Source organism: Shewanella salipaludis (genome assembly GCF_012911865.1).
In the GTDB taxonomy this organism is placed as follows: domain Bacteria; phylum Pseudomonadota; class Gammaproteobacteria; order Enterobacterales; family Shewanellaceae; genus Shewanella; species Shewanella salipaludis.
Genome location: NZ_JAAXYH010000004.1, coordinates 57672 through 173014 on the forward strand (window position 1 = coordinate 57672; position 115343 = coordinate 173014).

The window sequence follows — 115343 nt, forward strand, 5'->3', positions numbered from 1 at the left end:
CCGTGCACCCCGAGGCTTACAAGCTGGTGGAGCAGATAGCCGCCGCCAAGCGACTGCCACTGGCCAGCCTGCTGGGCAACAGCGACTTGCTGCGGGAGATCAAGGCCGAGGAATTTATCACCGCCGAGTTTGGTTTGCCGACAGTGACCGACATACTGGCCGAGCTGGATAAGCCGGGACGCGATCCCCGCGGCGAGTTCAAGACCGCCAAGTTCAAGGATGGCGTCGAGGAGCTTAAGCACCTCAAGCCGGAGATGATACTCGAAGGTGTGGTGACCAATGTGACCAACTTCGGCGCCTTCGTCGACATAGGGGTACATCAGGACGGTCTGGTACACATCTCTTCCCTGACCGACAAGTTTGTCAGCGATCCCCATACTGTGGTCAAGGCCGGGGATGTGGTCAAGGTCAAGGTGATGGAAGTGGATGTCGAGCGCCGCCGCATAGGCCTGAGCATGCGCCTGGACGAGCAACCCATGCCTGCGGCCGCCCCTCGCCACCATCAGGGGCAAAACAAGGGTCAGGGCAAGGGCCATAACGGCGCTCAGAAAGCGGCGAAACCCGCGGCTAAAGCCTCAGCTAAAGCCTCAGCCAAGGCACCGGCCAATGCCGCCATGGGCAACGCCTTCGCCGATGCCTTCGCCAAGCTGAAGAAATAACCCGCGCCCAGAATGCGCAAACGCCACAGCGATCCCGCTGTGGCGTTTTCGTTTGCCGCCTTGAACGGGCCTAGATCCAGGCAGAGAGTTCGGTTTCCTGCTGGGGCTGGCTCTGGCGCCGATAAAAGTTGTCTATTCGCCGACCGAACTCCTGATAAAACTGTTTGGATTGTTGGGGCTGGGTCCTCGGCTGCGACAGGCCCGGTGGCTGGCTGGTTTTCGGCGGCGCTTGCCGGGCTGCCTGGTCCGGATCCTGGGTCACCTTGAGGCGAATGTCTTTACGCTGTAATGCCGCGGGTCCGGCGATGAAAGACTGCAGCAGCTTGGACTGATGTTGCTTTGGCTGTGGCTGTTGTGGCTGCCTGTCCCTGGATTGCTGTTCTTGCCCCGAGCCCTGCCGTTTCTCTTGTACCTTGTCCTGGGCGCCATCCGCCGCGGGTGTCTGCGTCTCGGTTGCGGTGCGCTCGTGCTGAGGCGTGAAGGCGCGCTCCTGGTGTCCCTTAGTGGGCGCTTGGGGCGGGATGACGGGAGGGCGCTGTTGGTTGTCGACCCGCGCCGCATCCGTGGCGACATTGGATGTCGTCAGGGGGACTTGCGGATAGTTAGTCACCACCAACATAAGCGAGTTTCCAAAAGATAAGTGGCTAAATATTAATCACAAACTGGATGAAAATAAAGCTTAAAGGGCAATTTGTTTGAGCCAGCCCGTGAATGCCAGCACAAATTCTTCCTGATGGGAGAAAAACGGCGCGTGGGAGGCCTTGGCGAAGACGACCTCTTCCAGGGGGCCGGCATGTTGTGGCATCAGGCCGGCCACGCGTCTGGGGACCAGGCCATCGAGGCGACCCCAGAGCCGCAGCCAGGGCAATTCCAGCTTGGCCAGCTCGGGACGCAAGTCGACCTCGGTCAGCATGCCGAGCCCCTGAGCCAGTGCCTGCTCACTCGGCAATGGCTTGGCCAGCACCAGCGTCTTGAGGCGTTTGATCTCCTCCTTGGCCGTTGCCGTGCCCATGGCCTGAATTGCCAGGAAACGTTCTATCGTCTTGGGCAAGTCTTGTCCCAGCTGAGTGGCAAACTGTGCCAGCACAGCCGGTGGGATCCCAGGCCAGGACTCGGCTTCTCTCGCCATGAAGCAAGGCGATGAGGCTATGGTAGCCAAGGCCTTGATCTTATGCGGATAGTTTAGCGCGGCCCGGGTCGCGACCAGCCCCCCAAGTGACCAGCCGGCCCAGATGGCCTGTTCCGGCAGGCGCGCGACCAGGGCATCGACCCAGAGATTGATGTCCCCGGCCAGCGGCTGGCTCAGGCCGAATCCCGGCAGATCGACATAGTGAACCCTATACTCATGCAAGGCGGAATGCAGCGGGGTGAAGACGGCGCTGTTGACGCCCCAACCGTGGAGCATGACCAGATCTTGGCCCTCACCCTGTGTGTCTATGTGTATCTGCGCCTGTTTCACTGTCTCGCCTCTGAGATGAAGGATGATGCCATGGGGTCTGCAGCCCGGTCGTTATGCACTCAGTCGCTCTGCAGGCGGTCGCTGGACCTTGGCCTTGGGCTGCTGGGCGCTTGTCTGCGACTCTTGGCCGCTAGTTTACCCAACCGCTGCCTGGTATGCCACCAGGCGATGCCTTCGCCCGCTACAGGCATCTGCCCCGTGTGTCTGGCGGCTGGCCTGTATTCGGGGGCCGTATGCCTGGGTTGTGGTAGGTCCATGGTGCTGCATGCTCGTTACTGTGGTCAGTGCCAGAAGTCCGAACCTTTGCCTGTGTTGGCGCCATGCAGTTATCACCAGGGCCTGGGGCCCTGGGTGGCGGCGATCAAATATCAACGTCAATTTGCCGCCTTGCCCGTGTTGAGTCAGGCCCTGGCCGAGCGGGTGAAGATGCTCGAGGGCTTGGGGCTGGTGCGCCTGCCCCAGGCCCTGGTACCTGTGCCCCTGCATCCGCAGCGACTGAAACAGCGGGGATTCAACCAGGCCTGGCTCATCGCCGCCGAGCTGGGGAAACTGCTGCAGTTGCCCGTGGTGGAGCTGGGGCTGAGCCGCAGGACACACACCCGGCCCCAGGCCGGGCTGACGGGATTGCAGCGGCGACGCAACTTACGGGATGCGTTTCGGCTCGATGGCGCTCAGGCTTATCAGAGAATCGCCCTAGTAGACGATGTGCTGACCACGGGCACCACGGCCAGGGAAATAGCGCGACTGTTTAGCGCCAGAAACATACATGTGCAGGTCTGGTGTCTCGCCAGGGCCGAGGCGCCGGGACTCCTGGATGAAGTGACAGCGAACTAGCATGCCTGAGTCAGGCCCTCGCGCGGATGGACTGGTTTCATGGGAGGACAAAAAGTCGCAACAAGTCGGTTTCGGGGCTACAAAGCAGGCGCCAGTCGGAGTATCATACGCGTAAGTCCCACTAAAACACTCAGGTATCCCCTGACGGAGCAGTTTTTCATGATAAACATTTCCGATTCTGCCCAGGCACATTTCGTTAAGCTGTTGGCAGATCAGCCTGAAGGCACTCATATTCGTGTATTTGTGATTAGCCCAGGCACGTCACAGGCCGAGTGTGGCGTGTCTTATTGTCCACCCGATGCGGTGGAGAGCGATGATATCGAACTGGAGTTCAACGGCTTCAAGGCCATGGTCGACGAGAAAAGCGCCCCTTTCCTCGAAGAGGCCAGCATAGATTTCGTGACGGATCAGCTGGGTTCCCAGCTGACCCTGAAGGCGCCCAATGCCAAGATGCGCAAGGTGTCCGGCGATGCGCCCCTGGTCGAGCGTATCGAGTATGTGATCCAATCAGAGATCAATCCCCAGCTCGCCAGCCATGGCGGCAATGTCATGCTGGTGGAGATCACCCAGGACGGCGTGGCCGTGCTGCAATTCGGCGGTGGCTGCAACGGTTGCTCCATGGTCGATGTGACGCTGAAAGACGGCATAGAAAAGCAGCTGCTGGATATGTTCCCGGGTGAACTTGCGGGTGTGCGCGACGTGACGGAACATCAACACGGCGAACATTCTTACCAATAATACCGGCGCTAAAATGCCAGCCAATAAACGCGGCTCAGACATCCTCTGAGCCGCGTTTTTTTATTCAGGGCTTTTCATGCGGCTGTTGCCATGGAGAGGGCAGGCGTTGGCCGCTCATCTGGAAAATATTGTTTATTAAATGTAATTTTGTTGCATCTGGGTTAATATTATGGATGGCAAGGCTTGTTAAGGAAAACACAGGTTCCCCGAAGGAGATAGCTATGCACTTGCACCCTAGGCCGACTCGCCCACCCTATGATGAACGCACAGTCCCTTTTATTACCTCGGACGGGGTCCAGCTGGATCTGCTCAATGTGCGTGGCCGCGACCGGCCCCACAGGGGACCTGTGATTCTGGTGCATGGCGCCGGCGTGCGGGCGTCCATCTACCGGGCCCCGGTCGACACCAACATAGTCGATGCCCTCATAGCGGATGGCTACGACGTCTGGTTGGAAAACTGGCGTGGCAGCATAGCCTTTGCACCGAATTTATGGACCCTGGATCAGGCGGCCCTCTATGACCACCCCAAGGCGGTGCAAACCATACTCGCCGAAACCGGTGCCGACAGCCTGAAGGCCATCATACATTGTCAGGGCTCCACCAGTTTTACCATGTCGGCCATCGCCGGCCTGCTCCCCCAAGTCACTACCATAGTCAGCAACGCGGTATCCCTGCACCCTGTGGTACCGGCCTGGTCCAGGTTCAAACTGCAATACATGGTGCCCATGGTGCAGAAGTTCATTCAATATCTGAATCCCCACTGGGGGGTGGATGCCCCGGACTTGCCCGCCAAGTTGATCAGCCTGCTGGTGAACCTGACCCACCATGAATGCCATAACCCGGTATGCAAGCAGGTCAGCTTCACCTATGGCAGTGGCTTCCCGGCGCTGTGGAGCCATGAAAACCTCAATGAGGAGACCCATGAATGGCTGAAAGAGGAGTTCGGCGCCGTCCCCCTGAGGTTCTTCGAGCAGATCACCCGCTGCGTCAAGCACGGGCATCTGGTCTCGGTACAGGGATTCGATGAGCTGCCCGAGGATTACACCCTGGCTCCGCCTAAAACCGCTGCCCGTTTCGCCTTCTTTGCCGGTGAAAAAAATCTGTGTTTCTTGCCGGAAAGCCAAATCAACACCTATAACTATTTTGCTGCCCTGCGTCCCGACTACCATTCGCTGCACCTCTTGCCCGACTATGGTCATCTGGATGTGTTCATGGGCAAGCATGCGGCACAGGATGCCTTTCCTTTGATCCTCAGCGAGCTGAACCGAGAGAGCTGAGGCAAGGAACTACAGATTCAAGGAGCGAACACTATGTTTGGAATACCCAAGCGGATCAAAGCCTATACCGGGCGTTTTTCACTGGTGGATGGCATCCCGTTCAAGCTGCCAGTGGCCGCTACCCGGTCTCCGGCCCTGATGGCCGTGTTTCCCATCAATGCGGACAAGGCCAAGGATTTTCTGCCCCAGGGCATACATCCACTGCGTCTATGGCGTTCGGCCCTGCTGGTGGTCACTGTGATAGATTACCGCGAGACCCCCATAGGCAAGTATGTCGAATACAGTATTGCCATAGCCTGCACCCATGGCGCCAAGCCCGCCCCCAGGTTGTTGCCGGCGCTCTTCATGAACTTCTTCAAGACGGGCCAATATGTGGTCGACCTGCCGGTGTCATCGGAAATCTCGGTCAAGGGGGGCAAGGGCATCTGGGGCATGCCCAAACATCAGGGCAACCTGAATTTCAACATCTCGGCCGACAAGGTCAGCAGTCAATACGATCTCAACGGCAAGCTCGTCACCTATGTCGAGATAGACAAGCCGGCCAGGGCCTGGCTGCCGCTCAAGACCCGGGCCTCCAATTACTGCTCGTTTCGCGGCATGTTGATGAAATCGGACATCCTGCTCAATGCCAAGGCGGGAATAGGTTTGTTCGGCGGCGCCAGGGCCAGATTCGTCATAGGGGATCATCCCCGTCTGCAGGCCTTGAAGGCGCTGGAGATTGGCGATGCGCTGGCGACGGCCTTCCTGCCGAGCATCACAGGCATACTGGACGATCACATAGAAAGCTGGTTCCTGGACTCGGAGCAACTGCCCAAGGTGGCGCCGGAAGGGTTCGAGTCTGTGATAGATCTCGGCCTGAGTGAAGCCTGGCTGGCCCCGCCCAGCGCGCCCATTCCGCAGCAGGACGAAGATGAGCAAACACAGCTCAAGCGGGGGGTGGCATGACGGCTCAGGCGCACACTCACACTCAGGCACATACTCCCCAAGGCGCCGCCTGTGGCGCGGGCGATGGGGTTAACAGGGCGCTGATCCTGCCGGGAGGCGGCCTGCGTTTATCCTATGCCGCAGGCGCCATGGCGGAGATCTTTGCCCGGGGTCTGACCTTCCAGCACATGGATGGCACCTCGGGCGGCTCGCTGAACCTGGCCATGCTGTTATCCGGATTAGAAATAGAGGAGATCTGCGACCGTTGGCGCAGCCTGCGGATGCGCGATACTTTGTCTTTGATGCCCCTGAGCAATTACCTCTGGCCGGGGAGCTTCGTCGCCGCCATGTCTGCCAGGGCCTTTCGCAACAAGGTCTATCCGCACCTGGGCATAGATTTTGTTAAAATCCGCACCGCCGAAGGGCTGCAAGCCACCTTCAACCTCTGCCATTTCGCCGACAAGAGCAACAGGGTAGTGCCACATGAGCAGATGACGGAGGATCACCTGCTGGCCGGCATGTCACTGCCCGCGACCCTGCCGCCGGTGGCGATAGACGGCGACCTGTATCTGGACTCCGGCTTTATCCAGGACGCCAACCTGCTGGAGGCGGTCAAACGCGGCGCCAATGAGATCTGGCTGGTGTGGATCATGGGCAACCTGGACACTTATCGCAGCGGTCCGCTCAACGCCTATGTGCAAATGCTGGAAATGAGCGCCAATGGCGCCCTGGGCAAGGAGCTGCAACAGCTTCAAGAACTCAATACCCGTATCGAACAGGGGGAACGCCCCTATGGCCATAGTCAGGCCATCAGACTGCACTTGATCAAACCGGCCCATCCCTTACCCCTGGACTCGGCGCTGTACAGCGGCGCCATCAGCCATGATGAATTGATTGCCATGGGTCGCGCCGATGCAAGTGCTTATTTCAACGCAATCCAACCGGAGGGGGTTCGCCTCGAACCTCAGGTACTCAAGATGACAGCAGCCAAGACGGGTCTTACATTCAACGAAACCATGCAAGGGGCATTCTCTCTGGACACAGTTGAGCCGGCAGAGGGGCAAGGCAGGGGCCAAGTGGCCAATACCTCGCTTGCCATGCATGCCAGCGTCGCCATAGATGAGCTGCAGGCCTTCATCGAAGACCCAGAGCATAAAGGGCGGCTCACGGGCACCATAGATTTCGCGCCTCTGGGCATGGGGATCCAGGCCAACACAGGGGTATTTAACCTGTTCAAACCCACAGAGGATCCGCAACTCACCCTGATGGTGTATGAGCTGGGGTTCGAACACGAGGGCAAAGCCTATTATCTGGCCGGCAGAAAAGAAGTGCGTGACGGTTCGATATTCGGCCTCTGGTCCGAGACCACCACCCTCTACACCCGGCTGCATAAGGGCGCCGACAAGTCAGGTCCCGTGATAGGTGCGGGTATTCTGACGCTGGGGGCTGGCGATCTGCTGAAACTCATGTCGACCCTGGGGGTGACCCGGGCCCATGGCATTTCTGCCAAGGCCAAGACCCTGGGGGCCTTCGGCGGCTTCTTCATGCGCCAGTTGTGGGCGACCTATGTCACTCATAAACATAAAAAAGCCACACTCGACGGCTACAATGCCGACTAAATCAGGGATGGGGAAAGCATATGGATATTCAGTACGACCATGAGGCCATAGTCATTGGCAGCGGCTTCGGCGGCTCGATCAATACCTGCCGCCTGGCCAAGAAGTGGCCCGGCAGAGTCATGTTACTGGAGCGGGGCAAGCGTTACCCCATGGGCTCGTTTCCCCGTTCTCCCCACGGGATGGCGCAGAACTTCTGGAACCTGCCGACGGACAAGTCCGGCGCTCCCAAGGCCGACGGCAAGGAGAGCCATGGCTTGTTCGATGTCCGTAACTTCGACCACATAGATGCGGTGGTAAGCGCTGGCCTGGGTGGCGGCTCGCTCATCTATGCCAATGTCTTCCTGCAGCCCCCGGATGAGGTATTCGATCACAACTGGCCCGAGGCGATCCAGAAGGCGGCGTTGCAACCTTATTATGCCATCAGCAAACAGGTGCTGGGGGCCAGGCCGATTCCCCAGGGCCAGGATCCACGAAGGAAAGTTATCCGCACCGAGCTGTTCCAGCAATTTGCCAAGGCTGAGGGGCATGAATCCAAGTTATTGGACATCAACGTTTTCTTCGGCAATGACTTCGACAACCCCACCCCCATAGGGCTGCAGGAAAAGAACCGTTATGGCGCGGTGCAAACCTCCTGCGTCTATTGCGCCGAATGCGACGTGGGTTGCAATACCCACTCAAAAAACAGCCTGGACCTGAATTACCTGCATGTGGCGGAGCACCGCTACCGGGCCGAAATCAAGACTCAGGTGCTGGGCAGGAAAATCGTGCCATTGGACGCCCAGGGCAATGACAGTCCCGAGGCCGAGGGAGAGTTCGGCTATCGGGTGTATTGGCAGGATCTCAATGACGGTCACAGCCTGCGCAGCGCCACCTGTCGCACAGTCGTGGTGTCATCCGGCACCCTGGGCTCGAACGAGTTGCTGATGCGCTGCCGGGATCTCTATAAGACACTGCCGGGGATCAGCCAGAAACTGGGGCAACATTTCTCCGGAAATGGTGACTTCCTGTCTTTCGTGGTGGCGGGTGACAAGGCTGCCGATCCCAACTATGGGCCTGTGATCACTCAGGGCATAGATTACAACTTATTCAAAGACTTCAACCGGGAGCAGGCCTTCATCCTGGAAGACGCCAGCTACCCCAACTTCGCCGCCTGGTACACGGAAGGGATAAAGCCGGGGGTTTCCCAGTTTCATGCCCTGCTGCGCACCGTCAGGGTGATGTTCGCCCGTTTCGTGCAGGGGATCAGCACAGGACACCTGGGGTATGCCCTCAAAGAGCTGCTCAAGGGTGACTTGTCGCACAACACCAGCGTGCTCTTATGCATGGGCATAGACAAGAGCAACGGCGAGATGTCCCTGAACGACGAGGGTCACCTGCATGTGAAATGGCCCTACAAAGACAGCATGTCGCTCTACAAGGCCATTCTGGCCACCGGCGAAAGATTCAGGAAGTGGTGCAAGGGCAAGGCCTTCATTCCCTTGCCTAACTGGTTATGGCCGATGAAACGCAATGTCACAGTGCATGCCCTCGGCGGCTGTCGCCTGGCCACCAACCCGAACGAGGGGGTGACCAGTGCCGCGCCCGAGACCTTCGGCCAGGTGTTCGGTTACCGGGGACTGTACGTTGCCGACGGTGCACTGCTGCCCACGGCCGTAGGGGCAAACCCCGTGGCCACCATTTGTGCCTTGTCCGAGCGCGTCGCCGAAGGCATTACCGGCATAGCCCCCAGCGCAGATTTGTGACATGGCCGGGCATATGCGGCCGGCCTTGGCCGCTATTCGAGACGTGATTCAATTTCTATTCGCCCCGGCGAGCGACCCCAGTGTCGCTGCCGGCGCCAGTGTGAGGTCAGAAGCTATGAGCGATTTTCCTGTTTACGATGAAGTGCATGTGATTTCGGATATTCACATGGGAGGCGCCGAGCCCAATTTTCAGGTGCTGCGTGAAACCGAGCGCCTGGCCGGCTACATAGGCTGGGTCGCCGGCCAGTGCCCCGAGGGCGATGTGGCCCTGGTGCTCAACGGCGATGTGTTCGATACCCTGGCCGAGAAGACCCAGGACTACATAGTGGTGGAGAAGGCGGTGCAGGTGGTGGAGCAGATAATGCAAAACCCCTCATTTTCCCGCATCTGGGATGCCTTGGCCGCCTTCGTCGCCGCGCCCGGGCGCACTCTGGTGTTCATCATAGGCAACCACGACATAGAAATTTCGTTCGCGACGGTGCAACGCCTGATAGTGAAGCGCCTGGCGGGAGACGACCTGCTCAAGCGTGCCCGCATCGAGTTTTCCACCATAGGCGCGGGCTTTACCTGCACAGTCGGTGAGTCCAGGGTCTACTGCACCCATGGCAACGAAGTCGATGCCTGGAATTACAACCGCTACGAAGATCTGGCCAAGGTAGGGCGGCGCCTGAATGCCGGCCGCGGCCTGGCGCCCAAGGAATGGGTTCCCAACGCCGGCACCCGCATGGTCAAAGAGGTGATGAACCCGGTCAAGGAGAAGTATAAGTGGATAGATCTGCTCAAGCCTGAAACCCAGGCTGCGGTGGGCACCCTGCTGGTATTGGATCCGTCCCAGGCGAGGAAGATAGGCGATCTCGTGTCTATCGTGGGTGAGAGAGTCAGTGGCAGCAAGCAAGTCAATCAGCGCCTCTCCGCCGAAGGTTTTCAGGCAAGCGAGTCGGCGGCCACGGCCCCCAAGAGCGTGGATCAATTGCTCGGCGCCAACCTGAGCCAGGGGCTAAGGGATTACCAGCTCCAGGATACCCAGGATGTCGACGCCATGCTGCTGCAGAGCGAAGCCAACCTCGGCACCCCCAATGGGCAGCTGTTCGAGCAGGACGGTCAGCTGGGCACCGGCCAGTTGATCCTGGATCGCCTCACCGGCTGGCTGCGCAACATTCCCAAGGAGGAGGCGCTGCGCCGGGCGATGAAAGACTGGCTGGCCGGCGACAAGACCTTCGATCATCAAGATCAGGACGATACCTACAAGGAGGTCACGGCCGTGGTCGGGGATGCCATAGATTTCATCGTCACTGGTCATACCCACCTGGAGCGCGCCATAGACATGGGCAGCGGCCGTTACTACTTCAATTGCGGCACCTGGATACGTTTGCTGCGTTTCACCGAACAGATGCTCAACGACAAGGCCGCCTTCGCGCCTGTGTATGAGGTGCTGCTCAACGGCAGCATGGAGTCCATAGACGGGGCGAGCTTCGGCGGCCAAAGTTTCGTGATGGATCAGACCAGCGCCGTGTCGATCAAGAAAACCGCCACCGGGGTGGTGGGCAGCCTGACCCATGTGCTGGCCGACGGCAGGGGTGAACCCGAAGTCATTCAAACCTTTGCGAGGGCATGAGATGGACATTACTACTTCCGATATCCGCAGCGTCAAACTGGAACTGTTAAGGTCCGGGCCGACTCATAATCAACTGCTGTCGCCGTTGACCAATTATATCGCCCTCTGCGGCTCGGATGGGCCTGTGACCCTTAACATGCCCTTCGAGCACCGTCAGTTGATGATGCGCCTGAAACGGCTCAAGTATCCTTTGGACAGGGATCCTGCCACGGATGAGCAGCGCCAGGCGGAGATCCGCGACCTGGGCGAAGCCGTCGGCCGCATCTTTGGTCAGGTGCCTGCGCTCATCTCAGAACTGGGGAATGCGGGCGCCACCAATGGCACCCTGGTGCACTTGAGCCTGGCCATGTCGGCCTTCGAGCTTGGGCTCTTGCCGTTCGAGGCCGCGGTGGCTGCCGATGGCTTCCCAGGTGCAGGGTCGCCCATGTTCCTGCAGATGCGCACCCCTATCTCACTCACCCGGGAAATTCGCCGTGGCCGGCCGCTGCCGATAGATTGGGCCAGGCCGCCGCGAATTTTGTTTATCTTCGCCGCCCCCGCTGGCCTGTACGTGCCGGCCCAGGCGCATTTGCAGGCGCTGCGGGAGGCGATAGAGCCCTGGGTCAAGATAAAGACGGATCCCAAAGAACGCATCGAGGAAGTCAAGAAGATGCTGACCGTCGTGCCCAATGCCAGCCTGGAGCAGATCAGGGCGCTGTCGGCGTCCACCGAGTTTACCCATATTCATATTCTGGCCCATGGCGCTCCCTTCAAGAAATCCGGCGACGAGCGCTACGGCCTGGCCCTGTGCAGCGAAAGCGGCGATCAGGCCGACATAGTCGAGGGTGAACGCCTGGCGATAGCCCTGACCGCCAGCGATTCCGTGGGCAATACCCGCTTCCGGCCGACCGTGGTGACCCTGGCGACCTGTGACTCGGGCAACATCAATTCCGTGCTCACCCCCGGTGGCAGCATAGCCCATGAACTCAATGCCGCCGGCATTCCCTGGGTCATAGCCTCGCAGTTTCCCCTGTGGATGAAGGCTTCCGCCATCGCCGCCAGGGTGCTCTACACCGGCCTGTTACAGGGTTCGGATCCCCGCTGGGTGCTGTATGAGCTGCGCCAGCGCCTGCGTACCGATGCCCCCGAGACCCATGACTGGGCCAGCATAGTGGCCTACTCGACCATACCGGCCGACTTCGACCGCCAGGTGCATGCCTTCAGGGATCAACAGACTCAGGGCAAGATAGACGTGATGTTTGACCGGATGGATGAACTGGTGTGCACCATCACGGCGCAAAAACACGCGCCCGGAGCAAGCTGTGACGTCGCTGCAGAAGTGGAGCGGGAACTGACCCGGCTCGCCGCCGCCATTCGCGCCGAGCTGCAGCATTGGCGCGAAGAGGGCCGGGATAAACAGTCGGCTCAAGAGCAATCGTGTCACCTGGGGCTCAGCGCCGCCAGCGAGAAACGTATCGGCATTGCCCATACCCTGATAGGGGCTCAACAGCAGGCCAATCTCGCCTACAGGGCCTGTCATGATTTCTATAAGTCAGCCTGGCGGATGGATCCCTGCAATCACTGGCTGCTCACTCAGTACCTGTCCATCGTCGCCATACTCAACCGTGGCGATGACGGGGCCGGCTTACAGCAACTGTCCGACCGCTATGGCAGCAGATGGAGTGCCGCCTTCGAGATGGCCCGCTGGGAAGCGCAAAACTGTTCGGGCAGGGATAAGGTGTATGCCCTCAGCACCCTGGCCGAATTATGCCTGCTCAACGTGGTTTATCATCCGCAGTCGGCCGATAGCGCGGCACTGAAACAACAGATAAACGATTTTTGCCGGCAGATGCTGAACGAACCCATGCCGGATAACTTTCCCATCTTGTCTACCCTGCGTCAGTTCAGGCGCTATCTGCAGGACTGGGATAGCCCACTCTGGGCCGGGTTGGCGCAGACGGCACTCGGCGCCCTGGAGGGAGACAATCTCCTGACTAGCGGCCCCACTTCGGCTCAGGCCTGGAGGGATGCCCGGCAAGCGGTAAACACTTGATGCCGTCCAGGCCCGGCAGCATTTAGCATCAGGCTGGGATCCGGGGATAAATGGATCTCAGCCACAAGACAGCTGCCGTAGGTGAAACAGACCTGTTTGCAGGTGGCATCATGGCACTCATGAAGAGCCAGGTTCACCAGTGGGCCGATAAGTTTTGTCGTGAGACTTTGGGTGTAACCGTGCGGCAAGCGCACTTGCATACGAGGTTTCTTGGGGCTCTGATGTTTTCCTTCACGCTGCCTTGGATGAGCCGAGCACATGTCCATCATAAGCAAACATTTGCTATCAATGAGGTTCTTTGGGTGTAGCAGGATATTCCTGATGTTGCTGAGCAGCGCGGTCAGGAAGTTATCCTGGCCGCGTTCTTATGGTTGTGGGCCCAGAGGCGACTAACCCTTCTTGTTAACCTGTAGGTACTTGGCCAGGAAGTGATCCATGGCCTTGAAGGTGGTCAGCCTGTGCTCGTTGTTACTCAGGTGGTGATCACCAGCTTCCAGTTCGATAAACTCGACATCTTTGTTGAGCGATTCGAGCTCGTCATACATCATCTGGCTGTGTTTGACCCTCACCACCCTGTCTTTGCTGCCGTGAACAAGCAGCACGGGGACGGTGATTTTGGCCGCCTGGCTCAGCGGTGAGCGTTGATACAGGGCGTCGATATCTGAGCCTATCTGTTGCTTCACCACCTCATAAGTGGTGGTGCGGCGGCTGGATTTGACCAGATAGGCAACATCCGTGACTCCGGCGATACTGATGACGCAGCGATATAATTCCGGCGTCATGGCGGCACCCATGAGCGCGGCATAACCGCCATAGCTGGCTCCGACGATACAGATGCGATCGGGGTCAGCTATGCCCTTGTCGATCAAAAAGCGGGTGCCATCCTCGACATCATTTTGCATCTCCAGTCCCCAGTTTTGCAGCCCGGCCTTCATGAAGTCGTAACCATAGCCGGCGGAGCCGCGAAAGTTCATTCTGAACACCCCATAGCCACGGTTGGCGAAAAACTGAGTCCAGTAATCGAAGCTATCGTTGTCATAGCTGATGGGGCCGCCATGGGGGAAGATGATCATAGGTAATTTTTTGGGCACGGCCTCTTTCGGTAACGTCAGGAAAGCTTCTATTTCCATGTTGTCCCTGGCCTGATAGTTCAGCCGTTCGGTTGGCACCAGCACCTCGGGGGTCAACTTCTTATACCTGTGGGCTAAGGGGTAGATCTCGCCGACATTTCTGTCGCCCACATAATAGCTGCCGGGTTCGGTCGAGCCGCTGGAGTACACTATGTAATACCGTTCGTCGGCACTGAATTGGGTGATGTAATTGTTTGAGCCGGGAAATATCGCCTTGAGGCCGTTCTGCAGGCCGATATATTCCTTATCCCAGAAGGTATATTCCTCACCGTTGCCCTCGCTGATGCCGATGACCTTATGTTTCAGCTTGGAGTAGATCAAACTGCCCATGACGTCGTAGTTCGGGTTGCTGTAGACCAGCTCTTTCTTGAGCTGGGGATCGCTCAAATGAACCTTGAAGATGGCCTCTAAGCCCTCATGGTAGGCACGGACATAGAGGATATCTGGGTCTTCATCGAAACCCAGCGGCCAGACGCTATCCTCGGCGAAGAAGCCGAAATGCCACAGCTCTCTTAGCTCCCCATTGGCATCTTGCTGCTCATAGATGCGGTACTGATTATCATCGCGATAGATGCCGATCCGTATCCTGTGTTGCCTGTCGGTAACCCAGCCCTGCATATGTCGCTTGGATGCCTGCACAAAGCTGGATTTCCCCTGGGTCAGGCTGACACGAATGACACTGTCTTCACCGACTTCCTGGCCCATGCCGTCGAGCGACAGCAACAGGTGATCATCATCATCCGGCAACATGTCTATGATGTTGCCCTGCAGCTGCGGCAGCCACTTGAGCCGTTTGAGTACGCTGGCGCGCAGCAAGTTGTTTGTCTTGCCACTGGCGAGACTGTATTTCAACAGGCGTGTCTCTGTGGTTGGATTGCCGTAACGTACTGCCGGGTACTTGGCCTCGATCAGCAGTAGGTCCTTGTTGGCCCATTGCAGGGACAAGATCACAAACCGTTTGTTATCCGTGTGGATGGGGATGATTTTCTCGCCGGATTGCAGATCCACGATGCTGACGACAGTACCTCGGTGCTCTGCCGTGTCGATGCGTACTACAGAGGCGATCTTGCTGCCGTCCGGCGATAAGCTGACATGACTCACATCGGGTATGCTGGCGAAGGCTTCTACCGGAAGTCGAGCCGTTGCAGCGTGGCTGAATGGGCCGAGAAGCAATATTGCCAGTGCCAACAGGAGGGAATTCCGTTTCATATCTACCTATAACCAACGTGTATGTTCAACCGAAATGGTTGTCGATGTTAGCGGCATCCTTGCCAAAGATCCAGTTATTATCCATATGATTTTGTTTGAAAATAATTGTTTTTGTTCAGTTGGTAATGCCAACCCAGGGTCAGGCTCCTGGACAACATGAAGGCGCACATGGCCGCCCATAGGGCGTGGTTGCCCTGGGCCTGCAACAGGTACCAGCCGGGAAAAAATACCAGCAGGGTCGAGAACATCATGCTGTTGCGCATTATGCTGCCCTTGGCGGCGCCTATGTAGACCCCATCGAACAGGTAACAGCCGAAGGCGAGCAAGGGCATCAGCTGCATCCAGCCAAGATATTGGCCGGCCGTTTGGCGCACTGCGTCTATGTCTGTGAGCAGGGCGATGAGCGCCTCGCCGCCGAGGACGAAGGCGAGGCTGACCCCCAGGGCGGCGAGCGCCGACCAACACCAGCCCAGGGTCACAGACTCCTGCAGCAGCCGGCTGTCGCGCCGGCCATAGGCGCGGCCGACCTCTGCCTCGGCATAATAGGCTATGCCATCCAGGGCATATGAGATCAGCATCAAGAGGTTGAGCAGCACGGCATTGGCGGCGACCTGGGTGTCACCCAGGCCGGCGGCCTTGAAGGTCATGAAGGCGAAGACCGCCTGCAGGCATAGGCTGCGGATGAAGATGTCTGTGTTCAGCCGTAGCAGCCGGCCATAAGCCGTGAATTTGAAGTGTTGCAGCAAGCGCTTCAGGTCCAGGCCCGTGCCGCGATCCAGGGCGTGTTTCACCATGTAGGCCGCGATGGCGAAGGCGGTGAGATCTGCCATGACCGAGGCCAGGGCGGCGCCCCTGACACCCAGGTCGAGGCCATAGACCAAGATAAGATCCAAGAGTATGTTGGCGCCGTTGGCCCAGATCAGCTGCCACATGGCGGCCTTGGGGGCTTGCCTGCCGAGCAACCAACCCAGTAACACCAGATTCAACAAGGCGAAAGGGAGCGACCAGATGCGGATCTGGAAATATTGGCGGCAGTAAAATTCCACCTGGGTGCTGGCGTCGGCCAATGTCAGTGCCAGGTTCAACAGGGGCTGCTGCAGCAATAGGATGCCCAGCCCCAAGGCCAGCGCCAAGGCTGCGGCCTGTAGCAGCAGTTGCTCCTGGGTCTCTGTGTCGTTGGCGCCATAGGCCTGGGCGACCAGGCCAGTGGTGGCCATGCGCAGGAAGCCGAGCAGCCAGATGATCAGGGTTATCAGGGTCGAGCCGAGCGCCACCCCACCCAGAAAATAGGCATGATTCAGATGACCTATGACGGCGGTATCCACCAGACCGAGCAAAGGAATGGTAATATTGGACAAGATCATCGGCAGTGCCAGGGTCCATAGCTGGCGATTTTTTTGTCTGTTGAAGAGTAGTGCAACCCAGGTCATTAGTTTCTCAGAGGTTTTTTATGCTTTTACGTGTGTTAAGTTTGTGTGTGGCCCTGATGGTCCCCGTTGCCGATGCGGCGGTCATACTCCAGTATCATCATGTGTCGGACACTTCGCCGAAAAGCACCAGCGTAACCCCGGCGCAATTCAGGGCGCAGATGCAGTATCTGGCGGACGGGGGTTTTAAGGTGTTGCCGCTCAAGGAGCTGGTCTCTGCCATCAAAGCCAACGAACCCTTGCCGCCATTGGCTGTGGCCATCAGCTTCGACGATGGCTACCGCAGCATAGCCGACACGGCGCACCCTATCTTAAAGGAATACGGTTTTCCCTACACATTATTTGTCTCGGTGGAGCCCATCAGGCGTGGTTTCAGCGAGATGATGAGCTGGCAGGAATTGCGCCGCCTGGCCAGGGAAGGCGCCGACATAGCCAACCACAGCTGGGGCCATGAACATCTGATCCGCCGCCTGGATAAGGAAACCCGGACCCAGTGGCTGGCACGGGTCCGGGCCAACATCTTATCGACCGAAGCCGAGATCACCAGGGCAACAGGGCAAGATCTCAAGATGCTGGCCTACCCCTATGGAGAATACAATACGGAGCTCCAGCGCATGCTGGAGGAGCTGGGGTTTGTTGCCTTCGGCCAGCAGTCGGGCGCCGCCGGGAGCCACTCACAGCTAACGGCGCTGCCGCGTTTCCCCGTCGGTGGTGCCTACGCAGATCTGGAGAGTCTGAAGGTGAAGTTGCACAGCCTGAGCATGCCCGTGTTGGCCCAGACCCCGAGCGAGCCCCAACTGGCGGCGGGCGGCTGGCGTCCCGAACTCAGGGTGACGCTGGATATGGCGGATATCAATCCGGGTCAATTGCTCTGCTACATCCAGGGCCAGGGCGCGAAGCAACCCGAGTGGCTCAGCGACAATGAATTCAGCATCAGAGCCGAACTGCCCCTGCCTGCCGGACGCTCGCGCTACAACTGCACGGCGCCGAGCAAGACCCGCGGCGGCTATTACTGGTTTTCCCAGCCCTGGGTCAGGCCGAAAGACGATGGCACCTGGATTGAAGAATAGGGATTGAGGACTCAGTGGTCGCCCCCGCGCCGCCGCTAGTCCCTATGCCGCCGGATGATCTGGCCCAGGTCGGCGATAAGATCCTGATTGCGGATCTGCAGCGCCTGACCCGGCGAGGCGCTGGGTTTGATGACAGCGACCCGCTCGCCGGCGGGCGATACCAGCACCATGGAGGCGCTATGATCTATCTGATAGTCGTCGCCGTCCCCCACCAGGGCATAGACGAACCCCAGGCTGCGGCTCAGTGGAAACAACTGCTCATGTCCCGCCGTGGCGGCAATGAACTCAGGATTAAAGAAGTTAATATAATCCAGTAGTTTGGCTTGAGTATCCCGCTGGGGATCCACAGAGATGAACACCACCTGGAAAGGCGCCAGCGCGCTCAACTCGGGATAGGCCGCCGCCAGCTTGCCCAGGGTGGTGGGGCAGAGGTCGGGGCAGGAAGTGTAGCCGAGGAAGAATAGACTCCACTTGCCCATGAGCCGGGCATTGTCGAACACCTGACCATGTTGATCCGTCAGGCGAAAGGGCGCCAGCACCCTGGCCTGGGGGTATTCTAAACTTGTCCGCAGCGGCGCCGGCGCCTGTTTGTCTGTGATGGCGACCATCAGGCCCGCGAGCCCGAACAGCAGGATCCCCGTCACCAGGAGTATTTTCTTCATCTTCAGCCCCATAGATAGTGATCCAGCAGCAAGGCGATGAACAGCAACATCAAATGGTAGATGGAGAAGCGGAATACCTGCATCGCCAGGCCAGGTTGTTCATGGAACTTGAGCTGCCAGGCCTTATAGATGAAGCCACAGCTGAGCAGGGTCGAGCTCACCAGATAGAGCGGGCCGCACATGCCCACAAGCACGGGCAAGAGACAGGCGACGGCGAGCAGCAAGGTGTAAAGCAAGATGCAGGTCTTGGTGAAGTCTACGCCATGGGTCACGGGCAGCATGGGAATATCCACCTTGGCATATTCGGCTCTCCTGTGAATGGCCAGGGCCCAGAAGTGTGGCGGCGTCCAGGTGAAGATGATGATCACCAACAGCAGGGCGTGGCCATGAAGCTCGTTGGTGACCGCGGTCCAGCCGAGCAAGGGCGGCATGGCGCCGGCCAGGCCGCCTATGACGATATTCTGCGAGGTGGCCCGCTTCAGGTAAGCGGTATACACCAGGGCATAGCCAATGAGGCTGGCGAAGGTCAGCCAGGCGGTGAGCGGGTTAACCAGCTCATAAAGCAACACGAAACCCAGCGCCCCCAGGCCGAAGGCGAAACCCAGCGCCTTAGTGGCTGAGACTTTTCCCTTGGGCAGCGGCCTGTTGTAGGTGCGCGCCATCAGGCCATCTATGCGCCTGTCGATCAGGTGATTCAGGGCCGCCGCGCTACCCGCCATCATGGCGATGCCCAGCATGCCGGCGATCAGGGGTTGCAGGGGCACGGCCCCCGGCACGGCCAGGCACATGCCGACCAGCACAGTGAGCAGCATCAGCGCCACCACCTTGGGCTTGGTCATCTCAAAATAGGCGCGCCATTGGAAGGTCCACAGCGCCCGGTTCTGGGCTATCGAGAGGGGTTTGGCCATTGTGCTTACCTCGCTTATGCTTTGCGCCAGAGGGCGTAATTGATAAATACCATGGTGAGCAGCAGCAGTGCGGCTCCGCCATTGTGGGAAACGGCAATGCCCAGCGGCAAATGCAATACCACGTTACTGACGCCCAGGCCTATCTGTAATAACAGCAGGCAGATCAACAGGGCGCCGCTGCGGCGCACCCAGGCGGGTTGGTCGCCGGCCAGGAGCGTGACGCCAAGAGACAGCAAGATAGCGCCGGTGAGCAGGGCGCCGAATCTATGGCTGACATGGATAGTCATACGGCTGGCATAATCCAACACCCCGAACTCGAAGCTGGGATGATTGCCCTGGAATGGCGAGAAGGCCCGGGCCCATTGCAGATTGGCCAGCCAGTCGCCCTCGCACACGGGCAGGGCGGTGCAGGCCAGCGCCGCATAATTGGATGAGGTCCAGCCCCCCAGGACTATCTGGCCTATCAAGGCCGCCAGTCCCACTGCCGCCAAGATGCGGGCGCCGGGGGACACCCGTATCCGTGGCAAGGGGTGGGTGCGCAGGTATAAGAGCAACAGGAGGGAGATCAGGGTGAAGCCGCCCAGCAGGTGGGACATGACGATCAGGGGCATCAGCTTCATGGTCACTGTCCACATGCCGAGCGCCGCCTGAAACACTATGAGCACGGCGATAAACAGCGGCAGCTTCTTGGGCGTGTCCCTGGATCTCAGGCATAACACCAAGATCGACAGCACCAGCAGCCCCAAGGCGCCGGCTATATACCTGTGGATCATCTCCAGCCATGCCTTGGCGGGCTCTATCTCCAGATGGGGGAAATTGTTCTGGGCCCTGGCGATTTCATGGCTCTGGGTCGGCACCTTGATATGACCATAGCAGCCGGGCCAATCCGGACAGCCCAGGCCGGCATCCGAGAGCCGGGTGTAGGCCCCCATGAGGATCACCATGAGGCTAAAGACCAGGGTGAGTCGCAGCAACCAGGTCAATTTCATCAGCCGACCCTCGACAGTTTCAGCAACTTATGCAGATCCTTGAGCAAGGCCTTGCCCTGGGCCAAATGGGCTTCCCGGCCGGTGACAGCCGGGTAACCCATCACCAGGCTGCCGAGGGGATCGACTATGATTAGCCGCTGTGCCAGCATGGCCGCCAGCTCATCGCTGGCCTCGGCCGTGATGAAGTCCTGGCCTGCGAGCGCCGCCAGATCGCTGTCTGCCCGGGTCATGATGAGGGGCTTGACCCTGTCCCGATCCCGTCCCAGGGCGATATGGCTCTGGTGCAGTATGTAGAGCCTGTCGCTGCAAGCCTGATCGCAATGGGCCGGCAGCAGGTAGAGGATTTGCCAGCTATGGGGCAGTGGATTGGTCATCGCCAGCTTGGCATAGTCTAGGGGGGGAGAGAGCAGTTCTCCCTGGTTGGTGGCGCCCCCCTGATATAGCCCCATGCCGAGAACAAGTTTGGCTATCGCTACCGGCAGTATGAATGCCGAGAATAGGAGGACCAGCATAGTTTTGCTGCGGTTGCCGCTTTGGGTCTGGGAGTTCATTCCTGCTCCTCTCATGTTGGGGTTACGACCTTCCACATGTGGGAAAGTCAGTTCTAACCTACTCCGACTCAGGGGTCATGGCAATGGCTTTTTTATCGCCAATCATGAACCATGCCTTTGTTTTTTAATGCGTATTATTAACCATAACCCCAGGCAGGCCAGCGCCGCCGCCATGGAAAACCATTGCATGGCATAGCCCCTATGCTTCTGCGCCGACATGGGGATCGGCTGCCATGGATGGGGGAGTGTCAGCCCGGGTAATAGCTCGGGTTGCAGCACGGCCGGCGCCAGTTCATGGTTCAGCAACTGAGCCAACTCGGGTAAATTCAGGTTCTGCAAGCGCATGGGCCAGCCGCTTTCCGCCATCAGGGCCCGGCTCATGGGGTTGGCCTGTTTTCTGTATAGCCTGCCCGCCAGCTTCAGCCGGCCCCGCAGGGGGCTGAGCCTGGGCAACTCGTCGCGCCGCGGCCCGGCTTCGACGAACCCCAGCTCCAGCAGCAGCCAGGGCAAGCCCGGCTCGACTTCCATCGCCTGATACGCCAGATAACCCACCTTGCCCAGATAGACCTGGTTGTCGAGCAGGAACACATGTGCCAGTGCCGGGCCGGCTGTCACCCTGAGGCGATAGCCGGTCGGCTCTGGCTCGGCCCCGGAGATCAGTGTCCGATAGTCCAGTGGCGCGGCGGCCTGCCTGGTGAGCAGCTGTTGTTGCAGCAGGGCTTTTTCCTCGGCCCGCGCCAGTTGCCAAAAACCTAACTTGACCAGCAGCATAAACAGACTCACAGTGATTAACACTATCAACCAGCTGAAATTACCCGGCAATTTTCGAGGAATATCCGTGAATACCCTATTTGTCTTCAAAGTGCTTTTAGTGCTGCTGCTCGGGTTCATTATCTTTAACTTGGGCCTGGCCTTGTTTGCGCTGGTAAAGGGAGAAAAGCGCCGCCCCATGAGCCAGTATCTGGGACTGAGGGTGCTTTTCTCCGTGATCCTGGTGCTCATGCTGTTGCTCGCCCTGGGTTCGGGTCTCATCAGCCCGAACCCCAGGCCCTACTGAGACGCCTAGAGCAGGTATACGAAAATAAACAGGCATAACCAGACCACGTCGACGAAATGCCAATACCAGCTGCCAGCCTGGAAGGCGAAGCTCTTCTCCGGGCTGAAATGCCCCTTGAGCACCCGGAAAAACAGCACAGTCAGGAAGAGGGTGCCCAGGGTCACGTGCATGCCATGAAAGCCGGTCAACAGGAAGAAGGTGTTGCCATAGACACCGGATGTCAGCGTCAGTCCCATCTCGTGATAGGCATGCAGATACTCTTTGACCTGCAAGCTCAGGAAGCCGATGCCGAACACTATGGTTAACCCGAGCCAGAGGGTCAGCGCCGTGCGCTTATTCTTGTCCAGGTTGACGTGGGCCAGGTGCAGGGTCACAGAGGAGGTCAGGAGTATGATGGTGTTGATCAGCGGCAAGCCCCCCCAGCCCATGGCCTGGGTCTGGGTGCCATCCGGGGTGGTCAGCAGTGGCCAGACGGCCTGGAAGCCGGGCCAGAGCACTTCGTGGGTCATGGCGTTGTTGGACGCCCCCCCGAGCCAGGGCACGGAGATCATGCGGGCGTAGAACAGGGCGCCGAAGAAGGCGCCGAAGAACATGATTTCCGAGAAGATGAACCAGCTCATGCCTTGCCTGAAGGATCTGTCCATCTGGCTCGAATAGAGTCCGGCCATGGATTCGGAAATCACAGTCCTGAACCAACCGCAGACCATGAAGATGATCACCGCGATCCCTGCCAAGAGGATATAAGCGCCGCTGCTGGCTTCGGTACGCAGTTGCTGGACATAGCTCCCCGCGCCGAAGGCGATGAGGAATAAGCCCAGGGCACCTATGATGGGCCAGGCGCTTTGGTTGGGGACATAATAAGGTTCGTGCTTAGTCGTCATTTTGCTGCTCCTTGCTCCAGGGCGTCACTCGCTTGCTTGTCTGTGATGTCATAGAGGGTATAAGAGAGGGTCAATGTATGTATGGACTCGGGTAAATCCGGGTCCACATAGAAAATCAGGGGTAACTCTGCGTCGGCTTTCGCCGCCAGCGGCTGTTGATTGAAACAGAAACATTCCGTCTTGTGGAAATAGGCGGCCCCTTGTCCAGGGGAGACCGAAGGCACCGCCTGGCCGACGATACGCCTGTCGGCGTGATTGCTGGCCAGGAATGCGGTGCGGATGAGTTCCCCAGGATGCACCTTGAGGCGCTTGAGCTTGGGCGCGAACGCCCAGGGCATGCCTGTCTGTACCTGGGCGATAAACTCCACAGTGACTGTTCTGTCTGTATCTATGGTCATGGCCTGATAGCTGCTGGCCGTGTTCTGCGTCTTGCCGTTGATCCCCAGCTTGTCGCATAACACGTTATAGAGGGGCACCAGGGCGAAGCCGAAGCCAAACATGCCGACACTGCCTATGACCAACAGGACGATGAGTTTGTGATGTGACTTGGCCTGGCTCACCATCTATTTGATCTCGGGCGGTGTGCTGAAGGAGTGATAGGGCGCCGGGCTCGGCAGGGTCCACTCCAGTCCATCGGCACCTTCCCAGGGCTTGGCCGGCGCCTTCTCACCGCCGCGAATGCACTTGAGCACCACGGCCAGGAAGATCAGCTGGGATAGGCCGAAGGCGAAGCCACCTATGGAGACTATCTGGTTCACATCGGCAAACTGGATGGCGTAGTCGGGAATACGCCTCGGCATACCGGCCAAGCCCAGGAAATGCATGGGGAAGAAGAGCACGTTGACCGAAATCACCGAACACCAGAAATGTATCCTGCCCAGGCGCTCGTCATACATGTGTCCCGTCCACTTGGGCAGCCAGTAGTAGGCCGCGGCCATGATGGAGAAGATGGCCCCGGTCACCAGCACATAATGGAAATGGGCCACCACGAAGTAGGTGTCGTGGTACTGGAAGTCAGCCGGTGTGATGGCCAGCATCAGCCCGGAGAAGCCGCCTATGGTGAAGAGTATGATGAAGGCCACGGCAAACAGCATGGGGGTCTCGAAGGAGATGGATCCCCGCCACATGGTGGTCACCCAGTTGAAGATCTTCACCCCGGTCGGCACGGCGATCAACATGGTGCAATACATGAAGAAGAGTTCGGCAAACACGGGCATGCCAGTGGTAAACATGTGATGGGCCCATACCAGGAAGGAGAGGATCGCGATACTGGCGGTGGCGTATACCATGGAAGAGTAACCGAAGAGCTTCTTGCGGCTGAAGGTGGGCACTATCGCCGAGATGATGCCGAAGGAGGGCAAGATCATGATGTAGACTTCCGGGTGTCCGAAGAACCAGAAGATGTGCTGGAACATCACGGGATCGCCGCCGCCGGCCGCCTCGAAGAAGCTGGTGCCGAAGTACTTGTCTGTCAGCACCATGGTCACGGCACCGGCGAGCACAGGCATCACGGCGATCAACAGGAAGGCGGTGATGAGCCAGGTCCAGACGAACAGCGGCAGCTTCATCCAGTTCATCCCTGGGGCGCGCAGGTTGACTATGGTGACTATCACGTTGATCGCCCCCATGATCGAACTTATGCCCATGATGTGGATGGAGAAGACAAACAGCGCCGTGCTGTCCGGGCTGAAGCTGGTCGACAGCGGGGCGTAGAAGGTCCAGCCGAAGTTGGGACCACCGCCTTCCATGAACAGCGAGCTGAGCAAGATGGTGAAGGCGAACGGCAAGATCCAGAAGCTCCAGTTATTCATCCTGGGCAGGGCCATGTCGGGCGCGCCTATCATCATGGGGATCAGCCAGTTGGCCAGGCCGGTGAAGGCCGGCATCACGGCACCGAACACCATGACCAGGCCATGGACTGTGGTCATCTGATTGAAGAAGTTGGGCTCAACCAGCTGCAATCCAGGCTGAAACAATTCGGCGCGGATCACCATGGCCATGGTGCCGCCGGTGAGGAACATGATGAAGCTGAACCACAGGTAGAGGGTGCCTATGTCCTTGTGGTTGGTGGTCAACAACCAACGCCAGATACCCTTGGGGGCCTGGTGGTGATGATGGTCTTCCTCATGCAGCTGAGTCTGATCGGCAGGCTCGGCGACAGAGTTGAGTTCTCGGGTCAAAGTATTCATGCCTTTCCCTTACTTTCCGTGGTTATCGACATCGGCCGCTTGTACCGTATCGCCGGTATTGTTATCCCAGGCATTACGCTCGAAGGTGACAACGGCGGCGAGTTCCTGGGCCGTCAATTGCTTGCCGAAGGCCTGCATGGCCGTGCCGGGTCTGCCATTGATGACAGCTTCCAGGTGATCGGCTATGGGGCCGGTGGCAACGGCGCTGCCCTTGAGTGGGGGGAATATGCCGGGCAGTCCCATGCCATTGGGCTGGTGACAGGCGGCACAGTGGCTCATATAGACCTGTTCCCCCTGGGCCATGAGTGCCTCCAGGCTCAGGCTTTGTGACAATGCCGCCTCGGCTTCGACCGCTGCCGCACCGGCCGCGGCCTGCTGTGAACTGACCCAGGTATCGAACTCGGCCGCCGACACGGCCTGGACCACTATCGGCATGAAGCCATGTCCCTTGCCGCATAGCTCGGCGCATTGGCCACGGTAAATGCCTTCCTGGTCGATCCGCGCCCAGGTTTCGTTGATGAACCCTGGGTTGGCGTCTTTCTTGATGGCGAAGGCCGGCAGCCACCAGGAGTGGATCACATCGTCTGAGGTCATCAGGAAACGTATTTTCCTGTGGGTCGGCAGCACCAGGGGTTTATCCACTTCGAGCAGATAGTTTTCCCCTTTGGTTTCCTCGCCCTCTATCTGGGACATGGGGGTGGCCAGGTTGCTGTAGAAGTCGATGTCCTGATCGAAGTAGCTGTAATGCCACTTCCATTGGGAACCCGTGATCTTGACCGTGAGTTCGGCGTCATGGGTGTCTTCCATGGCGACCAGTGTCTTGGTCGCGGGAATGGCCATGAGAATTAAGATGATGAAAGGCAGTACGGTCCAGGCTATCTCGACCTTGGTGCTTTCGTGGAAGTTGGCGGCAACTGCGCCCTTGGATTTCCTGTGGTTTATCATGGCATAAATCATTACACCGAAGACGACCACGCCGATGGCACAGCAGATATACAGAATGGTCATGTGCAAGTCATACACCTTGCCACTGATTTCTGTCACCCCCTGAGTCATGTTCAGGGGCATTTCTGCCGCAGCTAGATGAGGTGCGAATACCAGCACCAAGGCACAATACAACCATTGCTTCACAAGACTTCTCCTCTGCCAATTGCGAAACGCAACTACAAAGAAGAGTCACACAGTAAGTCTCAGCTCTATGTAAACTCTTCGGTTCCCAAAAAAGCGTTGATGACTTCAAAGTGCGTTGGCGGTTTTTACTCTTGGTCTAAGTATCGTTACTGCCGGTATTAACCACGCTTGCACCTACGACTGAATATATCAATTCCTTCGGCCATGACTCAATCGTCTGGCTATGCCTAGCATAGAGCCAGGTGATAACGCTTGAATGCACGTTACCTTGTCCTACATTACTTGCTGTTCAGTTATTGATCAAGCTCGCTCTGCTTTCTAATTGACTGAAAAAATTGCTGAAAAAAAAGCCTCATGGCGTGCGATGAGGCTTTGGAGATAGGCTGGCCCAAGATGGCATCAATGTATGGGGCCGAATAACTGGTGTTGCTGGAAAGCTTCGTGATTGTCAAACAAGGCTTCTCCCTGTAAGTGAACATTTACCTCTTCGAGGACTATGCCCATGGCTCTGGCGCTCTTGGCGACCAGTTGCAGGCGGCGAATATCTCTGGCATCAAGGGACTGGGTCCAGGAGATCACGGCGCTGGAGGTGCCGCTGGTGAGGGCTCTTTCCATCGCCCACAGCACTTCCACTTCATCCTTGGCATGCACCAGCAATACCCTGTCCATGCGCACCCCGGCCTTGGCCAGCAATTGCTTGTAGCCTATGGCATTGGGTGGGCTAATCAGCACTATCCAGCGGCCCTGCTGACTCAGTTGTGCCAGTTGGGCACTGAGCTGTTGCAGCTCGGCGCGCCCCTGGGTCTGGGTCGGCATGGTGGTGATGTCTCTCTGTTGGCTGTCCTGTACATGGCTGTCGAGATCCAACCACAGTCCAGGGTGGCGCGGCGCATTGCCCAGCAAATGTTTCATAGCCAGTCTCCGTTACGTATTACGCCGACGGCGAGACCTTCTATGGTCAGGCTCTGGCAACTGAGATCCACCTTGATGGGGGAGTAGTCATCGTTTTCCGCATGTAAATAAACCAGATTGCCTTTCTTCTCGAAGCGTTTTACCGTCACATCGTCTTCGACCCTGGCGACTATCACCTGGCCGTTGCGGGCCTGCTGCATCTTATGCACTGCGAGCAGATCGCCCTCGAGTATGCCGATATTCTTCATGCTGTCGCCCCGGACCCTGAGCAGGAAGTCGGCGGCGGGATGAAACATGGCGGGATCGACCTGGTAATACTGTTCCACATGTTCCTGGGCCAGAATCGGCTCACCGGCGGCGACTTGGCCTATCAGCGGCAAGCCGGCTTCCCGAGGCTCTTCTTCATGGGGCAGGCGGATACCGCGGGAAGTGCCCGGCATGATTTCGATACAGCCCTTCTTCGCCAGGGCCTTGAGATGTTCCTCGGCGGCATTGGCGCTCTTGAATCCCAGACGGGTGGCAATCTCGGCCCGGGTAGGCGGCATGCCTGTATCGGCGATGTTGCGTTTGATCAGCTCTAGAATTTCGGCTTGGCGTGGCGTCAAGGGTCTCATGGTCATTCCTGTTTTTCTATACAGTTACTGTTAGTATATACAGTATTATTTGCAGTGCAAGTATTAACCATTTTTTATGGGCTTAGCCGACTATTAGTGAATACTGGCCAGAGTCTGGTATTCTATCTGTCCGTTTGACGTGACTCATATTGCAAAAGAAGAATGCCAAAACAAGACTCTCTGTGGTTTAAATCCTTGCGTTGGATCCAGAAACAGCTGGTGCACACTATCGTGGTGCCACAGGATCCCTTCGCCGATCTCAATCTGGACCCGGGCAGACCGCTCGTCTATGTGATGAAGACTGAATCCGTCAGCGACATAGCTGCCCTGAGCGACGTCACCGCCAAGCTGGGACTGCCTAGCCCCTATGAAGAGTTGGTGCTCGCCGATGGCCGGGTTCCCAGGGTGGTATGCCTGCAGGGGGGCAAGCCGATGTTTGGCCAGCGCCGCAATCATGAGGGTTTTCTCGAGAGTTTCAGGCTCCTGTTGGCCGCCCATAAACAGGATGCGACGCTGGACATCCAGCTGGTGCCTGTGAGCCTCTATTGGGGGCGGACCCCGGGCAAGGAAGATGACAGCATGCGCGCGGCGGTGCTGGAGCGGGAAAATCCCACCTGGCTGCGTAAATGCCTGATGATCCTCTTCCTCGGACGCCATAACTTCGTGCAATTTTCCAGTGCCGTATCCCTGAGGTATATGACGGACGAACACGGCACAGACATGGGCATAGCCCATAAGCTGGCGCGGGTCGCCAGGGTGCACTTCAGCCGCCAACGCAAGGTGATGACGGGGCCACAGCTGCCCAATCGCCAGGCGTTGTTTCACGCCTTGCTGAAATCCGAGTCGCTGAAGAAGGCGATTCAGGAAGAGGCGGCCAACAAGAAGATCTCCGAGACCAAGGCCCGTGAGACTGCGATAGCCTACCTGGACGAGATCGCCGCCAACTATTCGGATAGCCTGGTGCGTATCGCCGAGCGTTTCCTCACCTGGCTGTGGAATAAGTTATACAGTGGCATCAATATCAAGGGCGCCGAGCAGGTACGCCAGCTGCACCACGACGGCCACGAGATAGTCTATGTGCCTTGCCATCGCAGCCACATGGATTACCTGTTGCTGTCCTATATCCTCTATTACCAGGGCATGGTGCCGCCGCACATAGCTGCGGGGATCAACCTCAATTTCTGGCCCGCAGGCCCCATGTTCCGCCGTGGCGGAGCCTTCTTCATCCGCCGCAGCTTCAACGGCAACAAGCTCTATACCGCAGTATTCCGCGAATATCTGGATCAGCTGTTTGCCAAGGGCTATTCGGTGGAGTACTTCACCGAAGGGGGACGCTCGCGTACCGGCCGCCTCTTGGCCCCCAAGACGGGCATGCTGGCGATGACGATGAACAGTGTGCTGCGCGGCATAGAGAGGCCTGTGACTCTGGTGCCAGTGTACCTGGGTTATGACCATGTGATGGAAGTCGCCACCTATCACAAGGAACTGAGCGGCAAGAAGAAGCAGAAAGAATCCGTCTGGCAGGTGTTCGGTGCCATACGCAAGCTGGGCAACTTCGGCCAGGGTTATGTCAACTTCGGCGCCCCCATCACCCTCCAGTCCTTCCTCAACGAGATGGCGCCGGATTGGCGCAGCGAGTTGGCAGAAGATCCCGAGCAGAAGCCCAGCTGGTTGACGCCGGCGGTCAATACCCTGGCCAACAGGGTGATGACCCATATCAATGGCGCGGCGGCGGCCAGTTCGGTGACCCTGACCAGCCTGGTGCTGTTGGCGTCCGAACAGAATGCCCTGGAGCGCACCCAGCTGGAACGTCAGCTGGATCTCTATCTGAACCTGTTGAAACAGGTGCCATACACCAGCTATACCTCGGTGGCCGAAGGCGATGGCAGGTCCCTGGTGCAACAGGGGTTGGAGCTGAATAAATTTACCCTGGAGACGGACTCGCTCGGTGACATCATCTCCATCGCCGAGGCCGATGCCGTCTCCATGACCTATTACCGCAACAATGTGATCCATCTGCTGATCCTGCCGTCGTTGATCGCCAGCTGCATGCTGCATTACGAGACCTGCTGCCGCCGGCAGATCCACGCCATAGTGGCGGATTTCTATCCGCTGATGAAGGCCGAGCTGTTCATGGGCATAGAAGATATCGACGCCTATGTGGAGCGGGTGCTGGATCTGTTTGTCGCCGAACAGTTGGTGACGGAAGAGGCGCATTTCAGCGTCAACGGGCCACACGCAGGTAAACTGGAACTGCTGGCCGGCACCGTCAGTGAGACACTGCAACGCTATGCCATCATCTTCAATTCCCTGGCGGCCAAACCCGATATGGAACGCTCAGAGCTCGAATCCGGGAGTCACCTGCTGGCACAGCGCCTGGGTGCCTTGCATGGCATCACGGCCCCTGAGTTTTACGACAAGAAGCTCTATGGCACCCTGAGTGTCAAGCTCAAGGACCTGGGTTACCTCGCCGACAAGGGCCACAGGGCGGATATAGAACGTATCAGGGATCACGCCAACAGCCTGTTGCGTGCCTCGGTCAGGCAGACCATAGTCGACAGCGTCATGGCGGAACATAACTGATGGCAAATTTCATGGATGTCGCCAGGCATAAGCCCCATGGTAAATCGCTGCTCGGCGGCGCCATGATCATCGCCGGCACCACGGTCGGTGCCGGCATGTTTTCCCTGCCCGTGGTGGGTGCCGGCATGTGGTTCGGTTACTCGATACTCATGTTGCTGGGGGTCTGGTTCTGCATGCTGATGTCGGGCCTCTTGTTGCTCGAAACCAACCTGCACTTCGAACCGGGCGCCAGCTTCGATACCCTGACCAGGGTCACCCTGGGCCAGTTCTGGCGCATAGTGAATGGGGTGTCGATCGCCTTCGTGCTCTACATACTCACCTATGCCTATATCAGTGGTGGCAGCTCGATAGTGAACCATAGCCTGCAGGGGATAGGCATCAGCCTGCCCCAGAGCGCCGCCGGCTTGATTTTTGCGTTGCTGCTGGCATCCGTGGTGCTGATCAGCACCAGGGCGGTCGACAGGATAACCACCGTCATGCTGGGGGGGATGATCATCACCTTCTTCCTGGCGATCGGCAATCTGCTGCTCGAGATAGACACGAGCAAGTTGTTTATTCCCGACGGCCAGGTCAGTTATGCGCCCTACCTGTGGGCGGCGCTGCCCTTCGGTCTGGCGAGCTTCGGCTATCATGGCAATGTGCCCAGTCTGGTGAAATATTATGGCAAGGAGCCGGCGACCATCATCAAGGCGCTGTGCATAGGCACTTTCATCGCCCTGGTCATCTACCTCTGCTGGCTGGTGGCGACCATGGGCAATATCAGTCGCGTCCAGTTCGGCGACGTCATAGCCCAGGGCGGCAACATGGGGGTGCTGGTCGCCGCCTTGTCGGAGGTGATCAGCAGCCATTGGCTCAACAATATGCTGACCCTGTTCGCCAATCTGGCGGTCGCCTCGTCCTTCCTCGGGGTCACCCTGGGGTTGTTCGATTATCTGGCGGATCTGTTTGGCTTCGATGACTCGAGCCAGGGCCGGCTCAAGACCGCGGCCGTGACCTTCCTGCCCCCGACCGTGCTTGGCCTGCTATTCCCCGACGGCTTCCTGATAGCCATAGGCTTCGCGGCACTGGCGGCGACCATCTGGGCCGTGATAGTGCCGGCGTTGATGGCCTATAAGGCGCGGCGACTCTTCCCCGAGAGCGGCGGCTTCAGGGTGGCGGGCGGCACGCCGCTGATCTTGCTGGTGATGCTCTTCGGTCTGGTGACGGCCGCCTGTCATCTGCTGGCCATGGCAGACATCTTGCCCGTCTTCGGCTAAGCGCCGGGTGTCACAGTTTAAACCGCCCCCTGAGGCGGTTTTTTTGTTTATGTACATGGACATAAAGCATTATCGGGGCTTTACTGAATGATTGTTGTGTCATGTGTAAAGGATGAAGCAGATGAAAATCACCCATTATCTTCAGGGGCAGCCCTGTTGGGCAGAACTCGCCTGTCACGATTTAGCCGCGGCGCAAGACTTCTATTGCCGCTTATTCGGTTGGGAAACGGCGGACATGCCGTCAACCAGGGGGGACTTCTGTCTCTTCAACCTGGAGGGCGACGATCTGGGCGCCATGTATCAGTTGCCGGAAGCCATGGCGGCCTTGCCCACCCACTGGAACCTGTATTTCGCCGTCGATGACCTGGAGGCCTGTATCGCCAGGGTCAGCGCCGCAGGCGGCAGCTTGAAGATGGGGCCTCATACCGTGGCCGAAGCCGGCACCATGGCGCAGTTCAGCGATCCCGAAGGGGCCGTCTTTGCCGTATGGCAGGCACACCACCACATAGGTGCCAAGCGCATGGGCGAGCATGGCACCCTCTGCTGGGTGGAGTTGGCCAGCCGTGATCCCGCCGGGGCCAAGGACTTCTATGCTCGGGTATTCGGCTGGCATACCAGGGTAGCTGCCATGGCCGACTTCGATTATACCGAGTGGCTGGTGGGCGAGCAGGCTGTCGGCGGCATGATGGAGATGACGGAGCGCTGGGGCCAGGTGCCCCCCCATTGGATGCTGTATTTCACCGTGGACGACTGTGATGCCATGCTGGCCAAGATCGCCGAGTTGGGCGGCAGTGTCTGTGTGCCGGCGACAGATATCCCTGAGGTAGGGCGGTTCGCCGTGGTGAGCGATCCCCAGGGAGGCATGTTTTCCATCATAGCCCTGCTGGCGGCCTGAGACCCGACGGCCAAAAAAAAAGCCCTGCGACCGGGTCGCAGGGCTCTGTTGATTTTTGCCTGTTTACGCCAGTCTTCTCTTATAGATCAACAGATAAATGGCGGGCAACACGAACAACGAGAGTATCGGCGCCGTCACCATGCCGCCGACCATGGGGGCGGCTATCTTCTGCATCACATCGTTGCCGGCACCGCTGCCCCACATGATGGGCAACAGACCGAAGAAGATGGTGGCCACTGTCATGGCCTTGGGACGGATCCGCATCACGGCGCCTTCCATCAGGGCCGCCTTGAGATCGTCGACATTCTGGTATTGTCCCTGGGCCTGCCTATGCTTGATGGCGTTATCCAGATACACCAGCATCACTACCCCAAACTCGGCCGCGACCCCGGCCAGGGCTATCATGCCCACGGCGACCGCCACCGACAGGTTGAAGTCCAGCAGGTACAGCAGCCAAGTGCTGCCGACCAGGGCGAAGGGCAGGCTCAGCATGATGATGCTGGCCTGCAGGCTCGAGCCGAATGTCAGCATCAAGAGGATGAAGATCACCCCCAGCGCCATGGGGATGACCCGCTTGAGCTTGGCGTCGACCCTCTGCATGTATTCGTACTGGCCGGCGAAGCTGTAACTGTAGCGTGGCGGCACCCTGAGCTCGGCGGTCAAGGCCTGTTTGGCCTTGTCTATATATTCGCCTATGGAGGTGTCCTGGATATCCACGAATACCCAGGAGATCAGCCGGCCATTCTCACTCTTGAGCATGGGGGCTCCGTCGCTGATCTCTATCTCGGCCAAGTTGCCCAGGGGCAGGTAGTGGCCCGTCTTGGTGATCACCGGCAGGTCGCGCAGCTTCTCTATGTTGTCCCTCAGCTCCCTGGGATAGCGCAGGTTGATGGGGTAGCGCTCGGCCCCCTGCACAGATTCGCCTATCTCCATGCCGCCTATGGCATAGCGGACTATGTCCTGGATATCCGTCAGCGTCATGCCATAGCGGGCGGCCACATCCAGCTTGGGGTTGATGTCCAGGTAGCGGCCACCGCCGACCCGTTCGGCATAGGCCGACTTGGTGTTGGGCAGGCGACTGAGGATGGCTTCTATCTGGGTGCCTATGGTCTGCAACTCCTGGATATCGGCCCCGGTGATCTTGACGCCGACCGGTGTCTTGATCCCGGTCGAGAGCATGTCGATGCGGGTCTTTATGGGTTGTACCCAGGCGTTGGTCAGGCCGGGCACTTTGACCGTCTGTTGCAGCTCGGCGATGATGTCTTCCAGCGTCATGCCCGCTCGCCACTCGGCATGGGGCTTGAGCATTATGGTGGTTTCCAGCATGGTCAGGGGCGCGGGATCCGTGGCCGTCTCGGCGCGTCCCACCTTGCCGAACACCCGCGCGACCTCGGGCACCGTCTTGATTAGCCTGTCCGTCTGCTGCAGTACTTCGGCGGCCTTGCTGGCGCTGATCCCTGGCAGGGCCGTGGGCATGTAGAGCAGGTCACCCTCCTCCAGCGCCGGCATGAACTCGCTGCCCACCTTGCCGATCGGATAGGCGGCGCTGGCGAGTGCCAGCAGCGCCAGCACCAGGGTCAGCTTGGGAAACCTCAACACCCAAGCCAGCAGTGGCCGATAGAGGCCGATCAGCACCCGGCTGATGGGGTTGCTGCGCTCGGATGGGATCTTGCCGCGGATGAAGTAGCCCATGAGGATGGGCACCAGGGTGATGGAGAGCAGTGCCGCCGCCGCCATGGTGAAGGTCTTGGTATAGGCCAATGGGCTGAATAAGCGGCCTTCCTGGGCCTCGAGGCTGAACACGGGCATGAAGCTTAGGGTGATGATCAGCAGGGAGAAAAACAACGCCGGCCCCACCTCGGTCGATGCCTTGGTGACCAGGTGCCAGTGCTCGGCCGTCGTAGGTTGGCGCCCCTGGCTGGTGTTGAAGTGTTCCAGGTGCTTATGCAGGTTTTCGACCATGACGATGGCGCCGTCGACCACGGCCCCTATGGCGATGGCGATGCCGCCCAGGCTCATGATGTTGGCGTTGACCCCCAGCCTGTTCATCACTATGAAGGCGATCAGTATCGACAGCGGCAGGGTGATCACCGCCACCAGGGTAGAGCGGGCGTGCAGCAGGAATAACAGGCATACCAGGCCGACGACCAGCATCTCCTCTATGACCTTGTGGACCAGGTTGTCGACGGACTCGAGGATCAGCCGGGATCTGTCGTAGGTGGGGATGATCTCGACCCCCTGGGGCAGGCCGGCCTTGAGCTCCTCGAGCTTGGCCTTGACCGCATCTATGGTGGCCAGGGCGTTTTCGCCGTAGCGCATCACTATGATGCCGCCGACCACTTCGCCTTCACCGTCGAGTTCGGCTATGCCGCGGCGCGAGGCCGGGCCCTTGCGCACTGTGGCGACATCTTTGAGCAGCAGAGGCGTGCCCGAGGGACTGGTGACACCCAGGGGGATCTCGCGAAAGTCCGCCAGGGTCTGGCGATAGCCCTTGGCCCGCACCATGTATTCGGCTTCGGCCATTTCCACCACAGAGCCGCCCGCCTCGGCGTTGGCTTTGGTGATGGCCTGCCTGATGCCGGCTATGTCCAGCTTATAGATGGCCATCTTGTCCGGCTCTATGACTATCTGATAGGTCTGTTCCATGCCGCCGACGGTGGCGACTTCCGAGACCCCGGCGACGCTCTGCAGTTCCAGTTTCAGATACCAATCCTGCAGGCTCTTGAGCTGTGACGGGTCCAGGTTGCCGGAGCGATCCACCAAGGCATATTCGAACACCCAACCTACCCCTGAGGCATCGGGCCCGAGTGAGGGTTGTACCTCGGGCGGCAGGCGGCCGCTGACCTGGTTCAGGTATTCGAGCACCCGTGAGCGTGCCCAGTAGATGTCAGTGCCATCCTCGAAAATCACATAAACATAGGAGTCGCCGAAGAAGGAATACCCCCGCACCGTCTTGGCGCCGGGTACCGCCAGCATGGCGGTCGACAGTGGATAGGTGACCTGTTCCTCGACCAGTTTTGGGGCCTGGCCCGGGTACTGGGTCTTGATGATGACCTGCACGTCCGACAGATCCGGCAAGGCATCCAGAGGGGTCCGGCGCAGCTCGCCTATGCCCCATAGGCTGAGCATCACTGTGACTATCAGCAGCATCAGCCGCTGTTTGATGGAGGCTTCGATAATATGTTTTAACATGCCCTGCTCCTAGTGCTGGTGGCCGCTGCTCAAGCGCATCAGACTGCCCTTGAGACTGGCCTCAGAGTCCAGCAGGAACTGGCCGGAGATCACTACCCGCTCTCCCGCCACCAGCCCCGAGACGATTTCCGCCTTTCCCTGACTCAGCATGCCGACTGTGACGCTTCTGGCGACGAAACTCGTGTCATCCTGTTTGACTATCACCCGGTTTTCCTTGCCTGTCTGGATCAGGGCTTCCTGGGGGATCACCAGCACATCCTGACTGGCGCCGCCGAAGAGGGAAACCTTGGCCAGGGTCTTGGGCCTGAGTGCCGTGTCGCCATTATCCAGTATCACCCTGACCCTCAGGCTGCGGGTGACGGGATCCAATTCCGGGTAGATGTAATCTATCTTGCCGCGGATCCCCTTGATGTCCATGGCGGGCACGGAGACCAGCGCATCCTGGCCTATCTTCAGCCAGCTCTGCTCATTCTCAAACACGTCGGCAATCACCCATACCTTGGACAAGTCCACCACGGACATGACCTCTGTCTGGGGCTGTATGTACATGCCGTCGCGGATGTTGAGCGCCTTGACCACACCATCCTGCTTGGCATAGAAGGGCACCCGGAACTGGGCCTTGCCCGAACGCGCCAGCGCCACTATCTGGGCTTCATTCATGCCCAGCAATTCCAGCCTCAGGCTGGCCTTGCGCACCAGGTCCCAGTAGCGGTCACCGCTGCCCGAGGTATTCATGGTATCCAGCGCCAGCAGGTAGTCGTCCTGGGCATTGATCAGATCCGGCGAGTAGATCTCGTACAACAACTGGCCCTTGCTTATGTGATCCCCGACCGAGGTGATCGCCAGCTTCTCTATCCAGCCGGTGACCCTGGCATGCAGGTGATTGATCTGACTCTCGTCATAGTCTATCTGGCCAACGGTTTGCACGAATTTCGACAGGGTGTCTGTCGCGACTGTGGCGACCTTGAGTGCCAATGCCTGCTGCATGTCGCCGGATACCTGAATGTTGATCTCCTGGCCCTTGTCGCCGATTTCCACCTTTTCCAGCGTCATGCCACAGATGGGGCAGTTGCCAGGGGTGTCGCTGATGATATGGGCGTGCATGGGGCAGACGTACTTGATGCCTGTTTCCTGCACCAGGGAAGCGGGTTTGGCGCTGCCGAACATCTGCGCCGCCGGGGTTATCGTCGCCTGTCCCTGGTCATGCCCAGTCATGGCCGCCGGCTCGGTTTCGGTCAGGACTTCCTCCTCCTCTTCTTCCTCGGCTGCTTCCCTGGAGGCCGGGGGGACGGCGACCAGGGACATGTTGCAGATGGGGCAATTGCCCGGGCTGTCGCTGGTCTGCTGCGGGTGCATGGGGCAGGCATAGATCTGCCCTGGGTGGGCATGTCCCGCCTCCTGTGCCTGGTGTGCGTCATGCTGCTGGGCAGAGGCCGCCATGGCCAGCGGAGCCAGCGACAGGAGTCCCAGGGTGAGACCTAGGTTCAATAAGTTTTTCATAAATACACTTCCGTTGTTGACCCGAAATAGGAGTCATGAAACATGAGCCTGGCGGCGTGCAAGTGTTTGCCTTGGTGCCGGCGCGTGAGAAATTCTGGGACAGTGTTAGGCTATGGGCGGCCTGAAGGCTTGGGTCTGGGGGATGGAGTGAAAGTGCGCCAAAGGCGTGGGGATGGCGGGTGTCGAGGTGGCGCAGCTATGCCAGTATTGGCCGGGCAACAGGCTGGCAGTGACGGTGAAACTGAGGCAATGACTGCAGTCATGTTGACAGCCGCTGTCGCAGGCATCTTGGTGGCCGCGGCTCGTTTGCGCCTGCATCGCCTCATCCCGACAGCAATCCGCGGCGACCTGGCTATCAGGATCGCAGTCCATGGCTTGGGTCTGACTCATGGCCGTCATTGCCGGCATGCTCATGGCTGTGGCAGGGCTCATGTTCATCCTGTCGGGCGTCAGTGCAAAGGCAGACGCCATCAAGCCCTGCCCGAGCATGGCGAGCAGAGTGATTAAGATTAAGATACTGCGGGTGGGCCCTGGGTTGCGGCCTAATAAGCGCGTCATGATGATCCTAAATGCGAGACCCGTTAAGTCTAGCACGAGAAAAAAGCATTGACGACACCCTGTTAGCCCAAGGCCCGTGGCATAGAGCACAGGCACGGCTTGCTAAGCGCCGTGATATTGATAGAGGCGATAGCTGACCTGGCCGGCCTGCTTATCCTTGATGAGTTGCCAGTCGCCGCTCAGGACCAGCTGGCCCAGCTCCGACTCTGTCTCCACATAGACCAGGGCCCCCTCATTGAGCCAGCCATGCTCGCTCAACAGCGCCATGCAGTCCGGCGCCAGTCCCTTGCGAAACGGCGGATCTATGAAGACGATATCGAAGCCTGCGGCCGTGCCCTGGCGCAGCAGTGTCAGGGTATCGCCATGGACTACCTCGGCGGTGTCGCACTTGAGGGTGACCAGATTGGCCTTCAGTTGCATGGCGGCGCCGCGTTGCAGCTCGAAGACCTTGGCATAGGCGGCATAACGCGACAAGGCTTCGAAACAGAGGGCGCCGCTGCCACCGAAGCAGTCCAGCACTCTGGCACCGGGCAACTCTGCGGCCAGCCAGTTGAACAGGGTTTCCCTGACCCTGTCTGTGGTTGGCCGCAAACCTTCGAGATCTTGGATGGGTAAACGCCGTGAGCGCCATTGCCCGCCTATGATCCTGACCTGACCGCCAGCGGGTCTATTCTTGGTCATCTTGCCCCCGTGATTTTGCCTGAAGAAAGAAAGTGGTAGACTATGCCACCTTAATGAAGGTCGCTATTTTAACTCAAACTGCAGCCAAAGGGTGAGGACATAAGTTCTCTGCCTCAATTGTCCTTGGCGAGCGTAATTCTGCCGGCAATCTGGTATAAGAAGTGCGGCCCTATATAAATTCGATTCAGTAAGTTGAGCATTGGTATCCCACATGGCAAAGAAAGGTTTTTTTTCCTGGTTCCGCAAAGACAAGTCCCCTGAGAAGACACAGGCGGAAACAGAGGTGCTGATCCAGGAGCAGGATGAGCCCGCACCGGCGGCGCCATCCCAAGAGCAGCACACCGCCGAGCCGGCCGTGACAGATACTCAGGCACAAGCGCAAGCCGCAGCCATTCAGGCAGAGCAAGCACAAGCGGCGGCGGCCGAGGCAGAACTGCAGGCCAGACTGCTCGCCGAACGACAGGCGGCCGAGGCCGCGGCTGCGGCTCAACTCGAGTCCGAGAATCAGGCCAGGTTGGTCATAGAAGCCGAGAAGCGGGCGGAAGCAGAACAGCTGGCGCGCCTCGCGGCGCAGCAAGAGGCCCAGGCCGCCGCCGAAGAGCGGGCCAGGTTGGCTGCACAGGCTGCAGAGCAAGAGGCGGCCCGGGCGGAAGCCGAGTTGCAGGCGCGTCTCGCGGCACAACAAGCAGCCGAGGCCGCAGCCGAAGAGCGGGCCAGATTGGCCGCACAGGCCGCAGAGCAAGAGGCGGCCCGGGCGGAAGCCGAGCTGCAGGCGCGTCTCGCGGCGCAGCAAGCAACCGAGGCCGCAGCCGAACAGCGGGCCAGCTTGGCCGCACAGGCCGCAGAACAGGAGGCGGCCCAAGCGGCCGAGCCAGAGACCCAGGAAGCGCTGCAACCCGAGCCCCAGGCGAAACCCGCCAGGGAAGGCTTATTCGCCCGTCTGCGCCGCGGCCTGCGCCGCACCAGTGAAAATATCGGCAGCGGCTTCATGGGGCTGTTTCGCGGCAAGAAGATAGACGATGAGCTGTTCGAGGAGCTGGAAGAGCAGCTGCTGATCGCCGATGTCGGGGTCGAAACCACCACCCGGCTGATCAACAGCCTGACGGAGCAGGCCTCACGCAAGCAGTTGCAAGACGCCGAGGCCCTGTATGAGCTGCTGCGCGATGAGATGCAGAAGACCCTGGAGCCGGTGGCGATTCCACTGGTACCGGAAAATGCCGATGGCCCCTTCGTGATCCTCATGGTGGGGGTCAATGGCGTGGGCAAGACCACCACCATAGGCAAGCTGGCGAAACAGTATCAGAGCCAGGGCAAGTCTGTGCTGCTGGCCGCCGGGGATACCTTCCGTGCCGCCGCCGTCGAGCAACTGCAGGTCTGGGGGCAGCGTAACGATATCTCCGTCATCGCCCAACACACGGGCGCCGACAGCGCCTCAGTGCTGTTCGATGCCCTGCAGGCCGCCAAGGCCCGCAAGATAGACGTGTTGATCGCCGACACCGCAGGCCGTTTGCAGAATAAGAGCCACCTGATGGAAGAACTCAAGAAGGTGGTGCGGGTGATGAAGAAGTTGGACCCAAATACGCCACACGAAGTCATGCTGACCCTGGACGCCAGCACGGGCCAGAATGCCATCAGCCAGGCGCAACTCTTCCAGGAAGCCGTGGGGGTGACGGGCATCACGGTCAGCAAGCTCGATGGCACCGCCAAGGGTGGGGTGATCTTCGCCATCGCCGATAAATTTGGCATCCCCATTCGCTACATAGGTGTGGGGGAGCAGATAGACGATCTGCGTACCTTCGACGCCGGCGATTTTATCGAGGCCCTGTTCAGTCAGGAGAAGAGCGACAGCTAGCCCAGGGGCCCAGGCTTATAATGGGCGACTGCTTTGGACTCAGGTTAACAAAACGGATACCCAGCTATGATCCAGTTTGAACAGGTCAGCAAGATCTACCCGGGCGGGCAAAAGGCCCTGACCGAGGTGAACTTCCATCTGAAACAGGGGGAGATGGCCTTCCTCACAGGTCATTCGGGGGCGGGCAAGAGTACCCTGCTCAAGTTGATCACAGTCATAGAGCGCGCCAGTGCCGGTCGGGTGGTGATCAACGGCCATGATATCGCCAAGATCAAGGCTGCCCACGTGCCTTATCTGAGGCGCAACATAGGGATGATCTTCCAGAATCATCACCTGCTGATGGACAAGAGCGTGTTCGACAACGTGGCTCTGCCACTGGTCATAGAAGGTTTTTCCCACGGTGAGATCCGCAAGCGGGTCGCGGGGGCGCTGGACATGGTGGGCCTCTATGGCAAGGAGCGCCACAGCCCTGTGATGTTGTCCGGCGGTGAGCAGCAGCGGGTGGGCATCGCCAGGGCGATAGTGAACAAGCCGCCGCTGTTGCTGGCCGACGAACCCACGGGCAACCTGGATCCCAAGCTGTCCATGGATATCCTGCGGCTATTCGAGACCTTCAACGATGCCGGCACCAGCGTGCTGATCGCCACCCATGATCTCGGGCTTATCGCCAGGATGAAGTACCGCACCCTGACCCTGAAACAGGGGCGTATGTTGGGGGCCCAGGAACTCGACTCGGTCCATGCCGCTTTGGGCGGGGAATAGTCATGAGCAGAAGAGCCAAGTTAACCCACAGCAAGTTGCCCATATCCGGGCGTATCCTGATGTTTTTTATCCGTCATCTGCAACAGGCCATGGCCAGCATGGGAGAGCTGTGGCGCACTCCCGTCTCCTCCCTCATGACCATGGCGGTGCTCGGGGTGAGCCTGAGTCTGCCGGCGGCCTTGCAGGTGTTGGTCAAGAATGCCGAGACAGTGACCCAGTCCTGGAACAGTGCCGCGGAAATTTCCCTGTTTGTCGAAGACAATCGCAGCGAGCAGTCGATCCAGAGCCTGCTCGCCCGCCTCAGGGGCAATGCCCGGATAGCCGAGGTCAAGTACATCAGCCGGGCCGAGGCGCTTGAAGAGTTTCAGCACCTGTCCGGCTTCGGTGAGGCCTTGTCCTATCTGGACACCAACCCCTTGCCCTCGGTGGTGGTGGTGACCCCGAGTGGCAAATATTCGACCCCGGCGAGGGCCAGGGAATTGCTGGCCCAGCTGGAGCGCGAGCCCGAGGTGAGCTTTGGCCGTTTGGATATCGAATGGCTGGAGCGCCTGCAGGCCATGGTGCGCCTGTTGGAGCGTACCGTGTTGGCCATAGCTGCCCTCCTGGTGCTGGCGGTGGTGCTGGTGATAGGCAACACCATTCGCCTGGCGATAATGAACCGCAGGACAGAGATAGAAGTGATGAAATTGGTGGGCGCCACCGAGGCCTTCATCCAAAGGCCCTTCCTCTATACCGGCATCTGGTATGGGGTGATAGGCGGGGTGCTGGCCTGGAGCATAATCAATCTCCTGGTCTGGTACCTGGACTCTGCCCTGGGCGAGTTGCTTGGGCTCTATGGCAGCCAGTTGTCCATGCAGTCACTGAGTTTCGCTGAGCTGTTGCAGTTGGTGCTGCTGGCGTCTTTTCTCGGCTGGTTAGGCTCTTACCTGTCGGTACGCCAGCATCTGCGGGCCATAGAACCCGCTTGAGCCGGCCCGCCGGAACCGGGGTCACCTTAGATGAACATTTATTTATTTGAATTGTCTACCTTAAGGTGGGCAGAATAGGTCAGGACCCACCCGGGTCGCCGGGTGAGGTTGACATACTCTGTCAGATAGTCGATAGTTCTTGGGCTTATTCAGCAGCCTTAATCTGGATAAGTTCCTTAAGTGGTAAAGAGTAGGAGAGCGCATGACCTTTCAAACGCAATCAATGGCACTGACGGTTCCCCGCGGAAGCAGCAGTCTAGAGGCTTATATTCATTCGGTAACCAGCATCAACATGCTGGGGGCAGAGGAAGAATATGAGCTGGCGAAGCGTTTGCAGGAAACCGGCGATCTGCAGGCGGCGAAGCAGCTCATCATGTCGCACCTGAGATTCGTGGTGCATGTCGCCAAGGGGTATCTCGGCTATGGCTTGCCGCAGGCGGACCTGATCCAGGAAGGCAACATAGGCCTGATGAAGGCGGTCAAACGTTTCGATCCCGATGTGGGCGTGCGTCTGGTGTCATTCGCAGTGCATTGGATCAAGGCAGAAATTCATGAATATGTGCTGAAGAACTGGCGCATAGTCAAAGTGGCGACCACCAAGGCGCAACGTAAATTATTCTTCAACATCCGCAAGGCCAAGACACGTCTGGGTTGGTTCAGCGATGAAGAAGTCACCATGGTGGCGGAAAATCTAGGGGTGTCCAAGGCGGATGTGACCGAGATGGAGTCGCGCATGGCGGCCCAGGATCCGGCCTTCGATCTGACCAACGACCAGGATGACGAGCATGACTTCGCGCCTGTGCATTATCTGGAAGATCACTCCTCGGATCTGGCCACCCAAGTAGAACAGGACAACTGGGAGAGCAATTCCCAAGCGCGTCTCCTGTCTGCCATCAAGACCCTGGATGAGCGCAGCCAGCACATATTGCAGGCCCGCTGGTTGGATGAAGACAACAAGACCACACTGCAGGAACTGGCGGCGACCTACCAGGTATCGGCCGAACGCATTCGTCAGCTGGAAAAGAATGCCATGAATAAGCTCAAGGCCTGCATGGAAATCTAGCCTGTCTCACCTTTCCTGAAATAAAACCTGCCGCGGCAGGTTTTTTTAGGCCCGTTATCCCCGATAAGACTCAGCTGCCTGGCGGCTTAGCCTTGAGCACGGTGGCGATTACCCGCTTGCGGGCGAGCTTCAGGCTGCCCTGGTCGGCCAGCTCGGGCCAGGGATAGTAGCGGCGCGGGCGCTTGAAGCCGGCAATCCTTGGCTGCAGAAACCCCTGCAGCTCGGCCGGATCCGGCAGCTCACCGCGAATGATGGCACTGGGCAGCAGGCCAAATTCGGCATCGGCTTCGCCGAAGACTATGGCCTCCTCTATGGCCGGATGTAGCCTGAGGGCATTTTCTATTTCTTCCGGTTGGATATTCTCGCCGCCACAGATGAACTGATTATCGACCCTGCCCAGCAGCCGCAGGCGGCCGGCGCCATCGACGAGACCCCTGTCTCCGCTGCAGAACCAGCCTTGGTCGTCGAGCTCCTTACACACTTTCCCCGCCTGCAGATAACCCAGGAAGAGGGTTTCCCCCCTGACCCAGATGACCCCATCGACCAGTTTGAGTTGCCTGTATGGCAGCAGGCTGCCGCTGTTGCCGTCGGCCCGTGCCTGTCCTGTGGTGATCTGCGAGCTCATTTCCGTCATGCCATAACTGCAGAAGGCCGGCAGCCGGCTCCGCGCCAGGGCGTCCAGCAGCGCCTGTGTCATGGGGCCGCCGCCCAGCAGCAGTGCCTTGAGTGAGCTCTGACCCGGGTCGAATCCCACCCCGTCGGCGTCGCCCAGGAGCAGGCGCCAGAGCTGGGTCGGCACCAGGGACAGATGGCTTATGGCGTCGCGGCGGATCTGCCCGGCGAGCGACAGCCGGGGATCCGGCAGGGCGATACAGGCGCCGGCGAGGGCGCAGCGGTTGAGTATGGCCAGGCCGCCGATATGGAACAGCGGCAGTGAAAGCAGCCAGCTATCTCCGGGCGCGAGCGGGATTAGGCTGCGGGCGCCGGCGGCGCTGGCAATATGGTTGTTCAGGCTATGCACCGCCGCCTTGGGCTTGCCGCTGGAACCCGAGGTGAAGATGATGTTTACCGCCTGGCCGGCGTCTATGACGGGCGGTGACAGCTTGCCCTGCGCCTCCGGCTCATCCTCGAGCCCGAGGCTCAGATCCGCAGCGCCCCGGGCCGCGGCCGGCTCATACCAGATAGCCGTCAGGGCAAACTCCCGGCGCATGGCCCGAATTTGCCCGGGTGGCAGCCTGGGGGAGAGGGGGCAAAAGAGAAAGCCGTTATCGACACAGGCCCAGTAGAGCAGTATGGCCTCCAGGCCGTTGCCCGAGACGCAGCCGAGGCGAGCGCCGGGCTCCAGACCCTGGCGCTTCAGCCTTTGCCCCAGTTGCAATACCCGCCGGCTCAGCTCGCGATAGCTCAGCGCCAAACCCTCTTGGTCATAGGCATTTGGAGAGGGGTTAAACCTCAGGGCTATGGCATTGGGGCGGCGCAGCGCCGTGGCATGCAGTGGCGAAATATTCACCATGGACCTGCCTCGGCGAGCAGTGTCAGCTGCTCCTGGCCCAGGCATTCGGCTTTGCCGGAGGAGACGAGCAAGTCCTGCGCGAAGGCGCCCAGGGTGTCTATTCCCGGCGCTTCATCCGGGGTGAGCCGGCTCGCCAGCGCCGCGATGGCGGCGATCCCCAGGCTGGTCTCCAGGCTGGAGCCCAGGATACAACGCAGCCCCATGGCATTGGCCCGGCCGATAAATTCCCTCAACAGCCCCAGCTCGCCGAACAACATGGGTTTGATGCATAAGGCGACAAGCCCAGGGTGGGGTGCCAGGCTGAAGCCGGCCTGGTGCAGGCTCTCATCCAGGGCGTAGCCGAGTCCCAGCGCCCGGTGGAAGGCGATGTTTTCCGCCAGGGTGCGGCACGGCTCCTCTATATACTCTATGGCCGACTTGGGCAGGCAAGCCCCGAAGGCGATGGCCTGCTCCAGATCCCATCCCTGGTTGGCATCCAGCCTGAGCTTGAACTCTGGCCTGATGGCGAGGACCTCATGCAGCAACTTAAGCTCGGTGGCGGCATGGGTCTGGGCCACCTTGAGCTTGACCCTGGTGATGCCGGCCGGCAGGGCGCGGATCCGCGCCGCCGCTTGGCGTGGGTCCTCGCCTGGGTTGAGGTAGATGAGGGGAATGGGCACGGCTGCCGTCGGCTGCGTCCGCGCGGGTCTATGGTCGCAAGCGCCGCTTAGCCTGGCATGCAGTAGGCTGAGGCCGTAGGCGGCGGAGGCCAGTTCACAGCCCTGGGCGGCCCGCCTCAGGCTGGCCAGAGGTTGCTGGAGCAGTGTCGGCAGCAGCAGGCGCAGGTATTGCGTGACCTCATGGAGTGACTCCGGGCTGAAGCCCGTCAGCGGCCGGCCCTGGGTATCGGCACCGGACAGGGGGGCTATTTCGACCCAGGCCCGCCTCACAGCCCCAGCGGCCGTCCGGCTGCTGGCCTGCAGCACCAGGCCCCGGCGCTCGGCAATCCTCTGCCTGGCCACGGCCAGCGGCGGCGTCAGGGGGATCCGATAGTGATACAGGCGCAGTGAGCTCAGCATGGGCTGTGCTCTCCCAGGGCGGCAAGCAAGCGTTGGCCGAACTCGGTCGCCGCCTGCAGATGCAGGTTATGGCCCGCATCTTCCAGGCAATGCCATTGCAGCCCTGGGCTCTGCCAGTCGGCGGCCAGGGCGGAAAACTTGCGGTCCAGGGCGCCGCTGAAGTAATGACATGGGCAGCCGAGTCCGGCCGGCACGGAGCTTAGATCTTGCTGCAGCGCCAGCGAGGTGGCCCTGTAGCAGTTCAGCAGTGACAGGGACGAATTGTGGCTGCGGCGGGCGACTAATGCCTCCCTGGCCTCGGGCGTCAGCTCGGCGAACGTGGGGGATGCATACCAGAGCCGCAGAAATTCGCGTATGGGTGCGTGCTCGAGGCGCTCGGCCCAGAGGCTATCGCTCTCGCGCCGCGCCGCCCGCTCCGCCGCGGTGGTCAGCCCTGGATGGCTGGACTCCAGGCTGAGGCTGAGCAAGCGGGTGGGAAATTCCTTGGCGAGCTGCAGCGCTATGCGGCCGCCGAGGGAGTAACCCAGCAGGTGAAATTGCCCTATGCCTCTGGCCTCCAGGCTCTGGATTATTTCGGCCGCACAGGCGGACAGGCCAGGGGTTGGCAGTTCGACGGCCCGGCTGTCGCCATGGCCTGGGAGATCTATGCAGAGGCAGTGAAAGTGCCGGCCGAGCAATGGCAGCATGGCCCGCCAGTCATGCCTGTCGCCGAGGAAACCATGCAGCAACACCAGCGGCGGCAAGTGCCCGGCACCGTGGCGCGTCATGGCCAGCATCAGCCTTGCCTGACCCACTGGTTGAGGGCGGTTATCTGCGCGCTCGCCTGGGTCTGGCCTATGCCGACCTCGATCACCGAGGCGCCCGGATAAGCCAGTGCATCCAGGTAGGCGGCCTCGAAGGCCTGCAGATCTTCGGCATGATTGTAGGCCAGGCCGAACATGGCGGCGGCATACCCGAAGTTCAGCCCATGCGCCATGCGGTAATAGTCGTGTCGCAGCGCTTCGTCCGGCACGGGCAGCAGGTTGAAGATGTTGCCGCCATCGTTGTTGAGCACCACTATGACCAAGGTGCTTTGCAGCTTGCCGGCCAGCGCCAGGGAGTTGAGGTCGTGCAGCTGGGACATATCCCCTATCAGCAGAGTGGTCGGCCTGGCCTGGTGGGCGGCGATGCCGCAGCAGGTCGCCAGCAGGCCGTCGATACCCGAAGCGCCGCGGTTGCTGAACACGGGCAGGGGCTCAGGGGTCACGGGGGCATACATGTCGTACAGGCGGATCGGCAGGCTGTTGCCTATGAACAACTGCCCCGCGGCCGAGGGGAAAGGGGTGGTTGCCACAATGCGGATGACCTGGGCCTCGCCGAACTCGCCCTCGTCTATGTGGCAAGCGAATAGGCCATGCAGGGCGTCGTTCATGGGGACCAGTGGCAGTGCCCAGTTGGCGGCACTGGAGCGTGGCCAGCTCAAGGTGGTGAACCGACAAATACTCGCCTGCCATAGCTGTTTGGCGCTGTGGTTGGGATCCAGCCTGTCGGTGTCCGGCAGCAGTTGCCAATAGCTATGCCAGTCCTGCTCGGCAAGGTAGGCCTGCAGGCGTTTGGAAATCAGGCGCCCGCCTACCAGCAGCAGCCTGTCGGCCTGTTGCAGCAGTGCCCTGGCCCTGGGCTGCAGCAGAAGTTGATCTATGTTGCCCAGCGCCGCCGAATGTTGACGCAGTTGGGACTGACCATCGACCAGCAGTGGCCAGCCGAGTTTCTGTGCCAGAGTGATCAGCTGCTGCGGCTGTGCGTCCGCCGTCAGGGCGCCGACCACTATCACCCCCTTGCCGTGGGCGAAACGCAGCAGGGCATCCGAGCTTGGCAGGCTGCTGATGCTCGCCTGGCTGTAGCGGGTGAAGGGATGGCCGTCCCTGTGCCAGCGCCGCAACTCCTTGCCGTAGGGTTCGAGTGCCTGGCCGAGATCCAGGCCAGCGTCATCGGGATACAGGGGCTCACGGTACATGCAGTTGATATGCACTGGGCCCGTCTGCTGGGCGAGCAGCGCATCCAGCGAACTGAGCAGGGCCCTTGGCCCCATACGATCGTCGGGCGGCGGCAGGTTCAGCTGTCTGGCATAGACGCCGAAGAGCCCTGGCTGGGGGATGGCCTGATTGGCACCGCAGTCGAGCAATTCCATTGGCCGGTCGGCGGAGAGTATGACGAGTGGCACCCGGGTCAGGCTGGCTTCGATCACCGCCGGCAGCAGGTTCGCCACCGCAGTGCCCGAGGTGGTGATGACGGCCACCGGGGTCTGGCTGGCCTTGGCCAGTCCCAGGGCCATGAAGCCCAGTCCCCGTTCGTCGAAGTGCAGGTGGCGGCTGAATTTGTCCTGCCCGGCGAGGGCCAGGGTCAGCGGGGTGGAGCGGGAGCCGGGTGCCAGGCAGACATGCCGTACCCCCAAGCGCGCCAGCTCTTCCAGTATGAGGCTGCCCCAGAGCAGGTTCAGCTGCGCCTCTGTGCCTGCCTGTCCGGTTTCTGTTGCGAGCGTGCCTGTCTGCATAGTGACTTCTTTGCCTCATGCCGGGAGCCTGGAGAGTCAGGCCGGGTCTGATTGAAACTCTGCAAGATAACTCATTCTATGTCTAGGATTTTAAATATCTTTATCCCTGATTATTGATCCATTCACTCATGACCACATGGGTCTTGATCCTCAGTATGTCCGTGTGGGTGTCTATATATTCGCGGATCTCATGCAGGCGCCGCATGGAGTCGGCATGCACATACACAAGGAGATCCATTTCGCCCGTGATGCCGCGGCAGGTGACGACTTCGGGGATCGACAGGAATACGTGGGCGACGTCGTCGCACCTGGGACATTTATGCTGGATCTCGAAATAGGCGGAGACGCCTTCCTTCTGGGATTCGCTCAGCAACACCTGGTAGCCACGTATTATGCCCGTCTGTTCCAGCTTCTTGATGCGCTCCGAGACGGCACTGCGGGACAGGTTCACTTGCTGGGCCAGGCGCGAGACGCTCTGGCGGGCATCCTGTCTGAGGGCTGTGATGATGGCTTTATCGAACTTATCCAAGGCACACTCCATTATGGGAACGTTTTGACGGTTTTTGGGCTATTTCCCGTCACTTTGCCGGTATCGGCTTTAGAGTGCCGGGAGATGACGGCAGATTGTCGAGTGAAATCCCATTATACTGACGGCAATTAACCCCCGGATTTTAACAGATGAATCAAAATACTGGAACAATAGGACGCTGGCAGGGTGCCGGATTGATGGCCACCACTTTGCTGGGTACAGGGGTGTTTATCCTGCCGCAAATGACGATCGCCAAGGCGGACAGCGGCGCCTTGCTGGCCTGGCTCCTGCTGACCCTGGCGATCATCCCCGTCACCCTGGTATTCGGCCGCTTGGCGAGCGTGTTTCCCCATGCGGCGGGGCCGGCCTACTTCGTCGAGAAGGCCTTCGGTCGCACGGCCGGACGGACCATAGGGCTGATATTCCTGTTGGTGGTGCCCATGGGCGCCCCGGCCGCGATCCTCATGACCTTCCAGTTCGTCAATGCCCTGGTGCCGCTGGCCGGCTGGACTCAGGTCGGCACCGAGCTGCTGCTCATCCTGGGGTTATTCCTGCTCAACCTGCGCGGCATTCAGGTGTCGGCCAAGCTGCAATTCGCACTGACCCTGGGGATAGTGGCCGTGGTGGTGGCGCTCTTCGGCGCCGCCGGCCTGAACCTGGATGGCCTGCAAGCCTCGGCGCAGGGGTTCAGCCCGCAGACGCCGCTGGTGATGGCGGCCGCCGGCATCGCCTTCTGGAGTTTTCTCGGGGTCGAAGCCATGACACATCTGGCCAATGATTTTCGCCGTCCGGACAGGGACATGATCCCGGCCATGATGCTGGGCACAGGCCTGGTGGGACTCATCTACCTCGCCTGCACCCTGTTGCTCTTGTTGGTGCCGACCGACTCCGGGGTGGCCATGATAGGGGTGTTCGATCGCCTGCTCGGCGGTTACGGCGCTCAGGTGATCGGCATTTTGGGGATCGCCAGCGGTTTGGCGACGGTGAACGTGTATTCCGCCAGCGCCGCCCGCCTACTCTGGAGCTTCAGCCGCGAAGGCATATTGCCGCGCCGCTTCGACAGCCTCAATGGCCACGGAGTGCCGGTGCGGGCGTTGGCGGCCATCCTGGGGCTGATGGCCTGTGTGCTGGTGCTGACCTTCGTCACAGGGCAGGAGTTGGAACATCTGATCTCCTGGACCAATGGGGTGTTCGTCATCATCTATCTGATGTCCATGCTGGCGGCGGCCAGGCTGCTGAGCAAGCGCTATCTGCCCCTGGTGCTGCTCGGCTGCTTGTTTTGTCTCGCCCTGGGGCTGTCCCTGGGAGCGAACATGACCTACGCCTGTCTGCTGGTGGCCGTGGTGGCGCCCTTCCTCTGGTGGCAGAAGTCCCACCTGGTTCGCAAGCAGGTGCTGGCGAAGCGCTAGCCTTCGGTTGCTTCAGCATAAAAAGCCCTGCACTCAGGGCTTTTTTGTGCCGCTTATATTTTTGTCTCAATTCCAAGTCCAACTGTCCCTTTGGTCCCTTGCACTACGCCTGGAAGGCTTTAGCCGCTCTATTGTCATTCAAGATACTGTTTCTATTAATAATTACCCCTGGCTTTGCGGATTGCCACACCCATGGCAACAACATCTGGGGCGGCGCTTTCAAAGTATTTGTTTACCTTTTCTAAGACAAACACGAATATTTACAAATGACCAACATCTGTTGCGGGGGAATTGGCTATCCTGTGGCGCTATGAGATTTATGAGTTGAACCGAGTCAATCTGGAGTTAAACATGAGGATTTTTTCTAAGATGCTACCCGGGATCTTGTTGGGATTGGGCCTGCACCAAGCCGCTGCGGCCGACGCCCCAACGCCTTCCAACCCGGATGCTATCGCCGCGGCGGTGGATGCCGGGCAACGACTGACCAGGGACAAGCTTAGGGATGCCGACCGCCATCCGCAACAGGTGTTGCAGTTTCTGGAGATAGCACCAGGTCAGCGGGTGCTGGATCTGTTTTCCGGTGGGGGCTATTACAGCGAGCTGCTGGCGCGGGTCGTGGGTGAGCGGGGCAAGGTGGTGGCGCACAATAATCAGGCGTATCTGCCCTTCGCCAAGGCGGAGCTGGCGGAGCGGGAATATGCGACCCGCTTGCCCAATGTCGAACTCTTGCTGTCCGAGGCCAACGATCTGACGTTAGCGGCGGCGAGTTTCGATCGCATCTTCTTCGTGCTGGGCTTCCATGACATGTATTACCATGAGGCGGACTGGCCCGAGATAGACAGGGTCAAGTTGCTGCGGGCCCTCTATCTCAGCCTCAAGCCTGGCGGCTATCTGGCGATCATAGATCACGACGCCTTGCCGGGGGCGGATGTCTCCAGCGCCCATGAATATCATAGGCTGGCAAAACAGGAGGTGATAACCCTCATGACCCAGATGGGATTCGAGTTGCTTGCCAGCTCCGAGCTGCTGAAAAACCCCGAGGATCCCTTGAACATCTCGGTATTCGACCCCAGCATCAAGGGCAAGAGCAGCCGTTACCTGCTCAAATTTACCCGCAACTGACATAGGGCGCTATGTCGGCAGCTTGGCGCTGCTAGTCGGTTTGCTCCTTGGCAAGATTGCGCATCCGGATCAATTCGCTGTGCTTCAGGTATAAGAGATCTGCGGTGCGGCGAATGATCTGATCTTCATACTGGCATAGGCGGCCATCGGCATAGGCCAGGCGCCACATGGCGAGGAGCAGCTGCTGTTTCTGCCCTATCGAGTATACGCGGTTGATTTCGGCCGTGAACTCATAGAGGGAGGTGGCATTTCTCTGCGCCCGTTTGGCTTCGACCAGCACTTGTTCCGCTTCGCTCGCCAGTATCCCCAGGGTCGACACCAGGAGTTGTGGCAAGAGCTCGGCTTCACTCTCACTCAGGGTCTCATCGGCATAGACGACTTCCAGCAGCATGCTGGCGGCGGCGAGGTTGAGTTGTCGCTCCTGCTCCTGGGGTGATAATGCCTGAGTTTGCGACTGAAAAAGCTGTTTGAGTAACGCTATCATGACTAAACCTTGTTTCTACTGCGGGTGCGACGGCGAGCTTGCCGCCGCGCTCGACAGGCAGGCGATGGCCTGCCTGTGTGGGGCAGCTCAGAGGAGTGAACTCAGGCCTTGCAGCAAGAGATCTGCGCTCCCTTCCGCGCCATTGGTCTGCAGATAAGATTTGAGTATCTCTGTCATGGGAGCGACCAGCTCTTTGGAGATCCCCAGTTTCTCGAAGGCATCATAGACCATGGCGCTGCCCTGGAAGGCCGATCCCAGGCTGCCGGCCTTGGACAGGAGTCCCGACATGCCGGCGTCGCTATCCGTTGCCGGCGCGGCAGCCAGCAGGCCTTCGGCATCCGGGATGCTGGCGGACAGTTGGCCGAAATCCTCGGCGCCCAGGCTGGATTGCGCCAGACTCAGCAGACTGCCCAGGCCGCCCTCGGACTGGGACTGACTCAGGCCCAGTTGCGACATCACGCTGCCGACCAGTTCGTTGCTTTGCGGCTCAGTGGCCTGGGTTGCCGTTTCCGGTGCGGCGGTTAACTTGTCTAACCAACCTGCGCTCGCCGGTACAGTGAGGGTCGCACCGATAAGCAGGGATATGGCGGCTGTATGTTTCATCATGTTTTGTCCTGTGGCTAATCACGCTATCAACTTGCATTTTAGCGACTAAAAAGCTTTTGTCGCTCCTATTTTAGCGCCAACCCGCTTGCCATGGTGATTTCGTCTGTGCATTAGCGGGGGATTTTGGGTATCCTTAGGCCTCTGTTTCTCTGGTATCAATTCATTTATTGGAAAGGCGCATGTCACTGTCTGCTATATTGACCGAAGCTTATAATTTTTTCCGCAATCATCTGGGCCAGCTGGCCGCGTTGGTGATGCCCCTGTTACTGCTCCAAGTGGGTATCCAGCTGTGGTTGGGGACTGAATTGACTAAGATGAATGCCGAAGCCCCCGAGTTTGGTGCCTCGCATATGTTAGCCGTCATGCTGTTGCTGCTGGTGTTTTCCCTGTTGATCGCCGCGCTGACCCTGTTTCTGGATATCCGCTCTCAAGGCCATAACCCCAGCGCCGGCATGGTATTGAAAGCCAGTGTGCCCTTCGTGCCGCCGCTGTTGCTCGCCGGTGTCTTCTCGGGCCTGGCGATATTGGCCCCTGTGATGTTGTTCGCCGCCTTCGGCCCGCTATGGCTGGTAGGCCTGGTGTTGAGCTTCTACCTGTTTGCCAGACTGGCCTATGTCAATTTCATGGTGGTGGTCGAACAACTCTCGCCCCTGGAGGCCATCAAGGCCAGCTTCAACTTCAGCGGTCCCATAGTGCTTAAGACCATCACCGTCTTGATGCTGTATATCCCTTTGTCGCTCATCGGCGGCACCCTGTCGAATGCGGCCCAGTCCGTGGGCTTGCCCCTGCAGTTGCTGGTGGAAACCCTGGCGGCCTTCATCGGCCTGTTCGTCAATGTCGCCCTATTCCGCCTGTACATGGTGTCGAGAACCCCGTCCAGCCCAGTGGCCTAGGCGAGGCCGTTGCCATGGGATGAATAAATAAGGAGCCTGCAGGCTCCTTATTTATTGCTGCCGGCTGTGTCAGTCGGGCTCGTGTTCGAAGGTACGCCCCTTATGGGGTGTTGGCGTGAAGCTGTCCCGGGCGAACGGCGGCACCTGAGTGTCGGCTTCCGGCGCTGCCGAATTGGCGGCATTTCTGCTGTTGAAGCGACTCAGCTGGCGTTTCAGATACAGGCGGCCGAACAGGCTCAGCAGGATCAGGGCGATGACGCCGAACAAGAGCACGAAGGGCAAGACCAGCAGCACCAGTCCTATCACTGCGACACCCGCGATGAAGGCCAGCAGGCCTCTGGGGCCGGCAAACCTTTGCTGCAATGGGATTTGTTGAAATTGACGATAAATCATGAAGACTCCTAACATGCAGTGGCACTGCAGTGTGCATTAATCGGGCGGCTGGGGTCACGTTAATTAAGCTTAATCTAGTTTGCTCAATAGTCTCTGCATGACTCGGACCCGGCGCCGCTTTCCCCGAGCCGGGCGACTGCGACTGTCCTGCCTATTACTCCTACATATTGGCGAATTCTGGAATTTCAAGGCCAGAGCTGGTTAAAATTTCAACCAGCCTGCCACCCGGGCCAGTGTCTGGCGTGCCGGGAAAACCCTGGTAATGCCAGTTCCGGCGCCGCTCGCTATTCCCGGTATTCTTTGGGTTCGACTCCCAATGCTGCGGATACACTCCGGCAGATGATGTCGCGGATCCATCTATGCCCAAGATCTTCATCGTTGCGCTGGTGCCATAAGAGCACATACACCATGGGTTCGAAGGCCAGGGGCAGGGGAATTTCGGTCAGCGAATAGAGCTTCTGGGCATGCACGGCGAAACTGGCCGGAACTGTGAAGACCAGGTCGCTATGGGCGCAGACACTGGCGGCGCCGTAGAAGTCAGGAACCGTGGTGCAGAGTCGGCGCCGCTCGCCCGCCTCGGCCAGATGATAATCCAGGGCCCACCAATCGTTGCCCTCACAGCGCACCTGCACATGTGCCAGTTCCAGGTACGCCGCCCTGTTCCAGTTGCCGGCTTTAACCTCGGCCAAAATGGGATGCCGGTTGCGCACCAGGCAGACCTGATGGTCCTGATACAAGATCCTGTGGGCTATGCCTTCGGGCAGGTTGTCACGATGAAAGTTCGACAGGGGCTGCAGATCCCGCCCCGAGATGCCGAAGTCTATCTGGCCCTGCAGCAGATCTTGCATCGAGTTCTCGGCCCAGACGTAGGAATCCAGCTTGAGGTTGGGCGCCTGGCTCAACAGCGGCCCTATGAAGTAGGGGATCAGCGTTTCGTAGGCGCTCTCCACCATGGCGAAGGAGAACTGACGGCTGCTGTCGGCCGGCGTGAAGGTAGGCGGCAGCGACAGTTGATATAGGCTTTGCAACACCGAGGGCAGCTTCTGGCCCAGCAGCAGGGCGTGCGATGTCGGCTTCAGGCCGTGGGCGGTGCGCTGGAATAAGGGGTCGCCCAGGGTATCCCGCAGCCGGTTGAGACTCTTGCTCAGCGTCGATTGGCTCAGGTGCAGCCGCTTGGCGGCACGGGTGACACTCTGCTCCTCCAGCAACACCTGCAGTATCACCAGCAGGTTGAGATCGACACGCGCCAGGTTATCCAGATTCATAGATATTCCTTAAGGGAAATTCACTTCGGAAATTATACCATTTCTATTCATACCTTGAACTGGTTAACATCTGCGCCTGATTTATGTATTTCTAATGAGTTGAGAGAAACAATGCGGCGCAATTTGCTTCCTATTCTGATGTCTCTGGTGTTGTTGAGCCCCCTGGCGATAGATATTTACCTGCCTTCCATGCCGACCATGGCGGCCGAGTTTGCCGTCTCCGCCAGCCAGGTGCAGTCGACCCTGGTGCTGTTTCTCGGTGCCATGGGCCTGGGACAGATATTGATAGGCCCGCTGGCAGACAGATTCGGCCGCCGTCCGATAGCCCTGTTCGGCGTCTTGCTCTATGGTGCCAGCAGCCTGTTGGCGGCCGCCGCCGTCGAATTCCATTGGTTGCAACTGGCCAGGGTGTTGCAGGGGCTGGCGGCCTGTTCCACTTCCATAGTGGTCTTCAGTGCGGTGCGCGACTGTTATTCTTCCAAGGAGGGCGCCCGCATCTACAGCTACCTCAATGGCGCCATTTGCGTGATCCCGGCATTGGCCCCGACCCTGGGGGGCTTGCTGGCATTGCAATTCGGCTGGCGCTCTACCTTCCTGTTTATGAGCCTGTATGCCGTGGTGATGCTGCTGTTGGTGGGCTACCGTTTCCCCGAGACGCGGCCGGCCAATACCGTCAGCAGCGGCCCCCTGTACCGTTGGGCCAGCTATAAGCCTGTGCTGCTGGACCGGCATTTCCTCTTCTATGCCCTGGCCTGCATGGTCGCCATGGCTGCCATCCTCACCTATGTGTCTTACTCGCCGCTGTGGCTGATAGGCCACCTGGGCCTGTCTGAGCTGGCCTTCAGTGGCCTGTTTGGCCTCAATGCCGCCGTCAACATAGCCGCCTGCTTCACCGCACCCTGGGTGATCCACAGATTGGGCAACAGGCCCACGGTGATCTTGGCACTGGCTATCCTGGTCTCATCTGCGCTTATCCAGCTGCTGGTGCAAGCCTGGGGCCCGAATGCCGGCATGGCGGCGGCCTTCGGTTTCATGCTGCCCATGATGCTGTTATGCATAGGCTTCGCCCTGTTGCTCGGGCCTGCGACCAGCATGGCGTTGTCGGCCTTCGGTGAAAGGGCCGGCACTGCGACCGCCATGCTCGGCTTCATTCAGATGAGCGGTGCCTCGCTGTTGACCGCGCTGGTGCAGCAAACCGGGCTGACGGCACCCTTCGCCGTGGCCTTGGTGATGGGAGTACTGGCGGCGCTCTTGTTGGCCATGATGGCCCTGAGCCGCTTCGACCATTGGCACCAGGAACAGCTGGCGCACTGAACATATGGCTGAGTGCTGAGCTGAACACTCGGCACAGTCAATATTCAGAATAAAAAAAGCCGCCCTCAATATAGAGCGCGGCTAAGATTTCACCCTTTGCCGCTAGCCTGTGACCACAGGCCGGCGGTTTTTTATCTCAGGACAACTTTAGAAGCGGCCATTCAGGCCCAGGGTGATGCCGACACCATCACCACTGGGATCAATCATCTTTGTGACCATGGCGCGGGCCGAGATCTGATCCGTGAGTCGCAGGAAATACGCAGTGCGAATTTCAGAAGAGTCAAAATCATTATCGTCACGGCTATAGTTGGCGCCGACAGACCAGGACTGAGTAACATACCAGTCCGCGCTAAGGTTCAGCCCATTTGTGCTCTGGCTGCCACCAGACCCAGCAACATGGGCTATGTTGGCCTCGAGTAACACCCCGGAGGTCGTCTGCAACGGCAGGAAACTCTTGATACCCGCACTGTATTGATCCCTGGTGACATCACCGCCATAACCAAAACCTGCATCCCACGAAGTATCGCTGCGGGAATAGTTGGCATAGACGGCTGAGGTATCGTTGAAGTAATAGCCCAGGCTCAGACCGTAATTATTATTGTCGACAAAATCTGTATCCAGGCGGGAATAACTGGCACCGATGAACCATTTGGAATCCATCACATATTCACCATCCACCCGGTAATCGTTGGCATCACCCGAATCAGTCGCATAATGCACTCCAAGATTCGAGCTCTGTGCCAGGAAGCCGCTGAGGGCATAGGGCACCTTATCCTGGGCAACCGGGGTGACGTAATAACGATATCCCAGGTTCCAGAAGCCATCGCCGAAATCCTCACTGTTGGCGGCATAGTCCAGTCCCGCCTCGTGCTGATAAGTGTTGTCTTGGGCGGCAAAGGCATTGACGCTGAAAAGGCCGCATAACACGGCAATGCTGATTAGTTTCTTCATGATTCATCCTTGTGTTTATCTGAATACCGGAGGCGGAGAGGAGAGATTAACAGAACGCTAACCCATTTAATGTATTGTCTATTTGACCTAATTCACCTTGCCTTCCTGGCGCGCAAGACTATATCCCGACGCGCCATGACAGAACAAGAGAGCAGGTGTAACAAAATTCAATGAGCCAGCTGTAATAGAATGAGCCGCAACATCAAAACAAGGATGCGGTCATAGTCTTGAACCGAAAGAGAGTGCTGTTCGCCATTACCAGGGCCAAGCACTCAGGTGACACGCAGCCAGTCCATATATGTGACCTTCGATGACAGGGATGTCATCGTAGAGCCTCCGGGGAAGGCTCCACGGCGGGTCACAGGAATGTCGGCAGCCTGGCCACTGACATAGGTGGAGAAAGGCCAACCAGAGACAAGCTTGGACATATAGGGTCACCTCGGATTTAGACTGCCTCTTTACCTCTCGGTCCCTTTGCCTCTGTTACCTTCCTATCTTCTCCGAGTTATACTTGTGCCAATTTTGTCCCGACTCAGGTGCCCATTTGTCTCGTCGTTATTGCTCTGTCTGCCATTATCCCCAGAGCGCCTGTGTCTGTGCCAGCATACGGCCGCTGCAGCCCAAGACCCGCTTGCTGGTGTTGCAGCATCCGAGTGAGGTAGGGCATGCCAAGAACAGTGTGCGCCTCTTGAGCCTGGTCATTCCCCAGACCTTGGTCTATGTGGGTGAGACGCCAGAGGATTTTGCCGAACTGCGTCAGTACCTGGCGCGGCTCGAAAGGCCCGTGTATCTGGTCTATCCCTCGGAAAAGAGCGTGCAGGTGCAACAGGCCGCCCCGGCTGCCGACTGCGTCTTGTTGTTGCTCGACGGCACCTGGCGCAAGGCGTTTCGCCTGCTGCAGCTCAATCCCTGGTTGCAGCAGTATCCGGCGTTGCATCTGGATCTCGAGCAGAGTTCCAACTACCGTATCCGCAAGGCCAGTCGCAGCGACAGCCTGTCGACCCTGGAAGCGGCGGCCCATATGTTGCGCGCGCTCGACCCAGAGCTGGAGGTAAAGCCCCTGTTCGAGGCCTTAGATGCCATGGTGGATCACCGACTGGCGGCCATGCCGCCACAGGTGCGGGCACGTTATGAAGACTAGTGCGCCGCTTGAATGGCGTCATCCATGCGCGACCCGTACATGGGCCCGAGCCGGGGCGTGAATATGTTACCGAATAAACCTATGGAGAAATCTATGGAAAAACCTATGGAAAAACCTGTGGAGAAGCCTGTGGGCAAGAGCTTGAGTGTCCTCTTGATGAGCCTGATGACCCTTGGGGTCGCGGCGACCGAGCGGCCCAGCCTGCAGCAGATAGCGGATAAGGCACGCCAGGATTCCCTTAGCCTGGAGCAACAACAGCTCGCCAAGGCCAAGCAGGCGGCGGAAGAGACCCAGGCCAGGGAGGCCAAGATCCAGGCCAGGCAAAGCGGTGACGGCTGGGAAGCCGAGCAGCAACAGCAAGCCCGCCGGCAATTCGAGACCAGAGCCGACCGGGAGCAGAAATATCTGCAGCAGGCCAGGGAAGCGGCCGCTAAGGACAGGAAAATCCCTGAGCCCAGGGCTATCTCTGAGCCCAAGCCTATTCCGGAGCCCAAAGCTATTTCGGAGCCAAAGTCCAGATGAGCCTGAATGCCTCCGATCCCCAAGATTCTGCTACTCAAGCCGCAGCCCCAGCCCCAGCCACGGCGCCGACCTGCCCCCTATGCCATGGCATGGACTCATACTTATTCCATCGGGATAAGCGCAGAGCTTACTTCCAATGCCGCCGCTGCCAACTGGTGTCCGTGCCCGCCGGCTATCATCTGTCTGCCGCTGAGGAGAAGGCCGAATACGACAAGCATGACAATCGGCTGGATGATCCTGGCTACCGGCGCTTCCTCGCCAGGACCCTGAGCCCGCTGCTGACGCGCCTGTCCCCGGGTGCCAGGGGGCTGGATTTTGGCTGCGGCGAGGGCGCCGTCCTCAGCCGGATGGCGCAGGAGGCAGGTTTCGAGATGAGCAATTATGATCTCTACTATGCCAGGCATGATGCCCTGCTGGAGCGCAGCTACGATTTCGTCACCCTGACCGAGGTGATAGAGCATGTGGCAGATGCGGCGGCGCTGCTGACACTGCTCGACGGCCTGTTGGCCCGGGGTGGCATCCTGGCGGTGATGACCAAGCGGGTATTGAGCCAGGAAGCCTTTGGCCGCTGGCACTATAAGAACGATCCCACCCATATTAACTTCTACTCGGTTGCCAGTTTCGAATGGCTGGCGGCGCAACTGGGCTGGCGGCTGGAGATAGTCGAGGCGGACGTGGTGTTTCTGCATAAGCCAGGCTAAGGCCGGCAGCGCCTGGCGATCGCGAGTCGCCAGGAGTAGCCTATGCCGTTAATAAAAAAGAATTAACAATTGGCCGTTCCCCCTGTAGCTTAGAGCAAGATCAAGCCGACTCACAGGGGTTTCATATGGATTTAACTGCTAAAGCGCGCCTGCTCGGCGCCACTCTCTTGCTCTCCTCCGCCGGCTATGCCTTGCCGGCCTGGGCCACGGATGCGAAACAACTGGCGCTGGAGATAGAGCCCAAGGTGATCCAATGGCGCCGGGATCTGCATCAACATCCTGAGTTATCCAATCGTGAGTTTCGCACCGGCAAGCTGATAGCAACACACCTGCGCAGCCTGGGACTCGAGGTGCAGACAGGGGTGGCACACACAGGGGTGGTGGCCATGCTTCGTGGCGGCAAACCCGGCCCGCTGATCGCCCTGCGTGCCGACATGGATGCCCTGCCGGTGACAGAGAAAGTGGACCTGCCCTTCGCCTCCAAGGCGACAGATTCCTACCGTGGCCAGAGCGTGGGGGTGATGCATGCCTGTGGCCACGACACCCATGTGGCCATGCTGATGGGGGTGGCCGAGAACCTGGTGCAGCTTAAAGACAGCTTGGCGGGCGATGTGATGTTCATCTTTCAGCCGGCGGAGGAAGGGGCGCCCGAGGGCGAAGAAGGTGGCGCCGAGCTGATGCTCAAGCAGGGGCTGTTTGCCGAGCGTAAACCCCAACAGGTGTTTGGCATGCACGTGACCTCCAGCTTGCCAAGCGGGGTCATAGGGGTGCGTGCCGGCCCGGCGATGGCGAGTGAGGATTCCTTCACCATAGAAGTCACCGGCCGCCAGACCCATGGCTCCAGGCCCTGGAATGGCGTCGATCCCATAGTGGCCTCGGCCCAGATAATCAATGGCGTCCAGACCATCATCAGCCGTCAGGTGGATGTCACCAAGGCGCCGGCTGTGGTCAGCTTCGGTGCGATCAACGGCGGCATACGTTCCAACATCATCCCCGACAGGGTCGAGCTGATAGGCACTATCCGCAGCTTCGATCAGCAGATGCGGGCCGATATTAAGCTGAAACTGGCCGAGATGAGCAGCCTGCTGGCCAAGAGCGTCGGCGCCAGTGCCACCACAGAGATCCACCAGGGCTATCCGGTGCTGGTCAACAACCCTGAGCTGGTGGCGCAGATGAAGCCGGTACTCGCCTCCGTGGTGGGGGATGCCAGGCTGATAGAGCCTGGGCTTATCACGGGCGCCGAGGATTTTGCCTACTATGCCCTGGAAGCCCCGGGGATGTTCTTCTTCCTCGGCGTGACCCCCGAGGGTCAGGACCCCAAGACGGCCGCCAGCAACCATTCGCCCGAGTTCTATGTGGATGAGGCGGCGCTCAGGGTGGGGGTCGAGGCCATGACCAAGGTGGCCATGACGGCATTGGGTGCCAGGCCCTGAATACCGGCCGCCGTGCCCTTTTGCCGCTCGGGGTAATCTGAGCTTACAAAATACTTGGAGAAGACTAGGTAATTGTTCTTGATTTAATTGGGAAATTATCTTCTCATAGGGCTTTTATCGCAAGGAGCGAATACAATGAAATTCAGTTTCAGCGCCCTGTTGCTGTCCATGGGGCTGCTAGCGGCCCCTGGCGCGGCCCAGGCGACCACGGCCGCCGACATTCAGAGTTTTACTCTGGATAACGGCATGAAGATCATGGTATTGGAGGATGGATCCATTCCCAACGCCAACATGTACCTATTCTGGAAGGTAGGATCCCGCAACGAAGTGCCGGGGATCACGGGGATCTCGCATTTCTTCGAACATATGATGTTCAACGGCTCGAAGAAATACGGTCCCAAGATGTTCGACCGCACCATGGAGGCCGCGGGTGGGGCGAACAACGCCTACACCACGGAGGACATGACAGTCTATACCGACTGGTTCCCCGCCAATGCGCTGGAAACCATGTTCGATCTGGAAGCCGATCGCATCGCCAACCTGGATATTAACCAGACCATGGTCGACAGTGAGCGCGGTGTCGTCGCCTCCGAACGCACCACAGGGCTGGAAAACTCCAACTGGCGTACCCTGCAGGAAGAGCTCAAGGGCGTTGCCTTCAGGGCCCATCCCTATAGCTGGCCGGTGATAGGCCATGAATCCGATATTGCCGCCTGGACCCTGGATGATCTGGTGCAGTACCACAAGACCTACTATGCGCCCAACAACGCTGTGATGGTGGTATCCGGCGACGTTAAGTTCGACGAAGTCAAACGCCTGGCGGATAAATACCTGGCCCCCATTCCGCCGCAGGCGCCGCCCGCCAGAGTCAGAACGGTCGAACCTCAGCAGAAGGGCGAGCGCAGGGTTTTCGTACAGAAGGCCTCGGTGAGCACCCCAAATGTGATGCTGGCCTATCATGTGCCTGCCAGCTCGAATGCAGATTACTATGCGTTGGATCTGCTCAGTGCCATCCTGAGTCAAGGCAAGAGCTCGCGCCTGTATCGTGGCTTGGTCGACAAGCAAGTGGCGCTGGAGGCAGAGGCTTACCTGCCCATGTCCTTGGATCCCAACCTGTTTTACATCATGGGCGTTGCCAGCCCGGGTGTTGCCGCCACCAAGCTGGAACAGGCTTTGCTTACGCAGATCAAGGCCATAGCCCGTGACGGCGTGACCAAGGACGAGTTGGAAAAGGTCAAAAACATCAAGCTGATGGAATTCTACCATGCCATGGAAACCATCAACGGCAAGGCCAATACCTTAGGCACCTACGAGCTGTATTTCGGCAGCTATGACAAGTTGTTCAATGCCCCCAAGGCCTACAACCAGTTGACCCCGGCCGACATCCAGCGTGTCGCCCAGACTTACTTAACCAAGGCGAATCGTACTGTTGCAGTGCTGGCCGCTACCGAGGAGGCAGACCTATGAGCCGAGTCACACAGATATTCAGCCAGACTCGCATCGTTGGCGCCTTGTTGCTCGCCGGCAGTCTGACCCTGGCAGGCTGTGCCGCCACCCAGAAGCATGCCACTTCCAGCCTGGTCGATACCGGCAGCTTCAGCATGCCTGCATATGAAAAATTCACCCTGGATAATGGCCTGAGTTTCTACCTCATGCCGCAAACCGAAGTGCCATTGGTGACTCTGAATGCCATGGTGCGCGCCGGCGCGATCAACGACACCAAGGCCGGGGTGGCGCACATGACCTCCCAATGGCTGCTGTTGGGTTCGGGCGGCAAATCCAAGGCCGAGATAGAACAGACGGTCGACTCCCTGGGTGCCAGCCTGCAGGCCGAAGCCGGCATGGAAGGCAGCTATCTGAGCGCCGACTTCATGGCCAAGGATACCGACAAGATGTTGCCCCTGTTCGCCACCGTGCTCCTGAGTCCGAATTTCGACTATGCCGAATTTGACAAGCTGCGTGAGCGTGAAGTCGCCGGCCTGTCCCAGGACAAGGAGAGCCCGCGTGCCGTGATCGGCCGCTACTTCAACAAACTGGTGTTCGGTACCCATCCCTATGGCAATGCGGCTTCCGGGACCCGCGAGTCCCTGGCCGGGCTGAGCCTGTCTCAGCTGCGGGCCTTCCACAAGAGCTACTATCAGCCGCAGAATACCAGCATCAGCGTGGTCGGCGACTTCGACCCGGCACAGATGAAAGCCAGGCTGAAAAAGGCCTTCGCCGGCTGGAAAAATACCAGGGAACTGGTGCAACCCGAGCTCGCACAGCTGCCATCGCTGGACAAGTCCAGGGTCTTGCTGGTCGACAAGGGAGATGCTATAGAGACAACCTTCCTCATAGGGGGCCCAGGGGTAAACCGCAGTAACCCGGACTACGTGGGTCTGACTGTGGTCAACACCATTCTCGGTGGGCGCTTCACTTCCTGGCTCAACGACGAGCTGAGGGTGAACAGTGGCCTGACCTATGGCGCCCGCTCGGGTTTCGTCCCTTATGCCCATGCTGGCCTGTTCCAGATCAGCACCTTCACCAAGCAGGCTTCCACCCAGGAAGCCATAGACCTGGCGCTGAAAACCTATGCCCGTCTGTGGCAACAGGGGATAGATCAGCAGACGCTGGATTCGGCCAAGGCCTACGTCAAGGGACAGTTCCCGCCCAAGTTCGAAACCAGTGGCCAGCTGGCCGGCCTGCTGTCCGACATGGCGCTGTACGGTTTCGACGACAGTTTCATCAACGAGTTCCAGGCCAAGGTGGATGGCTTGACTCTGGACGAAACCCGGCGTCTGGTGAATACCTACTTCCCCCAGCACAATCTGCAATACGTGCTGATAGGCAATGCCGACAAGATAGCCAAGATAGCGGCCAAGTACGGCGAAGTGACCCGGGTCGACATCAAGGCCGCGGGTTTTGGCGGCTAGCCCAGACCGTTCTGCCATGCCACTTCGGCTGACGCGTCAATGAGATAGAGCCTGCAATTGCAGGCTCTATTTTTATGTCGCTCTCAGGCTCATGCATGGGCTAGGTATCAGTCCATGGGCCTGCTAGTGCTATTGGCACTCCTCATCTAAGCTTAACCGGCACCTTGGCGCATGACCCATAAGGTATTTTGCGCATGCCCAGGGCATGGCAAGTTTGCCGCTTCCATGGCGCCGGGGTAAACGGCCTCGGGCGGATAGCCATGAATGGCTGCAGGTATGTGGGCTTACTACGACAGGAGAACGCGATTATGAGTAATCCAGTGAGACAACCCGAACTCGAGTGTGAGCTGCTTTCCGGCTGCGGGGCAATAGAGCTGCTCATTCGGCCCAGGGACAAGGACCTGGGCGGTTTTTCGGTGCGCCGTTCACTGCCGACGACGGAACGTAAGATGGTCGGCCCCTGGATCTTCTTCGATCATATGGGGCCGGCGCAATTTCCTGCCGGTGAGGGCATCAATGTGCGGCCGCATCCGCATATCAATCTCGCCACTGTGACCTATCTGTTCGAGGGGGAAATACTGCACCGCGACTCCCTCGGCAGCGTGCAGGCGATCCGTCCGGGCGACATCAACTTGATGGTGGCCGGCCGTGGCCTGGTGCATTCGGAGCGGGAGCGCCCCGAAGTGCGGCGTGTGCCCCATAGGCTGCATGGCCTGCAGCTGTGGCTGGCGTTGCCGCAGGCGTGTGAGGAAATTGAGCCTGCCTTCTACCACTACCCGAATGCCGAGATCCCCTCGGTCACAGTGGCCGGGGTGCCGGTGCGGGTGATGATGGGCACGGCCTACGGGGTCACGTCGCCGGTGAAAACCTATGCCGAAACCTTATACCTGGAGGCGCACCTGCAGGCGGGGCAGTCGCTGCTGTTGCCGGATGCCGCCGAGCGCGGCCTCTACGTGGCCTACGGTGAGCTCAAGGTGCGCGACACGCTGCTGCCGCTGCATTCCATGACGGTGTTTTCCAGTGCCGCCGGGGTGGTGGTGGAGGCCGTGGAGGAGTCCCGTATCGCCATCATAGGCGGGGAAAGCTTGGGTCAACGTCACATAGAATGGAACTTCGTCTCCAGTCGCAAGGAGCGAATAGAGCAGGCCAAGCGGGACTGGCAGGCGGGACGTTTTCCCAAGGTGCCGGGTGACGCAGAGGAATTCATTCCTCTGCCCGAATAGCGGGCTGAGCCTCAAGCATGGCGGGAACTAAGGGGCAGACGCCCAGGGAGACGGCCAGCGGCTCGGCCTGGGCGCCCCTGGGTATCCCTGTGTTTCGGTCGCTCTGGATAGCCACCCTGGCGTCCAACATAGGCACCTGGATGCATGACATAGGCGCCGGCTGGTTGATGACCCAGTTGTCGTCATCGGCGCTGATGGTTGCCTGGGTGCAGACTGCGACCAGCTTGCCGATATTCCTGCTGGCATTGCCGGCCGGGGCCCTGGCGGACATCGTAGATCGGCGCCGTCACCTGATCCTGGTGCAGCTGTTCATGGTCATAGTGACCGGCAGCCTGGCACTGGTGACGCTGCTGGGGATCATCACCCCTTGGCTGCTGGTCGGCATGACCTTCGCCATGGGGATAGGCACGGCCATGCTGATGCCGGCCTGGGCGGCCATAGTGCCCGAGTTGGTGCCCCGCGCGGCGCTGCCATCCGCCATCGCCCTCAACAGCATGGGGATCAATGTCGCCAGGGCCATAGGCCCGGCGCTCGCCGGCGTCATAGTCTCGTTTGCCGGCAGCGGCGCCGTATTCGCCCTCAATGCCGTCTCCTATCTTGGGGTGATCTGGGTATTGATTGGGTGGCGCCGGCAGCCGGCCGTCAGCCAACTGCCCGCCGAGAGGATGCTGGGCGCCATGCGCTCCGGGCTGCGCTTCGCCAGACATGCGCCGGCGTTGCAGGCCGCGGCCATAAGGGGGGTGGGTTTCGCCCTGTTTGCCAGTGCTGCCTGGGCGCTCCTGCCTTTGGTGGCCAAGCGGCTGCCGGACGGCGGGCCCCAGAGCTTCGGCCTCTTGGTTGCCGCCGTCGGCGCAGGCGCAGTTTGCGGCGCTCTAGTGTTGCCCAGACTCAGGCTGAGGCTTTCCCGCAACCTGCTGGTGACGCTGGCGAGCCTGCTCTATGCCGGCTGCCTGTATGGCCTGGCGACCCTGAAGCACTTGCCGGCCCTGGCACTGGTGATGGCCTTGAGCGGTGTCGCCTGGTTGACAGTGCTCTCATCCCTGCAAGTCGCGGCGCAGCTGGCGTTGCCCAATTGGGTGCGTTCCCGGGGATTGGCCCTGTTCATGTGTGTCTTCATGGGTTCCATGGCGCTGGGCAGCCTGGTCTGGGGCAAGCTGGCCGAGCTGTTGAGCCTAAGCCAGTCTCTGACCTTGGCCTCGGTCGGCGCTCTGTTCTCTGTGATCTTGACCCGGCGCTGGCACCTTGGCGGCATGGAGGAACTCGACTTGAGCCCTTCCATGCATTGGCCCTCGGCGCCGAGCAACGACGCCCTGAGCCATGATGCCGGCCCGGTATTGGTGACCATAGAGTATGAGTTGTCGCCGGATAGGGTCTCTGAGTTTCAGGCGCTGGTGGCCGCCCTGGGCAAGCTCAGGCGCCAGAATGGCGCATTTTCCTGGGGCCTGTATCAGGATGCGGAGTCGCCGGGGCATTTCATCGAATCTTTCAACGATGACTCCTGGCTCGCTCACTTGCGGCAGCACGAGCGGGTAACGGGCGACATGCGCGCCTTGCAGCAGCAGATCCAGGGGTTATTGCTGCCCGGGAGCAGGCCGGTGATCAGCCATTATGTCGCGCCCAAGCTCAAGAGTCCGAGGTAACCCCAAGAATCCGCGGTAACGCCCGGGGAATGCCAAGGGGCAGGCGGCATGCGTGTGCCAGGCTAGAGTGAGCCGGCAAAATCCAACTGGCGCCAGGCCTCGTAGCTGATGATGGCCACGGCGTTGGACAGGTTCAGGCTGCGGCTGCTGGCGACCATGGGGATCTTCAGTCGCTGCTCGGCCGGGATGGAGGCTATGATTTCCAGCGGCAGGCCGCGGGTCTCCGGGCCGAACAGCAACACATCGCCGGCGACATAGCTCAGCTCAGTGTGCGGCCTGCTACCCTTGGTGGTGCAGGCCATGATGCGCCTGTCGCCCATGGCCTCAAGGAAGGCGTCGAAGTCTTTATGACGTGTCACCCGGGTCAGATCGCCATAATCCAGTCCGGCGCGGCGCAACTTCTTCTCCTCCAGATCGAAACCCAGGGGCTCGATCAGATGCAACTGACAGCCGTTATTGGCGCATAAGCGGATGATGTTGCCGGTATTGGGGGCGATTTCTGGCTCGAAAAGTGCGATATGAAACATGCTGGACCTGAGAGTGAACAAAGTGACGGCCAATTATAAGCCGAAACGGGGCTGCATAGCAGCAGAACCTGCTGACGTCCCCCTGGGGAGTGATCCGCTTCGGCTTGCGATGAGACAAGCTTGCCAGGAACAAGGTTGAACAGCTACGACTGACCCCAAAGGGACGAGTATCAGGATGATATGAGCAAAGTCGTGGGCTTCCAGCCCCCTAGCCTTAAATCAAGAGCCGACCAAGAGGGGAGCAACAGCAATCCCCTCTAGCCTCTCGCTCACCTGGGGCTAACTCGGCATCCATGCCTCGTTCACGCTTTTTTGTTTAATCGAAAGCGTCCAACATTCTTCGGCAACTCCGAAGGGAGAGTGACGTTATCTGTGGCTACGTTTATCGCTAATGACCTCTGTGCGAATTCAAAAGTCGAGGAGGTACACCAGAGAGGGCACTGTTGCACCAGTGACCTTCGGCGAAAGGGACTTCGTCGCAGAGCATTCAGGGATGAACTTGCTGCGTGTCACTGGTGTAACAGTGCGCAGGCCCACGGCAGGTGAATTAGTTGCAAATTGTGTTTGCAGAAACAATATGCAGAGTGAGCAACGCAGTTCTCTACCGAGAGTATCAATGCAGAACTAGGGCCTCACGGCCGAGAGGGTGTTACAGCACCACAAGGCCGCTGGCTTGCCCACCACTTGGGGGCAATGGTTTGGGGAATGGAGCTTGACTGGAAACCCCTGGGCCAGAATCGTCTCTGACCCGGGGGCATATGGCTGACTGTTAGCCGAGTGCTTCGGCTTGCTTGGTCTTGATGTAATCCATCACCAGCGCCCGCAGGAGGGTGAGGGGGACTGGGCCATTCTTCAACACTACGTCATGGAAGTCGCGCAGGTTGAATTTATCACCGAGGGCGGTCTGGGCTTCGCTGCGCAGGCGCAGGATTTCCATCATGCCGACCTTGTAGGCTGTGGCTTGCGCCGGCATCACTATGTAGCGCTCTATCTCGGCGGTGACATCGGATTCGGCCATGCCCGTGTTGTCGAGCATGTACCGTATGGCCTGTTCACGGGTCCAGCGCTTGGCGTGAATGCCTGTGTCGACCACCAGGCGCACGCCGCGGAATAGCTCGGCCTGCAGACGCCCTATGTTGTCGTATGGGTCTTTTTGGAAACCTAATTCCCAGGCCAGACGCTCCGCATACAGGGCCCAACCCTCGGCATAGGCGGTAAAGCTGGCCTGGGTGCGGATCATGGGGATGTCTTGCAGTTCATTTTGAATGGCGATCTGAAAGTGATGCCCAGGTACTGCCTCGTGATAGGCCAGGGTGCGCATACTGTATTTGGGCGTGGCCTTCACGTCGTACAGGTTGGCGTAGAACATGCCAGGGCGCGAACCGTCCATTGAGGGGCCGTTGTAATAGGCGCCCGGGGCGGTTTTTTCCGAAAACTCGGGTACCCGTTTGACCACCACCTTGGCTTTGGGGCGGATATTGAAGGCATCGCCCAGGCCATCGTTGACCTCCTCGATGATGCTTTCATAGTCGGCCAATATTTGCTGGCGGCCCGCGTCATCGTCGCTGTAGTAGAAACGCTCTTCTGCGCTTAGTTGATCTATCAGGGCCTTGAAACCGACGCTGATGTCGTAACCCTGGGCAGCCATTATGCCGGCTATTTCGGCTTGAATGCGCTCGACTTCCGCCAGCCCTATTTTGTGGATCTCGTCGGCTGTCATGTCGGTGGTGGTATTGGTGCGCAGCAGGTAGTTGTAATACTCCGCGCCGTCAGGGAATTTCCAGACGCCGGCATCCGTGTTGGATTTGCCGCGCAGCCGGGTAAAGTAGTCGATATAGCTCTGGTAGCCAGGATAGACGCTCCGCTCAATCTCGGTCGCCGCCCGGCTCAGAAAGTCTGCGCGCGCTTGCTGACTCATGTCTGCGACTTTGTCGAGTTTGTCCTTGAAGGAAGCATAGAGGACGTTTTCCTCCGTGGGTTGCTCGACAAAATGCTTCATGATCTCGATGGACTTGTCTATCACAAAGGTGGGCGGAATGATGCCCAGTTCTTCGCGTTTCACCAGGCCTTGCATATTTTGCTTGAGCTTGGTGTCTATTTTGGATAAACGGGCAATATAGTAGGTCGCATCCTGTGCATTCTCGACGCTGTGAAAAGTGTCGAGAAAGCGCGGTATTTGGTTTTGCAGGCCAAATAATTGATTAACCGGATAGTCGTAGTAGCGGAACTTACGTTGTTTCAGCGGATCGCCCAACAGCTCCATGACCACCTTCTTGGTAATGAGTTCGTTTTGGGGCAACTCGGTGTCGGGATAATTATTCAGGCCAAGATAGATCTCATCAAGGAAATTGAGTTGTTCATCGCCGGCGGCCAGCGAGTTGTCATCCCAGTCGGCGTTGTGGCCATGGATGCCTATTTGATCCAGCAACCCCATGGAAGTGAGTGATTCCGGGCTCTTGAGCACAAACTTGAGGAAAGCGCGATTATAGAAGTTGTTGGCAAAATAGGGTTTGTCTGCGGTCCACTCGTGATAAGCGAAACTGGCGCCAAGCAGCAGCACAGAACCCAAACCTATGCCGGTCCATTTCAATATTTTCTTAATCTTCATGATTAACTATCCCTTTAATTATTCTGCGAGGTTTGGGGTAACCCAAATAACCTAAGCCAGGGTAACAGTGGCAATGGATAATATCCATAGGTGCCGGCAACGGCTATTTAACATCCGCCAGTGACTCCTGGAATGAATAAGGCCTTCGCCGGCCTAGAGGACGTTGGAATACTAGAGGATGTTGGAGTAAGAGAACGTTGTAATAAGAGGAATAGCAATACAGGCCAAGCCTCTGCCGAGAAAAATGCCGCTTGCGTTAACGCGACCGGCGCCAGAGGAGGCCGCTGGCAAGCTGCGACTACAGCCCTGGCTGCCGGCCCTGGGCATCTGTCTTGCTATTCCCCTTTGGCGCCATTACCTTAGGGCAAAGGCCAAGCTTAAGTCGTTAAGTTTGAGTCACGGATTCGGGATTCACCCTGAGGAGTTGGGATGAAGTTAGAAATGATTTGCACCGGTGAAGAGGTGCTCGCCGGCCAGATACTGGACACCAATGCCGCCTGGGTGGCCGCGGCCCTGATGGATCACGGCGTCGAGATGCAACGCCGGATGACAGTGGGGGATCGCCTGGAGGATCTGGTGGCGGTATTCCAGGAGCGCAGCCTGCATGCGGATGTGATCTTGGTCAACGGCGGCCTGGGGCCGACCAGCGATGATTTGTCTGCGCTGGCCATGGCCAAGGCCAAGGGGGAACCCCTGGTGGAGAATGCCGAGTGGCGTGAGCGCCTGACCGGCTGGTTCGAGCGTCATAACAGGGCCATGCCGGCCAGCAATCTCAAGCAGGCCATGTTGCCCGAGTCCGCCGTCATGGTGGATAACCCAGTGGGCACCGCCTGTGGCTTCAGGGTCAGGCTCAACCGTGCCTGGCTGTTCTTCACCCCTGGGGTGCCGTTCGAATTCAAACACATGGTCGAGGAAGAGTTCATCCCCTTCCTGCAAGAGGAATTTGGCCTGGATACCAAGGTGGCGGTGAAGAAGCTGCTGACCCTGGGGCAGGGGGAGTCGGCGCTGGCGGATAAGCTGCAACCCCTGGAGCTGCCGGAAGGCATCACCCTAGGCTACCGCTCCTCCATGCCCTACATAGAGATCAAGATTTTCGCCAGGGGCGACAAGGCGATAGGCCTGTTGCCCAGGGTGAGCAATCATATCAGGCTGGTGCTGGGCACGGCGGTAGTGGCCGAAGACAGGGCGACGCTGGCCGAAGAAGTTCACCACAGGCTCAAGGGCTCGGGACTCAGCCTGAGCCTGGCCGAGTCCTGCACGGGTGGCATGCTCACCAGCGAGTTGGTGGCCTTTCCCGGCAGCTCATCCTATCTGCATCAGGGGCTGGTGACCTATAGCAACGAGTCCAAGGTCAAGGTGCTCGGGGTCAATCCCGCCACTTTGGACGACTATGGCGCCGTCTCCATAGCCACGGTCGCCGAGATGGCGCAGGGGGCGCGTATGCTGTTGGACAGTGATTTTGCCTTGGCCACCAGTGGCGTCGCCGGCCCGGATGGCGGCACAGAAGACAAGCCGGTCGGCACAGTGGCCATAGCGCTGGCGACCCGCAATGGTGTCTACAGCCAGATGCTCAAGCTGCCGCGGCGTTCGCGGGAGCTGGTGCGCTGCCTGAGTGCGGCCGTGGCCCTGGACATGCTGCGACGTGAGCTGCTGGAGCAGGCGGTGATAGTGGACTATGGCACCATGGAAAGATTCAAGAAGTAATGGCCTTGGCTGAAAAAGCCTTCCACTGGTGGAAGGCTTTTTTGTATGCCCGAGTTGTCGCCGGCTCTGGACGGGGCAGAGCCTGGCCTGTTACTTGAGTTGCAACACCAGCTTGCCGGGTTGGACCTCCAGGCTCTTGGCCATCTTGGCCATCAGCGCCTGATTGCTGTCTCTGGTATCCAGGACATACACGGGTTGGGTCTCGAGATAGTGACGCAGGAAGCTCATGAGTTGCGGCGTCGCCCGGCTGAGGGCCTGACCCAGATCTTTGGGACTGGACTCGACCCCCACCAGATTCAAGTCCCTCAGATACACCCCATGGCTCTGGCTGTCGTACCAAGGTTTTGCCTCGAAGCTGGCACTCAGGCTGGCCCTGAGCGGGAACAGCGGGGTGTGCAGCGACAGCCGGGTCATGGCGGTCACCGCCATGGTATCCGGCTTATGACCCAGGGTAACCCTTATGTCGTTGAGGCGTATGTCGACCTTGATGGGGCCGCTGCCTTCGGTGACCTCGAAGTGGATCTCCCTGTTCAGGTATTGCTCCACCTCGTGTTGGCTGACACTGTATTGGCTGGCACAACCACTCAGTCCCAACACCAGCGCCAGGGGGAGCCAGGCCGATGTCAGCCTCAGGAGCCGCTTGAGTCGCGTCATCATCCTGTGTTTCTCATGCCCGCCGCGACCCCGGCAATGGTCAACATGAGTGCCAGTTGCACATGCTCGGACGCGGGTGACTCGGCGCTGTGTTTGCGGGTGCGGGCCAGCAGTTCGGTCTGGAGGAAATTCAGCGGATCTATGTAAGGGTTGCGCAGCTTCACCGACTCGCGATTCCAGGGGGTGTGCGCCATCAGGCTGTCGGACCGGGTCAGGGTCAACACGGCCTTAATTCCGAGTTCCAGCCTGTTCCTCAGGGTCTCGCCCAGGTGGTGCAGCGCCTTGGGCACAAGGCAGGCTTCGTAATAGCGTGCCAGGTTAGGCTCCGCCTTGGCGTAGACCATCTCCAACATGGAGATGCGGGTGTTGAAGAAGGGCCATTGACGCTCCATCTCCTGCAACAGCGGCAACTCGCCCCTATCCGCCGCCGCCTGCAGTGCCTCGCCGGCACCGAGCCAGGCCGGCAGCATGAGTCGGTTCTGCGACCAGGCGAAGATCCAGGGAATGGCACGCAGGCTCTCTATGCCGCCATCGACCCTGCGTTTGGCCGGGCGACTGCCCAGCGGCAGCTGCCCCAGCTCGACTTCAGGGGTGGCGGCGCGGAAATAGGCGACGAAATCGGGCTCTTCCCTCACTATGGCGCGATAGGAGGTGACGGATTCGGCGGCGATCCGCTGCATGCAGTCGCGCCACTCCTGCTTGGGCGCCGGGGGTGGCAGCAGGGTCGCTTCCAACACGGCCGAGGTGTAGAGCGCCAGGCTCTGGACCGCCAGCTTGGGCAGGCCGAACTTGAAGCGGATCATCTCGCCCTGCTCAGTTACCCTGATACGGCCATCGACCGAGCCAGGCGGTTGCGACAGGATAGCCTCGTGTGCCGGGCCGCCGCCACGGCCTATGCTGCCGCCCCGGCCATGGAACAGGGTCAGCTTGACCCCGGCCTGCTTGCACACGGCCACCAGTTGTTCCTGGGCGCTGTATTGGGCCCAGGCGGCGGCCATCACCCCGGCATCCTTGGCCGAGTCGGAATAGCCTATCATGACTTCCTGCATACCCTGGGTGTAGCCGCGATACCAGTCGAGCTTCAGCAGCGCCGTGATGCAATCGGCGGCGTTATTGAGATCGCTCAGGGTCTCGAACAGGGGCACCACCCGCATGGGGTGGCTGCAACCGGTTTCCTTGAGCAACAGCAGCACAGCCAGCACATCCGAGGGCTTGCTCGCCATGGAGATCACATAGGAGCCCAGGGCCCTGGCGGGATGTTTGGCGACCAGGCGACAGGTGTCCAGCACCTCGGCGACCTCGCTCGATGGCTGCCAGTTGACCGGCAGCAGGGGGCGGCGATTGGTCAATTCCCGCAGCAGGAAGGCCTGTTTCTCTGTCTCGTCCCAGTGACCATAGTCCCCCATGCCCAGATAGCGGGTGAGCTCGGCTATGACGTCGCCATGGCGGCCGGCATCCTGGCGTATGTCCAGCCGCAGCATATGTATGCCGAAGCAGGCGATGCGCCTCAGTATGTCCAGCAGCAGACCATTGGCGATCAGGCGCATGCCCGAGTCGCATAGGCTGCGGTACATGAGTTCAAGTGGTGCCTTGAGATCCCTCTCCTGCCAGATCAGGGTCGCTTCATCGACCTCGACACTGTGGCCTTCGAGGCGGGCGGTGAGATAATCCAGCGTGTTGCGCAGCTTCTGTCTCAGGCCGCGCAGCAGATCCCGATAAGGCTCGCGACTCTCGCCCGTGTAGGCCAGCAGCTCAGGGCTGGCCTCTTCCATGGATAATTCGTTCACCAGGGCCAGTATGTCTTTCAGGTAGAGCCTGGCGGCGGCATGGCGATTGCGGTACAGGACTTCCTGAGTCACCTTGGCGGTGACGAAGGGATTGCCGTCGCGATCGCCGCCCATCCAACTGGAGAAGCGCACCGGCGCCATGTCCGTTGGCAGTTGCTTGCCCGTGCGTTCCTCCACCTGATCGTTGAGTTGGCGCAGGAAGTCGGGCACCGCCTGCCACAGCGAGGCTTCTATGGTGCTCAGGCCCCAGCGGGCCTCGTCGACCGGGGTCGGACGTTCGCTGCGGATCTCATTGGTATGCCAGATCTGGGCTATGAGTTGCCTCAGCCTCAGGGTGAGCTGCGTCTTCTCCCGCGCCGACAGCTGGTTGTTTTCCTGCTGGGCGAGGCAATCGACTATGGCGGCATATTTCTGGATCAGGGTGCGACGGGAGATCTCGGTCGGGTGAGCCGTCAGCACCAGATCTATGTCTAAACTCTCGAGGCATTCCAGCATCCTGGCCTGATCCGTTTGCCCCTGGAGCAGACGCCCGAGCAACTGCTCGACGGGATCCGGCACGCATACCAGTTCATCACAGTCGCGGCTGATGGTATGGAACTGTTCGGCCAGGTTGGCCAGGTTGAGAAACTGGTTGAAGGCCTTGGCGAAGGGGACCAACTCTTCATCCGGCAGGGCGGTCAGTAGGGCCAGCATCTGTTCCCTGGCGGCTTCATCCCCCTGGCGCGAGCGCTTGGCCAGCTGCCTTATCTGTTCGACTTTCTCGAGGAAGGCCTCGCCCAGATGGGTACGCATGGTGTCGCCCAGTATCTGTCCCAGGTTGCCTACATTCGATCTTAAAGACGCGTACATATCTGCCATAGTGACTCCAGAGTAGTAAAGCTCAAGTGCTCATTGCCGAGATCCAGGTTAGGCACAATACCCAGACCCGGGCCCCAGGGTCAACCTTGGATATCTTGGGGCCGCATGAGTTTTGGTCATCTTGAGGTCGCCATCCTGTGGCGGCAATCCTATGCCGCCCGGGTCTGTGCGGCTTTGCATCCTTACTCACATCTGATTTTGGGGTCAGGCTCCCGGTTTAGAACTTTTTTTCACCGACTAAAGTCATGTGTTATATGAGGCATTGTTGGATCTGTTTCAGGCTTGTGGAAGCGGTATTTTAAAATATATATTCACAGATATTGCATAACTAGTGTTTTGTGTTAGTCTGGCCGTCTGTTGAGTCGAGCCCTGTTTGCAAGTTTGTGATGTGAGCCTAACTATGTATCAAAACGTGTGGTATCCAGCCAGGTATCAAGCCATGTGTGAGCCCATCCAGGGCAGCACTCCCATGGGGATCAAAACCTGGGCAGCGCCGCAACACTATCCACGACGATAGTGACATCTTTATGGCATAGGGCAGATGTAGGGCAGATTGAGGCCCGAACTTGAATTGTGCCCATCTTTAACCCATTCTTTTTATTTGGTTTTGAAAAGTTAAACGCTATGAAAAATATCGCCATTATAGGTGCCAGTGGTTACACGGGCGCCCAGATAACTTCCCTGATAGATGCCGAGCCTGAGCTGGCGATTCAGGGGCTCTATGTCTCGGAAAACAGCCTGGACAAGGGGCGGCCCCTGGCCGACCTTTACCCTGTCTACAGCCACATAGATCTCTGTCTGTCCCCGCTGACAGCAGAGGCCAAGGAAAAAATCCTCGATGAGGCGGATGCAGTGGTATTGGCCACCGAGCATTCGGTGAGCCTGGAGCTGGCCGCCTGGTTCTATGAACAGGGTCTGGCGGTATTCGATCTCAGCGGTGCCTATCGCTTCGCCGACACGGCCCAATACCCCAAGTGGTATGGCTTCGAGCATAGCCATCCCGAGGTGTTGGCCGAGGCGGTTTATGGCCTGGCCGAATGGAATGCGCCGCAGATAGCCGCCAGTCGCATGATTGCCGTGCCGGGTTGCTATCCGACCGCCTCCCTGACGGCACTCAAGCCGTTAGCCGCGCTGCTCGGCCCTGCCCGGCCTGTGATCAATGCCGTCAGCGGCGTCACGGGCGCCGGGCGCAAGGCGCAGCTGCATACCAGCTTCTGCGAGGTCAGCCTGACCCCTTACGGTGTGCTTGGCCACAGGCATCAGCCGGAAATCGCCACCCACCTGGGCCAGGAAGTCATCTTCACCCCGCATCTGGGCAACTTCAAACGCGGCATTCTGGCGACCATAACGGTACAGCTCAAGCCGGGCACCACTGAGGCCGACATCGCCAGCGCCTATGGCGTGTACGACACGGCTCCCCTGGTGACAGTCAAGCATAACCAGTTCCCCAAACTCGATGACGTGGTGCATACCCCCAACTGTCATCTGGGATGGAAGTTCGACGCCGCCAGCGGTTACCTGGTGGTCGCCAGCGCGATAGATAACCTGATGAAAGGCGCCGCCAGTCAGGCGTTGCAATGCATCAAGCTACATTTCGCTCTCTAGGCCCATGCAGCCTGAGCGGAAGAGTGGCAGACAGTCAGTTTGAGAATGGGATTAAGAGAGTATTGAGATGACGACAAATAAACCTGTATTGGTGCTCAAAGTGGGCGGTGCCCTGTTGCAGTGTGAGATGGGCATGGCGCGACTGATGCGGACCGCGGCGCAGATCCTGGCCCAGGGCCAGCAAGTCATAGTAGTGCACGGCGGTGGCGTGCTGGTGGACCAGCAATTGGCCGCCAACGGCATGGAAACCATCAAGCTGGATGGCCTGAGGGTGACCCCGGCCGAGCAGATCCCCATAGTCGTCGGGGCGCTGGCGGGCACCTCCAACAAGATATTGCAGGGGGCGGCGACCCAGGCCGGCATCACCTGTGTCGGGATGAGCCTGGCCGACGGCAATACCGTGAGCGCCAGAATCAAAGACGAGCGTCTGGGGTTCGTCGGTGAGGTGGCGCCCGGAGACGCCACTTATCTCAAGTTCATCCTGTCCCAGGGCTGGCTGCCCATCTGCAGCTCGATCGCCATGACGGACCAGGGACAGATGCTCAACGTCAACGCGGATCAGGCGGCGACTGTGCTGGCCAAGCTGGTGGGCGGCAAGCTGGTGCTTCTGTCCGATGTCTCTGGGGTGCTGGACGGCAAGGGCCAGTTGATCCCCAGCCTGGATCAGGCGCAGATCCAGCATCTGGTGCAGCAAGGGGTGATAGAGAAAGGCATGAAGGTCAAAGTCGAGGCCGCCCTGGAAGTCGCCCAAAGCATGGGCCAGGCGGTACAAGTGGCCTCCTGGCGCGATGCCGAACAATTGCTGGCCCTGGCCAGGGGTGAAGCCGTAGGAACTCAAATACAACCTTAGGAGAGGCTGGATGAAGCATTTACTATCGATTCAAGATTTAACCCAGGACGAACTCTTGGCCCTGTTGGCGCTGGCGAAGAAGATCAAGGCGGATCCTGGCCAATATCGCCATGCCTTGGATGGCAAGAGCGTGGTGATGCTGTTCGAGAAGCCATCGCTGCGTACCAGGGTGAGCTTCGACATAGGCATCAACAAGCTGGGCGGTCATTGCCTCTACCTGGATCAACAAAATGGTGCCCTGGGCAAGCGTGAATCGGTAGCAGATTTCGCCGCCAACCTGTCATGCTGGGCCGATGCCATAGTGGCCAGAACCTTTTGCCACAGCAGCATAGAAGGCCTGGCCAAACATGGCAGGGTGCCCGTGATCAACGCCCTGTCGGATCTCTACCATCCCTGCCAGGCGCTGGCCGATTTTCTGACCTTGTCCGAACGTTTCGACGATGTCAGCAAGGTGAAGCTGGCCTATGTGGGTGACGGCAACAATGTCACCACCTCGCTGATGTTTGGTGCCGCGATTCTGGGAGCGCAGATGACAGTCATCTGTCCTGCGGGGCATTTCCCCGATGGCTACATGGTGGCTCAGGCCCAGACGCTGGCGCAGCAATACGGCGGCAAGCTGACCCTGACCTCGGACCTGGAGGCGATTGAAGGCCATGACGCCATCTATACTGATACCTGGATTTCCATGGGCGACAGCACTGCCTTGACCGACATCAAGGTCAGATTCAGTCCCTATCAGGTCAACACCGCCCTGATGGCCAAGGCCGGGGCCAGCTGTTTCATGCATTGCCTGCCGGCGCACCGCGGGGTGGAGGTCACGGATGAGGTGATGGATGGTCCTGCGTCCCTGATACTGCAACAGGCAGAGAATCGGATGCATGCACAAAATGCAGTTTTAGTGACACTTTTAAGCTAAGTTAAAACAGAGATCAACTCGTGTCGCCTCCCGAGGGACACAGGAATTAGGAAAGTAAGATGTCTACAGAAAAAGCACACGCTGGCGTTAAAAAAGTCGTTTTGGCCTATTCCGGTGGCCTGGACACCTCGGCCATCATTCCCTGGTTGAAAGAGAACTATGACAACTGTGAGATAGTCGCCTTCTGCGCCGATGTGGGCCAGGGCGAAGAGGAGTTGGTGGGCTTGACGGAGAAGGCGCTGGCCTCCGGCGCCTCCGAGTGCCACATAGTGGATCTCAAGGAAGAGTTTGTCGCCGACTATATCTATCCCACCATAGCCACAGGGGCCATCTACGAAGGCACTTATCTGCTCGGCACCTCCATGGCGCGGCCCATCATAGCCAAGGCCCAGGTGGAAGTGGCCCGCAAGGTGGGCGCCGACGCCCTGTGTCATGGCTGTACCGGCAAGGGCAACGATCAGGTGCGCTTCGAGGGGTGCTTCGCCGCCCTGGCGCCGGATCTTAAAGTGATAGCCCCCTGGCGTGAGTGGGAAATGCAGAGCCGTGAAGACTTGCTCGCCTACCTGGCCGAACGCAACATCAAGACCACTGCGTCCCTGACCAAGATCTACAGCCGTGATGCCAACGCCTGGCATATCTCCCACGAGGGCGGCGAGCTGGAAGACCCCTGGAACGAGCCGAGTAAAGGGGTATGGACCCTGACCGTGGCCCCCGAGGATGCCCCCAACGAAGCCGAGTATGTGTCGCTGGACGTCGAACAGGGGCGCATCATCAAGGTCAATGGCGAAGCCCTGAGCCCCTATGGTGCGCTGATGAAGCTCAACACCATCGCCGCGGCCCATGGCGTCGGCCGGGTCGACATTACCGAGAACCGTTTGGTGGGCATGAAGTCCCGCGGCTGCTACGAGACCCCGGGCGGCACCGTGATGTTTGCCGCGTTGCGCGCCATAGAAGAGCTGGTGCTGGACAAGACCAGCCGCGACTGGCGTGAGCAGGTGGCGGCGCAGATGGCCCACCTGGTGTATGACGGCCGCTGGTTCACTCCGCTATGCAAGTCCTTGCTGGCGGCGTCCGAGTCGCTGGCCGAGTCGGTCAACGGCGAAGTGGTCATCAAGCTCTACAAGGGCCAGGCCACGGCGGTGAAGAAGCGCTCGCCCAATAGCCTGTATTCCGAGGCCTTCGCCACCTTCGGTGAGGATCAGGTCTATGATCAGAAACATGCCGAAGGCTTCATCCGCCTGTATTCCCTGGCCAGCCGCATCAGGGCCATGAATGCCAAGTAGGCTGGACGACTAAACTCGAGTGGGCGCCTGGCGCCCCTTTTTTCTAGATTGCAATCGTAGCAACAAGAGGGATTCAGCATGGCCTTATGGGGTGGCAGATTCAGCGGCGAAACCAGCGCGCTGTTCAAACTTTTCAACGATTCTTTGCCCGTGGATTATCGGCTGTTCGAGCAGGATGTGCAGGGTTCCATCGCCTGGGCAGCCGCCATTACCCAGGCAGGGGTCCTGACCCAGGACGAGTGCAGCCGCTTGCAGCAGGCGCTGCAGGACTTGCTCGCAGAAGTGAGCGCTAACCCAGAACGCATTCTGGCCTCGGGCGCCGAGGACATTCACAGCTTCGTCGAGCAGCAACTGATCGCCAGCGTCGGTGACTTGGGCAAGAAGCTGCACACGGGGCGGTCGCGCAACGATCAGGTGGCGACGGATCTCAAGCTCTGGTGCCAGACCGAAGGCGCGGCCCTGATAGCAGGCTTGCAGGCGCTGCATGGCGCCCTGTTGGCGTTGGCCGAGCGGGAACTCGATGCCGTCATGCCCGGCTACACCCACCTGCAGCGGGCTCAGCCCGTGACCTTCGGTCATTGGTGCCTGGCCTATGTGGAGATGTTCGAGCGCGACCTGGGGCGGATGCAGGATGCCCTCAAGCGCGCCAACACTTGCCCATTGGGTTCGGGGGCCCTGGCGGGCACCGCCTATGCCATAGACAGGCATGCGCTGGCGACGGCATTGAACTTCGCCGCGCCGACCCTCAACAGTCTCGACAGCGTCTCGGACAGGGATCATGTGATCGAACTCTGCGGCGCGGCGTCCATCGGCATGATGCACTTGAGCCGGATGGCGGAAGACCTGATCTTCTTCAACTCGGGTGAGGCTAATTTCATCGAGCTCAGCGATCAGGTGACCTCAGGCTCATCCTTGATGCCGCAGAAGAAGAATCCGGATGCGCTGGAGCTTATCCGTGGCAAGACGGGGCGTGTCTACGGCAATTTGGTGGGCATACTGACCACTATGAAGGCGCTGCCGCTGGCCTATAACAAGGACATGCAGGAAGACAAGGAAGGCCTGTTCGACGTGGTCGACAGCTGGGGCATCTGCCTTGAGATGGCGGTCCTGGTGCTCGATGGTCTCAAGGTCAACAGGGCCAATGCGCTGTTGGCGGCGCAGCAAGGCTATGCCAACGCCACCGAGCTGGCCGATTACCTGGTTGCCAAGGGGATGCCATTCCGTGAGGCGCACCATGTGGTGGGCGAGGTGGTAGTGCATGCCATCGCGGCCCAAAAGCCGATAGAGGCGCTGCCCCTGGCCGAGTTGCAGGAGTTTGCCGCGGTTATCGCCGAGGATGTGTATCCGCATCTGACCATAGCAGCCTGCCTGGGCAAGCGTGATGTGTTGGGCGGTACGGCGGTCAAGCAGGTGCAACAGGCACTGACGGCCAAGCTGGCCAAGTAAGGCACGGCTCCGCCGGCGAGCAAGCATAAAAAAGCGCGATTCAATCGCGCTTTTTTGTGGCCGGGATTTGCCGCCCCAAGGTCGGCTACTGGAACAGATCTTCTTCCGGGGTGGCGATGAAGATGTTGCTGTCGTCCTGGCCTTCGGTGATGTATTCCTTGGGTTCGGTACCTGAGATGAAGTACTCGAATTCGCTGGTGTGATCTGTCTTGCGGCTGAGTTTACCCGTCGCCAGATCTATGCGCACAGACACCAGCCCCTTGGGCGGAATGCCGGCGATTTCCGGGGTGCCATCGAGGGCATGGAGCATGAATTCATTCCAGCCGGGCCCCGCCGTCTTGGCACCGGCTTCGGCACCCGAGATCTGATCCTTGGCGGCGCCGGGATCCCAGCTGACCCGGCCCAGTTCCCGGCCATGATCGTCGAAGCCGACCCAGAAGGTGCTGGTGAGGGTCGGATTGAAACCACTGAACCAGGTATCGCGGGACTCGTTGGTGGTGCCCGTCTTGCCGGCTATGTCATGGCGTTTGATCAGCCTGGCCGCACGCCAGGCGGTGCCATTCCAACCCGTGCCCTTGCTCCAGTCGCCGCCGCCCCAGATCACGCTCTTGAGCGCACTGGTGATCAGAAACGCCGTCTGCTCCGAGATGACGTGGGGGGCGTAACGCGCGTCTGGGGCGCCGCATTGGGCCACTGCATCGCCCTGGCCGGCTTGCTCTGTGGCGTGAACCTCGGAGCCGGGCTGCGACTCGGCTGCCAGCCGGGCAAAAGGATCTGCTTCTGCCTCGGGCGTTTCGGCCGCGGCAGGTGGCTGACAGGCCAGTGTCGGCGAGGCCTGTTCGACCGGGTTGCCATAGGCGTCTTCGACTCTGTCTATGTAGTAAGGCTCGACCAGATAGCCGCCGTTGGCGAAGGTGTTGAAGGCGGTGGCGACCTGCAGCGGAGTCACAGACGCCGAGCCGAGCGCCAGGGATTCGTTTCTGGGCAGATCGGTGGGATCGAAACCAAACTTGGTCAGTTCGGCGATGACGGCATTCAGGCCGACATGCCTCAGGGTTCTGACCGACATCACGTTGATCGATTGGGCCAGGCCGACCTTGAGTCGGGTCGGTCCACCATAGATATCGGGTGAATTCTTCGGCCGCCAGGCGGTGCCCTGACGGGTGTCGGGCTTGTTGATGGGGGCGTTGTTGATCAGGGTCGCCAGGGTATAGTCCTTCTCCAATGCCGCCGCATAGATGAAGGGCTTGATGTTGGAGCCCAACTGACGCTTGGCCTGGGTCACCCTGTTGTATTGGCTCTGGCTGAAGCTGTAGCCGCCGACCAGGGTGCGAATGGCGCCCGTCATGGGGTCCAGCGACACTGTGGCGCTGGCCACCTGTGGCAGCTGCGACAGCTGCAGGTATTGGCCGTTGTCGCGCACCCAGATGCGTTCACCTACCTTGAGTATGTCAGTGGCCCGCTTGGGTGGGGTGCCCTGACGCTTGTCGGAAATGAATGGCCTGGCCCACCTGAGTCCGGCCCAATCCAGGGTTTGGGTCTCGCCGGCGGCGTTGAGTACCTGGGCATCCCGCTCTCCGACGGCAATCACCGCGGCCGGGTAGATGCCCTGAACCGGGGCAACCTTGGCCAATGCTGAGATGATGGCTTCCTGCGGCAACTGAGTGTCTGTCCATAACACGGCGGCGGCCCCACGATAACCATGACGCTCGTCATAGGCATACACATTGTTTCGCAACGTCTCCTGTGCCAACAGCTGCAATCCCGAGTCCAGGGTGGTGTAGACGTTGTAGCCGCCGGTATAGGCTTCCTCTTCACCGTATTTCTGCACCATGTAGTCTCTGGCCATCTCGGCCACATAGGGGGCATAGAGATCCAGCTCGGCGCCGTGGTACTTGGCGGTGATGGGTTGCTGCAGTGCTTCCTGGTATTCGCTCTGGTTGATGTAGCCGACTTCGTGCATCCGCATCAACACTGTATTGCGCCGGTTGAGCGCCCTGGATGGTGAGGTGATGGGGTTCATGGTCGAGGGTGCCTTGGGCAGGCCAGCGATGACCGCCATTTCCGCCAGTGTCAGGTCTTGCACTTCTTTGCCATAATAGACCTGAGCGGCGGCGCCGACGCCGTAGGCTCGTTGCCCCAGGTAGATGCGGTTGACATAGAGCTCGAGGATTTCATCCTTGGTCAGCAGTTGCTCTATATGCAGAGAGATGAAGATCTCTTTTACCTTACGAATTATGGTCTTGTCGCGGGTGAGGAAGAAGTTGCGCGCCACCTGCATTGTGATGGTACTGGCACCCTGTTTCTTCTCGCCCGTGGTTAACATGACCAGCGCCGCCCTGGCGACGCCTATGGGATCTATGCCGTTATGCTCGTAGAAACGGTTATCCTCGGTGGCGATGAAGGCCTGCAACAGCGGCTTGGGGACATCGGCCAATTTCAGCGGAATGCGGCGCTTCTCACCGAACTGGGAGATGAGCTTGCCGTCATGGCTGTAGATACGCAGTGGCGTTTGCAGCTTGACCGACTTCAGGGTCGCCACATCCGGCAGATCGGGCAAAACATAAAAGTACGCCGCCGCGATGGCGCCTATGCCTAACAAGGCCAGACTGAATAGTGCGATAATTATACGTTTTAACCACTTCACCAGATTGTTCCAAATATTTAACCAGGAGCAACAGTATATAAGGCGAATCCCCCTTGGTGAAGCAAAAACATGGCGTCAAAAAAATATCGATTATTAGTCAAAAAAATAGCAGTTGTAAAATGCAAAAACATCTAATACAAATGTCATTAACAAATTGATTTTGTGCTAATCTCTTCTTAAATTTTTAATAAAAGTGATCCCGATTATGCTTTCAAATTTATGGAAGCGTCAGGCCCCGCAGATGATGGGAATCGATATAGGTTCCCATGAAGTTAAAGCGATACTGCTGAGCAAGACGGCCGATGGTTATAAAGTGCTGAACCATGCCGCTGTGCCTGTGAAGAAGGGCGCGGTAACAGATCATGACATTCGCGATGTGGACGCGGTGATCGACTGTCTGCGCCAGGTGAAGGCCAAGTTTCCCAAGAGCGTCAAGTACGCCGCCGTCGCCGTGTCAGGCTCGGCGGTGATGACCAAGGTCATCTATATGGATGCCGTCCTGAGCGAGGAAGAGAAGGAGGCTCAGATAGAGATAGAAGCCGATAACCTGATCCCCTATTCGCTCGATGAAGTCAGCATAGACTTCGAAACCCTGAATGTTAACAGCACGGATGCGACCAAGGTGGACGTGTTGTTGAGCGCCTGCCGCACCGAGAATATCGATGCCAGGCTGGATGCCCTGGAAGGGATAGGTGTCGAGGCCAAGGTGGTCGATGTGGAAGCCTATGCCCTGGGACGGGCGGCGGAGTTGGTGCTGGGACAGCTGCCCGAGGCGCAGCGTCAGGCCGTGGCCCTGGTCGACATAGGCGCCGGCATGGTGACTTTTTCCGTGGTCGAGGAGGGGGAAACCAGCTTCATTCGTGAGCAGGCGTTTGGCGGCGATCAGTACACCCAGGCCATTGCCTCCTTCTATGGCATGCCCTATGAACAGGCGGAGAAAGCCAAGTTGGAGGGGGATTTGCCCAGGAACTATTTGTTGGAGGTCCTGGCTCCCTTCCAGACCCAGCTGTTGCAGCAGATCAAGCGTACCCTGCAAATCTATACCACCTCCAGTGGCAAGGAGAAGGTGAGTGCCATGTTGCTGTGTGGCGGGTCGGCTAAACTGGAAGGGTTGGCCAATTTGCTGGCCAATGAACTTGGGATCCCGACCGTGGTGGCAGATCCCTTCCTGGGTTGTCTGCAAGCCAGCGAGGCCGTGAGGCAAGCACTGGAGCCCAACAGTAATAAATACATGGTCGCTTGTGGTCTGGCGCTCAGGAGTTATGCTCAATGGCGAACATAAATCTTTTACCTTGGCGCGATGAAGCCAGGGAAAAACAGAAACGCGATTATTTCGGTGTCCTGGCCATGGTTTTTTTAGGGGCCGTCATTGTCGTTTATTTGGTTTTAAGTCTGATCGATATGATGACTGAAAATCAAAGATCCCGTAATGGTTATTTGCAATCTGAAATTCACTTATTGGAAACACAGATCGCCGAAATAAGGGAAATAAATAAGCGTAAAAAAGATATAGAAAGACGCACGGATATTATTTTAAATCTGCAACAGTCCCGTAATTTACCCACCCATGTTTTGGATGAATTGGTGCGCATAGTACCACCGGGAATTTATCTTTCCAGCGTCGAAAAGAAAGGCAGTTTATTGTGGATAGAAGGCCGCAGTGAATCCAATAACAATGTGGCCAACATGATGCGCAAGATTAAAGCCTCCGCCTGGCTCACCGAGCCCAGCATGCAGTCCATAGTGACACAGAACGAAGCCTTGCGGCAGTTACAAAGGTTTAGTCTGAGGGTGACAGTGAATGATAATACCGCAGTGTCCGATGCGGCAGCGACCAAGGGAGCGAGTCAATGAAACTCGATCTGAGCCAATTCAGTGATATCGACTTTGATAATATTGGCGGCTGGCCGCGTCAGGTTAAAGCCGTATTCGCCGGTTTTCTTGCCCTGATTGTGCTGGTCGGCGGGTATTTTTTCTTCATGTCGGATGCGATAGACGTACTCAATGCCGAGCAGGATAAAGAAATCCAATTGAGGGAGGACTTCGCCAACAAGTATCGCCTGGCGGCGAATCTCAAGCTGTATCGGGAGCAGCTGGTGGTGCTGGAGGCCCAGTTCGCCGAGCTGTTGAAAATGCTGCCGTCGGAGAATGAAATGCCCGGCCTGCTGGACGATCTGACCTTTGTGGCAACGGATGCAGGGTTGAAGATCCGCAGCATAGATTGGGAATCTGAAATTCAGCGGGATTTTTATACCGAGTTTCCGATAAAAATGTCGGTCGAAGGCGGTTACCATGAACTTGGGAGCATGGTCAGCGGTGTCGCCAAATTGCCCCGAATCGTCAGTCTGCATGATTTTGCGATCAAGCGTGACAAGGACGATAATCTGGTCATGGATATTTTAGCCAAGACCTATCGTTTCCGTGAAGGGGTAGAATTAACCCAGACCACCAAGGGGAAAAAATAATGAAGTTTCTCCCTGTGTGGATATTCAGCTGCTTTTTTTTGACCGCCTGTGTTGGCGATCGCAGCGATTTGGAGCTATTTGTTACCACTACCAAGGCACAACATGTGGCCCATATTCCGCCATTGAAAGCACCGCCCAAATTTGAGCATTTTGCTTATCAGGCGCAGTTAATGCGCAGTCCTTTCGTACCGCCTTCGAGAGAATTGACCGAAGAAGTCTTGGGTCAGCGTACGGATTGTTTACAGCCGGATTTAAAGCGCCATAAGGGTAAATTGGAAACTTATGCGTTGGATAATCTGAAAATGCGTGGCACCTTGAGTGAAGCGAATCTTATATGGGCCTTGATTGAAACCAGTGACGGCAGCGTTTATCGTATGGGCAACGGGGATTATCTCGGTCTGTACCAGGGCCGAATTACTAAAGTGACGCCTCAAAATGTCGAAATCATAGAATTAATTCCGGATGGTTCCGGCTGCTGGAGCGAGCGCACCAGCAGCATGGAATTAACCGGAGAATAACAAGCGAAGGATGAGGTAATAATGAAATCTTCTGCCGCGATAAAAACTCCATTCACAGTGTCTCGTCTGTTTCAGACTGTGATCGGAGCGGTATTATTTTTGGGCGTGTTGCCGACTGCCATGGCGGCCAATAGCCTGGTGGATGTCAAGTATCACAGCATTATCGATCGCCAACTCGAACTCGAGTTGGTGTTTGCGCAGCCGCTGACCCCGCCAGGCGTCGAGGTCAAGGCATCGCCGGCCGGGATAGTGCTGAGCTTCGACGACAGCCAGTCGGATCTGCGCAAGACCGAGCTGCCCATAGACCGGGCCGGGGTCAAGCAAGTGACGCTGACCCAGGCCGATACCCGGCTCAAGGTCGGTGTCGACCTGGACAAGGTTAGGCCCTATCAGGGCAGGGTGGTGGGCAACAGCTACCGGCTGACGGTCAACGATACTCAGCTCAGCTCGGCGCAAACGGATAATCCCTTCGTCAACAGCGTCAAGAACATAGATTTTCGCCGTAATGCCGAGGGCGGCGGCGATCTCTTGGTCGCCTTGAACAATCGCACCGTCGCGGCCGACGTGTCCCAGGTCGGCGCCAAGCTGGAAGTGAAATTCTACAATACCGACATAGACCCGGACATGCTCTACGTGATGGACGTGCAGGACTTTGCTACCCAGGTGAAAAGCTTCGAGACCTTTAAGGACGAGGCGACCACCCGCATCCTGCTGGATATCGACGGCAACTATGAATACCAGTCGCAGCAGGATGGCAATGTCTTCAAGCTGAGCATGAATAAGGCCCAGCGGGAAAGCGTCGCCAAGGATGAGAAGCGTTATTCGGGCAAGTCCCTGTCGCTGAACTTCCAGAATATCTCGGTGCGTACCGTGTTGCAGATCATCGCAGACTACAACGACTTGAACCTGGTCACCAGCGACACTGTGCAGGGGGATATCACCCTCAGGCTCGACGATGTGCCATGGGACCAGGCGCTGGATCTGATCCTGCAAACCAAGGGCCTGGATAAACGCATTCAAGGCAACATTCTCATGGTGGCTCCCAGCGAGGAGCTGGCGATCCGCGAGAGTCAGGAGCTGAAGAATAAGCAGGAGGTGAAGGAACTCCTGCCCCTCTATTCCGAATACCTGCAGATCAACTATGCCAAGGCGGTGGATATCGCCGAGCTGCTCAAGAGCGCCGACTCCAGCCTGCTGTCCAGCCGTGGCAGCGTCGCAGTGGATGAACGTACCAATACGCTATTGGTGAAAGACACCGCCGAGATCCTGGAAAATATTCACGAGTTGACCAAGGTGCTGGACATCCCTATCCGCCAGGTGTTGATCGAGTCCCGCATGGTGACGGTCAAGGACGATGTGTCCGAGGACCTGGGCATTCGTTGGGGGGTTACAGATCAGCAGGGCAGCAAAGGCACTTCGGGCAGCCTGAGTGGCGCCGAACAGATAGCCAACGGTGTGGTGCCGGCGGCCGGGGATCGCCTCAATGTCAACTTGCCGGCCGCCGTGGCTAACCCGGCCAGCATCGCCTTTCATGTGGCCAAGTTGGCCGACGGCACCATACTGGACATGGAACTGAGTGCACTGGAGCAGGAAAACAAGGGAGAGATCATCGCCAGTCCGCGGATCACGACCTCGAACCAGAAATCGGCCTACATAGAGCAAGGGGTCGAGATCCCCTATGTGGAGTCCACCTCCAGCGGTGCCACCTCGGTCAGCTTCAAGAAGGCGGTGCTGTCACTGAGGGTCACACCACAGATCACCCCGGACAACAGAGTGATACTGGATCTGGAAATCACCCAGGACTCCCAGGGCAAGAGCGTCGATACCCCGCTGGGACAGGCGGTGTCCATAGATACCCAGAGGATAGGCACCCAGGTGTTGGTGAACAATGGCGAGACCATAGTCTTGGGCGGCATCTACCAGCAAAATCTGATCAGTCGGGTGAGCAAGGTGCCGGTACTGGGCGATATCCCATTTCTGGGTTTCCTGTTCAGGAACACCACAGATCAGAATGAGCGCCAGGAATTGCTTATTTTCGTGACCCCGAAAATCGTGGCCGAAAAAATTTAACCCCTTGCTCCCTATCGACTAAAACCAGCAACCTTTGCTGGTTTTAGCGTTTAAGGCGTACAATATCTTAGGATAAATGGCGCACATCACTTGCCAGCCCTAGCCTTAAACTGAGATAATCCACGGTCAAGTCTCATAAGAGCAAGGTAACAAATTAGGTCGGCTTGATTGTGAGTCGATATAGGCATACTTTTCATAAGATCCAGACGTAAAAGAAATGGCTGAAAAACGTAATATTTTTCTGGTAGGCCCTATGGGCGCAGGTAAAAGCACCATAGGTCGCCATCTGGCGCAAATGCTGCATTTAGAATTCCACGATTCAGATCAAGAGATTGAGCAACGCACGGGTGCAGATATCGCCTGGGTGTTCGACGTCGAAGGTGAAGAAGGCTTCCGTCGTCGTGAAGCTCAGGTCATCGCCGACTTGTCCGAAAAGCAAGGTATCGTACTCGCCACCGGTGGCGGTTCGGTACAGAGCAAAGATATCCGTAATCATCTTTCTGCTCGTGGGATTGTGGTGTACCTGGAAACCACTATCGACAAACAGGTCGCTCGTACCCAAAGAGACAAGCGACGCCCATTATTGCAGGTGGATGACCCTCGGGAAGTGTTGGAGAATCTCGCAGAGGTCCGTAACCCACTGTACGAAGAAATTGCCGATGTGATCGTCAAGACCGACGAGCAGAGCGCAAAAATCGTTGCAAATCAGATTATCGAGCAATTAGGTTTTTAGGCAGAGAGAATGAAGCAAATTCGGGTCGATTTAGGTATACGCAGTTATCCCATTTATATTGGCCAGAATTTGATGAATGACAGTGAGCTCTTGTCTCGCTACCTGGCTAACAAACGCATCCTCATAGTCACCAATGACACCATAGCGCCCCTGTACCTGGAAAGGTTAAGGGCCCTGATGGCGTCATTCGGTGAGGTGAATTCGGTATTGCTCCCGGATGGCGAGCAATATAAAGATCTGACCCATCTGGAACATATTTTTGCCGCCCTGCTGCAGCAAAATTATGCCAGAGATTCTGTGTTGGTGGCTCTGGGCGGTGGTGTCATAGGCGACATGACCGGCTTTGCCGCCGCCTGCTACCAGCGCGGCATAGACTTTATTCAGATCCCTACCACGCTGCTTTCCCAAGTCGACTCTTCGGTTGGCGGTAAAACCGCGGTCAATCATCCCCTCGGCAAGAACATGATAGGCGCCTTCTATCAGCCCCAACTGGTGCTGATAGACACGGACTGTCTCGAGAGCTTGCCGGCGCGGGAGTTCGCCGCCGGCATGGCCGAAGTCATCAAGTATGGCATCATGTGGGATGGGGATTTCTTCCTCTGGCTCGAGGCCAATGTCGAGGCCCTGAAGGCCCTGGATACGGCGGCGCTGGAATATGCCATAGCACGTTGTTGCGAGATCAAGGCCGAGGTCGTCGCCCAGGATGAGACGGAACAAGGCGTCAGGGCCCTGTTGAATCTGGGACATACCTTCGGTCATGCCATCGAGGCCGAGATGGGCTATGGCAATTGGTTGCATGGCGAAGCCGTGGCCGCCGGCACAGTACTGGCGGCCAAGACGGCGGCCAGGCTGGAGCTGCTCGACGAGGCAGTGGTGCAGCGCATCATGGCGCTGATGCGGGCCTTCGATCTGCCGGTACAGGCACCGGAATCCATGGATTTCGACAGTTTCATTAAACATATGCGGCGCGATAAGAAAGTCTTGGGTGGACAGCTCAGGCTGGTACTGCCCCAGGCCCTGGGTCGGGCGGATGTCTTCAGTCGGGTGGATGAAGCCGTGCTCGAGCAGGTTATCCGCAGTCGATAACGACTATGTGGTGGCTCGGTGACATTTCATGATTTGGTCCTGCTTCCATCCCAGGAGGCCATGGTACAGAGGCTGCACCATATTGCCAGTTACAGCGAGCAGCTGCTGGTGCTCAGTGGTGCCCGGGGCGCGGGTAAAACGACCCTGGTCACGGCACTGGCGACCGAGTTCGATGATTATAACGCCGCCCTGATCACTTGTCCCATGCATGCCGACAGCGCCGAGATCCGCCGCAAGATCTTGGTGCAGCTGATATCCTCCCCCTTGTTCGACGACGAAGTGCCTCTGGCCGACACCCTGTTGCGGGTCACAGCCTCTCTCGGCAAACCCCTGCATATCATCATAGACGATGCACATCTGCTGCCCATGACCCTGTGGGCCGAATGTATCATACTCAGCCAACTCAAATGTGCCGGCAAGGCGATCGCCCTGACCCTGACGGTGGCGCCGGCATTTCTCGATGAATTGATGGCACAACTGCCGGAGCCGCAGCGTAAGCTGCTGCTGCCCGTGGGGGTCGAGCCCCTGGGACCGATAGAGCGGGAAGCCCTGTACCGCAGCCTGTTGATCCGCAGCGGCCAGACACCGTTCGCCCCCCGGGACATCATCAGGGCCCAGCTGGAACGCCAGTCGGGCACCCCGGGCGAGGTGGTGACCCTGCTGGAGCTGGCCTTGAATGACTCCCCAAGCCCGCAAGCCAGGTGGCGCGGCTGGCATCTGACCGGCCTGCTGGCGGTGCTGCTCGCTTTGACGGCTGGGCTCTACTGGTTCATCGGCGGCGAGCCTAGGCCGGCGGATGGCGTCGCCCCGAGCCAGGCGGGTTACCCTGAGCTGCGCCGTTATGGGCAGGCTATCCTGGCGCCCCAAGGGGATGCCGCGGCGGCCCGGCCGAGTCCGTTGGCGCTGGCCGGGGGAGGCTTATTCTCCGCGGCTGTCGATGTCGATGCGAATGCCAATACCGGCGATACAGATACCGGCGATACTCAAGTCATCGAGGCGCAGGCGGCAGCTCCCGAAGCCGCAGCGCACGCCGATCGAGAAGCCGCGCCCGTATCGAGCCGGGCGCAGGAGAACACGGCAGAGGTGCAGACTGCCGAGCCGGCCTTGGCGGCGGTCACGGTGGAGGCGGCGGCGATCGCCCGGCAGCAGCGCCCCATAGAGTTAATCAAGGCGCAGCGCAGCCGGACCCAGGGGCAGCCCAAGGCCAGGAAGGGCTACACGCTGCAGCTTGCCAGCATGACCAAGCGCGAATCCTTGACCCCCGTGATACACCGGTTGGCGGCGGAGAAGGAGATCTACCTGGGCAAGTATCGAAAGCGTTGGATCATCTTCATGGGAAGTTTCGACGACATGGCGGCGGCTAATCTCGCCGCCCAAAGGTTGGTGCAGCGCTACCGATTCGAAGCGCCTTGGCCGCGGCCCTGGGCGGACCTGGGCGAATATGAAGTGCAACAAGTGGCGACAGACGGTGAAATCCCGCAATAAACAGAGTACAATCGTGGCCTTCTTTTTGCCTGGCATTCATCAATTTAAATGAGTAAAAAACAAAGAGCCTTCCTCAAGTGGGCGGGTGGAAAATTTAAACTGGTTGATGCGTTGGCCGATTATCTGCCCCGGGGGGAGCGCCTGGTGGAGCCTTTCGTAGGTGCAGGCTCAGTGTTCCTCAACACGGATTATCCCAGCTACCTGCTGTGTGATATCAATCAGGATCTGATCAATCTCTACCAGATAGTGCAGCGGCGTCCCCAGGCCTATATCGATGCCGCCAAGGCCTTGTTTGTGGCCGAGATGAATGACAAGGAAGCCTACTATCGCATCCGCGACGGCTTCAATCGCAGCAAAGATCCGTTCACCCGCTCCGTCTATTTCCTGTATTTGAATCGCCATGGCTTCAACGGCTTATGCCGTTATAACCGCAAGGGCGGCTTCAATGTGCCATTCGGTTCCTACAAGAAGCCCTATTTCCCCGAGCAGGAAATCTGGGCCTTCTCGGAAAAGGCGCAGAAGGCGGAGTTTCGCTGCATAGGCTATGAAGAGGCTTTCGGCATGACCCGCCTGGGCGATGTGATCTACTGCGACCCGCCGTATGCGCCGCTGTCGACGACCGCCAGTTTCACCACCTATGTCGGTGCCGGTTTCAGCCTGGATGACCAGGCCCTGCTGGCCCGCAAGTCCCGCCACACGGCATTGGACAGGGGCATTCCGGTGCTTATCAGCAACCATGATATCCCCTTGACCCGGGAGTTGTACCATGGTGCCCGTCTGGGAAAGATCCAGGTGCAGCGCAACATCAGCCAGAATGGCGGTGGTCGCAACAAGGTCGACGAATTGATGGCGCTCTATGACAAGGCCTATTACCTGGAAGAAGAGCCGGCTGGGGTTGAAAGCCCGATTGAAAGCCGGGTCGGATGAGTGGGAGAGCGGCCCAAGCTAACTGCTCAGGCGAGCACTTGTTGCACTATGAAGATCAGGGTCATGACCAGGACCAGTGCCATGACAATGCCCATGATGATGAAGGCCAGCGGCGAGTTTTGTTGAAAGTCGCGCACCCGATTGGCGTCTGTCTGTACCCCAAAGAAGGCCGCCAGGGTGCTGCAGAAGACCTGCCATAAGCGCCGCAGCATCAGAAATTCTTCTGGCTGTTAGGGGTGATATTTTCCAGCGGTTTGTCCGTGTGGCCGTGGAGCAGTTCCAGCAGATCCACGAAGTGGGCCTGGTTGGAGCGATTGCTGCCGGTTAACCAGCTGACCCAGCTTAACCCCTGGCCCTGGTTGGCACAGCGGTTAGTGGGATGGCTGCTGGGCAGACTGTCATTATAGGCGGTGTCGCCACTGCAGACGCAGGCCGAGGTGCTTGGATCCGGGGTCAAGGCGTTGATCCCCAGGGCTGTGGTGCTCAGCAGCAACGCCGTCGATGCCAGCAGCGATTTGAGTCCGGGCTTCTTCATTCCGGCTTCATGCTGACTTCCTGCCGCATTCATTTGTTGTCCTTTCATCGCCTTCACTTCCTCATTACAGCTATCAGCGCTCATGTGAGCCGCCCGATTATAACAAATCAGTTCAGTTTATGAACAAAAATTTATCATCCTCGGCTGTCCGGGTCTGTGACCAGGCAGTTAGTCGATGATTTGTCGCAAAAAAGCCCTTTTACTATAGAGCCTGCCGCAAGCTGAGGGTAAAATAGGCGACTTCTTATTCACTTGCCATGAGTCTACTATGCGCCCATTCCTGATCGCTCCCTCCATTCTGTCTGCCGATTTCGCCCGCCTGGGGGATGATGTTAACGCCGTGCTGGATGCGGGTGCCGACGTGATCCACTTCGATGTGATGGACAACCACTATGTGCCTAACCTGACCATGGGTCCCATGGTATGCCAGGCGCTGCGTGACTATGGCATCAAGGCCGACATAGATGTGCACCTCATGGTGAAGCCGGTGGACAGGATCATTCCGGATTTTGCCAAGGCGGGAGCCTCGATCATTACCTTCCATCCCGAAGCGAGTGAGCATCTGGATCGCAGCCTGCAGCTGATCAAGGAATCCGGCTGTAAGGCGGGCCTGGTGTTCAACCCCAGCACGCCGCTGCACTATTTGGACCATGTGATGGATAAACTGGATGTGATCTTGCTGATGTCGGTCAACCCCGGCTTCGGCGGTCAGTCCTTCATCCCATCGACCCTGGATAAGCTGCGCCTGGTGCGGGCGCGCATCGATGCCAGCGGCTTCGACATACGCCTGGAGATAGATGGTGGCGTCAAGGTCGACAACATAGCCGAGATCGCCGCCGCCGGTGCCGACATGTTTGTCGCCGGCTCGGCCATCTTCGGCAAGCCGGACTACAAGGCGGTGATCGACCAGATGCGTGCCGAGCTGGCCAAGGTGGCCTCTTAAGCCGTGGTTGACTGGACACGACTCGAGGCGATAGCCTTAGATCTGGACGGTACCTTAGTCGACAGTGTGCCGGATCTGGCCGCCGCCACCCAGGCGACCCTGGAGGAGCTGGGGCTGGCATCTTGCAACGAGGCGGATGTGCGCCTCTGGGTGGGCAATGGCGCCCGCACCTTGATGCACAGGGCCATGAGTCGGGCGCTGGGGCAAACCGTGCCCGAGTCGCGTCTCGATGCGGCCATGCCCGTCTTCATGCGTCATTATGGCCTGCATCTGCAACGCCATAGTCGCCTGTATGACGGCGTTTATGACACCTTGGCACAGCTCAGTGCGGCCGGTTACCGGCTGGCGCTGGTGACCAACAAGCCCTATGAGTTCGCCGTCGCCCTGTTGCGGGGCTTTGGTTTGGAGGGCTTCTTCTCGCTGGTATTTGGCGGCGATTCCCTCGAGCGGATGAAGCCGGATCCCTTGCCGTTGCAGCATGTGCTGCACGAATGGCGTCTCGAAAAGAGCCAACTCCTGATGGTAGGGGATTCCAACAACGATATTTTTGCGGCCAAAGCGGCCGGAATCGCCTCAATCGGCTTGACCTATGGTTACAACTACGGTGAAGATATCAGGCTTTGCGGCCCAGATGCCGTGTGTGATCAATTTAATGATATTCTGACCCGGATCCTGTTCGATTCGGGTGCAATGGAGCAATTAGACGTATGACAAACCCTCAGGTGAGCAAACCCATAGTACTCAGCGGCGCCCAGCCGTCGGGTGAATTAACCATAGGTAATTATATGGGGGCATTGCGTCAGTGGGTCGCCATGCAAGACAGTCATGATTGCCTCTATTGTGTGGTGGACCTGCACGCCATCACAGTGCGTCAGGATCCGCTGACGTTGCGTGAGGCCTGTCTGGATACCCTGGCCTTGTATCTGGCCTGTGGCGTCGATCCCAAGAAGAGCACTGTGTTCATCCAGTCGCAGGTGCCACAGCATACCCAGCTGGGCTGGGCGCTGAACTGCTATGCCCAGATGGGCGAGCTCAACCGCATGACCCAGTTCAAGGATAAATCCCAGAAGTATGCCAGCAACATCAACGTTGGCCTGTTCGCCTACCCAGTGCTGATGGCGGCGGATATCTTGTTATACCAGGCCAACGAGATCCCGGTCGGCCAGGATCAGAAGCAGCATCTGGAATTGACCCGGGATATTGCCACCCGTTTCAACAATGTCTACGGTGAGACCTTCACCATACCCGAGCCCTTCATTCCCGAGTTCGGCGCCAAGGTGATGTCACTGCAGGATCCCTTGAAGAAGATGTCCAAGTCCGATGAAAACCGCAACAACATCATAGGTCTGCTGGAAGATCCCAAGGTCATCACCAAGAAGATCAAGAAGGCCATGACCGACAGTGAAGAGCCGCCCGTGGTGCGTTTCGATGTCGAGAATAAGCCAGGGGTGTCCAACCTGTTGAGCCTGATCTCCGGCACTTCGGGCCAGAGCATCGCCAGCATAGAGGCAGAGTTCGAGGGCAAGATGTATGGCCACTTGAAGTCGGCCACCGCCGATGCCGTGGTTGCCATGCTGGAGCCCTTGCAGGCCAGGTTCCAGGAGTTCAGGGCCGACAGGGCGTTTCTCGATCTGGTGATGCGCGACGGTGCCGAAAAGGCCCAGGCCCGCGCCGAAGTCACACTGAAGAAAGTCTATGAGAAGATAGGCCTGCTGGTGTAATGGCCGAGCTTGTCCGCACCTAAAAAAACCGACCCTGGGGTCGGTTTTTTTGTGCGCGCGTGTCAGGAGGCCGCTATGCGGTGCGCCGCTGGGGTTTGCCTTATGCGCGGCTAGGGTTCGCTGTACTCGAAGACCTTGATAACCTTGCGTACCCCGGCTGTGTTGCGGGCGATTTCGACCGCCAGTTCGGCCTGGGCCCTGTCGACCAGTCCCAGCAGGAACACCTCGCCATTCTCTGTGATGACCTTGATGCGGGTGACATCCAGGCCCTTCTCATTGAGCATGCGCCCCTTGACCTTGGTGGTGACCCAGGTGTCGTTGCTGCGGGTGGTGAAGGAGATGGGGTTGCCTATGCGGATCTGGTTATGCAGCTTGCCACCCAGCTTGAGCCCGAGCACTGTGTTGACTATTTTGTCCCTGAGCATGGAATTGGGCGCCTGGCCTATCAGCAGCACATTGCCATTCATCACCACGCCTGTGACATTGGTCTGGTTCTTGATGTCTTCCTGGGCCAGCAAGGCGCTGGAGATCTGGAAATCCGCATTGGTGTCGCTGAGCTGGGTCGACACGCTGCGTTCGTCGTTGGCCATCATGGCCCCGCCGACGGCGCCCACCATCACGGCACCGGCGCAGCCTTGCAGCAACGCCAGCAACGCAACGAAGGGTACCAGCTTGATCATTGCTGCTCGTCCTGGGGAAACAGGGTGCGGTCTATGTTGTCACACAGGCAGTGGATCACCAGCAGATGCACTTCCTGGATCCTGGCCGTGACATTGGAGGGGACGCGGATCTCGACATCGCCAACGCTCAGGAAGCCCGCCATGGCGCCGCCATCCTTGCCCGTCAGCGCGACTATGGTCATGTCACGGCTCAGTGCCGCTTCCATGGCCTTGATCACATTGCCCGAGTTGCCACTGGTGGAGATCGCCAGCAGTATGTCGCCAGGCTGACCCAGGGCCAGGATCTGCTTGGAGAAGATCTCATCATAGCTGTAGTCGTTGGCGATGGCGGTGATGGTCGAAGTGTCGGTCGACAGGGAAATGGCCGGCAGTGGCGGGCGTTCGACTTCATAGCGGTTGAGCAGCTCGGCGGAAAAATGCTGCGCATCACCTGCGCTGCCCCCGTTGCCACAGGCAAGGATCTTGTTGCCGCCTAAAAGACAGTGCACCATCATCTCGGCCGCCTTGGCAATGGACTCGGGCAAGGCTTCCGCGGCATCGATCTTGGTTTGGATAGACTCGGTGAAACTGTCTTTGATACGTTCTAACATGAATAAATCCTTCTACGATAAAGGTTGTTATCATGCCATATCTCCGGGCAGGAGTTGAGGCATGGATAGTAAAATTCTGTTCGGCGTCAGGCCTGTTGGCTTCAGAAGGCATCGACCAACCACTGCACCTCATCGGCATCGAAGGCTATCAGGTCGAAGCGACAAGGGGCATCTATATCATGCAGTTGCAGATAATGGCTGGCGGCCCTGCGTATCCTGGCTATCTGTGCCTGACTCAGGGCATTGAGGGCGCCTCCATAATGCTGCCGGGCGCGGTATTTCACCTCGACGAAGACCCAGTATTCTCCGGCGCGCATCACCAGATCTATTTCACCGAAGGGATAGCGTACATTTTGGGCGATGAAGTGCAATCCCTGCCGTTGCAGATAGGCCTTGGCCGCCAGTTCCGCCTGTTGTCCCTGGGTCATAGCGGTCGTAAATGGCCTCGCAGGTAACGGGCCCAGCTGAGGCGGCGCTGGATTATACCATCGTCCGCCACCGAAAGGTTGCCACTGCGGCCGCTGAATTGATAACCGGGGAAGGCGCGCATCTGCGCCAACCGCCCCACAAGTTGCAGGGCATCATAACCCATGCTGTAGAGGCGCTTCTGGCTATTATTCCAGCCGGGCCACAGGGCCGCTACCCTTTGGTGTTCGTCGCTGTTGGCCAGGAGCCAGGGGATATCGCTGACCACCAGGTTATTCAATTCCTGCGCCTGTCTGGTGTCTATGTCCTGTCGGCTGCGGCTCGAGGTATACAGAGGCACAGGCTCGGCAAACACGCTGAAGTTGACGTCTATGAAAGGCTTGAGCAGCGCCAGATCCTGGGCCGAGGAGAGCATATAGATGGCGTCTATATCCCGGCGAGAACGGAAGTCGGCTTCGGTTTTATTGCCGATCAACGCCTTGATGCGGGCGATCCTCGCCTGACTGTCCTTGACGCCCAGGGCTTCCCGTACCGTGAGTTTCATCTGATCGCCGGCATCATAGAAATGCACTTCCGCCTGCTTGCCCGTCAGTCGTTGCCAGGTTTGGCCGAAGCTCTGGGCCATGCGTTGGCCTATGGCATCGTTGCTGGCCAGCAGTAGGGGGGTGGTGATGCCATCCTGGTAGAGTTTCTCGGCCGCATCCATGGCCTCCTGGGCCGGTGATAAGGCGAAATAAAACTGCTCTGGGCTGGGCGTGAATTTGTCCGTCTGATTGAGAAAGAGTTGCGGCACCTTGGGGCTGTCCTGGGCCGCCAGACCATGCAGTTCGTCGATTTCCGTTTGCAGCAGCGGGCCTATGATAAACTCGGCGCCGCCGGCTACCGCCGCCTGGTAGGCCTGGGCCGCGCCTTCCGCGGTATCGAAGAAATTGATCGCCATGTCAGAGTCGGCTTCCGCCAGGTAGCTGCTGAGTATGCCCTGCCTGATGGCATAGGCTATGTTGGCTCTGGCGCCGCTCAGGGGCAATAACACGGCGACATTTCCTGGGTGGAAGGGCTTGGTATTCAGCGCCCGGTCGAGATCCGAAGGCAATTTCATCGCCGCCGGATGATTGGGGTGCCGTCGTTGCCACTCGCCCAGGGAGGTGACCAGTTGGCTGGGCTCGACGGCGAAGTGCTTGACTATGTAGGCCAGTTGCAACCAGCCGCTGAAATCGGGGTCCTTGTCGTCGCGGGCGACTCGCTCCAGCACTTGTTCCTGCAAGGGCTGCAATGCCTGCCATAGCTTGTCGTTGACTTCGGCCTGTTGCTGGGCCGGCAGATAGCGGCTCAGCCGGGCCAGCTCGCGCACCTGTTCGATGGGCTGTTTGTTTTGTTGGTAGAGCCTGGCCTTGAATTGGTGGTAGGCCGCTCGCTGCCAATTGGGCAGACTCCAGTCGTCGGGGTAGTCGAGGATGGTGAGGGCGGCGCCGGCCGTGGCCGTCTGTTCCAGCACCCTGGCGGTGAGATATATATGTTCGGCCTGCAGACTCTGGTTGTGCATCTGCCGCGTCTTCATCGCCTCCAGCAACTGTTGGGCCGCGGCGTAATTGCCGCCATTGATGTAGGCATGGGCCGCCAACAACAGATAGCGGGCCTTGGGTTCGGCTTCTTGGGTCCTGGCGGCCTCGGCCAGATAGTGGCTCGGTTGCTGTGGTGCTGAGGCTAAGGAGACGGCCTTGGGGGCCGTTGGGACTTGCGTCCTGGTGCCACAACCGAACAAAACAACCGATAAAATGGCCACAGAAATAAACTTAGTTGTATTCAGGCTTTTTAACACTGGGCTTCACTCTGGTAAGATGCTGGCACTAGTTTAACCTTCTATGACCCTTGGCGAAAGTCTCGGCGTTATCCCACAGAGGTAGATATGGACCAGACGGTCGCACTGTACATAGTTCCCACTCCCATAGGCAATCTGGGGGACATGAGTTCTCGGGCCATAGAGGTGCTGCAGGGGGTCTCATTGATCGCCTGTGAAGATACCCGCCACAGCGGCAAGCTGTTGAGTCATTTCGGCATAGACACCAGAACCACGGCGCTGCATGACCATAACGAGCGTGCCCGGGCCCAGTGGATAGTCGAGCAACTCGCCGCCGGTCAGTCGGTGGCCTTGATTTCCGATGCCGGCACGCCGCTGATCTCAGATCCCGGTTACCATCTGGTGAGCCATGTGCGCGAGTCGGGTTTCAATGTGATCCCCCTGCCGGGTCCCTGCGCCGCCATCACGGCGCTCAGTGCCTCGGGCCTGCCATCGGACAGATTCAGCTTCGAAGGTTTTCTGCCATCGAAAGAGAAGGCCCGTGCCGATAAATTACTGGCCTTGAAGGAAGACCCGCGTACGCTGATCTTCTACGAGTCGCCCCATCGCATAGAACACAGCCTGACGACCATGGTCGAGGTCCTGGGCGGCGACAGGCAAGTGGTGATGGCGCGGGAGGTGACCAAGACCTTCGAGACTTTCCTCTGTGGCCAGGTGTCCGAGGTGCTCGAGAAAGTCAGTAGGGATCCCAACCAGCAGAAGGGTGAAATCGTCCTCATGGTGCATGGCTTCCATTTGAGCGACGATGAAGCTCTGCCCACGGTCGCCATCAATAGCCTCAAACTCCTGTGCGAGGAGCTGCCGTTGAAGAAGGCGGCGGCATTGGCGGCGCAGATCCACGGGGTGAAGAAGAATGCCCTGTATAAGTACGGCCTCGAAGTCGGCCTCTAGTGTCCATCCCGCGGCGGCGCAGATTTAGTCTGGTGCCCGCCGGGTGCTTAGGCTATAATCCGCGCCGAGTTGGCCAGACAGTCGCCGCGTTCGCAAGAACGGGGAGGAAAGTCCGGGCTCCACAGAGCAGGGTGCCAGGTAACGCCTGGGCGGTGTGAACCGACGACAAGTGCAACAGAGAGTAGACCGCCTGCCCGATTTATCGGGTCGGTAAGGGTGAAAGGGTGCGGTAAGAGCGCACCGTGCGGCTGGCAACAGTCCGTAGCAAGGTAAACTCCACCCGGAGCAAGACCAAATAGGGTTCCAGTACTTACTTAGGTAAGTTAATGCGTGGCTCGCGTTGGAACCGGGTAGGTCGCTTGAGCCTGTGAGCGATTGCAGGCCTAGATGAATGACTGTCCAAGACAGGACCCGGCTTATCGGCCAACTCACCTCATTCAACAACAAGCCCGTTTGTCGAAAGACAAACGGGCTTGTTGTTTGCTGTGATTCGTTCGGCTTATCGGGCATCAATGTCACCTCATGCATGCAGAAATCGCATTCCGCAAGGGATGCGGTTTTTTTGTTTTTAGCCGTAAGGCTGTTCAAACTTCGCTTGCTCTTTAAATGAAAATCAAAGTCGTGGGGCTTCACCCCACACCCGACCAAGAGGGGAAAAGCGCCTGTTCCCCTTTTGGAAATCCCCCGGCGCCCCTGCGGAGTTGAAAGCCCCTTGTGCTCACAGGCAAATTCGCTAGCGCCTCATATTCGCCATCCCTGGCTCACCTGAGGCTAGCTCGGCATCCTGCCTCGCTCACGCAATTTGTCTGTTTGCCCTGCGGCAACTCCGAAGGGGAAGGGGTGGATTCTGTTGGCTGGGTGCCCACAAGAGAGTCGTGGATGTTCCTGCTTTCCGGCTCAGTTGGTTTTTCAGTTCCCGCCAGAAATTGCGTGTTTAGCCAAACTTAATGCTTTACAGAACAGCAGCTTGTGATAACGTGGTTTGCATTGGACTAATGTACATATGCGTATGCGCACTATTAAAATGTTCGATTTTCAGCGGCATCATCTCTAAAAAGGATTTTACTTGAATAAAAATCTTATTCTTTTATGGCAAGGACAGCTGGTAAGTCAGTTGGGAATGCAGGCTTATTCTATTGCCATGATGTTTTGGCTTATGGAAAACACGGGTTCATCAGTCTTGATGGGTTTCATATTGACATTGTCTATATTGCCGAATATTTTTTTTGGACCAATCGCTGGTGTGATAGCCGACCGATTTTCACGGAAAAATATCATAATAGTCACTGATCTTACTCGAGGTGTTGCCGTTCTCATTCTATCCATAATGATATTTTGTGAGTTTGGCAGTCAATTTTTCATTGTTATGTTGTTTGCTACAGTTTCCGTCATAAATGGAATATCAAGGGCGTTTTTTCAGCCAGCCATTGATGCTTTCATTCCAGATCTGGTTGCAACTGAGCAGCTTTCTAAAACAGTTGCATTCTTTCAATCATCGACCCAGTGCTCTGCTATAGTGGGTCAGGCGATGGGTGGTCTTCTTTATCGTGCGTTAGGTGCGCCAATTTTACTTTTTATTGATGCTATTTCATATTTTATATCTGCCTTTAGTGAGTCCTTTATAAAAAGCGATTTTAAAAAACGTAAAAGTATAAGTGGTATTACCAATAAATATAAACAGCATAAGGTGGATTTGGCTGAAGGGCTGCGTTATGTTAAAAGCTGCAAAGGTATGTATCAAACGATGTTCTTCGCTTCTTCTATCAATTTCTTTATCGCTCCAATTATGCTTCTTTTGCCATTTTACGTAACAGAGCAACTGCTGGAAGAGGCTCAATGGTATGGTTTTTTACTCGCTGCAATGGCTATTGGGAGTGTTTTAGGGTATTGGATCTCTGCAACTATAAATGTACAAGGTAACCGCAAAACTATAGTCATGTTTGTCTCGATGATTTTGTTTTCGTGCAGTTTAATGCTGCTTAGTCAAAGCGTATCATCCAAGATTGCATTATTTTCGTTATTCATGTCAGGGTTAAGTTTGGGGGTGTTTAATCTTCAGGCAACGACATTGTTCCAAAATAATACGCCAACAGAATTACGTGGACGAGTGATGAGTCTATTGATGACTATATCCGGTGGGTTATTACCTTTAGGGTTAATGGTTGGCGGAGGTTTAGGGGCAGTGACTCATAATAATACCCAGTTCATTTTTGGATTTTGTGCTTTGGGTATTGCAATAATTACAATACTTTCCAGTCTAAACTCAAAAATGAGAAGTTATATTCTTAATCCTGCGAGCGAATGGCTTCGTCCACAACCCTTTTCGTGAGCACTTTTCTGGAAAAATACACCCATTCGCCCACAATTTTTGATGTGAGTTAGATAAGTTTGGTCGGCCTGGATTAAATGTATTTTTCGTTGAATAAGAAAAAGAGATGAAACATCCATAACACTTCTTGCGATAAATTGGTCGAAGAGTCACAAATTTTACAGTGACTCTGATGCCATGGAGGGCGAGCTGGCTCTTGTGCATGGAGGCATTTGTCGCCGTCGAGCCTACAAGGATGACTCTTTTGAGATCAAGAGCCGGCGTGTCACTGATGCTTCTGATATAAGAGCAGTACGCAGGCCCACGGCAGAAGATGGATTGCAAATTCACTTGGCCGCAACACTCGGCCCGAGAGTAGCACTAGGCTCAGCCGAGAGTGTCATTCGTAAGAAACAGGACATAAGCGACGGAGCATCCGGTATAAATAGCTTGATGTGGCAGTCTCTGCTGGGCTGAACTAAGTTGTTGATGTTGGAGTGGTGCCATGCTGCGTCCTCGAGGAAGCCAGTTTAGTGCGGGGCTTTATATTCAGCATCAGGCCTTACCGGAACCAGCGCTGAAGCGTATTATCTTGCTGTTTTATAATGGATGGCCATAATGATCCGCCCTGTCGTAACTGTCGAGCCACTTCACACCGAGTTATGACAGGCTGATATAGCATATTGAACATCCTTTAGCTAACAGCAATCCCCTTACCTAGATATATAAAAGTTAACAGTTTTACCCAATATCAATATTTTATAAAATTGAATGATTCTTCTATGGGAATCTTATCAAAGATACACGGATCCACAACTTAATAAGCTACCTCACAGTTAACTGGCTTGGGTCGTCGGTAGCAATATACACAGCTTTAAGTTGTTTTTCCCCAAATTCATTTACTGTTGCATTAGTGAAGGTGTAATTTTCCGAAAAGTGTGAAAACTCTGCCAGCTCTTCTTTATTTAATTCATCATAATTAAATGACATTGCACAAATTTTCCCTGCACAGGCATAAGATTCTGCATAATAATGAGTGTCTTTAAATACTTTCAGCATTTGGGTTAATTGATATTCTCGTGTCTCCGATAATTCAGTTGGAGGAATGGATTTTACTTTATAAATTAACTCGTGAACATTTTCAATAGTAAAAAATCTTTTCAATGCGTCTTTTGAAACTATATCGTTTTCAAGAACAAAGACATTAGTGAATGAATTTGCATCAACAAAATCCTTTTCGTTTAGTTCTCCATATTTTTTATTTTCAGGGAAAATATCTGGGTTTTTTATTTTTTCCTCATCTTTTTTAATAATCTTCTCCATTACTGATAATGTAATATTTCCTTCTTCAGGCTCCTTATCTTTTGTAAGTTTTGTTTCTGCCGTCGGTCGGTGGTGGGTTGTTTCAATTGAGTCAGAAGCATTATCAGCAAGACTGAAGTAAATATATGTAGTTACTGCTATGAGTATGGCGATTGATATTTTTTTCATGGTAAGTCCTTTTATTGAAAGCGAGTAAATTGACTCACTTTAAATTTCCGAGTTAAAATATACTATTCAACTTGTATAGAACATTCCACTTGCCCACCAGAGCAATGCATCGATATTGAACCGTTAGAGCCCACTGTAACAGTCATAGAACCTGAAGAACATGTGCAAGATATTGCTTGTGCATTAGTACATAAACTACCAAATAGCACCAACGAAAATAATAATTTATTCACGATAAATTAAACTCCATTTTAAGATATATTGAAACTGTAGCTTATCATGCACGTAACAACTACACAACATATCAATATTAAGTAATTCTATTGAATTGTAGTGTGCATCTCAACGGCACCTCTGTTCCGGGCTAGGGCTTGAATATTTCTTAACCAGAAATGACTGGATTTAACCAAAGCTTCAGGCTGTGAACTTATGTCTTTTTTGAGAGGGCTCATCATGCACATCTAGATTTTTCCAAGTACTTTGTCGTAATCCAAGACCCGACGAAAGGCGGGACATCCAAAACTCTTAACACTTTTGTTTATCTCAAACTATCCTCGCTGGTTGGCCAAGGTTGAATGCCAATGTGTTTTTTTGCCAGAAATTACTGGGTACTCCAATTCAACCGCACAGGCGCAGATGTGATCGTCGAAAACAGGGAAGAAACAGGGCATATATAGCCACCTCGGGTTTAATGAAGTCAGTGTTGTTTCTTTGTTTAAATCCATCTGCGTTGTTTGATAACCCACTTTTCACAATAGGATTTTTGTTATTAATTATTGGTACTATTTCCATGCTGTATTCTCGAAAAAGCCAGATTGGTGTGGAACTTTATATTTAATGTCAGGCCTTACTTGATAACTAGCGCCAAAGCGCATTCTCTTGCTGTCTTATAATAGATTGCCGTGATTGTTATTTAAACTTTTTCGTAAAATTTTTGGAGTAATTACAGCTCACTGTTCCGGCCAAAGTGTGGTATCTCCCATTATCAAAGCATTAGCAAAACACTAGCGCTCAGGAGAGGAGAGGGGACATTCATAACACTTCTTGCGATAAATTGGTCGAAGAGTCGCAAATTTTATAGTGGCTCTGATGCCAATGAGGGCACCAAACAGGCACTGTTGCGCCAGTGACCGTTGGCGACATGGTCGCTCCATGGCATCCCTGCCATCGCGACATTCGCCCCTCCTTGGTCAGCAGATGTCGCCGTCGAGCCTACAAGGATGACTCTTTTGAGATCAAGAGCCGGCGTGTCACTGATGCTCCTGATATAAGAGCAGTACGCAGGCCCACGGCAGAAGATGGATTACAAATTCACTTGGCTACAACACTCTATCCGGTGAACCGCCCTGCGCTCAGTCGAGAGTGTCATTGTTAACATAACGACCTTGTGTTCTGCTGTGGTGCTCTGGCTTGTTAATAGGCATTAACGTTGGATTTACCGGAAATTATTCATTAATATGTCGCACTTAATGAATTACATGGAGTAAATTACTATGGCTTGGAAGCATTCAGGGAAAACAACCGCATTCGATTACACTGGCTTAGACGCCGAAACCGCGCAGGCATATGGCATAGCTTGCGACCCCATCAGTTTAAAAAGCGCCCGCATTTTCATTACCCAGCAAGCTTTGGCCATGCTGGCAAATCTCAATCACTTCGATCAGCGCAAGGTAGTGAAAGAGATCGCCCATGTCTGCAACAATCCCGGCAGTTGCAGTTCAATTAAACACAGCAAGCTCCCCTTTAAACGCCTGTGGCGCAGTAAGGAGCAATTCCAGTCCTATCATTATTTGATTGACTATAAAATTGCCGCTGATGGCCGAGTCGTCATCCACGACATTTATTTCGATACAGATGTTACGGGGGCCAAGACGAGACATAGCCTCGAAAGGAATATGCTTTATAAGATAAATAGGATTCCTGGTGCGAAAAATTTCAATGGTGCGTGGAATGGAAATGATCTGCAAAACACTCAATCATCTTGGCTGTTAGAGGAAGCCGTCAGTCAAGTCGGTACAATACATGCGGCTGTCAATGGCATGCAAAATGAACTCGATAAGGCGACTTGGTTGATGGGGGCACATTTAGATGTAGCCTACCCTGAGGATGATTTTAAAACCTATACCTTGTTTCACAATCCCACGGATCGCATGTTCTACGATGTGGTCGAATGTGTATTCGATAAGCGTCAAGGCACTAAGTCACAGAATGCCCAACATCTAGCGGCTATTTTGCAGCAGACGCAACAGAAAGGCCAACAAACCAAGTGGGTTGTGCATAGCCAGGGGGCGATCATTTTCAGCGCCGCCCTGGAGGAATACCGTAAAAGCTATACCAGTGCCTTAACTTGCCATCGAGTCGTTGTGCATTCTCCTGGGGCCTGGCTGCCCAGGTTAAAGCAAGCCGCAACAGCGCTGGGCATGACTGTCGTCAATGAACGCAGTAATCCCTTCGATATAGTGCCGAATCTGGCGGGGACCAATGACCTTTCGCCCAGCAGTCTGGTCCGCAGTCTGAAGTTTATGGGCCTAACCTTCTTGGGTACCGAGACGACCAGCCCTCATACGCTGCCATTTTTGGGCCTGGAGTCCTATCATGCTCAGTTACGCTTTGCAGGAAATCACAGGCGTGCCAATGATGTCTTGAAATACATGGAAAAACACACTTAGATGGTAACTTATGAGTCAAGGATCAATATTCACCCAATAAGGCGGCTATATGGCACTATTACGTAAATTATTGCGCCGCTATCGCGGTGGTCCAGATTTTAATCAGACGTATACTGAAAGCTACTACTTGGGTGAGCGGTTCAAGCTGTCATTTCAGTTGCCCGTGTGTAATCCGCCTAAGCCCCCCAGGGCCAAGATAGTCAACTACCCATTGGAGCAGGCGGATTGGTTTGAGAATAATTGTTCCCAGTTATGGCACCAAAAATACATACCTATTCATGAGGCATACTGGTATTTCTGGCCTCTGGTATCAACGCCTTTTCGCGGTGAACAAGGGGATTTACGCTTAAATCTGGAACTAGGTAAATGGGAGCCATCTAGGTCTCAAGTAAAAAATGCCGCTGAACTGGGGCAGGCATTGTTGGATCAGTATAACGATTACTATAATGCCGAGCCCAATGAAGAAACTGGCGCGGGTTGGAATACTAAAATTAGAAATAGAGTAGAAGAACACTCTGCCAGACGGGCGACGCCCTTCACCGAAGAGGAAAAACAAGAGCAAATCAATTTAAACATGATGAGTACTGGTTTCCCAATTATTAGTGAGCGTAAAGTGTTTAATTTCAATGGTCGTGAATGGGTGCGTTATATTGAAATGAGAACTAGAAAAAGTAATAAAAAATATAGGTATGCTTGCGTGCTTGATAATAACTATTATCTGATGGCCGAATTTACCCTCAGTACCAACATGTCCGACAATACCAAACCTTGGTATAAGGATGCCGAAGCCGCTATCGAGCCCATGATGCAGCAGATTAAGCTGCAGAAGCTTGAGTTGCTGGCGAGCGATAACCTGTTGGCGGCGCTATGAGTGAAAGCAAAGTGGCTAGCCTGCAGTCTTAGAAAAGAGAGGAGGCATGCCTAGCTCCTCTTGCGGGAAATGGCGCTAAGAGCCGCGCAGTTCTGCAGTGGCTTGAATGCCGATGAGCACACCCGGGTGGGCTTTTGTGCATGTTTTGCGTGTGTTTGCGTATGTATGGATGCTTTGGCGCCACAGCGTCACAGCGTCACAGCGTCACAGCGCACCCGGGGATGCCTATTTCGACATCCGGAGCCAACCATCCCCCCGTCTAACGCCAGTGAGATTTCCCTTTCCCCCGTTCACAAGCCGCAGTCTATGCCTGATCCGCAGTGCCGCCGCGCAAGGCGGCAAAACGCTGCCGGCTTCAGTGTCATAAAAAAGTCTGCATGAGCGCCCGGGCATTACACGCAGGTTTTCATGCAGACCGGCCGATAGCGGCCAGCCGAATCTTGCGGGCCGTTAATTAGGTTTGTACTGTCGGCCAGGATTGAGCAATATCTGTCAGGTAGTGATTGTCTTCCGGTTGCAGAATGACTTGGCACTTGAGAAGAGATGGATATGAATAAACAGGCAAACCCAGTTTACTGCGCCAGAATCGAAGCCGTATGCGATTACATAGGGCAACATCTGGATAAACCTCTGACACTGGAGCGGCTCAGTGAGGTTGCGCACTGCTCTAAGTATCATTTCCATCGTCAATTTCAGGTGTTTACCGGCATAAATGTGGGCAAGTACATTTCAATGATGCGACTCAAGCGTGCTTCATACCGCTTGGTTTTTCATCCGGAACTCAGGGTCACCGACATAGCTTTCGATGCAGGTTTCGAGAATAGCGAATCGTTTTCCAGAGCCTTCAAGAATGTATTTGCCCAGACACCATCTCAATTCAGGTTAACCCCTGAATGGGCGCACTGGAGCCAACAATATGCCAAGGTCAAACTGACAAGGAGAGATAAAGTGAAGATAACATTAACCCAACGCGATGCCATTAAAATCGCAGCCCTCGAACACCAAGGCTGCCCAACATCCCTGAACCAATCGATTCAGCAATTTATTGCCTGGCGCAAGCAGAGTAAGGAGTCGCCAGTCACCAGCAGCCAGACCTTTGGTATTCCCTACAACGATCCCAATAACGTGGCTCCCGAGGCTTTCCGCTTCGATATCTGCGGTTCGGTCAGTCAAGATGTCGCCGACAACGAGTATCGGGTGGTCACTAAGGAGATCCCCGGGGGGCGCTGCGCCGTGATTCGTCATCATGGTCCACACGAGCAGATGGATGACAAGATTTACCAGTTCTACCGCGAGTGGCTACCCCAGAGTGGTGAGGAGCTGCGTGATTTTCCGCTTTACTTCCACTACATCAATTTCTTCCCCGAAGTCGCGGAGCATGAATTGATAACGGACATCTATTTTTCACTGAAATAGCAGTGGATCCCCTACCCCAACAGGGCCGCAAGTTCTGTCAGAAGCGGGTGCGCACCAATACCCGCCAGCCCCAGCCGTTGACTTCGTCGCCCTGGGTGAAGGGGAAGGTCAAGTCTATGTGGGCGACATTGCCATAGCTGGAGTGGGAGGAATAGAGGCGGGCACCTATGCCCAGGCTGCCTATGGGGCCCGAGGTCTCGTTGTTGTCATCCGGACCGCCGAGGGCCTGGCCTACATCTATGAAGGCGGCCCAACCCAGTTCGGCGAACTGGTACAGGTTGATGTTGGGGTAGTAACGTAATTCCTGGGTGAACAACCATTGGTTGTCGCCGTGCTGATAGTCGTTGGGATAGCCCCGGACGCCGGTTTCATCGCCGAGGGCGAAGGTATTGTCCAGAAAATTATGCCTGGAGCTGCTCAGCCTCGCCTTGGAGTAAGCCGTCCACTTGGGGCCGATATGGTAAAAATACTCGGCCTGGACACTGAGGTTGTAGAAATCTTTCTGCCGGGTGTTGAACAAGGCGGAGCCGAGAAATTCCAGCAACAGTAATTCTTGCTTATCCTGGTAGCCTCTCTGGGTGCGCCAGTCGAGGTGGAGGCCGGGCAGGCCGTCTTTGGTGTCCTGGAGTTCCAGTCCCAGCTGGACATAGTGGTGCCAGCCCAGGTTGAAATCCTCATTGGTGCTGATGAGATGCACATTATTCAACACCCTGAAATCATCGTTCAGGTATTCATAGGCCAACCAAGGGTAGAGAAAATCCCGGTCCCTGGGCAGTGGCGAGTCGGGATAGTCGGCAATGTTGTCAAATTCATGCTTGTCCCGGGTTGCACCCAGGATGAAGCGTGACAGATGGGCATTTTCTTTGCTGAGCAGTCGGCCGTAGCTCAGATTCAGATAATCGATGGCATGTTCGAATTCATTGATGTCTTTGCCGTTTTGTTTCAGGGTGTCTATGCGGCGCCCATCCAGAAACTCGACCCCATACAGATCCCGGCTGTCCAGGGTGTGGAACGGCTTGAGGAAACGCACATGGGTTGCCTGACCATCGCTGTTGTCATGAAAATCGGCACTCAGGGTCGAGTATGGAATGACATTGAGCGGGGCTTCGAAGGCAAATTGATAGCCGCTGCGCTCGGCATCGGACTGATACTTGACCAGGGTACGCACCCCCAGCCCGAGCAGGTTGTCTTCTTTCATCCCCACAGAGTATTTACTCTCACCCCCGTTGCTGCTGAAGTTTATCGTGGGCAGGAGTGACCAGTTATCCCAGGTTTCGATCAACACCGCCTGTTCCGTCGGTAGGCCTGCAACCGTTGGATCTTTTGGGGTAAAACTGAGTCTGGCATCCCTGAAGTAAGGCTCGGCCCGCAGCAGACGTTGGACCTCATCGAGATCTTTCTGAGTGATTCGTTCGCCTTCCTTGAAAGGCAGCTTGTTGAGCACCACGAAGTCGCGGGTATTGATATGCAGATAATTGGCCCATCTGTGAATGAAGAAGGCATCGGGCAGGGACTCATCGAAAATAGCGTGATTGACTACGACTATTTTGCCGGCGACTTTTGAGGTTGAAGTTGAAGTTGAAGTTGAAGTTGAAGTTGAAGTTGAAGTTGAAGTTGAAGTTGAGGTTTGGGTTGAGGTTTGGGTTGAAATTGCGCTTTGGGGCGGCTCCGGCTGTGCAACCGCATTCCCCTGTATCAGCACACAGAGAAGTAACGGGCAAACACAGCACTCGGTTTTCTGCATCCGGCTACCCCCAAATCCATTGAACCTCGGGAGTGGATTCACGCCCGAAGATGACAATTTAATAACACATAGGAATGACGCAATAGTCAAGCTGGGTCAGTAAATAAGTCCACAACATCCAGGGGGCAGGCGCGCTCCATGCGCCGGTTAAACAACTAAACCAGTGGCTTAGAGCGTTCTGCGTGGGGGGACTGCCACATTGGCGAAGATTAAGCCGGCGATGAGCGACATGAAGATAAGGAAGATCTGCGAGCCTATGTGTGCCTGATTCAGCATGGTTTCCCCCGAGATCAGCGCGTTGAGGCCTATGTAAGTCTTGCTGCCGGGCACAAGTATCACTATGCCCTGCAGCAGGGCGATGGAGGCTGGTGCCTTCATCCAGCGGGCGAACAGGTTGGAATAGATGCCGACGGTCAATGCACCGAAGAAGATCCCGATAGACTCACCCAAATAGATACCGCCGAGCATGGCGGAGAAGAAGGCGACTATTCCGGCCAGCACGCCCCAGGGAGAATCCTTCAACCTGGCCTTGAAGATGATCACCAGGGCCATGGATAATATGGGCACGGCCGACCAGATGGCCCAGCGCGGCAAAGCTGCGGGATCCAGATGCAGCGTCTCGCCGAACAAGGCCTTGCCGATCGCCATGCCGAGCACGGCGCCGAAATAGAGTTTAAACAGCAACATGACGGCGTCCATGATGCGCGCCGTACCAGAGATCAAGTCTCTTGCCGCCAGTTCGGCCAGCCCCAGGGTCAAGGCCAGGCCGGGAATAAAGATGATGATGCCCGAGAGGATTACCACGGGCAGGTTGATATAAGGGTCGAAGGTGGCAATGGCGCAGGCACAGATGGCGCAGACGATCGCCGCCAGCGGTTCGAGCGTTTCGGCCATGCGTTTGGAATGCTCGGCCCGGTACACCAGACCATAGACCAGGAGCCCCAGCAGGGCGGACCAGAAGACGTCGTTCCAGCTGGTTCCCATCAGCATGGCGAAGGCCCCCGCCGAACTGCCGAATGACAGCCAGGTCAGCAGCGAACCATAGGGATTGGGTTTGTTGGCAATTTCTTCCAGGCGTTCCAGTGCTTCGGCCAGGGTGCGTTTGCCCGAGGTCAGTTCATCGACCAGTTCGTCGGTACGGGCCAGCGAACCCAGATCCAGCTCCCCGGGTTTGACGCGGGCGACATGGTTGTACTCCTGATCTGTGTCATGTTGCAACACGAAGGTCATGGCCGTCGGCGAGATCAGAAAATAGCCGGCCATGCCCAAGGTCGCGGACACTGTCTGCAGATGCGCCTCCAGGCGGTAGGCCGGGGTGCCAAACTTGTGCAACGCCTTGCCTAGCTTTATGATAAATCGGCGTTTTTCTAAAAACTCTTGGTTGTCCACTTGGGCGGTTCACTGTATGGAAGTGGGAATTCGCGCGCATATTAACCTATCTTGCCGTCAAAGGTTAACGGCTTTTAGGCTTAAGTAAAATAAAATGCCTTATTTTGTCTATGGCGGGATATATTGGTCTTTTAGCTGCTGACAGGGAGTAGAGATGTCGTTGATGGTATCGGGTTTGTACGCCGGCTTAACCGGTTTGTTGTTCCTAGTGTTGGCTTACAGGGTGGTCAGACTCAGACGTAAGTTCAAGATAGGCTTGGGGAGTGCGGATAACGCCGCGCTGGAGTTGGCGATTCGGGTGCACGGTAATCTGCTCGAAAATGCCCCCATGGCGCTGCTGCTGTTGATGTTGGCGGAGGCCAATGGCCTGTCGCAGCCCTACCTGCATGCCTTGGGCTCCCTCTGGTTGGTCGCCCGTCTGCTGCATGTTATCGGCCTGAATCTGGGCCGCGGCGGCTATCACTTCGGCCGCTTCTGGGGAGTCTTGCTGACCTGGACTGTGATCCTGACCCTGGTGGTGATTAACCTGGTCATCTCCATGGCGACACTGGCATAGCTTGCCGCCGTTTTCTATGACTAGCCTGGGCGCCCATGGGATCTGGAACGTCCTTGGCACCCGGGGCGTCTGGGCAAAAAAGCCGGCAATTGTTGCTTTTTTAGTCACACTTATGATCTGGAGCCTGCTATACTCCGCGTCCTTTAAATGGATGCCGGGTTAGCCTGTCGTCTCCAGGTGATCTCAGACTCTCGGGTTGAATGCATGCAAGTTGAATCGACACTTTTCAGTTATCCTAAATTTTGGGCCGAATGCTACGGCACAGCCCCCTTCTTGCCCATGTCCCGCAAGGAAATGGATAAGCTGGGCTGGGATAGCTGTGACATCATCATAGTCACGGGTGATGCGTATGTGGACCACCCCAGCTTCGGCATGGCGGTGATAGGTCGCATGCTCGAGGCCCAAGGTTATAGGGTCGGCATCATTGCCCAGCCGGATTGGTCGAGCAAAGAGGCCTTCATGCAGTTGGGGCGGCCGAACCTCTTCTTCGGCGTGACCGCAGGCAACATGGACTCGATGATCAACCGCTATACAGCCGACAGACGCCTGCGTTCGGACGATGCCTACACGCCGGACAACGTGGGCGGCAAGCGCCCGGATCGTGCCGTGACCGTCTATACCCAGCGTTGTAAGGAAGCCTTCAAGGAGGTTCCCGTGGTGATCGGCGGCATAGAAGCCAGCCTGCGCCGCATCGCCCACTATGACTATTGGTCGGACAAGGTGCGCCGCAGCGTGATCTTCGATGCCAAGGCCGACTTGCTCATCTATGGCAATGCCGAGCGGCCGCTGGCCGAAGTGGCACGACGCCTGGCGGCGGGTGAAGCCGTGACCGAACTCCACGATGTCCGCGGTACAGCGGTGATCCGTAAGCAGCCGCTGGCCGAATGGCGCGGCATGGATTCACGCAAGCTGGATCAGCTGCATAAGATAGAGCCCCTGCCCAATCCCTATGGCGGCGACGATGTGGGCTGTCAGAATCTTTCGGGTCCCTCGGAGGTGAAGATTTTCGATAACGAGGCCCCCAAGGCCATCAGCGTGCAGCCGCCCAGGCCCAAGCCATGGGAAAAAACCTATGTGCTGTTGCCGGCGTTTGAGAAGGTCGCGGAAGACAAATTCCTCTATGCCCACGCCTCGCGTATCCTGCATCAGGAGCAGAATCCGGGTTGTGCCCGCGCCCTGTTTCAGCCCCATGGCGACAGGGCCGTATGGGTCAATCCGCCGGCCTGGCCGCTCAATACAGATGAGATGGACGCCGTCTTCGACTTGCCCTATCAGCGGGTGCCCCATCCTGTGTATGGCAAGGCCAAGATCCCTGCCTATGACATGATCAAGACCTCGATCAACATAATGCGCGGTTGCTTCGGTGGCTGTTCCTTCTGCTCCATTACCGAGCATGAGGGCCGCATCATCCAGAGTCGTTCACAGGAATCCATAGTCAAGGAAATCAAGGATATTCAAGATAAGGTACCTGGCTTTACCGGGGTTATCTCGGATCTCGGCGGCCCGACCGCCAACATGTACCGGCTGGGTTGCAAGAGCGAAAAGGCCGAGAAGACCTGTCGTCGCCTCTCCTGTGTGTTCCCCTCCATCTGCGGCCACCTGGACACAGATCATCAGCACACCATAGACTTGTACCGTGCCGCCAGGGATGTACCTGGGATCAAGAAAATCCTGATCGCCTCCGGGGTGCGCTACGATCTGGCCATCGAAGACCCGCGGTATGTCAAGGAGCTGGTGCAGCACCATGTGGGCGGCTATTTGAAGATCGCCCCCGAGCATACCGAAGAAGGGCCGCTCAGCAAGATGATGAAGCCGGGCATGGGCACCTACGACAAGTTCAAGGAACTGTTCGATAAGTATTCCAAGGAAGCGGGCAAGGAACAGTTCCTGATCCCTTACTTCATCTCGGCCCATCCGGGTACCACGGATGAGGACATGGTGAACCTGGCGCTCTGGCTCAAGGGGCAGAAATTCAGGCTGGATCAGGTGCAGAACTTCTATCCTTCACCCATGGCGAATGCGACCACCATTTACCATACTGAGCTGAATTCGTTGAAGAATGTCAAGCATGACAGCGAGCAGGTGAGCGTGCCGAAGAAGGGCCGTCAGCGCCGGTTGCATAAGGCCTTGCTGCGTTATCACGACCCGGCAGGCTGGCCGCTGATCCGCGAAGGCTTGAGCGCCATGGGCCGGGAAGATCTGATAGGCAATGGTCCAGGGCAGTTGGTGCCGGCCGAGTCTCGCAACGAGAAGTGGCAAAAGGGCGCCGCGGCCGGCAAAGGCCAGAAGGCCTTCACCCGTTTCAGCGCCGATCAGTTCGCCGATCGCCAGGGCCAAGGCAAGAAAGGTGCCGGCATCACAGCCAAGCAGGATGTCAACAAGAAGCAGGATGTTAACAAAAAGTCGGATGTTAACAAGAAGCCGGCCAGGCCAGGCGCCAAGGCGCCGTTCGGCAGCGCCCTTGCGAAACAGCAGCAGGCAGCCAAGTCGCAGGGAGGCCAGCCC

Annotated in this window: 97 protein-coding genes, 1 other RNA gene and 1 pseudogene (2 of these 99 cut by a window edge); 56 read left to right on the plus strand and 43 right to left on the minus strand. The window is 57.6% G+C overall.

Annotated features, from left to right (window positions below):
- Window positions 1–659, plus strand: partial view of a Tex family protein gene (locus HC757_RS07495; protein ID WP_169563706.1) — the 3' end only. The gene continues 1720 nt to the left of window position 1, outside the view; the window shows 659 of its 2379 coding nt (coding positions 1721–2379); its start codon lies off the left edge, out of view; its stop codon occupies window positions 657–659.
- 70 nt (window positions 660–729) lie between these two features.
- On the opposite strand, the gene HC757_RS07500 is transcribed toward HC757_RS07495, so the two are convergent.
- Window positions 730–1278 carry a hypothetical protein gene (locus HC757_RS07500; RefSeq protein ID WP_169563707.1) on the minus strand — a complete coding sequence of 183 codons (549 nt, stop codon included), beginning with the start codon at window positions 1276–1278 and terminating at the stop codon, window positions 730–732.
- Window positions 1279–1338: 60 nt separating this feature from the next.
- A complete protein-coding gene (gene bioH / locus HC757_RS07505) occupies window positions 1339–2118 on the minus strand; it encodes a pimeloyl-ACP methyl ester esterase BioH (RefSeq protein WP_169563708.1) in 780 nt (259 codons plus the stop codon).
- A gap of 30 nt (window positions 2119–2148) precedes the next feature.
- On the opposite strand from bioH, the gene HC757_RS07510 reads away from it, so the two are divergent.
- The 8 genes from HC757_RS07510 to HC757_RS07545 all read left to right on the plus strand — a co-directional run bounded on the left by HC757_RS07510 (window position 2149) and on the right by HC757_RS07545 (window position 12899).
- A complete protein-coding gene (locus HC757_RS07510) occupies window positions 2149–2952 on the plus strand; it encodes a ComF family protein (protein ID WP_244623304.1) in 804 nt (267 codons plus the stop codon).
- Window positions 2953–3111: 159 nt separating this feature from the next.
- A complete protein-coding gene (gene nfuA, locus HC757_RS07515) occupies window positions 3112–3690 on the plus strand; it encodes a Fe-S biogenesis protein NfuA (RefSeq protein WP_169563709.1) in 579 nt (192 codons plus the stop codon).
- A 221-nt stretch (window positions 3691–3911) separates the two neighbouring features.
- The gene (locus HC757_RS07520) at window positions 3912–4967 is read left to right on the plus strand and encodes an alpha/beta fold hydrolase (protein ID WP_169563710.1); all 1056 of its coding nucleotides are present in this window, start codon (window positions 3912–3914) and stop codon (window positions 4965–4967) included.
- A 33-nt stretch (window positions 4968–5000) separates the two neighbouring features.
- Window positions 5001–5912: an acetoacetate decarboxylase family protein gene (locus HC757_RS07525; protein WP_169563711.1), complete on the plus strand. Its 912-nt coding sequence runs from the start codon at window positions 5001–5003 to the stop codon at window positions 5910–5912.
- On the plus strand, window positions 5909–7510 hold the full coding sequence (locus HC757_RS07530; RefSeq protein ID WP_169563712.1) for a patatin-like phospholipase family protein: 1602 nt from the start codon (window positions 5909–5911) through the stop codon (window positions 7508–7510). The genes HC757_RS07525 and HC757_RS07530 overlap by 4 nt, the downstream gene beginning before the upstream one ends.
- 20 nt (window positions 7511–7530) lie before the next feature.
- Window positions 7531–9252 (plus strand): GMC oxidoreductase, encoded by a 1722-nt coding sequence (locus HC757_RS07535; protein ID WP_169563713.1) that lies wholly within the window; start codon window positions 7531–7533, stop codon window positions 9250–9252.
- Between the two features lie 115 nt (window positions 9253–9367).
- Window positions 9368–10867, plus strand: coding sequence for a metallophosphoesterase (locus tag HC757_RS07540; protein WP_169563714.1), 1500 nt, complete (start codon window positions 9368–9370; stop codon window positions 10865–10867).
- Between the two features lies 1 nt (window position 10868).
- Window positions 10869–12899 (plus strand): CHAT domain-containing protein, encoded by a 2031-nt coding sequence (locus HC757_RS07545; protein WP_169563715.1) that lies wholly within the window; start codon window positions 10869–10871, stop codon window positions 12897–12899.
- Between the two features lie 389 nt (window positions 12900–13288).
- On the opposite strand, the gene HC757_RS07550 is transcribed toward HC757_RS07545, so the two are convergent.
- Both HC757_RS07550 and HC757_RS07555 read right to left on the minus strand, forming a co-directional pair.
- Window positions 13289–15238, minus strand: coding sequence for an alpha/beta hydrolase family protein (locus HC757_RS07550; protein WP_169563716.1), 1950 nt, complete (start codon window positions 15236–15238; stop codon window positions 13289–13291).
- Window positions 15239–15315: 77 nt separating this feature from the next.
- Window positions 15316–16668 carry an MATE family efflux transporter gene (locus HC757_RS07555; RefSeq protein WP_169563717.1) on the minus strand — a complete coding sequence of 451 codons (1353 nt, stop codon included), beginning with the start codon at window positions 16666–16668 and terminating at the stop codon, window positions 15316–15318.
- A 20-nt stretch (window positions 16669–16688) separates the two neighbouring features.
- Between HC757_RS07555 and HC757_RS07560 the strand changes: the two genes are divergently transcribed.
- Complete coding sequence (locus HC757_RS07560; RefSeq protein ID WP_169563718.1) at window positions 16689–17735, plus strand: polysaccharide deacetylase family protein; 1047 nt, start codon at window positions 16689–16691, stop codon at window positions 17733–17735.
- A 35-nt stretch (window positions 17736–17770) separates the two neighbouring features.
- Here the strand turns inward: HC757_RS07560 and HC757_RS07565 are convergent, their stop codons facing one another.
- The 5 genes from HC757_RS07565 to HC757_RS07585 form a co-directional block, all read right to left on the minus strand.
- Window positions 17771–18397 (minus strand): SCO family protein, encoded by a 627-nt coding sequence (locus tag HC757_RS07565; RefSeq protein ID WP_169563719.1) that lies wholly within the window; start codon window positions 18395–18397, stop codon window positions 17771–17773.
- A gap of 2 nt (window positions 18398–18399) precedes the next feature.
- The gene (gene cyoE, locus HC757_RS07570) at window positions 18400–19305 is read right to left on the minus strand and encodes a heme o synthase (RefSeq protein WP_169563720.1); all 906 of its coding nucleotides are present in this window, start codon (window positions 19303–19305) and stop codon (window positions 18400–18402) included.
- 14 nt (window positions 19306–19319) lie between these two features.
- Complete coding sequence (locus HC757_RS07575; RefSeq protein WP_169563721.1) at window positions 19320–20294, minus strand: COX15/CtaA family protein; 975 nt, start codon at window positions 20292–20294, stop codon at window positions 19320–19322.
- Window positions 20294–20845: a hypothetical protein gene (locus HC757_RS07580; protein WP_169563722.1), complete on the minus strand. Its 552-nt coding sequence runs from the start codon at window positions 20843–20845 to the stop codon at window positions 20294–20296. Before HC757_RS07580 ends, HC757_RS07575 begins: the two co-directional genes overlap by 1 nt.
- Before the next feature lie 102 nt (window positions 20846–20947).
- Window positions 20948–21736, minus strand: a complete 789-nt coding sequence (locus HC757_RS07585) for an SURF1 family protein (RefSeq protein WP_169563723.1) — start codon at window positions 21734–21736, stop codon at window positions 20948–20950.
- On the opposite strand from HC757_RS07585, the gene HC757_RS07590 reads away from it, so the two are divergent.
- Window positions 21684–21902, plus strand: a complete 219-nt coding sequence (locus tag HC757_RS07590; protein ID WP_169563724.1) for a DUF2909 family protein — start codon at window positions 21684–21686, stop codon at window positions 21900–21902. The genes HC757_RS07585 and HC757_RS07590 overlap by 53 nt on opposite strands.
- A gap of 5 nt (window positions 21903–21907) precedes the next feature.
- Here HC757_RS07590 and HC757_RS07595 read toward each other — a convergent pair whose 3' ends face one another.
- The 6 genes and pseudogenes from HC757_RS07595 to lexA form a co-directional block, all read right to left on the minus strand.
- Window positions 21908–22783 carry a cytochrome c oxidase subunit 3 gene (locus HC757_RS07595; protein WP_169563725.1) on the minus strand — a complete coding sequence of 292 codons (876 nt, stop codon included), beginning with the start codon at window positions 22781–22783 and terminating at the stop codon, window positions 21908–21910.
- Complete coding sequence (locus tag HC757_RS07600) at window positions 22780–23346, minus strand: cytochrome c oxidase assembly protein (RefSeq protein WP_169563726.1); 567 nt, start codon at window positions 23344–23346, stop codon at window positions 22780–22782. Before HC757_RS07600 ends, HC757_RS07595 begins: the two co-directional genes overlap by 4 nt.
- Window positions 23347–24972 (minus strand): cytochrome c oxidase subunit I, encoded by a 1626-nt coding sequence (gene ctaD / locus HC757_RS07605; RefSeq protein WP_169563727.1) that lies wholly within the window; start codon window positions 24970–24972, stop codon window positions 23347–23349. It abuts the gene before it with no gap.
- Between the two features lie 18 nt (window positions 24973–24990).
- Window positions 24991–26103 (minus strand): annotated as a pseudogene (coxB, locus tag HC757_RS07610) (cytochrome c oxidase subunit II); the annotation flags it as partial.
- A 399-nt stretch (window positions 26104–26502) separates the two neighbouring features.
- Window positions 26503–27015, minus strand: a complete 513-nt coding sequence (locus HC757_RS07615; protein WP_169563729.1) for a cell division inhibitor SulA — start codon at window positions 27013–27015, stop codon at window positions 26503–26505.
- On the minus strand, window positions 27012–27629 hold the full coding sequence (gene lexA, locus HC757_RS07620; protein ID WP_169563730.1) for a transcriptional repressor LexA: 618 nt from the start codon (window positions 27627–27629) through the stop codon (window positions 27012–27014). The genes HC757_RS07615 and lexA overlap by 4 nt, the downstream gene beginning before the upstream one ends.
- A gap of 162 nt (window positions 27630–27791) precedes the next feature.
- On the opposite strand from lexA, the gene plsB reads away from it, so the two are divergent.
- The 3 genes from plsB to HC757_RS07635 all read left to right on the plus strand — a co-directional run bounded on the left by plsB (window position 27792) and on the right by HC757_RS07635 (window position 32363).
- Window positions 27792–30212 (plus strand): glycerol-3-phosphate 1-O-acyltransferase PlsB, encoded by a 2421-nt coding sequence (gene plsB, locus HC757_RS07625; RefSeq protein ID WP_169563731.1) that lies wholly within the window; start codon window positions 27792–27794, stop codon window positions 30210–30212.
- Window positions 30212–31468: a tryptophan permease gene (mtr, locus tag HC757_RS07630; protein ID WP_169563732.1), complete on the plus strand. Its 1257-nt coding sequence runs from the start codon at window positions 30212–30214 to the stop codon at window positions 31466–31468. Before plsB ends, mtr begins: the two co-directional genes overlap by 1 nt.
- A gap of 121 nt (window positions 31469–31589) precedes the next feature.
- Window positions 31590–32363, plus strand: a complete 774-nt coding sequence (locus tag HC757_RS07635) for a VOC family protein (protein ID WP_169563733.1) — start codon at window positions 31590–31592, stop codon at window positions 32361–32363.
- A 63-nt stretch (window positions 32364–32426) separates the two neighbouring features.
- Here HC757_RS07635 and HC757_RS07640 read toward each other — a convergent pair whose 3' ends face one another.
- The 4 genes from HC757_RS07640 to rsmD form a co-directional block, all read right to left on the minus strand.
- Window positions 32427–35555, minus strand: coding sequence for an efflux RND transporter permease subunit (locus HC757_RS07640; protein ID WP_169563734.1), 3129 nt, complete (start codon window positions 35553–35555; stop codon window positions 32427–32429).
- Between the two features lie 9 nt (window positions 35556–35564).
- Window positions 35565–37055 (minus strand): efflux RND transporter periplasmic adaptor subunit, encoded by a 1491-nt coding sequence (locus HC757_RS07645; protein ID WP_169563735.1) that lies wholly within the window; start codon window positions 37053–37055, stop codon window positions 35565–35567.
- A gap of 105 nt (window positions 37056–37160) precedes the next feature.
- Window positions 37161–37613 carry a hypothetical protein gene (locus HC757_RS07650; protein ID WP_169563736.1) on the minus strand — a complete coding sequence of 151 codons (453 nt, stop codon included), beginning with the start codon at window positions 37611–37613 and terminating at the stop codon, window positions 37161–37163.
- 102 nt (window positions 37614–37715) lie between these two features.
- Window positions 37716–38294, minus strand: a complete 579-nt coding sequence (rsmD, locus tag HC757_RS07655) for a 16S rRNA (guanine(966)-N(2))-methyltransferase RsmD (protein ID WP_169563737.1) — start codon at window positions 38292–38294, stop codon at window positions 37716–37718.
- 211 nt (window positions 38295–38505) lie between these two features.
- Here rsmD and ftsY point away from each other — a divergent pair, with 211 nt between their 5' ends.
- From ftsY to rpoH, 4 genes are all read left to right on the plus strand, one after another.
- Window positions 38506–40146: a signal recognition particle-docking protein FtsY gene (ftsY, locus tag HC757_RS07660; RefSeq protein ID WP_169563738.1), complete on the plus strand. Its 1641-nt coding sequence runs from the start codon at window positions 38506–38508 to the stop codon at window positions 40144–40146.
- A 66-nt stretch (window positions 40147–40212) separates the two neighbouring features.
- The gene (gene ftsE, locus HC757_RS07665) at window positions 40213–40908 is read left to right on the plus strand and encodes a cell division ATP-binding protein FtsE (RefSeq protein WP_169563739.1); all 696 of its coding nucleotides are present in this window, start codon (window positions 40213–40215) and stop codon (window positions 40906–40908) included.
- A gap of 2 nt (window positions 40909–40910) precedes the next feature.
- On the plus strand, window positions 40911–41876 hold the full coding sequence (gene ftsX / locus HC757_RS07670; protein WP_169563740.1) for a permease-like cell division protein FtsX: 966 nt from the start codon (window positions 40911–40913) through the stop codon (window positions 41874–41876).
- A 202-nt stretch (window positions 41877–42078) separates the two neighbouring features.
- Entirely contained in the window at window positions 42079–42939 is an 861-nt protein-coding gene (gene rpoH, locus HC757_RS07675) for an RNA polymerase sigma factor RpoH (protein WP_169563741.1), read from the plus strand.
- 70 nt (window positions 42940–43009) lie between these two features.
- On the opposite strand, the gene HC757_RS07680 is transcribed toward rpoH, so the two are convergent.
- The 5 genes from HC757_RS07680 to HC757_RS07700 form a co-directional block, all read right to left on the minus strand.
- Complete coding sequence (locus tag HC757_RS07680; RefSeq protein WP_169563742.1) at window positions 43010–44452, minus strand: AMP-binding protein; 1443 nt, start codon at window positions 44450–44452, stop codon at window positions 43010–43012.
- Entirely contained in the window at window positions 44446–45510 is a 1065-nt protein-coding gene (gene menC / locus HC757_RS07685; protein ID WP_169563743.1) for an o-succinylbenzoate synthase, read from the minus strand. The genes HC757_RS07680 and menC overlap by 7 nt, the downstream gene beginning before the upstream one ends.
- Window positions 45504–46286: a 2-succinyl-6-hydroxy-2,4-cyclohexadiene-1-carboxylate synthase gene (gene menH, locus HC757_RS07690; protein WP_169563744.1), complete on the minus strand. Its 783-nt coding sequence runs from the start codon at window positions 46284–46286 to the stop codon at window positions 45504–45506. The genes menC and menH overlap by 7 nt, the downstream gene beginning before the upstream one ends.
- The gene (gene menD, locus HC757_RS07695; protein WP_169563745.1) at window positions 46286–48043 is read right to left on the minus strand and encodes a 2-succinyl-5-enolpyruvyl-6-hydroxy-3-cyclohexene-1-carboxylic-acid synthase; all 1758 of its coding nucleotides are present in this window, start codon (window positions 48041–48043) and stop codon (window positions 46286–46288) included. Before menD ends, menH begins: the two co-directional genes overlap by 1 nt.
- A 100-nt stretch (window positions 48044–48143) precedes the next feature.
- The gene (locus tag HC757_RS07700) at window positions 48144–48572 is read right to left on the minus strand and encodes an Lrp/AsnC family transcriptional regulator (RefSeq protein ID WP_169563746.1); all 429 of its coding nucleotides are present in this window, start codon (window positions 48570–48572) and stop codon (window positions 48144–48146) included.
- 149 nt (window positions 48573–48721) lie between these two features.
- Here HC757_RS07700 and yjeH point away from each other — a divergent pair, with 149 nt between their 5' ends.
- Entirely contained in the window at window positions 48722–49981 is a 1260-nt protein-coding gene (gene yjeH, locus HC757_RS07705; protein ID WP_169563747.1) for an L-methionine/branched-chain amino acid transporter, read from the plus strand.
- Window positions 49982–50332: 351 nt separating this feature from the next.
- Window positions 50333–51103, plus strand: a complete 771-nt coding sequence (locus HC757_RS07710; RefSeq protein ID WP_244623310.1) for a class I SAM-dependent methyltransferase — start codon at window positions 50333–50335, stop codon at window positions 51101–51103.
- Window positions 51104–51134: 31 nt separating this feature from the next.
- Here HC757_RS07710 and HC757_RS07715 read toward each other — a convergent pair whose 3' ends face one another.
- Complete coding sequence (locus tag HC757_RS07715) at window positions 51135–51587, minus strand: tellurite resistance TerB family protein (RefSeq protein ID WP_169563748.1); 453 nt, start codon at window positions 51585–51587, stop codon at window positions 51135–51137.
- A gap of 87 nt (window positions 51588–51674) precedes the next feature.
- Window positions 51675–52190, minus strand: coding sequence for a DUF2780 domain-containing protein (locus tag HC757_RS07720; protein ID WP_169563939.1), 516 nt, complete (start codon window positions 52188–52190; stop codon window positions 51675–51677).
- Window positions 52191–52372: 182 nt separating this feature from the next.
- On the opposite strand from HC757_RS07720, the gene HC757_RS07725 reads away from it, so the two are divergent.
- Window positions 52373–53086, plus strand: coding sequence for a hypothetical protein (locus HC757_RS07725; RefSeq protein WP_169563749.1), 714 nt, complete (start codon window positions 52373–52375; stop codon window positions 53084–53086).
- Between the two features lie 69 nt (window positions 53087–53155).
- On the opposite strand, the gene HC757_RS07730 is transcribed toward HC757_RS07725, so the two are convergent.
- The gene (locus HC757_RS07730) at window positions 53156–53479 is read right to left on the minus strand and encodes a hypothetical protein (RefSeq protein WP_169563750.1); all 324 of its coding nucleotides are present in this window, start codon (window positions 53477–53479) and stop codon (window positions 53156–53158) included.
- Between the two features lie 284 nt (window positions 53480–53763).
- Window positions 53764–54744, minus strand: a complete 981-nt coding sequence (locus HC757_RS07735; protein WP_169563751.1) for a LysR family transcriptional regulator — start codon at window positions 54742–54744, stop codon at window positions 53764–53766.
- A 111-nt stretch (window positions 54745–54855) separates the two neighbouring features.
- On the opposite strand from HC757_RS07735, the gene HC757_RS07740 reads away from it, so the two are divergent.
- Window positions 54856–56058, plus strand: a complete 1203-nt coding sequence (locus HC757_RS07740; RefSeq protein WP_169563752.1) for a multidrug effflux MFS transporter — start codon at window positions 54856–54858, stop codon at window positions 56056–56058.
- A 147-nt stretch (window positions 56059–56205) separates the two neighbouring features.
- On the opposite strand, the gene HC757_RS07745 is transcribed toward HC757_RS07740, so the two are convergent.
- Window positions 56206–57009, minus strand: coding sequence for a putative porin (locus tag HC757_RS07745; RefSeq protein WP_169563753.1), 804 nt, complete (start codon window positions 57007–57009; stop codon window positions 56206–56208).
- A gap of 544 nt (window positions 57010–57553) precedes the next feature.
- Here HC757_RS07745 and HC757_RS07750 point away from each other — a divergent pair.
- The 8 genes from HC757_RS07750 to HC757_RS07785 all read left to right on the plus strand — a co-directional run bounded on the left by HC757_RS07750 (window position 57554) and on the right by HC757_RS07785 (window position 66581).
- Window positions 57554–58150: a tRNA-uridine aminocarboxypropyltransferase gene (locus HC757_RS07750; protein ID WP_169563754.1), complete on the plus strand. Its 597-nt coding sequence runs from the start codon at window positions 57554–57556 to the stop codon at window positions 58148–58150.
- 93 nt (window positions 58151–58243) lie between these two features.
- A complete protein-coding gene (locus tag HC757_RS07755; RefSeq protein ID WP_244623312.1) occupies window positions 58244–58672 on the plus strand; it encodes a hypothetical protein in 429 nt (142 codons plus the stop codon).
- 89 nt (window positions 58673–58761) lie between these two features.
- The gene (locus HC757_RS07760; protein WP_244623369.1) at window positions 58762–59373 is read left to right on the plus strand and encodes a class I SAM-dependent methyltransferase; all 612 of its coding nucleotides are present in this window, start codon (window positions 58762–58764) and stop codon (window positions 59371–59373) included.
- A 125-nt stretch (window positions 59374–59498) separates the two neighbouring features.
- Complete coding sequence (locus HC757_RS07765) at window positions 59499–60806, plus strand: amidohydrolase (protein ID WP_169563756.1); 1308 nt, start codon at window positions 59499–59501, stop codon at window positions 60804–60806.
- Between the two features lie 135 nt (window positions 60807–60941).
- The gene (locus HC757_RS07770) at window positions 60942–62273 is read left to right on the plus strand and encodes a M16 family metallopeptidase (protein ID WP_169563757.1); all 1332 of its coding nucleotides are present in this window, start codon (window positions 60942–60944) and stop codon (window positions 62271–62273) included.
- Complete coding sequence (locus HC757_RS07775; protein WP_169563758.1) at window positions 62270–63718, plus strand: M16 family metallopeptidase; 1449 nt, start codon at window positions 62270–62272, stop codon at window positions 63716–63718. Before HC757_RS07770 ends, HC757_RS07775 begins: the two co-directional genes overlap by 4 nt.
- Window positions 63719–64026: 308 nt before the next feature.
- Window positions 64027–64941, plus strand: coding sequence for a pirin family protein (locus HC757_RS07780; protein WP_169563759.1), 915 nt, complete (start codon window positions 64027–64029; stop codon window positions 64939–64941).
- Between the two features lie 17 nt (window positions 64942–64958).
- On the plus strand, window positions 64959–66581 hold the full coding sequence (locus tag HC757_RS07785; RefSeq protein ID WP_169563760.1) for an MFS transporter: 1623 nt from the start codon (window positions 64959–64961) through the stop codon (window positions 66579–66581).
- A 62-nt stretch (window positions 66582–66643) separates the two neighbouring features.
- Here HC757_RS07785 and HC757_RS07790 read toward each other — a convergent pair whose 3' ends face one another.
- Both HC757_RS07790 and HC757_RS07795 read right to left on the minus strand, forming a co-directional pair.
- Entirely contained in the window at window positions 66644–67108 is a 465-nt protein-coding gene (locus HC757_RS07790) for a tRNA (cytidine(34)-2'-O)-methyltransferase (RefSeq protein WP_169563761.1), read from the minus strand.
- Window positions 67109–67877: 769 nt separating this feature from the next.
- On the minus strand, window positions 67878–69716 hold the full coding sequence (locus HC757_RS07795) for a DUF885 domain-containing protein (protein ID WP_169563762.1): 1839 nt from the start codon (window positions 69714–69716) through the stop codon (window positions 67878–67880).
- Window positions 69717–70145: 429 nt separating this feature from the next.
- On the opposite strand from HC757_RS07795, the gene HC757_RS07800 reads away from it, so the two are divergent.
- Window positions 70146–71420 carry a CinA family nicotinamide mononucleotide deamidase-related protein gene (locus tag HC757_RS07800; protein ID WP_169563763.1) on the plus strand — a complete coding sequence of 425 codons (1275 nt, stop codon included), beginning with the start codon at window positions 70146–70148 and terminating at the stop codon, window positions 71418–71420.
- A 90-nt stretch (window positions 71421–71510) separates the two neighbouring features.
- On the opposite strand, the gene HC757_RS07805 is transcribed toward HC757_RS07800, so the two are convergent.
- A complete protein-coding gene (locus tag HC757_RS07805) occupies window positions 71511–72077 on the minus strand; it encodes a YceB family lipoprotein (RefSeq protein ID WP_244623314.1) in 567 nt (188 codons plus the stop codon).
- Window positions 72074–74719, minus strand: a complete 2646-nt coding sequence (ppc, locus tag HC757_RS07810; RefSeq protein WP_169563764.1) for a phosphoenolpyruvate carboxylase — start codon at window positions 74717–74719, stop codon at window positions 72074–72076. Before ppc ends, HC757_RS07805 begins: the two co-directional genes overlap by 4 nt.
- Window positions 74720–75343: 624 nt before the next feature.
- On the opposite strand from ppc, the gene argC reads away from it, so the two are divergent.
- From argC to argH, 5 genes are all read left to right on the plus strand, one after another.
- The gene (argC, locus tag HC757_RS07815; protein WP_169563765.1) at window positions 75344–76324 is read left to right on the plus strand and encodes an N-acetyl-gamma-glutamyl-phosphate reductase; all 981 of its coding nucleotides are present in this window, start codon (window positions 75344–75346) and stop codon (window positions 76322–76324) included.
- A gap of 67 nt (window positions 76325–76391) precedes the next feature.
- Complete coding sequence (argB, locus tag HC757_RS07820; RefSeq protein ID WP_169563766.1) at window positions 76392–77174, plus strand: acetylglutamate kinase; 783 nt, start codon at window positions 76392–76394, stop codon at window positions 77172–77174.
- Between the two features lie 10 nt (window positions 77175–77184).
- Complete coding sequence (locus HC757_RS07825; RefSeq protein ID WP_169563767.1) at window positions 77185–78090, plus strand: ornithine carbamoyltransferase; 906 nt, start codon at window positions 77185–77187, stop codon at window positions 78088–78090.
- A gap of 59 nt (window positions 78091–78149) precedes the next feature.
- Window positions 78150–79373 carry an argininosuccinate synthase gene (locus HC757_RS07830; RefSeq protein WP_169563768.1) on the plus strand — a complete coding sequence of 408 codons (1224 nt, stop codon included), beginning with the start codon at window positions 78150–78152 and terminating at the stop codon, window positions 79371–79373.
- A 78-nt stretch (window positions 79374–79451) separates the two neighbouring features.
- Window positions 79452–80819 carry an argininosuccinate lyase gene (gene argH, locus HC757_RS07835; RefSeq protein ID WP_169563769.1) on the plus strand — a complete coding sequence of 456 codons (1368 nt, stop codon included), beginning with the start codon at window positions 79452–79454 and terminating at the stop codon, window positions 80817–80819.
- Window positions 80820–80904: 85 nt separating this feature from the next.
- Here argH and HC757_RS07840 read toward each other — a convergent pair whose 3' ends face one another.
- On the minus strand, window positions 80905–83466 hold the full coding sequence (locus HC757_RS07840; RefSeq protein WP_169563770.1) for a PBP1A family penicillin-binding protein: 2562 nt from the start codon (window positions 83464–83466) through the stop codon (window positions 80905–80907).
- A 205-nt stretch (window positions 83467–83671) separates the two neighbouring features.
- Here HC757_RS07840 and HC757_RS07845 point away from each other — a divergent pair, with 205 nt between their 5' ends.
- From HC757_RS07845 to HC757_RS07885, 9 genes are all read left to right on the plus strand, one after another.
- On the plus strand, window positions 83672–84748 hold the full coding sequence (locus HC757_RS07845) for a pilus assembly protein PilM (protein ID WP_169563771.1): 1077 nt from the start codon (window positions 83672–83674) through the stop codon (window positions 84746–84748).
- Window positions 84736–85320, plus strand: coding sequence for a PilN domain-containing protein (locus HC757_RS07850; RefSeq protein WP_169563772.1), 585 nt, complete (start codon window positions 84736–84738; stop codon window positions 85318–85320). The genes HC757_RS07845 and HC757_RS07850 overlap by 13 nt, the downstream gene beginning before the upstream one ends.
- The gene (locus HC757_RS07855; RefSeq protein ID WP_169563773.1) at window positions 85317–85931 is read left to right on the plus strand and encodes a type IV pilus inner membrane component PilO; all 615 of its coding nucleotides are present in this window, start codon (window positions 85317–85319) and stop codon (window positions 85929–85931) included. Before HC757_RS07850 ends, HC757_RS07855 begins: the two co-directional genes overlap by 4 nt.
- A complete protein-coding gene (locus HC757_RS07860) occupies window positions 85931–86449 on the plus strand; it encodes a pilus assembly protein PilP (RefSeq protein WP_169563774.1) in 519 nt (172 codons plus the stop codon). The genes HC757_RS07855 and HC757_RS07860 overlap by 1 nt, the downstream gene beginning before the upstream one ends.
- Window positions 86450–86470: 21 nt before the next feature.
- A complete protein-coding gene (locus HC757_RS07865) occupies window positions 86471–88519 on the plus strand; it encodes a type IV pilus secretin PilQ (protein WP_169563775.1) in 2049 nt (682 codons plus the stop codon).
- Window positions 88520–88736: 217 nt separating this feature from the next.
- Window positions 88737–89252: a shikimate kinase AroK gene (gene aroK / locus HC757_RS07870; protein WP_169563776.1), complete on the plus strand. Its 516-nt coding sequence runs from the start codon at window positions 88737–88739 to the stop codon at window positions 89250–89252.
- A 9-nt stretch (window positions 89253–89261) separates the two neighbouring features.
- The gene (gene aroB / locus HC757_RS07875; protein WP_169563777.1) at window positions 89262–90338 is read left to right on the plus strand and encodes a 3-dehydroquinate synthase; all 1077 of its coding nucleotides are present in this window, start codon (window positions 89262–89264) and stop codon (window positions 90336–90338) included.
- 18 nt (window positions 90339–90356) lie between these two features.
- The gene (locus tag HC757_RS07880; RefSeq protein WP_169563778.1) at window positions 90357–91823 is read left to right on the plus strand and encodes an AAA family ATPase; all 1467 of its coding nucleotides are present in this window, start codon (window positions 90357–90359) and stop codon (window positions 91821–91823) included.
- A gap of 48 nt (window positions 91824–91871) precedes the next feature.
- Window positions 91872–92750: a Dam family site-specific DNA-(adenine-N6)-methyltransferase gene (locus tag HC757_RS07885; RefSeq protein ID WP_169563779.1), complete on the plus strand. Its 879-nt coding sequence runs from the start codon at window positions 91872–91874 to the stop codon at window positions 92748–92750.
- Window positions 92751–92776: 26 nt separating this feature from the next.
- Here HC757_RS07885 and HC757_RS07890 read toward each other — a convergent pair whose 3' ends face one another.
- Together HC757_RS07890 and HC757_RS07895 are read right to left on the minus strand one after the other, a co-directional pair.
- Complete coding sequence (locus HC757_RS07890) at window positions 92777–92962, minus strand: DUF2970 domain-containing protein (protein ID WP_169563780.1); 186 nt, start codon at window positions 92960–92962, stop codon at window positions 92777–92779.
- On the minus strand, window positions 92962–93333 hold the full coding sequence (locus HC757_RS07895) for a hypothetical protein (RefSeq protein WP_425313954.1): 372 nt from the start codon (window positions 93331–93333) through the stop codon (window positions 92962–92964). The genes HC757_RS07890 and HC757_RS07895 overlap by 1 nt, the downstream gene beginning before the upstream one ends.
- A 220-nt stretch (window positions 93334–93553) precedes the next feature.
- Here HC757_RS07895 and rpe point away from each other — a divergent pair, with 220 nt between their 5' ends.
- Genes rpe through trpS form a run of 3 tightly spaced genes read left to right on the plus strand, consistent with a single transcriptional unit; the run spans window position 93554 to window position 95949 of the window.
- The gene (rpe, locus tag HC757_RS07900; protein ID WP_169563781.1) at window positions 93554–94228 is read left to right on the plus strand and encodes a ribulose-phosphate 3-epimerase; all 675 of its coding nucleotides are present in this window, start codon (window positions 93554–93556) and stop codon (window positions 94226–94228) included.
- 3 nt (window positions 94229–94231) lie between these two features.
- Window positions 94232–94939 (plus strand): phosphoglycolate phosphatase, encoded by a 708-nt coding sequence (locus tag HC757_RS07905; protein WP_169563782.1) that lies wholly within the window; start codon window positions 94232–94234, stop codon window positions 94937–94939.
- 11 nt (window positions 94940–94950) lie between these two features.
- Complete coding sequence (gene trpS, locus HC757_RS07910; protein ID WP_342343054.1) at window positions 94951–95949, plus strand: tryptophan--tRNA ligase; 999 nt, start codon at window positions 94951–94953, stop codon at window positions 95947–95949.
- A 110-nt stretch (window positions 95950–96059) separates the two neighbouring features.
- Here trpS and HC757_RS07915 read toward each other — a convergent pair whose 3' ends face one another.
- From HC757_RS07915 to HC757_RS07930, 4 genes are all read right to left on the minus strand, one after another.
- Complete coding sequence (locus HC757_RS07915; protein ID WP_169563784.1) at window positions 96060–96629, minus strand: BON domain-containing protein; 570 nt, start codon at window positions 96627–96629, stop codon at window positions 96060–96062.
- Window positions 96626–97219: a phosphoheptose isomerase gene (locus HC757_RS07920; protein WP_169563785.1), complete on the minus strand. Its 594-nt coding sequence runs from the start codon at window positions 97217–97219 to the stop codon at window positions 96626–96628. Before HC757_RS07920 ends, HC757_RS07915 begins: the two co-directional genes overlap by 4 nt.
- A gap of 101 nt (window positions 97220–97320) precedes the next feature.
- A complete protein-coding gene (locus HC757_RS07925) occupies window positions 97321–97647 on the minus strand; it encodes a YraN family protein (protein WP_169563786.1) in 327 nt (108 codons plus the stop codon).
- Window positions 97644–99464: a penicillin-binding protein activator gene (locus HC757_RS07930; RefSeq protein ID WP_169563787.1), complete on the minus strand. Its 1821-nt coding sequence runs from the start codon at window positions 99462–99464 to the stop codon at window positions 97644–97646. Before HC757_RS07930 ends, HC757_RS07925 begins: the two co-directional genes overlap by 4 nt.
- Window positions 99465–99551: 87 nt before the next feature.
- Between HC757_RS07930 and rsmI the strand changes: the two genes are divergently transcribed.
- The 3 genes from rsmI (at window position 99552) to HC757_RS07945 (ending at window position 102723) form a co-directional block, all read left to right on the plus strand.
- Complete coding sequence (gene rsmI, locus HC757_RS07935) at window positions 99552–100394, plus strand: 16S rRNA (cytidine(1402)-2'-O)-methyltransferase (RefSeq protein ID WP_169563788.1); 843 nt, start codon at window positions 99552–99554, stop codon at window positions 100392–100394.
- A gap of 65 nt (window positions 100395–100459) precedes the next feature.
- Window positions 100460–100829, plus strand: an RNA gene (gene rnpB / locus HC757_RS07940) — RNase P RNA component class A.
- Between the two features lie 631 nt (window positions 100830–101460).
- Window positions 101461–102723 carry an MFS transporter gene (locus HC757_RS07945; protein ID WP_169563789.1) on the plus strand — a complete coding sequence of 421 codons (1263 nt, stop codon included), beginning with the start codon at window positions 101461–101463 and terminating at the stop codon, window positions 102721–102723.
- Between the two features lie 804 nt (window positions 102724–103527).
- Here HC757_RS07945 and HC757_RS07950 read toward each other — a convergent pair.
- Complete coding sequence (locus tag HC757_RS07950; protein ID WP_169563790.1) at window positions 103528–104193, minus strand: hypothetical protein; 666 nt, start codon at window positions 104191–104193, stop codon at window positions 103528–103530.
- Window positions 104194–105686: 1493 nt separating this feature from the next.
- Here HC757_RS07950 and HC757_RS07955 point away from each other — a divergent pair.
- The 3 genes from HC757_RS07955 to HC757_RS07965 all read left to right on the plus strand — a co-directional run bounded on the left by HC757_RS07955 (window position 105687) and on the right by HC757_RS07965 (window position 109149).
- Complete coding sequence (locus HC757_RS07955) at window positions 105687–106862, plus strand: hypothetical protein (protein WP_169563791.1); 1176 nt, start codon at window positions 105687–105689, stop codon at window positions 106860–106862.
- Between the two features lie 49 nt (window positions 106863–106911).
- On the plus strand, window positions 106912–107733 hold the full coding sequence (locus HC757_RS07960; protein WP_169563792.1) for a hypothetical protein: 822 nt from the start codon (window positions 106912–106914) through the stop codon (window positions 107731–107733).
- A gap of 549 nt (window positions 107734–108282) precedes the next feature.
- Window positions 108283–109149 (plus strand): AraC family transcriptional regulator, encoded by an 867-nt coding sequence (locus tag HC757_RS07965; protein WP_169563793.1) that lies wholly within the window; start codon window positions 108283–108285, stop codon window positions 109147–109149.
- 37 nt (window positions 109150–109186) lie between these two features.
- On the opposite strand, the gene HC757_RS07970 is transcribed toward HC757_RS07965, so the two are convergent.
- Together HC757_RS07970 and HC757_RS07975 are read right to left on the minus strand one after the other, a co-directional pair.
- Complete coding sequence (locus HC757_RS07970) at window positions 109187–110893, minus strand: ShlB/FhaC/HecB family hemolysin secretion/activation protein (RefSeq protein WP_211164316.1); 1707 nt, start codon at window positions 110891–110893, stop codon at window positions 109187–109189.
- A 168-nt stretch (window positions 110894–111061) separates the two neighbouring features.
- Complete coding sequence (locus tag HC757_RS07975; protein ID WP_169563794.1) at window positions 111062–112282, minus strand: threonine/serine exporter family protein; 1221 nt, start codon at window positions 112280–112282, stop codon at window positions 111062–111064.
- Between the two features lie 154 nt (window positions 112283–112436).
- On the opposite strand from HC757_RS07975, the gene HC757_RS07980 reads away from it, so the two are divergent.
- Both HC757_RS07980 and HC757_RS07985 read left to right on the plus strand, forming a co-directional pair.
- On the plus strand, window positions 112437–112838 hold the full coding sequence (locus HC757_RS07980) for an MAPEG family protein (RefSeq protein ID WP_169563795.1): 402 nt from the start codon (window positions 112437–112439) through the stop codon (window positions 112836–112838).
- 204 nt (window positions 112839–113042) lie between these two features.
- Window positions 113043–115343, plus strand: partial view of a YgiQ family radical SAM protein gene (locus tag HC757_RS07985; RefSeq protein ID WP_169563796.1) — the 5' portion only. The gene runs 51 nt beyond the window's last position; only the first 2301 of its 2352 coding nucleotides appear in the window; the start codon lies at window positions 113043–113045; the stop codon falls past the right edge of the window.

Bases quoted from the DNA above. Each gene is read 5' to 3' on its own strand.
- HC757_RS07520 (WP_169563710.1), top strand. From the start codon at position 3,912: ATGCACTTGCACCCTAGGCCGACTCGCCCACCCTATGATGAACGCACA.
- HC757_RS07640 (WP_169563734.1), bottom strand. From the start codon at position 35,555: ATGTTAAAACATATTATCGAAGCCTCCATCAAACAGCGGCTGATGCTG.
- argC (WP_169563765.1), top strand. From the start codon at position 75,344: ATGAAAAATATCGCCATTATAGGTGCCAGTGGTTACACGGGCGCCCAG.
- HC757_RS07830 (WP_169563768.1), top strand. From the start codon at position 78,150: ATGTCTACAGAAAAAGCACACGCTGGCGTTAAAAAAGTCGTTTTGGCC.
- rsmD (WP_169563737.1), bottom strand. From the start codon at position 38,294: ATGACCAAGAATAGACCCGCTGGCGGTCAGGTCAGGATCATAGGCGGG.
- HC757_RS07550 (WP_169563716.1), bottom strand. From the start codon at position 15,238: ATGAAACGGAATTCCCTCCTGTTGGCACTGGCAATATTGCTTCTCGGC.
- HC757_RS07755 (WP_244623312.1), top strand. From the start codon at position 58,244: ATGGAAAAACCTATGGAAAAACCTGTGGAGAAGCCTGTGGGCAAGAGC.
- rsmI (WP_169563788.1), top strand. From the start codon at position 99,552: ATGGACCAGACGGTCGCACTGTACATAGTTCCCACTCCCATAGGCAAT.
- ctaD (WP_169563727.1), bottom strand. From the start codon at position 24,972: ATGAATACTTTGACCCGAGAACTCAACTCTGTCGCCGAGCCTGCCGAT.
- HC757_RS07585 (WP_169563723.1), bottom strand. From the start codon at position 21,736: ATGAACCCGAGCAGCAGCACTAAAAGCACTTTGAAGACAAATAGGGTA.
- HC757_RS07785 (WP_169563760.1), top strand. From the start codon at position 64,959: ATGGCGGGAACTAAGGGGCAGACGCCCAGGGAGACGGCCAGCGGCTCG.
- HC757_RS07960 (WP_169563792.1), top strand. From the start codon at position 106,912: ATGGCACTATTACGTAAATTATTGCGCCGCTATCGCGGTGGTCCAGAT.
- HC757_RS07510 (WP_244623304.1), top strand. From the start codon at position 2,149: ATGGGGTCTGCAGCCCGGTCGTTATGCACTCAGTCGCTCTGCAGGCGG.
- argH (WP_169563769.1), top strand. From the start codon at position 79,452: ATGGCCTTATGGGGTGGCAGATTCAGCGGCGAAACCAGCGCGCTGTTC.
- HC757_RS07920 (WP_169563785.1), bottom strand. From the start codon at position 97,219: ATGTTAGAACGTATCAAAGACAGTTTCACCGAGTCTATCCAAACCAAG.
- HC757_RS07535 (WP_169563713.1), top strand. From the start codon at position 7,531: ATGGATATTCAGTACGACCATGAGGCCATAGTCATTGGCAGCGGCTTC.
- HC757_RS07735 (WP_169563751.1), bottom strand. From the start codon at position 54,744: ATGAATCTGGATAACCTGGCGCGTGTCGATCTCAACCTGCTGGTGATA.
- HC757_RS07580 (WP_169563722.1), bottom strand. From the start codon at position 20,845: ATGAACTCCCAGACCCAAAGCGGCAACCGCAGCAAAACTATGCTGGTC.
- aroB (WP_169563777.1), top strand. From the start codon at position 89,262: ATGAAGCAAATTCGGGTCGATTTAGGTATACGCAGTTATCCCATTTAT.
- HC757_RS07545 (WP_169563715.1), top strand. From the start codon at position 10,869: ATGGACATTACTACTTCCGATATCCGCAGCGTCAAACTGGAACTGTTA.
- HC757_RS07645 (WP_169563735.1), bottom strand. From the start codon at position 37,055: ATGAAAAACTTATTGAACCTAGGTCTCACCCTGGGACTCCTGTCGCTG.
- HC757_RS07650 (WP_169563736.1), bottom strand. From the start codon at position 37,613: ATGACGCGCTTATTAGGCCGCAACCCAGGGCCCACCCGCAGTATCTTA.
- HC757_RS07865 (WP_169563775.1), top strand. From the start codon at position 86,471: ATGAAATCTTCTGCCGCGATAAAAACTCCATTCACAGTGTCTCGTCTG.
- HC757_RS07915 (WP_169563784.1), bottom strand. From the start codon at position 96,629: ATGATCAAGCTGGTACCCTTCGTTGCGTTGCTGGCGTTGCTGCAAGGC.
- ppc (WP_169563764.1), bottom strand. From the start codon at position 74,719: ATGGCAGATATGTACGCGTCTTTAAGATCGAATGTAGGCAACCTGGGA.
- HC757_RS07965 (WP_169563793.1), top strand. From the start codon at position 108,283: ATGAATAAACAGGCAAACCCAGTTTACTGCGCCAGAATCGAAGCCGTA.
- HC757_RS07530 (WP_169563712.1), top strand. From the start codon at position 5,909: ATGACGGCTCAGGCGCACACTCACACTCAGGCACATACTCCCCAAGGC.
- menH (WP_169563744.1), bottom strand. From the start codon at position 46,286: ATGCTGGCCATGACGCGCCACGGTGCCGGGCACTTGCCGCCGCTGGTG.
- HC757_RS07575 (WP_169563721.1), bottom strand. From the start codon at position 20,294: ATGAAATTGACCTGGTTGCTGCGACTCACCCTGGTCTTTAGCCTCATG.
- HC757_RS07615 (WP_169563729.1), bottom strand. From the start codon at position 27,015: ATGAAACATTTGCTGGGCAATGCGCCGCGCCACCCTGGACTGTGGTTG.
- yjeH (WP_169563747.1), top strand. From the start codon at position 48,722: ATGAATCAAAATACTGGAACAATAGGACGCTGGCAGGGTGCCGGATTG.
- HC757_RS07770 (WP_169563757.1), top strand. From the start codon at position 60,942: ATGAAATTCAGTTTCAGCGCCCTGTTGCTGTCCATGGGGCTGCTAGCG.
- HC757_RS07760 (WP_244623369.1), top strand. From the start codon at position 58,762: ATGGACTCATACTTATTCCATCGGGATAAGCGCAGAGCTTACTTCCAA.
- HC757_RS07850 (WP_169563772.1), top strand. From the start codon at position 84,736: ATGGCGAACATAAATCTTTTACCTTGGCGCGATGAAGCCAGGGAAAAA.
- HC757_RS07780 (WP_169563759.1), top strand. From the start codon at position 64,027: ATGAGTAATCCAGTGAGACAACCCGAACTCGAGTGTGAGCTGCTTTCC.
- plsB (WP_169563731.1), top strand. From the start codon at position 27,792: ATGCCAAAACAAGACTCTCTGTGGTTTAAATCCTTGCGTTGGATCCAG.
- HC757_RS07600 (WP_169563726.1), bottom strand. From the start codon at position 23,346: ATGGTGAGCCAGGCCAAGTCACATCACAAACTCATCGTCCTGTTGGTC.
- HC757_RS07730 (WP_169563750.1), bottom strand. From the start codon at position 53,479: ATGATTTATCGTCAATTTCAACAAATCCCATTGCAGCAAAGGTTTGCC.
- HC757_RS07710 (WP_244623310.1), top strand. From the start codon at position 50,333: ATGAGGATTTTTTCTAAGATGCTACCCGGGATCTTGTTGGGATTGGGC.
- HC757_RS07680 (WP_169563742.1), bottom strand. From the start codon at position 44,452: ATGGTGAATATTTCGCCACTGCATGCCACGGCGCTGCGCCGCCCCAAT.
- HC757_RS07860 (WP_169563774.1), top strand. From the start codon at position 85,931: ATGAAGTTTCTCCCTGTGTGGATATTCAGCTGCTTTTTTTTGACCGCC.
- HC757_RS07765 (WP_169563756.1), top strand. From the start codon at position 59,499: ATGGATTTAACTGCTAAAGCGCGCCTGCTCGGCGCCACTCTCTTGCTC.
- cyoE (WP_169563720.1), bottom strand. From the start codon at position 19,305: ATGGCCAAACCCCTCTCGATAGCCCAGAACCGGGCGCTGTGGACCTTC.
- lexA (WP_169563730.1), bottom strand. From the start codon at position 27,629: ATGAGACCCTTGACGCCACGCCAAGCCGAAATTCTAGAGCTGATCAAA.
- HC757_RS07895 (WP_425313954.1), bottom strand. From the start codon at position 93,333: ATGAAAGGACAACAAATGAATGCGGCAGGAAGTCAGCATGAAGCCGGA.
- HC757_RS07855 (WP_169563773.1), top strand. From the start codon at position 85,317: ATGAAACTCGATCTGAGCCAATTCAGTGATATCGACTTTGATAATATT.
- HC757_RS07715 (WP_169563748.1), bottom strand. From the start codon at position 51,587: ATGATAGCGTTACTCAAACAGCTTTTTCAGTCGCAAACTCAGGCATTA.
- nfuA (WP_169563709.1), top strand. From the start codon at position 3,112: ATGATAAACATTTCCGATTCTGCCCAGGCACATTTCGTTAAGCTGTTG.
- ftsX (WP_169563740.1), top strand. From the start codon at position 40,911: ATGAGCAGAAGAGCCAAGTTAACCCACAGCAAGTTGCCCATATCCGGG.
- HC757_RS07955 (WP_169563791.1), top strand. From the start codon at position 105,687: ATGGCTTGGAAGCATTCAGGGAAAACAACCGCATTCGATTACACTGGC.
- HC757_RS07970 (WP_211164316.1), bottom strand. From the start codon at position 110,893: ATGCAGAAAACCGAGTGCTGTGTTTGCCCGTTACTTCTCTGTGTGCTG.
- HC757_RS07950 (WP_169563790.1), bottom strand. From the start codon at position 104,193: ATGAAAAAAATATCAATCGCCATACTCATAGCAGTAACTACATATATT.
- rpoH (WP_169563741.1), top strand. From the start codon at position 42,079: ATGACCTTTCAAACGCAATCAATGGCACTGACGGTTCCCCGCGGAAGC.
- HC757_RS07540 (WP_169563714.1), top strand. From the start codon at position 9,368: ATGAGCGATTTTCCTGTTTACGATGAAGTGCATGTGATTTCGGATATT.
- mtr (WP_169563732.1), top strand. From the start codon at position 30,212: ATGGCAAATTTCATGGATGTCGCCAGGCATAAGCCCCATGGTAAATCG.
- HC757_RS07795 (WP_169563762.1), bottom strand. From the start codon at position 69,716: ATGAAGATTAAGAAAATATTGAAATGGACCGGCATAGGTTTGGGTTCT.
- HC757_RS07560 (WP_169563718.1), top strand. From the start codon at position 16,689: ATGCTTTTACGTGTGTTAAGTTTGTGTGTGGCCCTGATGGTCCCCGTT.
- HC757_RS07745 (WP_169563753.1), bottom strand. From the start codon at position 57,009: ATGAAGAAACTAATCAGCATTGCCGTGTTATGCGGCCTTTTCAGCGTC.
- HC757_RS07740 (WP_169563752.1), top strand. From the start codon at position 54,856: ATGCGGCGCAATTTGCTTCCTATTCTGATGTCTCTGGTGTTGTTGAGC.
- HC757_RS07805 (WP_244623314.1), bottom strand. From the start codon at position 72,077: ATGATGACGCGACTCAAGCGGCTCCTGAGGCTGACATCGGCCTGGCTC.
- HC757_RS07555 (WP_169563717.1), bottom strand. From the start codon at position 16,668: ATGACCTGGGTTGCACTACTCTTCAACAGACAAAAAAATCGCCAGCTA.
- HC757_RS07775 (WP_169563758.1), top strand. From the start codon at position 62,270: ATGAGCCGAGTCACACAGATATTCAGCCAGACTCGCATCGTTGGCGCC.
- HC757_RS07825 (WP_169563767.1), top strand. From the start codon at position 77,185: ATGAAGCATTTACTATCGATTCAAGATTTAACCCAGGACGAACTCTTG.
- HC757_RS07595 (WP_169563725.1), bottom strand. From the start codon at position 22,783: ATGACGACTAAGCACGAACCTTATTATGTCCCCAACCAAAGCGCCTGG.
- HC757_RS07500 (WP_169563707.1), bottom strand. From the start codon at position 1,278: ATGTTGGTGGTGACTAACTATCCGCAAGTCCCCCTGACGACATCCAAT.
- HC757_RS07925 (WP_169563786.1), bottom strand. From the start codon at position 97,647: ATGACCCAGGGACAACAGGCGGAACTGGCGGCCAAGGCCTATCTGCAA.
- HC757_RS07800 (WP_169563763.1), top strand. From the start codon at position 70,146: ATGAAGTTAGAAATGATTTGCACCGGTGAAGAGGTGCTCGCCGGCCAG.
- HC757_RS07720 (WP_169563939.1), bottom strand. From the start codon at position 52,190: ATGAAACATACAGCCGCCATATCCCTGCTTATCGGTGCGACCCTCACT.
- HC757_RS07635 (WP_169563733.1), top strand. From the start codon at position 31,590: ATGAAAATCACCCATTATCTTCAGGGGCAGCCCTGTTGGGCAGAACTC.
- ftsE (WP_169563739.1), top strand. From the start codon at position 40,213: ATGATCCAGTTTGAACAGGTCAGCAAGATCTACCCGGGCGGGCAAAAG.
- menD (WP_169563745.1), bottom strand. From the start codon at position 48,043: ATGCAGACAGGCACGCTCGCAACAGAAACCGGACAGGCAGGCACAGAG.
- aroK (WP_169563776.1), top strand. From the start codon at position 88,737: ATGGCTGAAAAACGTAATATTTTTCTGGTAGGCCCTATGGGCGCAGGT.
- argB (WP_169563766.1), top strand. From the start codon at position 76,392: ATGACGACAAATAAACCTGTATTGGTGCTCAAAGTGGGCGGTGCCCTG.
- HC757_RS07565 (WP_169563719.1), bottom strand. From the start codon at position 18,397: ATGAAGAAAATACTCCTGGTGACGGGGATCCTGCTGTTCGGGCTCGCG.
- HC757_RS07790 (WP_169563761.1), bottom strand. From the start codon at position 67,108: ATGTTTCATATCGCACTTTTCGAGCCAGAAATCGCCCCCAATACCGGC.
- HC757_RS07885 (WP_169563779.1), top strand. From the start codon at position 91,872: ATGAGTAAAAAACAAAGAGCCTTCCTCAAGTGGGCGGGTGGAAAATTT.
- HC757_RS07725 (WP_169563749.1), top strand. From the start codon at position 52,373: ATGTCACTGTCTGCTATATTGACCGAAGCTTATAATTTTTTCCGCAAT.
- HC757_RS07890 (WP_169563780.1), bottom strand. From the start codon at position 92,962: ATGCTGCGGCGCTTATGGCAGGTCTTCTGCAGCACCCTGGCGGCCTTC.
- HC757_RS07525 (WP_169563711.1), top strand. From the start codon at position 5,001: ATGTTTGGAATACCCAAGCGGATCAAAGCCTATACCGGGCGTTTTTCA.
- menC (WP_169563743.1), bottom strand. From the start codon at position 45,510: ATGCTGAGCTCACTGCGCCTGTATCACTATCGGATCCCCCTGACGCCG.
- ftsY (WP_169563738.1), top strand. From the start codon at position 38,506: ATGGCAAAGAAAGGTTTTTTTTCCTGGTTCCGCAAAGACAAGTCCCCT.
- HC757_RS07980 (WP_169563795.1), top strand. From the start codon at position 112,437: ATGTCGTTGATGGTATCGGGTTTGTACGCCGGCTTAACCGGTTTGTTG.
- HC757_RS07845 (WP_169563771.1), top strand. From the start codon at position 83,672: ATGCTTTCAAATTTATGGAAGCGTCAGGCCCCGCAGATGATGGGAATC.
- rpe (WP_169563781.1), top strand. From the start codon at position 93,554: ATGCGCCCATTCCTGATCGCTCCCTCCATTCTGTCTGCCGATTTCGCC.